We start from the raw sequence: 85,566 nt of genomic DNA, 5'->3' as shown, positions 1-85,566 counted from the left end.
AAATCGCATCCGATTAAATCGCAATGGTGTTGACACCACAATTTTGGTGGCGTATTTAAAGCGCATCCGATTGAAGCGGATGCGATTTAAAGCGAGCAGAAAGGATTTCGCTATGACTGAGAAACTTCTGATGACCGGCAAGACCCACAACAAGGGCGGCCGCGATGGTTTTGCGCTGAGCAGCGACGGCAAGCTGGACATCAAGCTGCCGCAGCCGCACCCGGCAGCCGAGCAGCTCTTCGGCGCCGCCTGGTCGGCCTGCTACATGGGCGCGATCGAGGTTGCCGCGACCCATAGGGGCATCACGCTTCCGGCTGGCGCCGAGGTTGATGCCGAGATCGATCTCAACGTCGATGACGGTTCCTACTTCCTGCGAGCCCGCCTGAACGTCAGTGTGCCGGATATCGACCGCGACGTCGCACGCCAGCTGATCCACGCAGCCCACGAGATCTGCCCCTATTCCAAGGCCATTCGCGGCAATATCGACGTCGAAACGAACCTGATCTGACCGGCATCGTCGACACCGTAGTACAATGGACGCGCCTGGCTTTCTCCTCGAATTGCTTGACCATGACAGGCTNACATTCAGCCGGGTGTCGCCACGCCTGAACGTCAGTGTGCCGGATATCGACCGCGACGTCGCACGCCAGCTGATCCACGCAGCCCACGAGATCTGCCCCTATTCCAAGGCCATTCGCGGCAATATCGACGTCGAAACGAACCTGATCTGACCGGCATCGTCGACACCGTAGTACAATGGACGCGCCTGGCTTTCAGTGAAATTGGGGTCACGCGTCCGGATGAACCCAACCATAGGAGGACGTCATGTCTGCTCTATCATCGTCGATCACACGGCGCGGTCTGCTTGCCAGTGCGGCAGTTGCGGGCGCGGTCAGTCTACTGCCGGCGCAACTTGCCAAGGCGGCTGATGACAACAATGCAATTCGTCCATTCCATTTCGCCGCATCGGATGAGCAACTGGCCGATCTTCGCCGACGCGTAGCGGCGACGAAATGGCCGAAGCAGGAAGGCGTATCGGATGCATCGCAGGGCGTACAGCTAGCGACGATCCAGAAACTCGCACAGTATTGGGCGACCGACTACGATTGGCGCAAGGTCGAGGCCCGGCTGAACGCCCTCCCGCAGTTCATAACTGAAATCGGCGGGGTGGACATTCACTTCATCCATGTTCGCTCGAAGAATCCCGACGCGCTGCCGTTGATCATTACGCATGGTTGGCCGGGGTCTGTCATCGAACAGATCAAAATCATCGGCCCGCTCACCGATCCGACCGCCTATGGTGGGAAAGCCGAAGATGCTTTCGACCTCGTTATCCCGTCGATTCCTGGCTACGGTTTTTCCGGGCAGCCGGCAAGCAAGGGCTGGGGACCCGAGCGCATCGCACAGACTTGGGCGGAGCTTATGAGGCGTCTTGGCTACACCCGATACGCGGCCCAGGGCGGAGACTGGGGCGCGCTCATCGTCGACCTGATGGGCGTGCAGGCACCGAAGGGACTGATTGCAATTCACACGAACATGCCCGGTGCAGTCCCATCCGCCATTGACTCGGCGTCCTTTGCGGGTGCGCCAACGCCGGCGGGGCTTTCTGCCGACGAAGTCAAGGCCTACGAGCAGCTCGCCGACTTCTACAAGCACGGACTGGCCTACGCGCAGGAGATGGGCAACCGCCCACAGACGCTCTATGGGATCGAGGATTCGCCTGTCGGCCTCGCTGCGTGGATACTTGATCACGACATACGCAGCTATGAGCTGATCGCGCGCGTCTTCGATGGTCAAAGCGAAGGCCTCTCGCGAGACGATATCCTCGACAATATTACGCTCTATTGGTTGACCAACACGGCGGTTTCTTCGGCACGTCTCTATTGGGAGAACAAGCTCGCCTTCTTCGCCCCCAAAAACGTCAAGATTCCCGTTGCAGTAAGCGTCTTTCCCGACGAGATCTATGCTGCCCCGAAGAGCTGGGTGGAGAAGGCGTATTCCAATCTGATCTACTACAACAAACTCGACAAGGGCGGTCACTTTGCCGCGTGGGAACAACCGGAATTGTTCTCGGCGGAGCTGAGAAATTCGCTTCGGCCGCTGCGGTCCTAGATTGAGTGGTGGCGGGCCAATACGCCTGAGTTCTTTCAATGTCTCGCCACTTGATAAGAAACGACGGTGCCGCTACCCAGCGGCATCTCCTCCATCGTGCCGGCGTGGGTGGCACCTTCGGCTTGCGACCCGAGCAATTCTCGCATGACGCCTCGCCAAGAATATAGCCGCCAGGATCTGTCTGCCGCATAGCCAGTATTCCCGTCGCGATCTGAACTGTCCTCGGAAATACACGCAGACATATTGCAAAAGACCTACCTTTGGAGGCAAAAGCAGGCGATCAGGCTAAAAACAATGGGGTCTAAAGCAGTAAATTACGAGACGAAACTATGGTATTTTATTATTGTTCAGGAAACGTATTTCGAAATGCCAGTCTCTGGCTCGATAACAGCACGAGTTTACTGAGATGAACGAAAATAAATTTCGATTTTTCTCCCGGAATGGTACAATTTTATATACTAGGCGTTTATTATTTTAGATCGAACAAATATTTTATATTGATTATTAGTAATGACCTATGTAGGGTCTTAATGAAGTAGAAACCAGACGACATAAACGATCCAAAAACGGTAAACTACTTTGTAACCATAATAACCGTGAAGTTCCCCGAGTATTGAATTTCGTTACGCATGATCACCTCTAACACTATTGAGTATGAGGCTAGTATGAATTACGTACATTCGGAATTTGAAAACGGAAGAACACCTCTTGGCAAGCTCCAGGCTGTGGCGGCTTCGCCCCGGGTGCTCAGTGAAATCGGTAACCCCGAACATGAGTTCCAAGACGAGCGATGCCTGCTCATCATCGATGGCAGAACGCTCGAGCGGGAGTGTCTTGCGACGACACTGACGCGCAACGGTCTCGGCATGAAAGCTCTGGCGGTGGGCTCTGTCGCGGAATGGCGCCGAAAGAAAGACACGCTTGAGCGTGTAACGGCCGTGCTTCTTAATATAGCTGGCCGCAAGTCGAGCGATGGTCTGCTCTGCGACGAAATCGCAAGCATTGCGGCTGAGCTTGCGCCAGCGCCGGTCATCATCCTGGCTGATGGGGACGATCTCAATCAGACATTGAAGGTTCTTGAGCACGGGGCCCGTGGATTCATTCCGACCTCGGTTGGTATAGAAGTGTGCGTGGAAGCAATTGCCTTGGCGGTTGCCGGCGGCACGTTCATTCTAGCTGGAAACAGCTTTTCGGCGTCGGTCCCGATCGACAAGAACCCGAGACAGAGAGAACTGTCCCGGATGTTCACGCTCCGGCAGGCGGAGGTCGTACAGGCCCTTCGCAAGGGGAAGGCGAACAAGATAATCGCCTATGAGCTCAATCTGCGCGAAAGCACCGTGAAAGTTCATATTCGCAATATCATGAAGAAGCTGAAGGCGACGAACCGCACGGAAGTTGCCTACAAACTCAACGACCTCTTCCAAAGCGACTCACGCTGGAATGCGCCGTCCGAATAGCCCGCCGGGCTATTCGGCGCTCTCCTCCAAGGGCGTGCGATGTCAATCCTGACGCTGGCGGCCGAGCTTCGGTGGATCTAGGTGGTCGGCATCTGCCTTGCGGCCCAGGATCTGGCGAAATCCGCTTGCGGAAAACGGTTGCAGCAATTGCGCCAGGAATCCGTCCGCAATTCGCCCGCTTATGCCGATATCGGCGGGCGGGCGGCGGTCAGGGTTGAAATAGGTCCCGAAAACCTGATCCCACAGGACGAGGTTCTCACCGTAGTTGGTGTTGCCCTCGGCAAGAACGCGCGAATGGTGCCATCGGTGCAGGCGCGGCGTGCTGAAGATCAAATCGAGTGGCCGCGTTCGAACATCGATGTTGCAGTGTGTCAGAAGGCCAATGAAGGCTGTGACCGCGCCGATCCAAAGGAAGACTGGCAACGGTGCACCCAACAGGTAGAGCGGAAGCTGGCTGAGTGCGATCTTGACCAATGAATCGACGAGGTGAAATCGTCCGGTGTTGACGACCCAGAGACGCTCGACACTATGATGAAGCGCATGAAACCGCCAGAGCGAGAGAGTTTCGTGTGCTGCCCTATGGGCAACGTACAACCCAAGCTCCGCAATGATCAGCCCCAGCACCACTTGCAGGCCAAGGGGCCAAGCGTCTGGCCAAACATGCGCCGGGCTGATGATGACTGGTCGGGCGACCGTTGCAATTGCCATCGGCGCCGATGCGCCTATGGCCGCGGCAATCTGGACGCCGCCCTTGTTCAGCAGGGTATGGGCAATATCGTTGAGCGTTTCTCCGTCGTGATGCAGCCATTGCTGCTCGTAGGGCATAACGCGCTCAAGGAACGCGATTGCGGCAACGATGGCCAGATAGACGACGTTGAACCACAGCAGTGGCGCGCCCGTGTGGAATGCAAAACCTGCGCCTGTCAGCCCAACAGCAAACAACGCCGGCCAGAGTATCCATGAAACCGCGATGTAAATAGGCGCCTTGCTCTGGTTGGCCACCTGCCACCTCCGACGAAACTGACGATGCACCATGCTACATCCCAGGTGCCGTTGTGAAGCGCTATCTGCGGTCGATGCCATACGGCGAGCGACGTACCTGAATCCGAGATAACTTGGGCTTCCAAGTCGCGAAATCCGCGCCTTTTCTAATTTCTTGCAATTGTCGGCATGCCTGCTTCTTGCTAGGTCGATCGCTGTCAATGAATCCCGCGCAGGCCGCAATGCTCTCCAAAACATCCGACCAACCACCAAATCCGCTTGTGGGTATAGCTCTTGCTTGCTCGGGTTATTCGCTGTTCGCAATCCAGGACGCCGTCGTGAAATGGCTGGTGACCGACTATCCTGTTCCGCAGATACTGTTCATTCGCAGCATCATCGTCGCGACGGCTGCAGGCTTCATGGTTCGACGGCTGCGGCATCCCTCGATCCTGAAAAGCAAGCACCGAAGTTCGCTGATGCTGCGGGCCGGGCTGATGTTCGCCGCCTGGATGGCCTTCTATTCGGCGGCAAAGCATCTCGGCCTGGCCGAGATCACCACGATGTACTTTTCCGCTCCGATCATCGTTATCCTGCTGTCCATCCTGATCCTCAAGGAAAACGTCGGCCCCATCCGCTGGCTTGCCTGCATCGGAGGATTTGTCGGGGTGGTGCTCGCTGCAAATCCGACAGAGGCGCCGAGCCTTGTGCCGGCAGGGATGGTTGTTTTCGCGGGCTTTTGCTGGGCCTGGAGCACAGTGCTCGTTCGTCTCGTCAGCCGCACGGAAAGCACACTGAACCAGATGATGGCGACAAGCTTCCTCTTTGTCCTCGCCTGCGGTGCAACGCTGCCGTGGCTCTGGAAAACGCCGGATCCTGCGGGCTGGGCGCTGATGCTCGGCCTTGGCGTCGTTGCAACGGTCGGGCAGTACCTGCTTTACGAGGGCTTCCGACATGCACCAGCCTCGACACTGGCTCCCATGGAATACAGCGGCCTGGTCTGGGCTTTCCTCTATGGCTACCTCATCTGGTCGGAAGTCCCGACTGTAAACGTGGTTGCAGGGGCCCTTCTGATCGTCGTGTCGAGCCTGGCGCTTGTCTGGTGGGAACGCCGTCAAATACTTGCCAGTCGCCGCATGACGGTGTGACATCGCGACGCCCGCGCCTAGCTAACAAGATGCCTTCGTAGTTGTGTAACGATAGGCGCTTGCAAGTAAGTAATTGCTTTTTGCATTGGTGAATACGCGTACTGAAATATAGAGTGCATTGTTGGTTAGTACATTTTAATGAACGGCATTACTTCAAAAGGCGCGCACTGGCTACGACTATAAGCCCCAACCGCAATCTTGGAGGTTCAAGGCGCATCAAGCCGCAGGCGTTCAATTGCTGGATCTCTTTATATTACCTTTTATATTCAATATGTTAACATGGATGGCATCTTAGTCGAAAAAGGGTTCCAGGACCGCACGAGGTCCTTATTCACTTGGCACTGGCCCGCTTTTCAATGAGCGTTTCTGTCTTTGCCGTCATCGGAATGGATGACCCTTATCGCCCTCTCGCAAGCTAAAACTGCAGGAGAAAGCTCTGAATCAGCTAAAATATAATGAAACTAGATTACCGCAGTTCTCTATATTAGGCGTGGTTAATTTTTGACTATTGCATACAGAAATGTTTACGCTTAGCATTATTTCGGCATTAGCAACAAAACAGCCGACTGAACTATCATCCGTATGGGAACTCTTTAGACTGTAAACATAATAATTGCCGGATGTATTTCTCCGGAACGTTAAACTGTGCTCAGACGAGACCAGACATGGAACTTGAACAGATTTTCGCAAGCCTTGCTTCCAAGCAGACGGGTGCGATCCTGCGTCATACGGCGGCCGAGCGGGATGATTGGGACTCACGTGCTAGCATTCGCGGAGCCGCCGGCCAGCCGATGCGAATCCATCAGTCGGCTGCGGCGTGTGCCGGCGCGGCGGTGCTTTCAATCAGGCGAGAAACTCAGAAAATTGGGGCTTGGTGCCGATGGGTTGCCTGCGCTGCCGCTAGAGGAGGTCCGGAACTATGGCTTGGAAGAGCGAGCGAAAACGGAGCATCACATTTCGCAAACGCCGATTGCGCGACGATCCGTTTGGCTGGACGATGCAGCCGCTCCGCGAGTCCGGCCCGCGGGTCATGGCGTGCATGGCACTTATCATGCCTCCCCATAGGGGCGCCGGGCTCGATCGCGTCCATAACTGGATCGTCCTCCTGAGCACTGAAGCCGCCGCACGAGCGCATCACAAAATGCTGGATGGCATTCGTCCGCGCGCAGGCGGCAGGAATCGCGATGACGACGATTAATGGTGGCTGTTCGATCGTCGGCTTGAATCGTCGACCCCGGGGCGGGACGGCGTTTTCGATTGGGAGCGACGAACACCTAAAGAGGTAACTTTCCGCATGCCGCGAGGACCGCGCCCAGCTATAGTATAAATTATCAAACCCATAGCAAGTATTTTTGGTAATTAAGGTAGAAATAATTATATTATGTACATATCGTAAACTAAATTGTTTTTTGCTATTTTTTGTAGTTTAGTTATTCATGTAATAATGTTTTCATCCCCATGATCTGACAATCCTTAATATAAAATGGTGCCTGTTTCCTCCGCGCGGGACTGCAAAAGCCGGCTGAGCACTTCCCAAAATCCGATCGAGCGGCGTCTTCGGCGATGTCCGGGCTCGTGTTTATGGCAGATGGTGCGGATTGCCCTGCAACCTTTTCCTTGGAAATGACGCCGCGACGATACAAAGGCCTACGCCATCGCCGCATATGGCAACTTCGCCGGCATCGGGACGATGCGTAAAAACATGTCATTGGGATTCCTACAGCTTTCAAGCTCAACGCGGCGCATGGAGCAGCGCCAAGTCAACCCTGCTGAGGCACGGTGCAACCCTCGGCCAAACTCAATGCGGACGACCGGCCCTCGAGCTGAGCGGCGTCCAAATGAACATCCGCCCGACGTCGTCGTTGGTAGCGAGCCGGTCGGACGGGGTTGGTCGATCACCTTCGGCGATATTACTAAAGAAATGAAACTTATAGTTCGATGCCGTTGCAGATCTGGCGCGTCGCTACTTCGGTATTACTGAATAAGGAGTATTCATGGGTTGATTGTTGTGCATGTTTATCTTGTGTTAACTATGGTGACGGGTTGAGGGTAACAGGTATGACCATGCCAGTCGAACAAAGCTGGAGCGGGCGCCTTTCGATCAGAAGTGATCGAAGCTGGTTCGGCCTGAACAGCGTTGCCATAACATACGTTGCCGCAGCGCTCGATTTCATCGTCCTGCTTGTGGCCAGCACCGGAGGCTATTGGCTCTATGGGCAGATTGCCCTTGGAACCTACGGCGATCTGTCGCTCTATGTCGGCATCGGACTGTTGGTGGCAACTGTCTTTGTCCTGGCGATGGGTGGCGTGCACGCCTACCGTCCTGCCGAAATTCTATCGTTCCGGCGTCAGGTGGCAATCATCTGCACCTGCCTGCCGGCGGTGCTCGTGTTCTTGCTGACGATTGTCTTCTTCCTGAAGATAGGAGCGACGATTTCGCGCGGCGCGATCTTGTCGACCGCGGCCCTGTCTTTATGTGGGCTAATTTCGCTTCGCCTCATGTGGTATTCCTATCTGCAGAGAGCGATCGCCCACGCTGCTTTCCCAACTCGTCGTGTTCTGTTGATTTGCCATAGCGCGACGCCCACGGAGCCGATCGTGCAGAAGGCGGCCCTTGGCGGACTCTCCGTCAAGCATACGATGCGCATCGGCCAGGCAGAGAGCACTGCGGCATCAATGCGGGAGGAATGCGAAAGGCATGGTATCGCAGATGTCGACGAGGTGCTGATCATCTGGGGTGATTTTGGCAGTTTGCAGACGCTGGAAGCGTGCCTGTCGGCGTTGCGCCAGTTCTGCTTGCCAGTGAGTGTCATGTTCGCCGGGCTAGTTGGAGACATTGCGGAAGGATCCGCGCAGAATATTGGCGAGAGCCGCGCCTTCCAGACACATCGGCCGCCGCTCGACATGCTCGAACGCGGTGTGAAGCGATCCTTCGATATTGCCTTCTCGATCGCGGCGCTGACGGTCATGCTTCCCATCTGCCTGGTAATTGCGATAGCCATCAAACTCGATAGCCAAGGGCCGGTGTTTTTCGTACAGTCGCGCAAGGGCTACAGCGGCCGCCCGTTCCGAATTTTGAAGTTCCGCAGCATGACGGTGATGGAGGATTCGGGCGACATCCGGCAGGCGACACGCAACGACCCCAGAGTGACGCGCATTGGCGCCTTCATTCGCTCGTCTAGCCTGGACGAGCTGCCTCAGTTCTGGAATGTGCTGAGGGGGGAAATGTCCGTTGTTGGTCCGCGTCCGCACGCTCTGGCGCACGACGATCTCTACGGAACGCTGATCGCCCAATACGCCTCGCGCCGACATGTAAAGCCCGGCCTGACGGGATGGGCCCAGATCAATGGGCATCGCGGCGAGACGCCTACGGTGGACAAGATGGCAGACCGAGTACGCCACGACATCTGGTACATCAACAACTGGTCAATATGGCTCGACCTCAGGATAATTTTCTCGACGGTGCTCAGCATGCGGGACCGTAGCAACGTCTACTAGCAGTTCGCCGCGGACGTTTGGTGTTTGCGTTGGTTTTGAGGGAGTGCGTAGCTGATGATACTTGTGACAGGCGGCGCCGGGTTCATCGGCTCTAATTTCGTACTCGACTGGCTGGCGCAAAGCGACGAACCCGTCTTGATCCTGGACGCTTTGACCTATGCCGGCAACGTCCACAATCTGCGGTCGCTCGAAGGCGACAATCGTTACGTTTTCGTCCACGGGAACATTGGGGACGCGGCGCTCGTGGCGGACTTGCTGTCGCGGCACAGGCCAAGGGCGATCGTCAATTTTGCCGCAGAAAGCCACGTAGACAGGTCTATCCACGGGCCGGAAGACTTTATCCAGACGAACATCCTGGGGACCTTCCGCCTCCTTGAAGTGGCACGAGCCTATTGGAACGAACTGCAGGACAAGGCAGCCTTCCGCTTTGTCCATGTGTCGACCGACGAAGTGTTCGGCACCCTCGGTTCCGAGGATCCGGCATTCCACGAAGAAACGCGCTATCAACCCAACAGCCCGTACTCCGCCAGCAAGGCGGCGAGCGACCATCTGGTGCGCGCCTATCATCACACCTATGGCCTGCCGACGCTGACGACCAATTGCTCGAACAACTACGGGCCGTTTCACTTTCCCGAGAAGCTCATTCCCCTGGTGATCCACAACGCGCTGCGGGGGCAGCAGCTGCCGCTCTACGGCGACGGGCAGCAGATCAGGGATTGGCTTTATGTCAAAGATCATTGTAGCGCCCTCCGGCGTATATTGGACGCAGGCCAGGCAGGAGAGACCTACAACATCGGCGGCGCGAATGAGCGGACCAATCTCGATGTGGTGACGACGCTGTGTGACATTCTGGACGAATTCTCCCCCCGCGCCGACAGTAAATCGTATCGGGACCAAATCGCCTTCGTCAAAGATCGGCCGGGCCACGACCGACGCTATGCGATCGACGCACGCAAGATCGAGACAGATCTTGGCTGGCGGCCCGCCGAGACCTTCGAAAGCGGCATTCGCAAGACGGTGAGGTGGTATCTCGACAATTCCGAGTGGGTCCAGAACGTTACGTCCGGCGGCTATCGCATCTGGCTGGAGAAGCAATACGCATGAGCCTGATTCTTCTCGGCAAGAATGGCCAAGTCGGCTTTGAGCTCCAGCGTACGCTGCTTCCATTCGGTCGAATGATGGCCGTCGGCCGCGACGTCATCGATCTCGAGGCCACCGACGAGCTTGCCGGGAAATTCGCCGGGTTTCGGCCGGAGATCATCGCGAATGCGGCGGCCTTTACCCAGGTCGACCTTGCAGAGGCAAACTCCGAGGCAGCGTTTCGTGTCAATCGTGACGCCGTGCGGATCATGGCGGAATATGCTCGCGACCGAAATGCCTTGCTCGTTCACTATTCCACGGACTACGTTTTCAGCGGCGACAAGACGTCGCCCTATGTGGAAACGGACGAAACGCAGCCGCTGAACGTCTACGGCCGCTCGAAACGCGATGGAGAATTGGCGATAAAGGCCACGGGTTGCCGGCATTTGCTATTCAGGACAAGCTGGGTGTTTTCTGCCGAAGGCGCAAACTTCATCGCGACCATTCTTCGTCTTGCCCGGGAAAGGCCAAGCCTTCGTGTCGTTGCCGATCAATTCGGCGCGCCGACATCGGCAGAACTCATTGCGGACGTCACGGCGCTGGCCGTTGCGGCCTGCCGCCGCGGCGATATGGCAGGTGGCACATATCATCTGACTGCAACCGGTCGGACGAGCTGGCACGAGCTGGCCTGTTACGTCGTCCGGCGCGCCTTGGAGATCGGCTTCGAACTGAAGGCAGGCGCCGACGATATCGAGCCCATTACGACGCGAGACTATCCGCGACCTGCGGCGCGGCCGCACAATTCATCATTGAATACCGATGCGATCGCTTCCGCGCTCGGCATCACCTTGCCGCACTGGACGGTGCATGTAGACCGGATGCTTGACCAACTTCGAAAGCGGGGGTGGATGCCATGACCCGAAAAGGGATCATTCTGGCCGGGGGTTCCGGCACACGTTTGCATCCTGCAACGCTTGCGATCAGCAAGCAGTTGCTACCGGTGTTCGACAAACCGATGATTTACTATCCGCTGAGCACGCTGATGCTGGCGGGAATCCGCGACATTCTCGTCATTTCGACACCACAGGATATACCACGCTTCGAGCAGTTGCTGGGCAACGGTCGTGACTGGGGCGTGCGCTTCTCCTATGCCGAGCAACCATCGCCGGACGGCTTGGCCCAGGCCTTCGTCATCGGCGAGACATTCCTCGACGGGGCGCCCTCGGCGCTTGTTCTCGGAGACAACATCTTCTACGGCCATGATCTGCCGATGTTGCTCGCAAGCGGCATGTCGAGCGAAACGGGGGCGACGGTCTTTGCCTATCACGTGCTCGATCCCGAGCGCTACGGCGTCGTGGAATTCGACAATGAACGCAGAGTTCTCTCGATCGAGGAGAAGCCCGCGATTGCCAAATCGAACTACGCGGTGACCGGCCTTTACTTTTACGACCAGCGTGCCGTTGAGTTTGCCAAACAGCTGCGTCCGTCTTCTAGGGGTGAGCTGGAAATCACCGATCTCAATCGATGCTATCTCGACGACGGCAGCCTGACAGTCGAAATCATGGGCCGCGGCTACGCCTGGCTGGATACCGGCACGCATGATTCGCTCCTGGACGCCGGCCAGTTCATTTCCACGCTTGAGCGTCGCCAGGGGCTAAAGGTTTCATGTCCCGAGGAAATCGCCTTCCGAAACGGTTGGATCGGCGCTGCCGAGCTCGAGCGGCTGGCGGCGCCGCTTAGCAAAAACGGATACGGCAGATATCTTATGGGGCTCCTGGAGGAGGGAGGCAATCGATGAAGGTCACGCCTCTCGCTATCGGCGACATACTCCTGATAGAGCCGACAGTTTACGGAGACGATAGGGGGTTCTTTTTCGAGAGCTTCAATCAGGCGCGTTTCAACGCGGCTGTCGGCAGGGAGATAGCGTTCGTCCAAGACAACCACTCGAAATCGGCAAAGGGCGTGCTGCGCGGTCTGCACTATCAGATCAATCATCCGCAGGGAAAACTGGTTCGCGTTGTCGAAGGCGAGGTGTTCGACGTTACTGTCGACATGCGCAAATCCTCGCACACATTCGGGAAATGGGTCGGCGAGATCCTTTCCGCCGACAACAAGCGCCAGCTCTGGGTTCCGCCCGGTTTCGCGCACGGGTTTCTTGTTCTCTCTCAAACAGCCCAGTTCCTCTACAAGACGACGGACTTCTATTCGCCCGAAAGCGAACGTGCGGTCCTCTGGAACGATGCCGTCCTGAACATTCGCTGGCCGACGGGCGGAGAGCCCCTTCTTTCGCCCAAGGATGCTGCGGCGTCCTCCTTCGACGCCGCCGAACTCTTCGACTGAGGAGAGGCGTAGCGCCTCCGCCAGCGTCTCGTCAGGTGTTGCATGGGGCAACCCCACCATGAAACTTCCGGACGAAAACCCTCAATTCTAAGCGCTTTCCGGAAACGTTTTGGTGTGGCAAATAGGAACGAGGCATTTTCAACGAGGGAGGAAGATTGGCGCAGATGAGGGGAATTCGTCAATTGGCCAAGCATCTCGATATCTCTATCGGGACCGTCTCCCGGGCACTCAACGGCAAGCCCGACGTGAACGACGAGACGCGCCGCCGCGTGCTTGCTGCTGCCGAGGAACTTGGCTACGTGGCAAACCAGTCGGGGCGCAGCCTTCGCCAAGGCACGACAAACGTCATCGGCCTGATGATCGAATCCAGTAAGGAAACGCTTGAGAACGGCGATAACTTCTTTCTCGGATTGACGGGGGGCCTCCAAAGCGTCTTCGCGCGCCACAAGCTTGATCTCGTAATGCTTCCTTGCCCAAGCGAAGAGGATTCCCAAGAGTATCTGAAGCGCATGGTCGCGCGACGCGTCGTCGATGCCATGATCATCTCGGCCACCCAGCGCGTCGACAAGCGCATCGACTTCCTGGCAAAGGCGAAGATCCCGTTCGTGGCCCTTGGCCGCAGTGCTTCAGGCGGCAATTACACCTGGATAGATCTCGATTTCGAAGGCGTGGCGGCTTGCGCGGTCGAACGCCTGATTTCCAAGGGGCATCGGCGCATTGCAATCGCTGCTCCCTCCAATGACATCAACCTCGGCTACATCTTCGTCGACGCGTACCGCCAGGCCCTGGAGCGGCACGGCATCGAGTACGATCCAGCGCTGGTGATCCGCGTGAAATCGAGCGAGCAGGGCGGCTATCAGGCCGGCGACGATTTGCTCGGGCTGGAGATCAAGCCCACCGCGATCATCCTCATCTACGAGCTGATGGCGATCGGTCTCTACCGCCGCCTGGTCGAGGCCGGCATCGTGCCCGGCCGCGATCTTGCCGTCATCGGCTTTCGCGAAGAACCCCGCGCCAGGTTTCTTCAGCCTACGCTGACCTGCTTCCGCATGTCGCTGCGCGACCTCGGGGTGAAGCTTGCCGAAACGCTTCTTGCGACCATGCCGGCCTATGCGGAGTTCTATCCCAAGGGTGCGCGCAACACGATCTGGCCCCTCGAACTCGCGCCCGGCGAGAGCGATGCCTTTACCCTCAACAGCTGACCTCAGGACTGCTGCCATGCAACCCCGCGACTTCCTGCAAAGCCTGTTTTTTGCCGCCGTCGACGCCGCCGATCCGCTTACGGGCATTAAGCGCTACTTGCCGTCAAAGCCGGCGGGACGGACTGTCGTGATTGGTGCGGGCAAAGGCGCTGCCCAGATGGCGCGAGCACTGGAAACCGTCTGGGACGGGCCACTTAGCGGCATTGTGGTGACCCGGTACGGCTACGGCTGCGAGACGCGCCACGTCGAGATCATCGAGGCCGCGCACCCCGTTCCTGATGCGGCGGGGCTGATGGCATCGCGCGTTCTCGTGGAGGCAGTCAGTGATCTCGGCGAGGACGACCTTGTCATTGCGCTCGTCTGCGGCGGCGGCTCGGCTCTGCTGCCAGCGCCACCGGAGGGCCTAACGCTCGACGACGAGATCGCTCTCAACGAGATGCTGCTGGCCTCCGGTGCGCCGATTTCAGCGATGAACGTCGTGCGCAAGCACCTGTCGACCATCAAGGGTGGACGGCTGGCGGCAGCGACGCGGGCGCGGGTCGTCAGCCTGATCGTGTCCGACATTCCGGGCGACAATCCGGCCTATGTCGCCTCCGGACCGACCGTGCCCGACCGCTCGACCCGCCACGACGCCCTGGCAATCGTCAACCAATACGGGTTGCAGCTGCCACAGGCCGCACTCGATCATCTGGCCTCGCCGAAGGCGGATGCGCCAAGGCCGGACGATCCTGTCTTCGCAGGCCATAACTACCATGTCGTTGCATCGGCGGGCGTCTCGTTGGAGGCTGCTGCGGCTATCGCGCGCTCCCAAGGCATAACACCCGCCATTCTCTCGGATTCGATCGAGGGCGAAGCCCGCGATGTCGCGTTGGTGCATGCCGCGATTGCCCGCGAGGTCCTCGGCAGGGACAGGCCGTTCGCCAAGCCGGTTGTCATCCTTTCCGGCGGGGAGACGACCGTTACCCTGAGAGGCAGGGGTGGCAGAGGCGGACGAAACGGCGAGTTCGCGCTTGCCATGGCACTTGCGATCGAGGGGCATGACCTGCATCTCTTGGCCGCCGATACCGATGGGATCGATGGCTCGGAGAACAATGCCGGCGCGTTTGCGGATGGCGAAACGATACAGCGATTGAGAGCGGCGGGCTTCGACCCACGGCGGCTCCTCGACGGCAACGACAGCTACAGCGGTTTCGCCGCAATTGGCGACCTTTTCGAGACGGGTCCGACAGGCACCAACGTCAATGACTTTCGGGCTATTCTGGTTCGATAAGCCGACGGCACGACCGCAGCCGGACCCGGACCTTTCGCACAATTTCGGCGTCTGCGCTGGCGATCAGTCCTGAGGCAAGCCGTGGCGCAAATGGGAAGGCGTCTGGAAGGGCTTCAGACGCCGATGACGGTCAGCTGTGGTGGCTCGGTAAGGGCCGGCCGGCCGTAGGCGCGGAGGAAAGTGCGCACCGCATTGCGGGCAGCGCTTTCCAGTTGCTCGTCGGTGGGTGTTGCGCCAAATAGCGTCAGCAGCTGCAGATCGGCATTGCCGAGAGCTACAAACTGGCGCGCCGCCACATCAAAATCGTCGATTACCAGCGCGCCGCTCTGGCTTAGCCTTGCCAGAAGAGCCGATAGGGCATTCGTCAGCTTTCCTGGCCCCTGCTGCCGGAAGGATTCGAACAGGTGGGGATAATGCTCGCCCTCGGTCTGCACCAGTTTGCGAAGGAATTTTCCGTCATGGTTGCAGACGCAGTTCTTGCTGAGCCGGAAGGAGAACGCCGTGAGGTCGCCTTCCAGATTGTCCGCCCGCTCCGGGAAGCTGGACAGCACAGAAAACAGCATGGCGTTGGCGCGGTTTATGACGTCGTCGACAACGGCGACGAACAGCGTTTCTTTTTCCCGGTAGTGGTTGTAGATTGTCTGGCGCGAGACGCAGGCCTCGGCCGCGATCTCATCGATGCTCGCACCTGCAAACCCCTGACGGCAGAAAACGTCTGCCGCGGCTTCCAGGATGGACAGTCGCTTCGCACATTGTCCGCGCTGCGTATGCCCCGTAGTCCCTTTCGCCGGTGTCGCTCTGTTTCTCATAGGGCGAAGATAAGGCGTATTGACGTGTTAGACAATACTGTCTAAGTTTACAGGTGTGTCCAAATTTGTAGACACATTGGTTAGCCGGCGGCACGGGTCCTCCCAAGCGCGTTTTCGACGGCCGCCGATCATCAATGAACCCCTCGAGAGCAATGCGGCGGAGCGACAATCCGGTCCCTTCGCCGCGGTTTCATGAAAGATCACCCCTATGACGGCTCCCTTCTTTCGCATTGCGCTCATCCTCGGTCTTCTTTCGGCCATCGGTCCCTTCGCGATCGACATGTATCTTCCCGCCCTGCCATCGATCGGGCAGGACCTTGGCGCCGATAACAGCGTCACCCAGCTGACGCTTCTCGCCTTCTTCATTTCCTTTGCGCTTGCACAGCTCCTCTATGGCCCGATCTCGGATACCTGGGGGCGCAAGCTGCCGCTCTACCTCGGTATCGGGATCTTCGCGCTCGCCAGCGTCGGCTGCGCGCTTGCCACCAATATCGAAACACTCATCGTGTTTCGTTTCCTCCAGGGGATCGGCGGTGCCGCCGGCATGGTGGTGCCGCGCGCTATTGTTCGCGACATGCATACCGGCGTCCAGGCCGCTCGCCTGATGTCGCTGCTGATGCTTGTCTTCAGCATCTCGCCGATCCTCGCTCCGCTGACCGGCAGTGCAGTCATTCAGTTCTACGGCTGGCGCGGCGTCTTCTGGGCGGTGACGATCGCCGCTTTTATCGGTCTTGTCCTGCTGGCAACCCAGCTCGATGAAACCCGGTCCAGGGAGGATCGCGTCGGAAGCGGCCTGAAGTCGGCGATGGCGGCCTACGCCCTGTTGCTTCGCGACCGCAACTTCATGACCCTGACATTTATCGGCGGTCTCGGTATTTCAGGCTTCCTCGTCTATCTCGCCAACTCGTCTTTCGTGCTGATCGAGCACTATGGGCTGACGCCGACGCAATACAGCTTCGCGTTCTCGGTCAATGCGGTCTCCTTCTTCACAGTGTCCCAGGCAACAGGCTGGCTCGGCGAGCGCTTCGGATTGGTGCGCGTTATGAGGCTCGCGGTCACGGCCTTCTCCTTCGTCATGATCATTCTCGCTGTCCTGATGGCGGCGGGTTTCGACCAGCTGCCGGTCCTCGTTGCCTTCCTTTTCGTGGGCTATGGCTTCCTCGGCCTCGTGATCCCGACAAGCGCGGTGCTCGCCCTCGAAGACCATGGTGAAATTGCAGGTACCGCCTCATCGCTGATGGGAACGCTGCATTTCGTCATTGCCGCCGTCGCCATGGTCATTTCGGCTCTCTTTGCCGACGGCACGGCTTTGCCCATGACGGTGGGCATCGCACTGTGCGCGCTGTTTGCTTTCCTGCTGACCCAGGCGACGCTGGGCCGCCGATCGGCCGTCGCTGCGGCGGAGTGACGACGAGGCCGCACCCGCGTCGGGGCGCGGCCATCGCATCGGGATCGGCCCGATATCGTTGAGATCGCATCCCGGGGACGAGTTCGGCGGAATGCGGACGCGGGCAGTCCTCTTCTCAGGTTCAGCTGTTGTCCGCCGGACAACAAAGTTTTTTATGCTGCGCTGCGGCACGTTTCCTCCTAAAGCCCGGCATTCGCAGCAGTTTTCCGCAGCAATTCTTCAAACGCCTGACTATTGACAGCGAGAAACGTTTCCGCATAGTATCGTAAACGTTTACGGGACACGTTTCGGGAGGAAAACCGGAAACTGTCCACCGGAGGAAATCGTGACATTGAATGCCGTTCTCTGCGGTTGCGGAGCCATGTCCAAGGGCTGGTTACGCGCCATCAAGGAAACTCCGGCTCTTGCAGCCGAAATCGAGGTCAAGGGCCTCGTGGACGTCCATCCGGCGGCGGCCGAGAAGCTCGCCGAGGAATTCGGATTGAGCGGTGTCGTGATCGGCACCGAACTCGGCGGCGTCATTGCCGAGACTAATGCCGACATCGTTTTCGACGTCGTCATCCCAACGGCCCGTTTCAACGTCGTTTCGACGGCGCTGAAGGCCGGCTGCCATGTCCTCAGCGAGAAGCCCATGGCGACGTCGCTAGCCGAGGGGGCCGCCCTGATCGATCTCGCCGCCGAAAATGGCAGGATCCACGCCATTATCCAGAACCGGCGCTTCATTTCGGGCGTGCGCCGCATGCGGCGTTTCGTCGAAAGCGGTGCGATCGGTGACATCACCGCCATCCATTGCGACTTCTTTCTTGCACCCCATTTCGGCGGCTTCCGGGAAGAGATGCAGAATGTTCTCCTTCTCGACATGGCTATCCACACCTTCGACGCGGCGCGCTTTGTCGCCGACAAGAAGCCGCTCGCGGTGTATTGTGTGGAGCGCAATCCGAAGGGCTCGTGGTACCGGCACGGCGCATCCGCCAACGCAACTTTCGAATTTGCCGACGATGTGGTGTTCACCTACCGGGGCTCCTGGTGTGCAGAAGGCGAGCGCACGAGCTGGGAGAGCCAATGGCGTCTCGTGGGTTCAAAGGGAATGCTTAGCTGGGACGGCGAAGACACCTTCCGGGCAGCAGTCGCAGGCAAGGAGCCAGGCCTGCTGCATGGCTTCACTCCGGTCGAGGTGCCTGCTCCCGCAAACGACGAAGAGACCCACGGCCACGCCAGCGTGATTGCCGACTTCATCGAGGCGATCAGGACCGGAAAGCGGCCGGAGACGGCAAGTTCCGACAACATCAGAAGTCTTGCGATGGTCTTCGGCGCGATCGAGAGCGCCAAGACCGGCAAGCGCATTGAAATTTCAGCATAAGGATTGAGATTGTGAGCAACCCCGCCAAGTCCATTCGTGTCGGTACCATGGTGAGCGCCTCCAAGGGCGGCGCCGACAAGCGTATCGGCCAGATCGCCGACATGGGCTTCGAAAGCTTTGAGCCCTTCTTCTGGCAGACCACAAACGGCCAGGATCTCGCCGAACTCGGCAAGCGCTCGATCGACGCCATCGGCGACCGGGACATCACCATTTCCACGCTCGGCATGTTCGGCAATCCGCTCGAAACGACGGATATCGACCTTCAGACCCTGCAGGGCTGGAAGGATTGCATCGACAACGCGCACCACTTCGGCGCCACCTGCGTTGCCGGCTTTACCGGCCGCATCCGCAACAAGCCGCTGACCGACAGCCTGGCGCGCTACAAGGAAATCTGGAGTGAACTTGCCAAGCGCGCAGCTGACAAGGGCGTCAAGATTGCCTTCGAAAACTGCGCCATGGACGGCAACTGGGCGACCGGCGACTGGAACATCGCGCACAATCCCGATGCCTGGGAGCTGATCTTCAACGAGACGCCTGACGACAACGTCGGCCTCGAATGGGAACCCTGCCACCAGATGGTCTACCTGATCGATCCGCTTCCGCAGATCCGCAAGTGGGCTTCGAAGATTTTCCATGTTCACGGCAAGGATGCGACGATCCGCTGGGACGTCATCAAGGAGCACGGGATCTTCGGCAAGGAGAAGTTCGTGTTCATGCGCACGCCAGGCTTCGGCGACAGCAACTGGACCGACATCATTTCCGAGCTGCGCCTTGCGGGCTGGTCCGGCTCCATCGACATCGAAGGTTGGCATGATCCGGTCTACCGCGATGCGCTTGAGATGACAGGACAAGTCTATGCGCTGAACCATCTGAAGCATGCCCGGGGCGGCGAGTTCGTCGTCGATCCGGTTTGAAAGTATGGTAGCCGGCGAGGAGGAATCGCCGGCTTTCGACGGGATAACCACAAAGGAGGAGAACTATGGGTATCCGCAAATTTGCAATGATCGGCGCTTTGGCGCTGGCAGGCGTCTCGCTCTTCGGCATTGCCGCGAAGGCAGAGGACGTCACCTTGACCCTCTGGTCGCTGGACAAGGACATCCAGCCCGCGCCGAACCTCGTCAAGGAATTCAACGCCCAGAACAACGGCATCAAGATCGAATACCGTCTGATCCAGTTCGATGACGTCGTCACCGAAGCGATGCGCGCCTACGCGACCGGCCAGGCGCCCGACATCATTGCCGTGGACAATCCGGAGCACGCGCTGTTTTCGTCGCGCGGGGCCTTCCTTGACCTGACGGACATGATCTCCAAATCCACCGTCATCAAGCCGGACAACTACTTCCCCGGCCCGCTGAAATCCGTCCAGTGGGATGGCAAGTACTACGGCGTGCCGAAGGCAACCAATACGATCGCGCTTTACTACAACAAGGACATGTTCAAGGCGAAGGGTCTCGACCCGAACAAGCCGCCGCAGACCTGGGACGAACTTCTCGAGGATGCGCGCAAGCTGACCGATCCGGCCAAGAACGTCTACGGCCTGGCTTTCTCCGCCAAGGCGAACGAGGAGGGCACCTTCCAGTTTCTTCCCTGGGCGCAGATGGGCGGCGGCAGCTATGAAAACATCAATGCCGAAGGTGCAATCAAGGCGCTCGACACCTGGAAGACCATCATGGACGAGAAGCTTGCCTCGCCGGATACGCTGACACGTGGCCAGTGGGATTCGACCGGAACCTTCAACTCCGGCAATGCCGCGATGGCGATCTCAGGTCCGTGGGAACTCGACCGCATGATGAAGGAAGCCAAGTTCGACTGGGGCGTTACGCTGCTTCCGGTTCCGAAGGAAGGTGCTGAACGTTCGTCGGCAATGGGCGATTTCAACTGGGCTGTCTTTGCCAGCACGAAGCACCCGGCAGAAGCCTTCAAGGCGCTCGAGTTCTTCGCTTCGCAGGACGACAAGATGTTCAAGAACTACGGCCAGCTGCCGGCCCGTTCCGACATCACCATTCCGGCGACCGGCGAAGCGCTCAAGGACGAAGCCCTCAAGGTCTTCATCGAACAGCTGAAGTATGCCAAGCCGCGCGGTCCGCACCCGCAGTGGCCGAAGATCTCCAAGGCGATCCAGGATGCCATTCAGGCAGCCCTGACCGGCCAGATGAGCCCGAAGGATGCGCTCGACCAGGCTGCAGACAAGATCAAGGCGGTCCTCGGCTGATCTCCCCCGCATAACCGGATGGCTCTCGGGCCATCCCATCATTTCCTCCCGGCAGGGGCTGTCTTCAGGCGAAAGCGAAAGGCAGCCCCGTTCGGAGTATCGGAGGACCGATGAAAAGGATTCTTTCCAGCGTCAGGGACGGCCGTGGTTTCGATATCGCGCTCGTCACCTTTCCGCTCCTGTTTCTCTTCGTGATGGCAGGGCTGCCGCTCATCTACAACGTGGTGATGAGCTTCCAGGAGGTCGACATGTTCAGCCTCGGCACCCTCTCGCGCCCTTTCGTCGGCCTCAAGAACTACCGCGACCTCTTTGCGCAGCCGGAGACCTGGCCGATCTTCCGCAACACCGTGATTTTCGTCGTCGGCTCGATTGCCGGCCAGTTCCTGATTGGATTTGGCCTCGCGCTGTTCTTCTGGGTCAATTTCCCCGGCGCCTCGTGGCTGCGCGGGCTGTTCTTGGTGTCGTGGGTCATGCCCGGTCTCGTGGTCGGCGCAATCTGGAACTGGATACTCTCCGGTGATTTCGGCGTCCTCAATTTCATCCTGAAGGAAAGCGGTATCATCAGCAGCAACATCTTCTGGCGCTCGGATCCGCATTATTCGCTCTATGCCGTCATCATCGCCAACGTCTGGCTCGGCACTGCCTTCAACATGATCCTGCTCTCCGTCGGTCTGTCAGGCATTCCGGGCGATCTCTACGAGGCTGCCGAACTCGACGGCGCCAACGCCTGGCAGCGCTTCTGGACGATCACGCTGCCGATGATGCGCTCGACCATCGGTGCCATCGTTGCCCTCGGCCTGATCTTCACGCTCCAGCAGTTCGACCTCTTCGCCGCGATCACATCGGGCGGGCCGAACAACTCGTCCAACGTCACGCAATATTGGGCCTGGGATTTGTCATTCCGCCAATATGACTTCGCAAAGGGCGCAACCATTTCGGTCATCATGATCGTCTTCGTCATGTTCGCCTCCGTCGTCTACGTTCGCTCGACACGCCACGAGGTGCGCGGATGAGCGAGACGACACGCAACCGACTTATGCTCGCGATCGCCATCGTCATGGCGGCGATCTATCTCTTCCCCCTCTACTGGATGTACATCACCGCGCTCAAAAGTGGATCGGAGATGTTTGCGACACCGCCCAGCTTCTGGCCGACTGACCCGCAATGGGGCACCTACGGCTATGTCTGGGAGAGCCGCGAGATGGGACGCTATCTCTGGAACTCGCTGGTGATTGCCATCGGCTCGGTGGCGCTCATCACCGTGCTTGGCGTCGGCTGCGCCTATGTACTGGCCCGCTATCGCAACGTCTGGGTCGACATCGGCCTGTTCTTGATCCTGATGCTGCAGGTTCTGCCGGCATCGCTCATGGTGACCCCGATCTTCGTCGGCTTCTCGCAATTCGGCATGCTGAACTATCCGCGCATCGCCGTTATCATCGCGATTGCCGCAAAGAGCATGCCTTTCTTCGTCGTGCTGGTGCGAGCCACCTTCATGGCCGTGCCGATGGAGCTTGAGGAGGCGGCGCTGGTCGATGGCAATTCCCGCGTCGGCGCGTTCTTCAACATCGTGCTGCCGCTTGCCCGCAACGGCATCCTCGTAAGCGCGATCCTGATCTTCATGCAGGCCTTCGGCGAGTTCGTCTATTCGAAGTCGATGATCCAGGCAGCCGAGCTTCAGCCGGCGAGCGTCGGTCTCAACTCCTTCATGGGACCGAACACCAACGAATGGAACAACATCATGGCCTACGCCACGATGTATGTGACGCCGATCCTTGCCATTTTCGTCCTCTTGCAGCGCCGCATCGTATCCGGCCTCACCTCTGGAGCCCTCAAATGACCAATCAGATCGAGCTCAGCGGCGTCCACAAGCACTACGGCGCCTACCACGCCCTGAAGGACATCAACCTGTCCATCGCCAAAGGCACTTTCGTGGCGCTCGTCGGCCCGTCGGGGTGCGGCAAGTCCACACTCCTGAGGTCGCTGGCCGGTCTCGAAAGCATCTCGGGCGGCGACCTCAGGATTGCCGGCGAGCTGATGAACAACGTGCCGCCGCGCAAGCGCGACGTGGCCATGGTCTTTCAGTCCTACGCGCTCTACCCGCATATGACGGTCGAGGAAAACCTGACCTACAGCCTGCGCATCCGTGGAACCCCGAAGGCCGAAGCCAAGAAGGCGGCGGAGGAAGTCGCGGCCACCACCGGTCTGTCGCATCTCCTCAAGCGATATCCGCGGGAGCTTTCCGGTGGCCAGCGCCAGCGCGTCGCCATGAGCCGAGCCATCATCCGCCATCCGAAAGCGTTCCTGTTCGACGAGCCCCTGTCCAACCTCGATGCGGCGCTGCGCGTCCACATGCGCAAGGAAATCCGCGCCCTGCACGACCGGCTGCATGCCACCTCGGTCTACGTGACCCACGACCAGATCGAGGCGATGACCATGGCAGACCATGTCGTCGTCATGCGCGAAGGCATCATCGAGCAACAGGGCAAGCCGCTCGATCTCTACGACACCCCGGCCAACAAGTTCGTCGCCGGTTTCATAGGCTCTCCGGCGATGAACTTCATCCCGGCTGTCGTCGCCGAAGACAGCAAGAGCCTCAAGGTCGACCTAGGCACTGTAAAACATGTGCTTGCCATGGATCATCAGTTGCAGCCGGGCCGCAAGGTCACGGCCGGCATCCGGCCGGAGCACATCGGTATCACCGCAGCGGGTCAGGGGACGTTCGACGTGCCGGTGGCCGTGGTGGAATCCACCGGTTCCTCCACCTTCATCACCGCAGCGACGACGCCGGAACTGACGATCGTCGAAACCGGCCGCGGCACAGCGCGCGCCGGCGAGACGATCGGCGTGACGGTCGCTCCAGAGCAATTGCACCTGTTCGACGACGCAACGGGCATCCGCATCTGAAGCCATCAGCGGCGGCCGCCCTTGGCGACCGCCGGCACGACAAGCGTTACCGTCCGCCTTCGATCTTACGGTGCCGCTGGTTGGTGCCACCCGTGCCGTAGGGATAGTCCGACGGCTGCGGGGCGCTGATTTCGTTCAGCCTGGTCGTCTCGGCGTCAGACAGGATGAGACCTGCCGCGCCGAGATTGTCGGCAAGCTGTTCGGTGGTGCGGGCGCCGAGGATGACCGAGGTTACTGCGGGTCGTGAAGCGGTCCAGGCAAGCGCCACCTGCGCCATGCTGACGCCGCGCGCTTTGGCGATGTCGTCGACCGCACCAATGATCGCCCATGTGCGCTCCTGTGCGTTGCGCGGCGCATAGGATTCGCTGCCACGGTTCGGATTTTCGCCCAGCCGGGTGGCTCCCGCCGGCGCCTGGTCGCGCCTATATTTTCCGGTCAACCAGCCACCGCCGAGCGGCGACCACGGAAGCAGTCCCATGCCTGCGTCCTGACAGGCAGCGACGATCTCCAATTCGATATCGCGGACGAGCAGGCTGTACTGCGGCTGCAACGTCACCGGACGCGTATATCCTCTTGCCTTCGCGATCTCGACTGATTTGGCGATGTGCCAGCCGACGTAGTTGGAAAAGCCGTAATAGCCGATTTTCCCTGCCGAAACGGCATCGTCGAGAAAGCGCAACGTCTCCTCGATGGGCGTCAACGGGTCCCAGGCATGCATCTGGTAGAGATCGATATGATCGACGCCGAGGCGCTTCAGCGAAGCCTCGAGTGCCTGGTTGAGGTGTCGGCGCGACAGGCCGATATCGTTGGGTCCTGTCCCCATGGGGAAACGGCCCTTTGTCGCAACGACAGCCTGCTGGGCTTCGGTCGGCCGCGTTTTCAGCCATCGGCCGATGATCTCTTCTGATTTGCCTGCACTGTAGACGTCCGCCGTGTCGATAAAGTTTCCGCCCCAGGCAAAGTAGCCGTCGAGGATCTTGTTGGATGCCTCCTCGTCGGCCTCCGCGCCAAACGTCATCGTGCCGAGGCAATATGCGGTAACGACGGCACCGCTTGGGCCAAGTTTGCGATAATCCATGAAACTTCCTCCTGTTTGAAACGATGGATGGCGTGAAGCACCAATCAGGTTGCGGATCCGTTCGTCGTCTCTTCCAGAACCTGCTCGGGGATATCATCAAACGACGCGTAGTTCAGATTGTAGAGGCGCGAGTAGAGCTTCCTGTTCTTCATCAGCTGCTGATGGTTGCCGCTCTCGATCAGCTCACCGTTCTGTAGCACGATGATACGGTCCGCTTCTCGGATCGTCGCCAGCCGGTGCGCGATCACAAGGCCAGTGCGATTCTCCAGTAGTTTGACCAGCGCCTTCTGGATCAGCATCTCGGTATAGCTGTCGATGTTCGCCGTCGCCTCGTCGAGGACCAGGATCTTGGCATCCGCGATGAGGGCACGCGCGAAACTCAGCAATTGGCGCTGACCGAGCGAAAGATTGCCGCCGCGCTCGCCGAGCATGCTGTCATAGCCCTCCGGAAGGCGCATGATGAAGTCGTGGGCGCCGACCGCTTTTGCGGCCTCGATCACCTGCTCGCGCGTTGCCTCAGCCTTGTGATAGCGAATGTTCTCGAATACCGAGCCGGTGAACAGGAAGGGCTCCTGCAACACCATGGCGATCTGGTCACCGAGCGAATCTTGCGTCAGCGCGCGCACATCGTGGCCGCCCACCAGTACCTGGCCCTGCTGCACATCGTAGAAGCGGTGGATAAGCGACATGCAGCTCGACTTTCCCGAGCCGGTCGGACCCACCAGGGCAACGGTCTCGCCAGGATTGACCTTGAAGCTGACATGCTTGAGTACCGGATGCTCCGGATTGTAGCCAAAGACGACCTCCTTGAACTCGACGGAGCCGTCCATGTCCTTTGACAGCACCTTGGCGTCGGGTGCATCCCTGATCTCGACAGGCACATCCAGCACCTCGGTCAGCCGCTGACCCGAAGCCATGGCGCGCTGCATGACGGAGTATTGCAGCGTCAGCGAGCGGATAGGATCGAAGAAGCGCTGAATGTAGAAGAGGAAGGCAACGAGCACGCCGACGTCGAGCGCCTGGTTCAGCACGCGTGCACCGCCGACGACGATGACGAGCGCCATGGCAACGCCGGTGAGCGAGTCAACGATGGGAACCATGACCTGGGCATAGCGCGCCGCGGTCAGATGCGCCTTCAGGTTGGCCTTCGCCTTGTCGTCGTAAAGCGTAAAGTTGACACCTTGACGGTCCATGCTCTGGACCGCGCGAACGCCATGGATCGCTTCGGCAAGCGCACCGTTGGCAACCGAGTTTGTCTCGTGCGCCGCCATGAACGATTTGCGGGCCAGCGGCAGCCAGAAGAGGCGGACAACGAAGAGGATGGGCAGGGCCGACAGCGTCAGCAGGCCCAGCTTGAAGTCGAGATAAAGCATCACGAAGACGATGCCGAACAGCAGGGCGATATCGCCGACCGACAGCACGGATGTTTCAAGAAACTCCTGCATCGAATTGACGTCGCCCTGAAGGCGCGACATCAGGCGGCCGACCTCGGTTTTGTCCATGAAGGACAATGACACGCGCTGGAGATGGAAGAACATCGCCCGGCGAATGTCGAAGAGCACGTCTTCGGCAACGCCGCCGACAAGCGTTTCCTGGGCATAGCTTGCAGCGTAGTTGATGAGGATGGCGACGAGAAACGCCAGGATCGACCACGTCAGCGCTGAGTTGCCTCCGCCCGGTTTCATGCCATGGTCAATCGCATAGCGGATGATCAGCGGAATCAGCAGCTGCATCGCGGTGAACGTCAGGACCGCCGCGACCGACAGCCATACCTGCCTTTGATAGGGATGCACGAAGGCCCAGATGCGTTTGATGATATTGCTGTCGAACGCCTTGCCGAACATTTCCTCTTCGATGCGCTGCGAACCGACGACGGCCCGGGGCGGCCGCCGTCCGTCCTCCCGCACGTCGGCGCGCTCCGTTTCCAGTTCCTCGGCCATTATCCACTCCCTGTCCCGAGGCTGCCTTGAGAACGGCCCCATCGTTTTTTTCGGCGTATCTCTTTATGCCCTCATTCCAGAGCAGGAAGAGCATCCGCTCGTCTCGCATTTTCAGGCGCAGAGCGCGTCGTCGCCTGGTCGCACCTGCAGATCGTAAAGAGCCCTGTAGCGGCCGCCTGCGGCCAGCAGTTCTTCGTGTGTGCCCCGTTCCACGATCTCTCCGTGCTCAACGAACAGGATCTGGTCGGCATGCATCAGTGAGCTCAGGCGATGAGCGACAATGAGGGTGAACCGATCGGCCGCGTATTGGCGCATCGCGGCACGGATACGCTGTTCGGTGGCGGCGTCGATTGCGGCTGTCGAATCGTCGAAGACCATTACGGCAGGCTTCAGCATCAATGCCCGCGCGATCGACAGCCGTTGGCGCTGGCCGCCCGACAGGGACACCCCGCGCTCACCAACGACCGTGCCGTAGCCGATCGGCAGACCGAGTACGTAGTTGTGTAGTTGCGCACTCTCGCTGGCCCGCTCGATGCGGCCCTCCTTTGCCCAGGGGTCGCCATAGGCGATGTTGTTTTCGATCGTCGTCGTAAAGAGGAACGAGTCCTGCTGAACGACGGCGACGGCGCGGCGCAGCGACTTCAGCGTCGCCTGGCGGATGTCCTGCCCGTCGATCGTGATCCTGCCCTTGGTCACGTCGTAGAAGCGAGGGATCAGATGGGCGAGAGTGGACTTGCCGCTGCCCGGAGGACCGACGATGCCAATCGTCTCGCCGCGTCTGGCCTCGAAGGATACCCCGGATAACACGTCATGCATTGGCGAGCTCGGATAGGCGAAGCTTACATTCTCGAATCGTAGCGTGCCTTCGGTGGCCACCAGGTCTATGGCATCCGGCGCATCGCGAACCGCGATTTCGAGATCCAGCAGATTGAAGAGGCGCGTGCCGCAGGTCGAGGCCCGGGCAAAGGCGTTCACCATGAGACCCAGCTGTCGCACCGGCATCTGGAGGATGGTCATGAAGGTGAGGAACGAGGCAAGCGTGCCAACCGTAATCTCCCCCGACATCACCTTTCCTCCTCCGAACCATAATACGAGGCCCATCGAGGCAAAGAAGGAGAAGGTCATGGCGCTGGTGTTGACTACGCGAATGCCGACACGCTGGTGGGCGAGTGTCAGGGCATTTTTCGAAGCGGTCTCGAATTTCATCATTTCGTGCGCCTGCGCGGCAAACGCGCGCACCACGCGGATGCCACCGAGGTTCTCTTCCATGATGCGGGTCAGGACCGAGAGACGCTCCTGCAGATCGAGCCAGGTGGCGCGCAGCCGAAGCTGGGTGGCAGACGACCGCCAGGCGACGAAGGGGACGAAACTGAGTGCCAGCAGGCCGAGCACAACGTCGGTAGACAGCAGCATGTAGGCCCCGATGCCGATCAACATCGTCAGCAGGATCATTCGTACGAGAGCGGTAGAAAAATACATTCGTACCCCCTCGAGATCGAGCAGGCCGACAGTGATCAGATCGCCGGAGTGGACGCTGTCATGAAAGCTGAACGACAGACGCTGGATCTTTTCGTAGCAGGCGAGGCGCAGCTCGTAACCCATATGGTGGCCGACGCTCTCGCTGTAGTAGTTCTGGACCATCGTGAAAAGCCCGCGCAGCACGCTTGCTCCGAGCAGCAGGAGCGCGGTGGTCAGAAGTGCGTCCTGGGCAATCTGCCCAGCATGTCCCCCTTCCATCGCAACCTGCGTGTGATCCACCGCCTGCCCGAGCAACCGGGGGATCATCAGCTGAAAGGTCGATGCAACGAGGGTCGCGCCGATGGCGAAGCCCGATTGCCAGGGATGGCGGAACGCCATGACGGTAATGCGGACCAGGGTGGAGAGACCTTTGCCCCAGCCTGCCGCGGTCGCCTTCGCCATCGAGGCAGAGGGCTTCGTTGCGCGTGTTAAAGCATCGCTGCTCACGGTATGATTTCCAAAATTGATGTGTGGTCGGACGCCGGTCCGAAAGACGGAGAATCCATGACGGGATTGATTAGCACGCTTAGTTTTGCTGATTCCTGCTGATGCTTCAAGTAAAGAATTCACCAGTTGGTTATTTTATCGTGAGTGCGCAAATTGATGCATTCACCGATCATGCTGCGCTGGCTAAGGTCATAATAATCCTGTAGATTCAAATGCCTAACAAGGACCCCATGCATATCGCGGAATAAAAGACTTGCCTAAATTGCCTTTTGGGGTTTTGATACACGACCAGTTTGATAGACTATCCTTTGCTCAGAGTTCGGCTGCGACGTGCACGGTGAACTCGCAATTTGCGGCCCGCGTGCTCTGGAAAGCCGCATGAACCTGCTCAACGCGGAACCGGTATCTCCCGCGTTGAAACCATGATCGAGACGCGATGCGGATGAGCCGCAAGGGAGTTGAGATGACGGTTCAGGGACTTTTTTCATCGAAGTCGAACGCGGCGGCGCGCATCTCTGCAATGCCGCGCATTGCCATCGTCGGGCGTGGCTTTTCCGGTATGATGATGGCAATCGCGTTGATGAAGACCATGCGCATGCCGTTTCACATGCAGCTCTTCGATCCGAATTCCACGGTCAGCGGTGGACAGGCGCTGTCGGCGGCCCGCTCGTCCACCATTCTCAACACGCGCGTGCGCGACCTGTCGGTTGCGACCGGCGATACCGACGATTTCAACGACTGGCTCTGTAGCAACGCGGAATTCCGGGCTGCCGTTCCTGCCGCGATCCCGGGCTTTCGCCAGATATTCGTGCCGAAGGAAATCTTCAGCGACTATGTCTACCAGCGCTTTTCAGAAGCGCTCGCCGCCCGCAAGGACATCACCGTCCAGGTCTGCCACGAGCCGGTCATTGCAATCCGCAGAAGCCACGGAAACCGCTATCTTCTCGAGAGCGCCAATCCCGCCAATCCCCTGTTTGACACCGTGATCCTTGCCACCGGCTACGGCCTGCCCGCGGTAGAAGCGCCAGAACACGACGTGCAGCCGGTAAGGGCGCAACGTCTCGTTGCCCGCCCCCACACGGTTCTTCTCGGCAGCGGTATCAGGGTCGTGGATCAGCTGCTCCAGTTGCGCGATGCCGGCTATGCCGGTCAGATCACTATCATGTCGCGACATGGTTTTCTGCCGCAGAGCCATACGCCCAATTCGGCCGATCCGCTTTTCCCTGCCGAGGCGTTGCCGAAGAGCCTTCCGGAGATCGTGCGCTTTATTCGCACGGCCTGCCGCGAAGCGGAAGAGGAGGGGGGGAGCTGGCAGTCGGTGATGAACGGCCTGCGCAAGCACGCACGCTCGCTTTGGCGTTCGCTGCCGGCGCACCAGAAGCGTCAGTTCAACCGGCACCTCCGGTCCATCTATGACAGTCATCGCAACCGATTGCCGGAGGCCATGCATGCGCGCCTGAAGGCCGAACTCGCCGGCGGCAACACGGTCGTGCTGCGCGGTACCGCCGGGAGGCAGGGGTTGAGCGGCATCTTCTTCAGGCCTGCCGGCTCACAGGCCGATGATGTCATTCATGCCGAGCGGATTGTCGATTGCCGCTGCCGGGCGCCCGCGCTCGCCTCGCCGCTTCTCCAAAGCCTGCTCGACCAAGGGCTTGGCCAGCCGGATGAACTTTCGCTGGGGCTTGCCGTCGATCAGTGTGGCCAGGTCTGCCTCGAGGATGGAACAATCGTCGACGGGCTCCTTGCCGTTGGCCCGCTTGGCCTCGGCAGCCTCCCGGATATCGACCTCGTTCCCGAGATCGTCAGCCAGGCATATGCTGCCGCCGAGCATGTGGGGGAACGCTTCTATCCGAAATGCAAGGCCGTATAATCAGGCTCGTCGCGCCAGGATCTCGCCGCGGACCACGAAGAACAGCAGCCCGATCGCCATGGCGGCAAGGACAAACCAAGTGATCGCATAGACGAGATGATTGTTTGGAAAGGCGATCTGCGTCAGCCCGCCAGTCGGCGTACCACCCGGGTTCGGTGTACCATCGGCGTCGATGAAGTAGGGCGCCACTTCGGCAATGCCGCGTTGGTGGGCGATCGCGGCTGTATCTCGCGAGTACCAGCGGTCGTTTGCCGGATCGTTCGACTTGATCAGCGTGCCCTTAGGCTCTGTCAGTCGCAGTAGTCCGGTGATGCTGACCGGCCCTGCGATCTGGCCCTCGGGGCGCGTGACGGGATCTCGCATTCCAGTCGGAACAAAGCCGCGATTGATCAGGATGGACGTGCCGTCGGCAAGCGCAAGCGGCGTAATCACCCAGTAACCCGGCCCAAGCGCGGTCGACGTGTAGACCAGTGTTTCCCTGTCGTTCTGCAATGTCCCTCTTGCCGTGACGTGACGATATTCGTCGTTTGACCGGTTCACCCCGCTCCATTCGGCGCGTGCCGGTGCGGGGGAGGGCTCTGCGTGAACGCGCTGATCGACACGGGCAATAAGCTCCCGTTTCCAGGACAGCCGCTCAATCTGCCAGCCACCGAGCGCCAGCAGCGCCCCGATCAACAGCGCCATCAGGCCGCAGAAGATCGTCAGTCCGGCCGCCGAATGCCGTCGATCGATTTTTTCAGGAGAAGCGCTGCTCATGGCCTAAACCGTTGCGGGCGGCACTGCGGCCGCCCGTTGCGCCTGTTACGGCATGTTTTTCATCATTTCCGGGCTCATCGGCATCATGTTTGTATTCAGATGATGCATGACCCAGAGCGAGCCTGAAAGGGCGATAGCGACGATGAGCAGCGTAAAGATAAGGGCCATCATCGTCCATCCGCCTTCGGAGCGCGGGTTCATGTGCAGGAAGAAGATCATGTGGACCACGATCTGCACGACCGCGAACGCCATGATCAAGGTGGCTGTAACGGCATGGCTTTCGAAGACGCCTGCCATGACCAGCCAGAATGGAATGGCAGTCAGGATGACCGACAGCACAAAGCCGATCATGTAGCTCTTGAAGGTACCGTGCGCTGCCTCGTGACCGTGGCTGTGGCCATGATGGGCTTCGTGAGCGTCCTCATGTGCGGGTGCGTGCGAACTCATCCGAGAACTCCCAAAAGATAGACAACGGAAAATACGCCGATCCAGACGACGTCGAGGAAGTGCCAGAACATCGAAAGGCACATGAGACGACGGCGGTTTGCCGGGATCAGGCCGTGCATCGACACCTGCACCATCAGCGTTACCAGCCAGATGATGCCGAAGGTGACGTGCAGACCGTGCGTGCCGACCAGCGTAAAGAAGCTGGAGAGGAACGCGCTGCGCCCCGGCCCGGCACCTTCCTGGATCAGATGTGCGAACTCATAGAGTTCGAGGCCAAGGAAGGCGGCGCCGAACAAACCGGTAACGGCTAGCCAGAAGAGCGTCTCGGCCTTCCGCTGCCGCTCCATCTGCAGCATGGCAAAGCCGTAGGTGATGGATGAGAAGAGCAGCATGGAGGTGTTGATAGCCACCAGCCGCAGATCAAAGAGATCAGAGGGCGACGGACCGGCCGCATAGTTGCGGCCGAGAACGGCGTGGGTCGCAAAGAGAATTGCGAAGATCAGGCAATCGCTCATCAGGTAGAGCCAGAAGCCCAGCATCGTGCTGCCTTCCGGATGATGCTCTTCCGTCATGTAGAATTCGGGCTCAGCGGCCTTGTCGATTATCGTCTCGCTCATGGTCCTACACCTGCTTTGCAAGCATTGCGGTGCGCTTGCCTTCCGTTTCCGTGACCTCTTCTGCGGGGATGTAGAAATCACGGTTGTAGTTGAACGTATGGCCGATGGAGATGGCGATCATCGCGACGAACGAGACGGCCACGAGCCACCAGATGTACCAGATCATGGCAAAGGCGAAGACGACGCTGATCGCCCCGAGAATGACACCGGTGCCGGTGTTCTTCGGCATGTGGATCGGCTTGAAACCTTCCAGCGGTCGGGCATAGCCGCGTGCCTTCATGTCGTACCAGGAGTCGTGATCATGGACGACCGGGGTGAAGGCGAAATTGTACTCGGGTGGCGGCGACGAGGTCGACCACTCCAGTGTGCGGGCATCCCAGGGATCGCCGGTCACGTCACGCAGCTCTTCGCGCTTCCGGTAGCTGACAACGAGCTGGATCAGGAAGGAGGCGATGCCGACGGCAATCAGGACTGCACCGAACGCGGCGATGATGAACCAGATCTGCAGCGACGGATCTTCGAACTGCGATACGCGACGCGTCACGCCCATCAGGCCGAGGACGTAGAGCGGCATGAAGGCGAAGTAAAAGCCGATCAGCCAGAACCAGAACGACATCTTGCCCCAGAACGGGTCGAGCTTGTAGCCGAAAGCCTTCGGGAACCAGTAGGTAACGCCCGCCATCAGGCCGAAGACGACGCCTCCGATGATGACGTTGTGGAAATGGGCAATCAGGAACAGCGAGTTATGCAGGACAAAGTCGGCTGGGGGAACGGCAAGCAGGACACCGGTCATGCCGCCGATCACGAAGGTGATCATGAAGCCCATCGTCCATAGCATCGGCACTTCGTAGCGGATACGACCGCGATACATCGTAAACAGCCAGTTGAACATCTTTGCCCCTGTCGGGATAGAGATGATCATCGTGGTGATGCCGAAGAACGAGTTGACGCTTGCGCCCGAACCCATCGTGAAGAAGTGATGAAGCCAGACGAGGTATGAGAGGATCGTGATGACCACTGTCGCATAGACCATCGAGGCGTAGCCGAAGAGGCGCTTGCCGCAGAAGGTGGCGACGACCTCCGAAAAGATGCCGAAGGCCGGCAGCACGAGGATGTAGACTTCCGGATGGCCCCAGATCCAGATGAGGTTCACATACATCATCGGATTGCCACCAAGGTCGTTGGTGAAGAAGTTCGTACCGGCGTAGCGGTCGAGCGAGAGCAGCGCCAGTGTGGCTGTCAGGATCGGGAAGCTGGCAACGATCAGGATATTGGTGCACAGCGATGTCCACGTGAAGATCGGCATCTTCATCAATGTCATGCCGGGCGCGCGCATCTTGACGATCGTGGCGATCAGGTTGATGCCGGAGAGCGTGGTACCGATACCTGCGACCTGCAGGCCCCAGATATAATAGTCGACGCCGACCCCTGGACTGTAATCCGAGCCCGAGAGCGGCGGATAGGCAAGCCAGCCGGTCTGTGCAAATTCCCCGACGAAGAGCGAAATCATGATGATGATGGCGCCTGCCGCCGTCATCCAGAAGGAGAAATTGTTCAGGAACGGGAAGGAAACGTCGCGCGCGCCGATCTGCATCGGCACGACGAAGTTCATCAAACCCGTAACGAAAGGCATCGCCATGAAGAAGATCATGATGACGCCGTGCGCGGTGAAGACCTGGTCGTAGTGATGTGGAGGCAGATAGCCGGCCGAGCCATTGAAGGCCATTGCCTGCTGCAGACGCATCATGATCGCGTCGGAGAAGCCACGCAGCAGCATGATCAGCGCCAGGATGACATACATGATGCCGATCTTCTTGTGATCGACGCTGGTTAGCCAGTCGCGCCAGAGATAGCCCCAGAGCTTGAAATAGGTGACGACGCCCAAAAGAGCGATGCCCCCGAGTGCCACAGCCGCAAACGTCGCGACGAGAATTGGCTCGTGATAGGGGATCGCCTCTAGGGTCAACCGACCGAAGATGAACTTCAGGAGGTCAGGATTGGAAAACATGGAATAACCCGTTCATTGATGTCTTATCGACGCAAAGCGCCAGGCCTAGTTGTTGCTCTGCTGGGCAGGAGATTGATCGCCAGTGCCGTGGTCCATTCCAGGCATGCTATGCCCGTCATGCTGCATGCCCGGCATGTTCTGCATGCCGCCGGCATCGTCCGTCGCGGGCGTCGGCTCGGTGTTCCCTTGGCCCTCGCTACCGGGAGCAGGGGCACCATGAGTGCCCTCGTTGCCGTCGGCATGGCGATCGTCATATTTCAGCTTCTCGCGGTTTTCGGCGCTTTCCTTGCCGCCGCCGCCCATCATGTCGATATGCATCATTTCGCTCATGCACATCTTGCCGGGCGCCGCACACATGTTGAGGATCGCATTGAAAAGATCCTTGTCGGCCGACGCAAAGTAACGGACAGGCTCACGCTCGCTCGGGCGCTCGAGCTTCAGATAGGTGTCGCGGTTCAGCGCCGTGCCCTGGGCCTTGACCTGCGCCACCCAGGCATCGAAACCCTCGCGGTTGAAGCCATGGAACTTGAAGCGCATATGCGAGAAGCCGGCGCCGCTGTAGTTCGCGGAAAAGCCGTCATAGACACCTTCCGCATTGATCACGGCATGCAGTTTGGTCTGCATGCCGGGCATCGCATAGATCTGGCCGGCGAGTGCCGGCACGTAGAAGGAGTTCATCACCGAAGAAGAGGTGATCTGGAAATTGATAGGAACGTCGACCGGGGCTGCCAGTTCGTTGACAGTTGCGATGCCGAGATCGGGATAGAAGAACAGCCATTTCCAGTCGAGCGCCACGACCTGGACCGTCAGCGGCTTGGCGTCGGCAGGAATGCTGCGTTCGGCGTCCAACCGATCAAGCGGACGATAGGGGTCGAGTTTGTGGGTGCTGATCCAGGTTATGGCGCCAAGCGCAATGATGATCGCCAGCGGTGCAGACCAGATGACCACTTCGAGCCGGGTGGAGTGATGCCACTCGGGATCGTAGGTTGCGCTGGTGTTTGACCGACGGTAGCGCCAGGCAAAGAACAGCGTCAGAATGATCACCGGGATGATGATCAGCAGCATCAATGCCGTCGACACGACAATGAGGTCGCGCTGTTGCATTGCAATGTCGCCTGAGGGCGACATGACCACCAGATTGCATCCTGCCAGCGTCAGAAGCAGCGGCAAGATGAGGAGAGGGCGGGAAAACTTCGGCAGTTTTTGCACGTCTCTATGCTCTTGTTGTTTCGTCCGAACCGCGACTAAAGCACTGTAACTGGCAGCAACATGAGGTGTTTGGTCGCAGTGCAGCAGAATTGCCGCACTGCGGGATAAACAGGCGTGGCCGGCCGTCGAAATCCTGATGAAAAAATGAAGGATTGAAGACGGCCGCAATACTTTTGAAAGGCTAATATATCCGGGCGATCGACAACGACCACCATCTCAGGGACGAATTACGCCGCCGGGCGCGCGATTTTTCATCCACATATAATTTTGAGAGGTCGACAGTGAACTATTTGCGTTCCTCAGACTTGATATGCATGACGGTTAGTTCAAGATCGGTATGAGGCGCTTTGCCGCAAGCGTCTCAATGAGGGAGGCGTTGAATGGCTAATGCAACACATGGACCGTCGTCCACGTCGATGGAACGCGACGCAAGACAAATTCATGGAGACAAGCCGGTTTCGCCTGGCAGTATCGCAATTGGCGTCGTTATCGGGCGCATGTCGGAATTCTTCGATTTCTTTGTTTACGGCCTTGCCTCGGTGCTGGTCTTCCCGCAGCTCGTATTCCCCTTCGCGCCCGACCGTTTGACGGCGACGCTTTATTCCTTTGCGATTTTCTCGCTCGCGTTTCTCGCCCGGCCTGTGGGTTCGGTCGTGTTCATGACAATCGACCGATTGTACGGTCGAGGCACAAAACTCACGATCGCCCTGTTCCTGCTCGGCGGCTCGACTGCGTCTATTGCGTTCCTCCCCGGATATAATGAAATCGGTGTCTGGTCGATCTTGCTGCTCTCGCTCTTCCGGCTCGGGCAAGGTTTTGCGCTTGGTGGCGCGTGGGACGGGCTGGCCTCGCTGCTGGCGCTCAACGCACCGAAGAATCACCGTGGCTGGTATGCCATGATCCCGCAGCTCGGCGCGCCGATCGGCTTTGCGCTGGCAAGCGCTCTGTTCGGCTATTTCATCGCCAATCTTTCCCCCGAGGATTTCCTGAGCTGGGGCTGGCGCTATCCGTTCTTCGTCGCATTCGCGATCAACGTGGTTGCGCTGTTCGCCCGTCTTCGCCTCGTCATGACGACGGAATTCGGTACGGCCCTCGAGCAGCATGAACTGGAGGCCGCGCCTATACGGGACGTGGTGCGGGTTCATGGGCGCGACATCCTGATTGGCGCTTTCGTACCGCTGGCAAGCTTTGCGATGTTTCATCTGGTCACGATCTTCCCGCTCGGCTGGATGAGCCTCTACGGCAGTCAGCCTATCGGCACCTTCATGGTGGTCCAGATTATCGGAGCGGTGGTTGGTCTGATCGCGATTGTCGCGTCCGGCATGATCGCCGACAGGATAGGCAGGCGCGGCCAGTTGGCAGCATGTGCGATCCTGATCGCGATCTTCAGCTTCATCGGCCCCATTTTGATCGGTGCGGGTTCCGAGGGGCAGGATGCCTTCGTGATCATCGGCTTCGGTGTCCTCGGTCTGTCCTTCGGCCAGGCAACGGGATCGATCTCTTCACGCTTCGGCCGGGGCTACCGTTACACCGGCGCGGCATTCACATCGGATCTTGCGTGGCTGGTCGGCGCCGGTTTCGCGCCACTCGTGGCGCTCAGCCTGTCCAGCCGTTTCGGCCTGACATTCGTCGGATACTACCTGCTTTCCGGTGCCATCTGCACGCTGGCGGCGCTGGCATTCAGCAAGGCACTCGAACAGCGCGATTGATCCCTACCGGCAATAAAAACAAGTCCGCCTAGGGCGGATTTTTTGTTGGCTGGGCGAAGCGCGCCTGTTTGATTACACCGCCGCTGCTTGCGGTCGCTTAGCCGCCCGGGCAGCGGTCAGTTCAGCGGTCGTGTGGTTGAGGCGATCGGCTAGCACGCGCATGATTTCGACAGCCATCTCCGGGAAATCGCTTAGCAATTTCAGGAAGTGCTCCTTGCTGATACGCAACACCTCCAGCGGCGAGGTCGCGCGTACGGTGGCTGTACGCGACACGTCGCAAAGGATGGCAATTTCCCCGACGATGGAATTGGGCTCGACGTCCGCAACCTTGATATCGCCAGCGGGCGAATGGACAAGAATATCGGCAGTACCAGACAGAACCACGTAGGCAGCATCGCCCGGATCGCCCTGTCGAAAGAGATCCTGACCGAGATTGTAGGTCATTCGATCAGAGGTGAAGGCCAAAAGCTTGAGCTTGGCCGGCGCAATCCTGGAGAAGATCGGCACTCGCCGCAGCATTTCGACTTCGTCTCTCAACAGCATGAGCGTATTTATCCCTGCCGCACATTCGGTGCGCTCGATCCATTGCGTCTCTCGAGGACGCCACTATTGCCGCTGATATAGGATATTACGATAACAGTTCCTTGAACATACCGTTTTGTTCCGAAAGCTCAGGAAAGTTTCCGGCTTCGACAAGGCTTCCGCGGTCGAAAAGCAGAATTCGGTCGAATATCTCCGCAAGCTTCGCGTTCGACAATACCCAGACGATCGTCGGCCGCTCCCCTTCCTTGTGCAGATCGTTGACGATGTTGTGGGTGATCTGGTCCTGGACGCGCTGGTCGAGCGCTGAAAGCGGTCGGTTGAGAATGAAATAGTCGGACCGCCGCAGAAGAGCCCGGGCGAGGTTCAGCTTCTGGCGCTGCACCATTGTCAAACGCTTCCCGCCGGAGCCGACGTCAAACTCCAGTCCGATGGACAGCACGTCATCGAAGAGATCCAGCGAGTCGAACAACTCTCCCATGATCCCCCGGATGCGCGACGATGCGTCCGCTTGCTGGTATGCAATACGACCGAACAGCACATTGTCCATCAGGCTTGCCGAAGAGATGAAGTGCTCAGGGTCGTAGCGCTCGATGACGGCGGCGAGATCTTCTGGAATATTCTCGTGGAACTGCTTACGGGCGCTGACGATCTTTGCCGTCAACTCGTCGGTCAGAAGACCGAAGCGGTGCCGCGGCTCGATGTAGGCGAAGCTCAGCCGGATGATGGATGAGCGCTCCTCGGGTGTAGCATCGTCGAACTTCCGGCTCGTGAGCTTCTGGAGCAATGCCTGATAGGTCGGAATGTCATCTGCCGTCATGAACGTCAACTGCTGGAAGAAGGGGTGATCCGGCGGCAGGTCATGGAAGAGTTCGACGGCGTTTTCGGCGATCTCAAGGCCCATTGTATAGAGATCGTTGCTCAGTCCCGTCTCGCGGAAAAGCGCCTGGAAATACGGATGCGCGGCCAGACGGCGATTGTTCATGGCCGGCCGCTTCATGGATCCGAACAGGAGGTTCTCGCCGACCGTCGCCTGGATATTGTAGGCGTCGAAGTCGAACGGCACCACGATGCTGGCGAGGTCCGACTCCTGCATGCGCTCGCGAAGTGCCGCACGCACATCGACGATATGCCCGGCGAGCGTCACATGCACAGCTGTGTCGACCGTCGAACGAAGCGCCAGGTCAAGAAGGTCCTGCGAAATGAGTACGGCGTCGAGCACCGGGCGTATTGCTTTGAGAATGTCATCGGGGCCGGTGGCGCCTGCCGCCTGATAATCGACCCAGTCGCTGTTCGGATCGAGTGTGGGATTTCCGGCCTTGAGGGCTTCGGCAGCATGCCACTTGACCTCAAGAGCGGTCTGCTCGTCATAGTCCGGGTCGCGGAGCGGCGCATGCTTCAGCCCGTAGAGAATGTTGTCACGGAGCGTGCCCTGGAAGAAATAGATGTCGGCGGATGCATAGGAAATCCGTCGTCCGGTGACCGATTCGGGAAGCTCCAGCAAGTCCTTGCCGTCGATTGTGATGCGACCGGAATCCGGCCAGACCAGACGCCCCAGGGCTTCGGCGAACGCCTCGGCGCCGCTCGCGTTCGGGCCGACGACGGCAACTGTTTCATTCGGCTTGATCTCGACGGATATGTGATTGATCAGGCGCGCACCGCTGTCGTCGCTGACCGACAGGTTGCTGACGACAATCGACGATGCCAACGGCGTGACCGCTGCGCCAGCAACGACATGGATACTCTCGTCGATCAGGGGCTCGACATTAAACTGCTCGTAGACCTGCTGGTATTTCACCTGCACGTCCTGGCGCATCTGGTCCCAGTCGATCAGTTCCTTCAACGGGCCGGGCAGGTCTTTGTACGCGCTGATCACCGCCACCAGCTGGCCGATATCCAGACGTCCCTGCAGGGCCAGGTAGCCGCCGATTGCATAAAAAAGGAAAGGCGTGACCTGGGCGAGGAAGTTGTTCAGGAACTTGACGAGAAACTTCCACTGATAGAGGTCGTAGCGGATCGAGAAGATCAGTCCTAGTCGGGCGGCGATGTCGGCGCGTTCGAGGTTCGACGTGTCGTTGCCGTGGATCGTGCCGATGCCGTCTACGATTTCGCCGACACGCCCTGAAAGCTCGCGAGCGGTCAACTGGCGCTGGCGACCAAGCTCGAGCAGGCGCTTTCGCATCCGCGGTATGATGACGGCCTGAACGCCGACGATGCCAGCGGCGATCATCCCCAGCCAGAAATTCTGCACGATGATGAAGATGAGAGCCGTGAGTGCCTGTCCTCCAAGCAGGGCGGGAGACACAAAGGCGTCACCGGTAAAGCCCCCCATGGGCTCTACCTCGTCCTTGATCATGGTGGCGATTTCAGCCGACTTCACCCGCTTGAAATGGTTGGGAGGAAATCGCAGGACGCGGTCGATCAGCTGAAAGCGGATACGCCGCAGCATGCGCTCTCCGAGCCGGCCCTTGTAGGTGTTGATGTAGAATTTGAAGAGGCCGTTCAAGACCACCAGTGCCAGGAAAACCAGGCTGAGCGCCATGAGCGTCTGGAGCCGGTCCAGCTGCAGGCCCGAGAAGAACTCGACCTTTCCGATGACAGGAAAGGTGTAAGAGAGATGCATGAAGGTCTGTGTCGCGCCTTCGCCCTCAAACCCGGAGCCCTGAATCGGACCGTTGACGATCTGCTTGGGAAGATCGAACGAAAGGAAATAGGGTATCATTGACAGCGCAACGACCGCCAAAATCCAGAGTTGCTGCAGCCGCGTGTTCGACCAGATGTAGCGCGCGAGGCTTTTTTCCATTGTTAACCGTCAATTATCGGGAAAATTTTAATCAACAACCCCGTCGCAGAACAGAAGCGAAGTGCCGAGAAAAGAACCATGCAACCGGGCCGCTGGATACCCCAACGAAAACAACGCGAAGCGGCTTGCAATCATCGCGCCGATTCTCGCGGGAATCTTTTTATATCATAGGAGTTTCGTAAAGTGCGAGCGTTTCAACCGACCATCACGCGAATGATCTGCGCCGTCTTGTGAGCGCCATCGAGGTCGAGCGTGGTGGAGGGTTGCGCCGGCGCTTCCAGGGCCGCGCCGACGGCAGCCGCGACGAGTTCGGGCGTCAGGTCCTTCTCGGGCAGGATATCGGCAAGGCCAAGGGCCTTCAACCGTTCGGCCCGGACGGTCTGCTCGGTCTCGCCACCGGCAACGAAGGGTACCAGGATCGGGCGGCAGTCCGTTTTCAGGAGGTCGCCTACGGTGTTGTAGCCCGCTTGCGAGATGGAGACCCGTGCGCCGCGCAGGAGCGACGGGAAATCCTTGCGGAAACGGACGAGTGTCACGTTGGGCGCCATATCCGCTGAAAGCGCGGCAAAGTCGCGCTCGGGCAGGTTGGGGCCGCTGATCAGCAACCAACGCAGATCCGCCGGCAGAATTGCGGCCGCCCGTGCGGCAGCGGCGAGAAGATCCATTCCGACAGCGCCGCCGCCCACGGATGCGATGATGTCGTAGACATCCGACGGCTCGGCAGCTTGCAGCGGCGCGACGATCCCTGTGTAGACAACCTTGGTGGCGATGTCCGAGGTGAGGGGGAACGTGTCTTCCAGAAGGACGAATGCTGGATCGCCGTGCACCAGAACCGCATCGAAGTGGTTCTGGACGAGCGCTGCAGTCTCCGCGTCCCGGCCAGCCTTGCGGTTTTCCTGCAGGATGTCGCGCACCGAGCTCAGCAGCTTCGGCCTGGGGTCAGCCTGTTCGATTGCAGCGAGGAGGGGCAGCAGTTCGAAGCGCATTTGTCTGCGTCCGAACGGAAAGGCTTCCACGATGACGACATTGGGCCGGGCGTCACGAAAGGCGGATAGCAAAATGTCGCGGCGCCGGTTGAGAAATTCCTCGCCGGCAGGCGTGCCATTGGCTTCGGCAAGACCGGAGAAGCCTGCGTTGCTTGCGACCACCGGTGGCAAGGCAACGGTCTTGATGCCCTCGGCGGGAAAGCCCGGAACGGGCAAGCCTCCGGTGACAACGGTAACATCGAAGCCATCAGATGCAAGCGCGTTGGCAATACGGCTTGCCCGGGCGATGTGACCGATGCCGAGCAGATGCTGAACGTAAAAGAAAACCCGCGGCGCTATCATGATGCCCTCTGCCATTCCGAGTCGAAAAGGCGGCTGAGCTGTTCGATGCTGGCGTGATGGTCGAAATGCGCACGCACCCGTTGCTCTGCGCTATCCCCCAGCGTGCGGCGCAGCTTCGGATCCCGGATTGCGGCTTCCAGCGCCACGGCCAATGCGACGGGGTCTTCGGGCGGTACCAGCAATCCGTTTTCTCCGTCAACCAGAAGCTCGGGGACGCCGGACACGGACGTGGAAATGCAGGGCAGCCGCTGGCTGGATGCCTCAACCAGAACATTGGGAAGCCCGTCGCGGTCGCCGTTAGCTGCAATCCGGCAGGCGAGCGCAAAGATGTCCGATCGACGGTAGTGATCGAGCACATCATCCTGTGCGAGCGCTCCCTTCCAGGTGATCCTGTCGGCAACGCCAAGTGTCGTCGCCAGCGCCTTCAGCCTGGGTAACTCGTCGCCGCCGCCGATATGCTCGAAGCGCCAGTGCAAGTCTGCCGGCAGGCGTGCGAGTGCCTGCAGCAGCGTATCATATCCCTTCTTTTCCACAGCACGGCCCACACTCAGGATTGAGACGGGATCAGCCGGGTTGCTGCCGTCGCGACAAGGCCTCTGCTCTGCAAAATGTCCGAATCGCGCCAGATCCAGGCCGTGATAACTCAAATGCACCGCCTCCTTGCGCTCCGTCAGCGTACGCATGTGCTCATAGCCGCTTTTCGTGCAGGTGACGGTCCAGCGCGCGCTGCCGAGCTTCTCGTTCAGTTCCCAATCGGGTGAGGTCCAGATGTCCTTGGCATGCGCGGAACAGGTCCAGGGCACGCCGGTCAGGATGCTGGCATATTCCGTGACAGAGGCTGGCGTGTGAATGAAATGCGCATGCAGCCACGTGCCCTTGTCCGGCCATTCGCGCGCCAGCACCAAAGCCTGGCCCAGCCGACGGAAACGGTTTCGCGAAACATCGCGCGGCAGGTCCTTCAGGAAGCGTTTCACAAGCGCCTTGAACCCTGGCATGCGGAAGCCCGAAACCACGCCTTTCAACACCCGGATCGGTTCTTCGTGCAGATACTCGGGCAGATAGACAACCCGCGCCTTGATCTCGTCGTGCACCGGATGCCGCTTCTTGTCGGTCGGACGGCGCATCGAAATCAGCGTCAGGTCGAAGCCGGCCCGTTCGAGCCCCAACAGTTCCTGGGCGATGAACGTTTCGGAAAGGCGCGGGTAGCCCTTCAGAACGACCAGTATCTTCCGGCGTTGCGGCAATGCCTGGATCTTCACTCGGCCTGAACCTTCACTCGGCTTGAACCCTCACTCGGCGCCGACGACGGAAAGATGGGGGCCTCGGCTATCGAGCCAATGTCCAACCGTCTGCGAGATGTGATTAAGCCCCTCGAGCCTCAGAGTGCAACCGCTTATCGATGGCGGCTGGCGATGTGGCAGGCGTTTCAGCGCGTCGGCCATCACGGCCGCGTCGGCGGACTGTTCGGGCAGCAGCATGTCGACCAGGCCGAGTGCGCTTGCCCGCTGGGCGCGGAGCAGCTGCTCTTCCCGCGGTTTGACGCGCGGCACGATCAATGCAGGCTTGTCGAACGACAAAATTTCACAATAGGTATTGTAGCCACCCATGGCGACAACCCCGGTTGCGCCAGCGATCAGTTCTTCCATATGGTTGTCGAACTCGATGACCTCGATATATGGGATTCTGGCGCCCTTCTGCACGAGCTTGCTGCGCTCGGCAGCCGGCATATAGGGCCCAAGCACGACGAGTGCCTTCTGCTGCAGGGTGGCGTCCTGCTCGTAGGCGTTCATCACGTCGTGGACCAGATCGGACCCGTCCCCGCCGCCGCCGGTCGTCACGAGAATATAGTTGTCGCTGCGGGCGTTGATCGATGTCTTGCTCGCCGAAACACTGCGCTGCAGGAAGCCGACGAAATCCATCTTCCTGCGCACGCTCGCCGGGACATCCAGCCCGATCAGCGGATCGTAGAAATCCGGCGGCCCATAGACCCAGATCGAATCGTAATACTGATCGATCTTCTGCATAATTCCGTTTCTCTTCCACTCTGCATCCAGCAGATGGGGTGCATCCATGATCTCTCGCAGTCCAAGCACCAGCTGCGTGCCGCGCGACTTGAGGTAGGCAAGCGTATCCTCCACCTCGCCTTTGAGGCCCATTGGCTCCTTGTCGACGATGAAGATATCCGGCTGAAACGTCTCGGCCGTATGACGGATGATCGATTCCCGCATCTTCAGCGTTTCCTGAAGATCGATATGGCTCGCAAGCGACGTGTATTCGCCGTTTCGAAGCTTGATCACGCTCGGAACCTTCACGAAGTCGACGCGGGCCCGATAGTCGAATGCGCCGGCAATGGTGGCGCCTGAGACAATCAGGATATTGAGACCGCGATAGTCCTCGACCAGCGCATGGGCGATCGTCCGACAGCGGCGCAAATGACCGAGCCCGAATGTGTCGTGGCTGTACATGAGGATACGGGCATCTTCGAGTCGCCGTGCCATGGGCATTCCTTCCTGGCTGTACATCACCTAGCACCGCCGCTTTCCACGACGTGTCGAACAGATCTCATGGTTCCGCCCGGCTGACCGCTATTTGTAGGGATCTGCGGCATCACGCAAGCCGTCTCCCAGAAAGTTGAACGCCAAAATCACCAAGACCACCGGTATAATGGGGAAAAGCAACCATGGATAGAATGCAATAACGCTTACGCTCTTTGCCTCTGTCAACAGGATTCCCCAGCTCGTAATCGGCGGGCGGAGACCGAGCCCCAGGAAGCTCAATGCGGTCTCGCCGAGAATCATGCCGGGAATGGAGATGGTCGCAGACGCAATAAGGTGGGACATGAAGCCGGGGACAAGATGCCGGCCGATGACGCGCGATGTGCTGGCGCCCATGAGCTGGGCTGCCTGCACGTAGTCTTCCTCGCGCAAGGCGAGGAGCTTGGAACGAACGGCACGCGCCAATCCGGTCCAGTCGATGATGCCAAGGATGACCGTGATCCCGAAATAGATGACGATCGGGCTCCAGGTGACCGGCATAATAGCGGCAAGGGCCATCCACAAGGGCAAGCTCGGCAGAGATTGCAGCACTTCGATCAGGCGCTGAACGATCAGGTCGAAGACGCCGCCTCGATAGCCCGCAAGGCCACCGATGACGATGCCAAGGCAAAAGCTGATGGCGATGCCGATCAGGCCGATCGTCAGCGAGATGCGGGCGCCGTAGAGTATGCGCGAAAGCACATCGCGCCCCAGGCGATCGGTTCCGAGCAGAAACATCTGGCCGCCGACCGCCGGGCAGACGAGATGCAGGTCTGAACTGATGACTCCCCAGAATTTGTAGGGATCGCCCCGGCAGAGAAAGCGGATCGGCTGCACATCGTTTTTCCTGTCGGTGTAGACGCGATGCAACGTATCGATGTCGAGTGACATACTGCGACCGAAGACGAACGGGCCGACAAAGCTGCCTTCATTGAAGAAGTGGATCCGCTGCGGCGGAGAATGAATGAAATCGACGTTCTTGGTGTGCAGCCCGTAGGGTGCCAGGAATTCGACGACCAGGATCATCAAATAGACCGCGATCAGGAATACCCCGGAAATCAGAGCAAGTCGGTGCTGCTTGAATTTCCACCACATCAGCTGCTTTTGCGATGCAAGGTGAATGCGCGACTGGGCAGATGTCATGGCCTCGGTCGCTTGCGGATCGAAGGGAGCCGTCGAAACGTAGTGCGGCATCGGTGCGCCGGGTGGGGGCAAGGGCGACATTATTTGGTGCTCCTGCCTTGCAGGCGAATACGTGGATCGAGGAAGCCAAGGGCAATGTCCGAGACCAAGACGCCGACGACGTTGAGGAAAGCAAGGAACATCAGGAACGAACCGGCGAGATACATGTCCTGACTCTGCAACGCCTTGATCAGCATGGGCCCTGTCGTCTCGAGCGACAGGACGATCGCGACGATCTCGGCACCCGAAATGATCGATGGAAGGATCGATCCGATGTCGGCGACGAAGAAGTTGAGCGCCATGCGCAGCGGGTATTTGATCAGTGCACGCAACGGGTGAAGCCCCTTTGCGCGCGCAGTCACGACGTACTGCTTCTGCATTTCGTCGAGCAGGTTGGCGCGAAGCCTTCGGATCATGCCGGCTGTCCCGGCGGTTCCCACAATAACCACGGGGATCCAGAGGTGGGAGAGAATCGAACGCGCTTTCTCCCAGCTCATCGGTTCCGACAGGTACTTCTGATCCATCAGATGGCCGATGGAGACGCCGAACCACATGTTGGCAAAGTACATCAGGATAAGGGCAAGCATGAAATTCGGAATGGCGATGCCGAGCAGTCCGAACAGCGTCAGGCCGTAGTCGCCCCAGCTGTACTGGTGGGTCGCCGAATAGATGCCGATCGGAAAGGCGATCAGCCATGTCAGCAGGATGGTGGAGAAGGAGACGAGGATCGTCAGCCACAGCCGGTCGCCCACCACGTCGGATACCGGCAGCTGATACTCGAACGAATAACCGAAATCGCCGTGCAGCATTCCGCCGACCCAATAGAAGTAGCGAACGACCGCAGGCTTGTCGAAGCCGTATTGCTTCCGCAATTCCTCGATTTCCTGCAGGTTTGCGCTCTCGCCCTGCGCCCGCATTTCGGCGATCTGGCTCTCGAAAAAGTCGCCGGGGGGCAGTTCGATAATCGTGAACACCAATGCGGAGATCACGAAGAGAGTCGGAACCATCGCGGCGATGCGCCAGAGAATATACCGCAGCATCGCTCAGACCTCCTTGAACCAGAAGGAATCCGGCATGTAGATGCCGAGATAGGAAGTCGGGTCAAAGCCGTAGAGCCCGCGCGCCGGTACATTCTGCAGCTTGGCCGACTTCAGGATCGGCTGCAGCGTGCTGTTGATGAGCCCGATCGAGAAGACCTGTTGCGTGTAGAGCGACAGCATCTGGTGCCAGATTGCCTCCCGCTCCTCGAACCGCGCGGTTTCGCCCCACTGGTTGAGCAGATCGACCAACTGCTTTGCCTCCGGCAAGTCAGGTGCGCGGCCTGCCTGTCCGGCGGAAAGATAGTACATGCCCCAGAGTGGCCACTGCAATTGGTCGTCGAGCGTCGGCGCGAGCTGTCGCGGGGACATGTCGGCGGTGGCGACTCCGTTTTCGATCCCGAACCAGATGGACATCATGATCGTTCCGCTCATCGCCCGGTTGTGGAAGACGTCGCGTTGCGACGTGCGGGTATAGAGGGCAAGGCCGACCTCGCGCCAGTGATCGCGCACGAGCTCCAGCACGTCTGTATCGAGATTGCTTTCGCCTGGCGTTTCTACCGTGATCTCAGCGCGCCGGCCATCCGGCAGCAGGCGGATGCCCTCGCTGTCGCGATTGCCCAGCCCCAACTCGTCGAGCAGCTTGTTTGCCTGATCGGGATCATGCGCAATGAATGCGTCTGCATACTCCGACCGAAAGAGCGGACTTTCCGGCAGCACGGTGTCGGCGCTCGCCTTGCCGAGGCCGTAGAAGGCGACCATGTTGATCTCGTGCCGGTCGATGGCCAGCGACAACGCCCGGCGGAACCGCGTCTCGTGGAAGAGCCCGCGCCAGACATCGTCGGCACAGTTGAGGTTCGGCAGCAGCGCCACGCGCGAGCCACGCACCTGCCGCCAGAGACTGACGTTCACCGGAAACCGATTCTCGGCATCCTTCAGGAAGGTGTAGTCGTTGAAGTCGATTCCCGTCGCCTGCAGATCGGACTCGCCGGCGCCGGCCTTGGCCGCAATGATCGACGACGAGCTGACGTTGAGAATGAAACGGTCGACATAGGGGAGCTGGACCCCGTTTTCGTCGATGCGATGAAAAAACGGGTTGCGCACGAAAACGAATTGCTCGGCTGGCGGCGGTGTCGTGTTGAACCACGGATCAAGTGTCGGAAGGTCCGGGTTTTCCGGACGCGACGCGCGCGACATTTTGATGTGCAGGTCGGCCCACTTCTTGACCCGGTTTTGCTTCATCAGGGCGGACATCCGAAAGTCGTCCTGATATTTCTTGTGGAACTGCTTCAAATAGTGGCCGGGGCCGAAAATCATCAGCGGCAAGGGCCCCGCCAGGGCTGGCATGAAGTTCGGATTGGGCCGATCCCAGGTATATCGCACCGTCAGCGGATCGAGCACTTCGAAACGCGGCAAATCCCCGTGAGGCCGGAGCTCAAGCGCCCCGCCGCCCGGTGTGAGCTCCTTGTTGAGGATTACGTCTTCCCACCAATACCGAAAATCGTCGACCGTAAACGGCGTACCGTCCGACCAGCGATGGCCTTCACGCAGATGGAACGTGAAAACGGAATCCTTCTCGGACGTAAAGCCCATCAGGATATCGGGCTGGAGCTGCAGCTTCGTGTCGTAGCCGACGAGCCGCGAATAGCCGTAGACGGTCATGTAGCGGATGTCTTTTGCGCTGCCGATGAGCGTGCGTACGGTTCCGCCGTAGGTTCCCGGCTGGAGCCCGGCGTTTTTCATGTTGATGATCCGCGGGTGCGTCGGCAGACGATCCACCATCGAGGGAATGCGGCCGGCACGCAAAAGGTCACGCAGGAAATCCGGTTCGATATCGCGGTCCGCCGCCTTGACGACCGACGGCGCGATTGCGGCTCCGACCATACCTCCGAGAAAGCGCCGCCGCGTTACCATGAACGGAGCTCCGTCACGTCGGCGCCCTTGCGGGCGCGAACGAAATGGCCGTTGCCGAGATCGGCGTAGGCAAGCTCGGATGCATCGTCGTGTTCGGCGGTGAACGTTATGCCCCAATTCTGCTTGTCGGCAGCACCGTTCTTGCGCAGTGCTTCGAAATCGAGGGGGCGATCGAGATCAGGGAAGGGGACGGCCGCAAGCAACGACTTTGTGTAGGGATGAACCGGATCGCGCAGGATGACCTCTCGGGGTGCTATTTCGACAATGCGTCCCTTGCACATCACCGCTATCCGATCCGCCATGTAGTCGACGACCGCGAGATTGTGCGAGATAAACAGGTAGGTCAGTCCCAATTCCTTCTGCAAATCCTTGAGAAGGTTGAGGATCTGAGCCTGGACAGACACATCGAGCGCCGACACCGGCTCATCGAGGATAACGAGCTTGGGCCCAAGCGCCAACGCACGCGCGATGCCGATACGTTGACGCTGACCGCCGGAAAAACTGTGCGGGTAGCGGCTCAGATATCGGCGGTCGAGCCCAATTGCCCCCATGAGCGCTTCCACCTTGCGGCTGCGATCGGCACTATTGCCACGATCGTGGATTTCCAGAGGTTCGCTCAGAATGTTCCGGACCGTCATTCGTGGGGAAAGCGAGGATACCGGATCCTGGAACACCATCTGGATTTTGGTCCGAAGATCCTGCAACTCGTCGCCGCTGACGGACAGGACGTCGACGACGTCCGTGCCGTCGTTGAACGTCACCGAGCCACTGTCCGGCGTGATTGCCCGCATCAGGATTTTGCTGACTGTCGTCTTGCCGCAGCCGGACTCCCCGACCAGTCCGAGACACTCGCCGCGCTGAATGTCGAAGCTCACGTCATCGACCGCGCGAAACCCGATCGTCTCCCGTGTGCCCAGCAGGCCGCGATTGCGGGTCTTGAAAGTCTTGGTCAGGTTGTTGACGGACAACAGGATTTTCGGTCCCTCGACCTCGATTTTTTTCTTGCCAATCATCGATTCGAGGTTGACCGGCACATCGCGCATAGCCTTCAGCCGCTCGCCGGGCTTCATGTCGAAATGCGGCACCGCGGCCATCAGCCCCTTGAGATAGGGGTGCTGGGGATTGCGGAAGATGGATTTGACCGGGCCGGCCTCCATGATCTCGCCGTGGTAGATCACCACGACTTCGTCAGCCATGTTGGCCACGACGCCGAGGTCGTGTGTGATCAGCAGCATCGCCATGCCGAGCTTGTGCTGAAGATCACGCAGCAGTTCGAGAATCTGCGCCTGAATGGTCACGTCCAGCGCCGTCGTCGGCTCGTCGGCGATCAGCAGCGCCGGATTGCAGATGAGCGCCATCGCGATCATCGCGCGCTGGCGCATGCCGCCCGAGAGTTCGAATGGGTACATGTCGAAGGTGCGCTTTGGATCGGCAAAGCCGACAAGGCCGAGCGTCTCCTCTGTCTTTTCGCGGGCTTCCTTCTTGTCAGCCTCGGTGTGGATCAGCAGCGCTTCGCTGATCTGATTGCCGACCGTGTGCAGTGGTGACAGCGAGGTCATCGGCTCCTGGAAGATCGTCGCCATGCGGCGGCCGCGCAGATCCCGCATCTCCGCGCTGTCACGTGAATACTGAAGAATATCTGTGGTTTTGCCGTCGAGGGGGTCGGTGAACAGAATGCGACCCTGGGCCTGCGCCGGATTCGGCAGAATTCCCATGATGCTCTGACTGATGACCGATTTACCCGAACCGGATTCCCCGACAAGCGCTGTGACTTTGCCGGGCAAAATACGCAGGTTTGCGTTTTTTACGACGCGTAGGCTGTCGCCGAAAACCGAGAAGGAAACGTCGAGATTCTCGATGCGCAGCAGATCGGAGGCGGACGCCATACCAATGAAATTCCCCAGTTTTTCTTCGTTCCCGTTGCGGCACACTAGCGTACCGCAATGAGGGTGTCCAGTTGATGACGGACGTGCGAAAACCGGGAGGCTTAATCCCTTGGTGGAATGGGATCCGGCCGCTCTGGCGGCCGGATCGGCTATTGAATAAACTTCTCGACCGCGGGTGCCTTGGCCTGATTGCGTGCATCGCGATGAAGCAGGATTACCTGCTCTGCTTCCGAAAGTGCTGCCTCCGGCACCTCGCGGAAGCTCTCTTCGACATGAAGCGCCGGGGCAGGCGCACGCGGCTGCAATACCGTGATCTTCTGGCGGACGCCGCGCAGCTTCTCTTCACCCAGCGTCGTCCACTCGCCGCCGCAGTAGCCGGCAAAGGCCTGGCTTGCGACAACCTCGCGGGAGTACTTCTTCGTCAGCGCCTGCAGACGCTGGACTTCATTGACCGCCGAGCCAAATGCAGAAAACGTCAGCCTGTCCTTGAGGCCGACATTGCCGAACATGACGTTGCCGACATGCAAGCCGATCCCGTAGGAGATCTTGCCGAGACCGCTTTCCTGCCGCGTCGTGTTGAGTTCGGCAACCCGCGCCTGAGCCTGATGGACCGCCGACAGCGCCGCCTGACAGGCAATTTTTGAGGGGTCCTTGTGACGGCCGCAGGGATAGACGGCAAGAAACCCATCCCCGATGAAGCTCAGAATCTCGCCACCGTTGCGATTGAACGGTGCTGCGATCGCATCGAAGAACTGGTTCAATGTGTCGATGTAGTTCTGTCTGCCTTCCTTTTCGGCATACATAGTCGACTGGCGCATGTCGCCCATGACAAGGGCAGCACGGATCGTTTCGCCATCGCCGCGGCGGATCTGGCCGTTCAGCACCCGCTTGCCGGCATCGCCGCCGAGATAGGTCGTCAGCATGTTGTTGGCCAATTTGCCCAAAACCGCCATCTTGGCCGCAACCGCGAGATGGTTCTGCATGCGCAGCAGCGCATCGATCATGTCATCGGAAAAGCCCGAGTGACTGTCGGTCGACCACGATCCCATCATGCCTTGAACCGATCCGTCGCCGAAGGGCTGCACGAAGGCGAGGTAGTCGGTAATCCGTTCGTCTCGCAAGTCGGCAAACACCGGGAATTCGGGCTGGCCGTCGATGGGAATGCGGCGGCGCAGGTGCTGCAGGTTGTTGTCCAGCAGATAGTAATAGGGGCTTTGAATAAAGCGGTCGGGTTTCTGGCCCGCCGCGTGACGATAACCTTCGATAGTGACGCCGCTTGCGCGCCGCCAGGTAAAGCTCAGCGCATCGTAAAGCGGATGCAGCATTGAAAAGGTCAGATGCACACGAGCAATCGGAAGGCCAGCCGCAGCAATTCGTTCGCAGAACCCGCGAACGATATTCTCAAGGTCGTCGCCGGCCAGCGAAGAGTTCGTCAGCCATTCCGCGACCCGGTCCAACAAAATCGATGAGACCCGGGAGTCGATCACGCCCATTCCTGGTAGTATCCTCATAAGGCACGCCATCCACGAAACGTCGGGAAAACCACCTGCAGCACGGATGAGCGCAGGCCGAAAATTCAGGATGGACGTGTGATATTATTGTGTCAACAATCTGCCGGTGACCCAGCAGCGGCACCTGTCAAACCCCTGATATCGTGGGTTGGACAGGCGGTCCTTTCTGTGGTTCGTTACCCGATCTAGATAGGCACCCCGAACCAGGCAGGCAATGGGCACAGAACATTTTTAGGTGCTGCATGGAGATCTCTGCGGGGAGCCGGGTCATTTCCGCAACACCTGTAAGGGTTGTTTTTCGGCGGCACGCAGCCCGCGGGAGAGCGGTGGGTTTCGCGTCGGGCGTCATATAGCCGCTGAGCGGGTTTCATTCGCCATGATCTTGCATTAGATCAGAGACCTCATTCGGACTTCAGACGAGACCCACCTTGGCCAGTTCCACAATCTTCGACGCTCTCTTGAACAAGATCGAAACCCGCACTGCGCGTGCCGGTATCATCGGTCTCGGTTATGTCGGCTTGCCGCTGGCGATCGCGATCGCGCGGAGCGGCTTTGCCGTGACCGGCTTCGACATTGATCCGAAGAAGATCGTTTCACTCGAAGCAAGTCGCTCCTACATCGATGCCGTGACGGGCAGAGACCTCTCGATCGAAATCGAAGCAGGGAGGTTTTCCGCTACGACCGAATTCGCGGCTCTCTCGGCTTGCGATGTCATCGTGATCTGCGTGCCGACACCACTGACCAAGCATCGTGACCCCGACCTGTCCTTCGTCGAGGCCACATCGCATTCGATCGCGAAGCATTTACGGACCGGCCAGCTGGTGGTGCTGGAATCGACCACCTATCCCGGCACGACTGACGACATCGTCAAGGTCATCCTGGAAAAGACCGGCCTGGTGTCAGGCGTGGACTTCTTCGTCGGGTTCTCGCCGGAGCGGGAGGACCCCGGCAATCAGCACTACCACACAGCGACAATCCCGAAGGTCGTAGCCGGCGACGGAGTGGACGCTCTGGAGCTGATGAAATGCTTCTATGGTGCCGCGGTGAAAACCGTGGTTCCGGTCTCCTCCAATGCGACGGCTGAGGCGGTCAAGCTGACCGAGAACATCTTCCGTTCGGTCAACATCGCGCTCGTCAACGAATTGAAGACGGTTTACGCCGCGATGGGGATCGACGTCTGGGAGGTGATCGATGCGGCAAAGACCAAGCCCTTTGGGTACATGCCGTTCTATCCCGGGCCGGGCCTTGGCGGGCACTGCATTCCGATCGACCCATTTTATCTCACATGGAAATCACGCGAATACGAACTGCCGACGCGTTTCATCGAGCTCGCGGGGGAAATCAATTCAGCCATGCCGCGCTACGTTGTCGGCAAGCTTGCCGAGGCGCTCGACATCCGCGCAGGCAAGGCGCTCAGCCGCTCGCGCGTTCTGGTGATCGGCCTTGCCTATAAAAAGAACGTCGCCGACATTCGCGAAAGCCCGTCGCTCCGCCTGATCGAAATCATCGAGGAACGCGGTGGCAAGGCCGATTATCACGACCCCCACGTTGCCGAAATACCATCGACGCGCGAGTATCAGGCGCTGAAAGGTCGCCGCTCCATTGCCTTGACCGCCGAGCAGCTGGCCGGCTATGATGTGGTGCTGATAGCAACCGATCACGATCAGATCGACTATGCCCTGCTTGCCAAAAGCGCGTTGCTGATCGTCGATACCCGCAACGTCTTCGCCCGCCTAAACCTGGCGGCGGATCATATCCTCAAGGCATGACGCCGACCGGGGGTGTCTTGCCGCTGATCTGGCTGGCGGCGACGGCATAACCGCCGCTTGCGCCGTCGATGAAATGCATGTGGTCACGCGACAAGGGCGTTGGCACGAAGCATGTCATCAGCGCCGATGACTGGCGATGCAGGCCATAGCGGGCGATGCCGTTCTCCTTGGCCCTTTCCAGCAGCACCTGAATCCGGCTTAGATGATCGGAATCGACGTCGACGGTCATCTTCAGCCCGTCGTCGAACTTGCGGAAATCCGAGTTTCCCGAAACATCCTGACGGTAGCGCCGGGCGTCGAACGCGCCGAGCTTCAGACCGAAGCGGTGCAGAAAGACGGTGAGGCCGATCTGAAACATGATCCATAGCCGTTGACGGAAGTGTCGCCCGGCCGGTGCCGTCGCGCGTGCCTCGCGATTGATCCCCGCCATGGAAAAGCGGAGCGAGGGGCCATCGGCCGGTACGGGGTGGCCGTCCCGGGTCTGCTCTGCGGAAATGGCTACGACTTGCGCCACAAGCTGGCGAAACTCGGGGCTTGTGCCACCATCGCCCGGAACGGCGATGATCGAGACGATCTCGCCGTTGCGTGCTTCGATCGAATTCCAGCGGCAGGAGAGGCCGGTCAGATCGGGTCTCGTGCCCTCAGGCGCGGGTTCGACGCCGTATCGGCCAGCCTTCATCTGTTGTTCCGCCCAGGTATTGCCGCCGCCGGCGAACATAGCATAGGTGACGAACGGGCTTGCCTGATAGCGCGCCACGCGGACGTCGAAACCCGCTCTGCGAATGTCGGCGATCGGGACGACGGATATGCGAAGGTTGAGCTTCAAATCCTCATCGACCCAACACTGCGCTGCGGCCAGCGCTTCGCGCGCGGTCTTCTCCAGTGTGCTGGGCAAGGCGACCAATCCGCCGTCCCCGCCGAAGACGAAGGGATAGTCTCCCTTGCCAACGGCGTTCAGTACCGCGGAAATGACGCTGACGCCCGCCATGTTCACGTCCTTGTAGCGGCCGTCCATGATTGCCTGTGTCGAACCGACGATATCGGCGAGCGCCAAAACCCAATCGTCCGGCAGTGGGCGATAGTTGCCGGTGTCCGCCACGCCTTCGAATTGGTCGAAGACCGGCACATGGGCAAAAAATGAGTCATTTGAAACATCGTTCATGGCTAAAACTTAGAACAGACCCGTGTTGCCATCGCAACGCCATTTTACGGCACGGGACCCCGTTTTGGGGGCTTCATGGCCACGCGTTAACCCTGCAGCCGCGTCATCGCAGGGTTGCAGATGCCGAGCTTGCGTCACTGGCCGTTTCTCGCTAGCTCTGTCGCGTGCTTCTGTGCGCTACCCGAGTGGCCGCGGGCCTGCCGAGAGTGAGACGAACTGAATTCGAGAAGGCTGACTCGATTGCATCGCCTTCGAATAATAGATGAATGGACAAAGTCAGAAATGAGCCGCCTCGACAGCTTCATTCGCCGTTTGACGGCCCAGCGTGATATCCTCAATGAAATTGTCGCCCTTGTTGACGGGACTGAAGGTCCGGTGATGGAGTTCGGCCTCGGCAACGGACGCACGTACGACCATCTGCGGGAGCATTTTCCCGATCGCCGCATCATCGCTTTCGACCGCGAGGTGCGTTCCTATTCGGATTCCACGCCTCCGTCAGAAGACATGATCACCGGCGACATTCGCGAATCGGGACAGGCCTTCCTGGGGATCGGCGCCGCCCTTGCCCATGCGGATATAGGCACGGGCCATGACGACATCGATGCGATCACGCTGACATGGCTGCCGCAACTGATGGTGGGCGTGCTGACGAGGGGTGGTATCGCCGTCAGCGGGTTGCCACTTGACCGGGCCGAACTCGAGTCGCTGCCGTTGCCGCCCGGCATCAAGGAAGGCCGTTACTTCCTCTACCGCAGACGCTGATTACGGCAGAAAGAGCACGTCGTATTGGTCGATACCGCCCGGCAGGTCGATCACGCGCATCTCCTGCTCTTCGTCTTCGAAGAACACCAGGCAGGTCTCGTAGAAGCCGGCGAGTGCAGCGATGAAATCGCGGGTTTGTTCGGGGCCGTAAAACAGGGGCGTAAACTCCATGTAGAGCGGCACCCGGCGCGACATGAGCGGCGCCATCGAACGGCATGCGACCGGTTCATAGCCCTCGATGTCCATCCAGACCAGGCCGATCGCGGCAGGGTCCAGAGCGAGATCGGCCAGTATCTCGGTGACCGGCTTTACAGGAACGCTGATCTTCGTGTCGTTCGAGCTCCGGCGGATCGCGCTGCTCTTGCCGTGATTGTCGGCATTCATGAAGAAGTCGATCTGACCATTGTTTTCGCCGGCGGCACAATTGACCAGGGTCACCCTCTCGTCGAGATGGTTCTGACGGATGTTGGCCTGCAGCAGGGGGAAATTGCGGGGGTCGGGCTCTATGCTGACGATATGGGTATAGACGCCGCTCAACGCGAAATAAACGGTCTGCGTACCGATGTTACCGCCGATCTCGAGAAGACTACTATCCTTTCTCGTGAGGCCGCGCTCGCGCAGGGCCGCGATCAGCCTGTCCACATGCTCCCGCTCGAAATGCCCTTTGCGAAAGACCTTGCGCCCAATGTAGTCGGACGGAGAAAATGTCATGAGATGATCGCCGGCATCCACGGTCATCGAAACGACTCGCGGCCCGATATTCTCGATGAGCAGACGTCGGCCGGTGCGGGTATCGAAGAAACGCCTGGCAAGCGCATTGCGCACCCTGCGCAGGCGTTTCTTCCAGTATTTCGTTTCAAGCCAGCTGCGGCCGGGCATCAGCCTGTTCCTTCCGCCAATTCGACCGCCTTGTCCCTCGAAATCACGTAGACTTTCAAGGGCAGGGCGCGGCCGCGCACGCTAATTTCGCGACTTTCCACACCCTCCATATCGGCGCCTGCAAGCGCGGCGACGGGCTCGGATATGACAAGGGCGACATCGAATTCCTTGGCGGCGGTTTCGAGCCGGCTGGCGACGTTGACAGTATCGCCGATTGCCGTCGTGCTGCGGACGCGACCGTAACCAAGCGTACCCACCACTGCCGGTCCGGTATGGATGCCGATCGCAATGCGAAGCGGAAGCGCGAGCTCGTCAGACAATTCCGCGCTCAGCTTCTCGATGTCGCGGGCGATTGCAGCCGCCGCTGACAGTGCCTGCCGGCATGCCTCCTCGGGCGAATTGCCGATGCCGAAGAGGGCCATTGCGCCGTCGCCGATGAACTTGTCTATCCTCCCGCCGGCCTTTTCGACCGCATTGCCGACCAGGGCGAAATAGCGGTTCAGGAGGAAGACAATGTCGAAGGGGAGGCGCGTTTCGGTGAGGGTCGTGAAGTTCCGGATATCGCAGAAGAGCACCGCTATCTCCCGTTCGCGACCAGGGCTCGTTTCCTGGCTGTTGGCGGGCGGGGTGGTCTCCGTTGCGGGAATGAGCAACGGAACGACTGTGATATCGGCGACAGGATGAAGCTGGCAGGCAAGGCGAACGTCTGATGCAGCGTTGATGCGCCGCAAAGTGGAGAGTTCCAGCTTGTCGGGCGGCGGAAGATGCTCGTAATCGCTAAGCACCTGAACGCGACAGGTCGAGCATTGGCCCTTGCCGCCGCAGACGGAATAATGCGGTACACCGCCGAGCCGGCTCGCCTCGAGCACGGTGAAGCCGCGCGGCACGCGGATCGACTCGCCGCTTTGATAGTGGACCGTGATCTGATCGACCCGCTCCTTCCATCGGCGCCGCGCGCGTGCGCCGATGACAAGCAAAAGCGCGCTCGCGAAAGATCCGTAAAGACCCGCGCGGATCATTGCCACCTGCGCCTGTGCGGCCGGGTCGGTGTAATAGCGCGTGTTGAGGTTCGCCTCGTAGCGGTAGGTATCGACAACGCCCTCATAGGCGGGCTCGGCGATGGTCCTGCCCATTTCGATGAAGCCCAGGACGGCCAGCACCGGCACGAGGATGGCGATGGCCAGCAGTGGTGCGGCGACATCCCCGTACCACGCGCGATAGCGCAGCCAGTAGTGCAGGCCGATGCATCCGTGAAACCACACGACCACAAGGGCGAAGACCTGCCGCAGTCCGTTCCCTGGCGACGTAATCCAGAGGAGCCGAACGATCGTCTCGTAGTCATCTCGGTAGTGGAAGAGCCCGTGAGCGATGCGCGTTCCGATGACATGGTCGATCAGGAGCAGTGGGATCGCCAGTCCCAGTACTATCTGGGCCAATTCCCCCTTGGGCATGACAAAGCTGCGGCGGATATAGATCGAGCGCAGCACCAGCGAGATATGGGTGAAAATAGCGCCATAGAGGATCAACGTGCCGACAGGATTTCGCCACAGGCCCAGGAAGAGCCTTCGTCCTTCATCCGCGGCTGAAACCGAAATCAGGCCCAGCGCATGATTGGAAAAATGCAGAAACACGAAGACGAACATCACAAGGCCGGAGCCGAGCCGGGCCCTTCTGATCGTGCGCTCCGAAAAAAAGCTGCTGGCCGCGACGGTCGCCATTCAAACCCGTTCTTGAATACCAAATCACAAATACACTAGAGATGTGGCAATTGAGGTGAAATTGTCGCCCCGATCACGATCACACGTCACATTCTTGTCAGCAGCCTGTAAGGAAACCGACAATAGCAGATTCTCTCGTCGCAGGCACAGATGCCGGTTGTGAACAGTCCGTCTCTGCAGGAGTGCCGTGATGCGGATTGCCTTCTACGCGCCGTTGAAATCGCCCAGCCATCCGGTGCCATCCGGCGACCGCTTGATGGCGCGCCAGCTGATCCGCGCGCTGGAACTTGCAGGCCACACCGTCGACGTGGCTTCGGAGTTCCGAAGTTTCGCCGCAACGCCAGAGGCCGCGCTGGAGATCCAGCAAATGGCGCGTGGCGAGTTGGAACGATTGCGGCTGAGATGGGCCGACGAACCTCGGCCTGAGCTCTGGTTCTGCTATCACCCCTATTACAAATCTCCAGACCTGTTCGGGCCTGACCTTTGTGCGGAGTTCGGTATTCCCTGCGTCACCGCGGAGGCGTCCTATTCGCCCAAACGGGATCAAAGCGACTGGGCGCCGTCTCAGGCGCGCATCGCCGCACAGGTCCGGGAAGCGGCTGTCAGCATCGCCTTGACGGAGCGCGACAGGCTGGGTCTTCAACAAGCCGTGCCGGAGGCCCGCATCGCTTCGCTTTCCCCCTTCATCGACACCGCACCATTTTTGGCACTATTGCCGAAGCCGGAGCCGTCGAGGCTGATCTCGGTTGCAATGATGCGAAGCGGCGACAAGATGCAAAGCTATGCGATGCTCGCTGCGGCGCTGCGTGTGATCAAGAGCCAGCCATGGACGCTGACGATCGTTGGAGATGGTCCGATGCGCACCGAAGTCGAAGAGCTGTTTGGGGATTTCGGCTCGGAGCGAATTGAATGGCTCGGCGAGCAAAGTGCTACCGAGATTCTCGCACATCTGGCGGGCGCCGGCATTTATGTCTGGCCGGGTTGCGGCGAGGCCTATGGGCTGGCCTATCTCGAGGCCCAGGCAGCTGGTCTGCCCGTCGTGGCGCAACGTACGGCGGGCGTGCCGGAGGTGGTCCAGGCGGACTTTTCGGGCTATCTGACACCTGACGGAGACATCGCGGCTTATGCCGCTTCGATCGGTCGCTTGCTTGCCGACCCGTCGAAGCGATCCTCAATGGGCGAATACGCGCGCCGCTTTGTCTTTCAGGAGAGATCCTTGACGGTCGCAGCTTCGGCCTTGGACACCATTCTAAGAAGATATGCGGGAGCGGCAACATGACACCGGATCAGGCATGGATGCCGCTGCGAGCGGAGCTCGAACGCTGGCGAGCGGCCGGTCGCACGGCGCGGCTCTGGTTTCGCGACGACGATGCGGTAGAGCCGACCGATGCGCTCGATAGGCTGCTTAAGCTGACGCGTGACGCTCGGGTACCGCTGACGCTCGCAGTGATCCCGGCATCGACCGGCAACGCTCTGGTGGATCGCTTGTCGCGTGAACAACACGTCGCGGTGGCGCTTCACGGCTGGTCCCACACCAATCATGCTGCTGCCGATGAGAAGAAACAGGAACTGGGAGGTCACCGGCCAGCTGCGATCGTGCTTGGTGAACTGCGCGACGGGTATGGCAAGCTTGAGAGGCTTTACCGGCAGCAGTTCATTCCAATGCTGGTTCCGCCGTGGAACAGGATAGACCAGGCACTCGTCGCGGAACTTCCTTTGTTGGGGCTAAACGCTCTGTCCGTTTACGGCCGGGAGAAACCCGGCGGTGCGATCAGGTTGCTCAATACCCATGTCGACATCATGAATTGGCACGGAACGAGGGGGGGCAGACCGGCTGCGGAACTTGTTGCAGCCCTTGTGGCGGAACTGCAGTCTCGCCCAGAAGGCGACCTCGAACCGATCGGTATTCTCGCGCATCATCTCGTCCACGACGCGACTGCCTGGAATTTCCTGTCGCGGCTTATGGAAGAAACGCACGATCACCCGGCTGTCGCCTGGACAGCCGCGCCGATCCTTTTGCAAGCCTAAAGCTTGATCACCTGGTTGTCGCGGGCGGCAAACGATTTTGGGAAGACGGCTTGGGCGTCTTTCTCCATCGCTTCCAGCTGAACGTCCGTACGCGAAGGGGCATGGTGGAAGAGCGCGAACTGCTTGGTTCCTGCCATCCTCGCAAGCTCGACGCCATGTTGCCACGTCGAATGTCCGAAGCCCTTGAAGCGCTGCATCTCGTCTTCGTTGTAGGTGCAGTCGTAGACCGCGAGGTCGACGCCCTTCATCATCTCAAGGACTGCAGGATCGTAGGTGCCGGGAATATGCTCGATGTCGTAGATGAGCGCCACGGACCGGCCCTGCCACTCGACGCGGTAACCGATTGCTCCGCCGGGATGGTTGAGCATGAAGGTCTTGATCTTAATGCCGGGGTGCGGTTCCAGCGTCTGGCCGGCATGGAAATCGCGGAAGCTCATCGTTGCCTGGCAGATATCGGTTTTGACCGGGAACCAGGGCGGGCTGATGAACTGCTCGATCATCTCGCGCGTGCTCATCTTGCCGTCGAGATGTCCAGACCAGATCCGAAGATCGATCGAAGGATAGTAGATCGCCTTGAAGAACGGCAGGCCGATGATGTGGTCGTAGTGGCAATGGCTGAAGAACAGGTCGACGTCCCTGATCTCGTCATTGAGCATGGCAAGGCCTGCTTCGCGCACGCCGGAGCCGGCGTCGAAGATCATTCGGTGTTCACCGCAGCGAATTTCGATGCAGGAGGTGTTGCCGCCATAGCGATCGAACTCGGGACCGGAAACCGGAATACTGCCGCGAACGCCCCAAAACTTTACCTGAAAGAGATCTTTACTCATCGCGTCTTCAAAATGGGCCAACCCCACCACGCTAGCGTAATCATAGTTTGAGCCTGAAGCGAAGCGTGGAATTTCATTGACCGTCTGTATCCTAGGTATCGTATCCACCCGTTATCACGAGACGTAGTAGATTTTCCTAAGCAACCGGGTTTTGCTTCGGAAAGCAACTGGTTATGGTTCGGATTCGGTAAATAGGAGATGACACACGGCCATCCTGGAGCGGCAAATCCTCTATTTCGTCCTGAATACATGGGAATTCGACCGCGCAAATACAATTGGCCGCGACCCGATGTGCAGAGGGCGGGAGATGCTGCGGTATCAGGTCGTCGCGCGTGGAATGATCAATGCAGGCCGCCGACGCCAAGCAACCGCTCGACTGCATCGCTATCCTCGGAGAGCGCCTTGGGGGTTCCCATCCACGCCAGCCGTCCGCGCTCCAGCACAATCACGTGATCGGCAAAATCCAGCGCGCTCTGGATGCGCTGCTCGACGAGCACGATCGTCATGTCTCCGGTCTTGGCCAGTTCGGCGAAAGCCGCCATCAATTCCTCGCAGATGACAGGCGCAAGCCCTTCGAGCGGTTCGTCGAGCAGCAGCACGGACGGGCGGCCGAGAATGCTGCGCGCCGTGGAGAGCATCTGCTGCTCACCGCCGGAGAGCTGGTTACCGAGATTGCGTCGACGCTCTTTCAGTCGCGGGAACATGGCATAGGCTTCTTCGAGCGCAGTCTTCGGCCGCGCCTTGAGGCCGACGAAGAGGTTCTCCTCGACGGTGAGCGTCGGGAAGATGCAGCGCGCCTGCGGGACATATCCAAGCCCCTGGTGGGCACGTGCAGCACTCTGCATCTGGGTGACGTCGACCGAGCCGATGCGGATGGTTCCGCCATAGCGCTTGGTCTGCCCGGCAAGCGTCGCAAGCAACGTCGTCTTGCCCATGCCGTTTCGACCGAGCACGGCAAGCCTTGCGCCTGCCAGCACAGAGAAGGACACGCCTTCCAGAACCCGGGTCAGGCCATAGCCCGCGGAAAGGTTTTCAACCTCAAGCGGCGTGGCTGTCATTGGCGTAGCTCCCGAGATAGGCCTCGCGAACGCGGGCATCCTTTGTGACGTCGGCGGGCGAGCCGTCGAAGATGATGGCGCCCGCGGCGAGAACGACAACGCGCTTGGCGAAGCGGAAGACGAGGTCCATATCGTGCTCGATCATCAGCACGGCTAGATCGGCCGGGAGTTCGGCCAGCGCCTGTTCGATGCGACCCGTATCGCTCTGCGGCACACCGGCGGCCGGCTCGTCGAGGAGCAGCACCTTCGGCTTCAGCGCCATGGCAAGGGCGATCTCAAGCAGACGCTGCTGCCCGTAGGCGATTTCGTTGACCTTGCGGTGCATGAGTTCGCTGAGGCCGAGGGTCCCGAGCAGATGGGAAATCTCCGTCATGACCCCAGGCATGGCGAGGAAATTTCCGGACAAGCGGCCCGTCCGGCCCTCCCGCTGCAGGATCGCAAGGCCGACGTGCTCGGCCGGAGTCATCTCCTGGAACAGCCGCGTCACCTGAAAGGAGCGAACCAGGCCCCGTTTGACGCGGTCGTTGGCGCCGATCTTCGTCACCGTTTCCCCGCCGAGCCTGACCTGGCCGGAATCGGGATGGAGATTGCCGGTAACGAGGTTGACGAAGGTCGTCTTGCCGGCACCGTTCGGGCCGATCAGGGCAACCCTGTCGCCCGGTGCCATCGACAGCGAGACATCGTTGGTCACCGCAAGGCCGCCGAAGGATTTTCTGAGATTGATGACTTCGAAGACGGCGCTCATCTGCCCGCGTCCTTTCTGCGATTTAGGACGTCTGCGGCTGTCCCATACAGCCCCTTGGGCGCAAACAGGACCACAGCGATCAAGAGGGCTCCAACCATGGTGAGCCAGTGGAAGGGGTTTGCTGCGGACACATAGTCTTCGAAGAGCATGAAGATGACAGTGCCTGAGAGGGCGCCGAACAATGAACCGGTGCCGCCGAGCACAAGCATCACAAGCGATTCCGCAGACATTGTGAAGGAAAGGCTATCGAGGCCGACGACCTGCGTGGTGATTGCGTTCAGCGCACCGCCGACACCAGCGACGGCGCCCGAAATCACATACATCCTGAAAAGCGCAGCTTTTGGAGAGGCGCCGAGGGCGCGGATGCGCAGCGGGTCTTCCTTGATGCCCCGGCACAGCATGCCGAATGGAGAGCGGACGAGGATGCGCAGCAGCACGAAGACCATCAGGAGCAGGACGATCCCGAAGACATAGGCCGTATGACCGTAGAGATCGAACTCGAACGCGCCGAAGATCGGGTCGGGGGCGATACCCGAGAGGCCGTCGCTGCCGCCCGTCCAGCTTGACGCTTTGTTGGCAAACTCGTGGAACAGATTGATCAGCGCAATCGACAGTACCAGTTGCGGCAATCCATGAGCCCGCAGAATGACGGCGCCGCTGATCAGTCCGGCAATCGCTCCGCCTGCGACGCCCGCAAGCGTCATCAAAAGCGGATCGTTGATGCCGAAATGCGCCGAGAGAATCCCCGAGGCGTAAGCGCCCGAACCGAAGAGCGCCGCATGGCCAAGCGTGGCAACGCCGCAATAGCCTGTGACGAGGTCGAGCGACAGGACCAGTAAGGCGACCGCGATGATCCGCGTCAACAGGGCCAGATTGTCGGGAAACAACAGGTAGCCGATAGTGGCAAGCGCCAGGATCGCTGCGGCGCCGGCCGCATCGCGTGCGAAGGATCGCTGCCGCTGGGCGGAGGTGGACAGGGTAGCGTCGGGGTTAGCAAGTGCCATCCTATTTCGCCCTTCCCGCAAGGCCGCGCGGGAACACGCATATAATGGCGATGACAGCGAGGTAGAAGAAAAATTCGCCGAATTCCGGCATCAGGTAGCGCCCGGTCGTGTCGATGCCGCCCAGCAGCAGACAGGCAATCAGCGCGCCGGGAATTGAGCCTGCGCCGCCGACCGACACGACGACCAGGAAGGTGACCATGTAGCGGAGCGCATAGTAGGGCTCGACCGGCAGCATCTCTGCGCCCACCACGCCACCGAAAGCAGCAAGGCCGACGGCAACCGCAAAGCTCAGCGCGTAGATGACCTCGGTGCGAACGCCAAGCGCTGCCGCCATGACCGCATTGTCGACGGACGCGCGCAGCCTCACGCCGAAACTGGTTCGTTCGATCGCATACCAGAGGCCGCCCGCAACGGCCAGGCCGCACAGGATGGCAAACAGACGATGGACGGGAATAGTGCGGAAGCCAAGGTCGGCCGAGCCCTGCAGGCCGGTCGGGAGCGGAATGGTCTTCAGCGTCGGGCCGAAGACGTAATTGGCAATGCCGATAATACAGAACGTGATGCCTATGGTCATCAGCACCTGCGTCAGTTCGGGTGCCCCGTAGATGCGGCGGTAGAGGAAACGCTCTATCGGGATGGCGATGATGACGGTTCCGACGACGGCGGCGACGACCGCAAGGCCGTAGCCGAGCCCGAGATCGCGTGCGGCGTAGGAAGCGATATAGCCGCCGATCATGGCGAAGGCGCCGTGTGCCAGATTGACGACGCGCATCAGGCCCATGGTGACAGAGAGGCCGATCGAAATCACGAACAGCACCATGCCATAGGCAAGCGCATCGACGGCTATGCTGAAGACTGTTTGCATGAGGCTCGTATTTTCCTTGTACGCCCGATTCCCTCTCCCATCGGGAGAGGGCTTGCCGTGCAATGTCCAGCTTGCGCCGTTTCTTATTTCACAGCCGCAAGGCCGGGATCGCCCTGCTTTTCGAAGGTCTGGATTTCCTTGTTGTAGTAGGTGCCGTCATCGGCCTTGCTGACTTCGCGCAGATAGATGTTCTGCGTGATGTGTCGGCTTTCCGGATCGATGGACACGGGGCCGCGCGGGCTGGTCCAGGACAGGCCCTTGACCGCATCGACGGCCTTTGCCGCGTCCTGTTTTCCGCCCGTTGCTTCGATCATTTTGTAGATGACATGCATGCCGTCAAAGGCACCGACAGCGGGGAAGGAGAGTTCGGCCTTGTTTCCGATCGCCTTGGAGGCAGCTTCGACGAATACCTTGTTTTCCGGTGAATCGTGCGAGACGGCGTAGTGGAACGTCGTCTTCATGCCGAGAGCAGCTTCCCCAAGAGCCGGAAGGTCCGACTCCTGCGTCAGATCGCCGGGCGCGAAGACCTTGATGCCGGCGCTCTTGAGGCCGTTTTCGTTGTAAGCCTTGACGAAGCCAAGCGTGGTCGGGCCGGACGGCAGGAAGGCGAAGACGCCTTGTGCGCCGGAATCCTTGATGCGCTGCATGATCGGGCTGAAGTCGTTGGTCGACAGAGGCATGCGGATCGCCTCGATGACCTGCCCGCCTTCCTTCTCGAATGCTGCCTTGAACGCGTTTTCAGCGTCGACGCCTGGACCGTAATCGCTGACCACGGAGATGATCTTTGAAACGCCGGCGTCATGGGCAACCTTGGCGATCGGCGTCGATGTCTGCCACGTGGTGAACGAGGTGCGAACGACGAGCGGGCTCTTGGTCACGATGGCCGAGGTGGCAGCGTTCATGATGACCAGCGGCGTATTTGCCTGCTTGAGGATCGGCGTGACAGCCATGGCATCAGGAGTGAAGTAGAAACCGGCGAGATACTGCACCTTCTCCTTTACCACCAGTTCCTGTGCCAGCGCCTTGGACTGGGCCGGATCGGCTGCAGGCAGATCGCGGTATATGACTTCGACGGTGTTGTCGCCGACCTTGTCGCCATTCATGGCCATATAGGCATCGATGCCGGCCTTGAAGTTCTTGCCTTGCAGGGCAAAGGGACCCGAAAAAGGCCCGACGACGCCGACCTTGATCGTGTCGGCATAGGCGGCCGTGCTCATAGCAAATGCCGCGACGGCGGCTAGGACAAACCGTCTCATAAATCCTCCCAGAAAGATGGCGCATCTCCGGCGCCGGGTCAGCACACAGCTAGAACCTTTTACGATAGTGTCTCATTCGAAACGGTAATGTAAAATGAAATAAATGGCGTATTTCATACCTTATAGGTTATGCGTTTCGGTTCCCATCCAGCGGATATTTCCAACCAGTTCAAGCGCAAGTCGGAGCGAAACGGCCGTTGCCATAACCATTTGCGGGAGAATGAGCCACTCGAGCGTCCATGCGGCACCCGAACGTTCCTGCTCATGCATCAGCGACTGGTGAATGCCTCCAAGCTGAACAGCGTTGAAGCGGGCAAGGGCAACGAGTGTTTCGGCAGCGACCGGGTTCTGCTTGTGGGCCATCGCCGATGAGCCGCCGCCACCCGCCAAGGCGATTTCGTCACCTGCCTGCGCCAGCAGGGCGACGTCCTGGCCGAATTTCCCAAGGCTTCCGGATATCAGGGAAAGCAGGTTTGCAAGGTCGGCGATGAGCGCACGCTGGCTCTGCCATTGCGGCGCATCGGTGAGGCCGAGCTCCTGGGCAAGCCGGCCGCGAACGTCCGCCGCCTTGTCTCCGAGCCTGTCGAGCGTACCGGCGGCGCCTCCGAACTGCACCGGGAAGCGCTGCTCAGTCAGCCGATCGCGATAGGCTTCCAGCGGCTCTCGCCATGCGCGAAGGCGATCGGAAACGCTGATGATAATGGCTGCCTGCATGCGCGTTCGCCCCATCAGGGGGCGGCCACCGCATTGCGTCTCCAGATCCTGGAGTGCGTGGACGATGCCCGACAGGCGCGTTGAAAACATGAACGCTACGGCCTTCAGCCGCAACATCAGACTGGTGTCGATGACGTCCTGACTTGTGGCTCCGAGATGGACATAGACAGAAGACGGGTTGCCGACTGCGGTCCGAAGTTGTCTGACAAGCTCCGCCACGACCACACCGTCCCGCGCCGTGGCGGCCTTCAGCGCTAGAACAGTGGGACCGAAGCCGTTGCAAACGGCACCGATTTGCTCTGCCGCTTGGCCGGGAATCACACCGTGGACTGCTTCGGCCCTGGCAAGTGCCGCCTCGAAGGCCAGCATTGCCCGGATGTCGGCTTCGGCCGCAAAATATGTGGCGACCTCGGCGTCGCCGAGCAGGCCGGACAGGAATGGATGGTCGAAGGGAGATGTTGTCATGAACGTCCGTTCCGTATCGCTAACGCCTCATTTGGCCGTAAATTCACGAGGCGGGACCACCACGTTTCAGATGTCCAAAAATACGGTTTCCTTGTCGCCCTGCAGACGGATATCGAACGTATAGGTCGATCCGTTACGCGCCGCAACGATCGTCGCAACACGTTCCCGATGCTCGATGCGCAGAAGAAGCGGGTCAGAATTGTTGGCGTCGGTTTCTTCGGGAAAATACATGCGCGTATGCAGCCCGATATTGATGCCGCGGGCGACGATCCAGAAAGAGATATGCGGCGCCATCGTGCGGCCGTCCTTGAAGGGAACGCGGCCGGGCTTGATTGTCTCGAACGTGTAGATGCCATCCTCGGCGCGCGTTGCGCACCGGCCCCAACCGGTAAACGTCGGATCGGCCGCACCGCGCATCTCCGAAGGGCTATTATAGAGGCCGGCGCTATCGGCCTGCCATATTTCGACGACCGCGTCACGAACAATGGCGCCGGCGCCGTCAAAGATGCGTCCGGTCACGGTGATGCGTTCGCCAACAGTCTTGTCGTTGACCATCTCAGTGCCGAGGTCGCTTTGGTACACCCCGGTGATGTCGCAGAAATTGGGTGTCAGGCCGATGTGCACATATGGCCCTGCTGTCTGTGACGGCGTTTCCTTGAGGTAGCCGAGTTCCTGCACCATCAATTCCCCTCCAGCCGATTTTCGAACATCGTCGAGCGGCGGCCGCGCAGCACGATATCGAACTTATAGGCGCGCGCATCCATCGGGATCGTGTTGCCCCAATCGAGCGGCGCGATCAACTGCTCGATGGCACGCTTGTCCGGGATCGTGCCGACGATCGGACACTTCCAGATCATCGGGTCACCCTCGAAATACATCTGCGTGATCAGCCGCTGGGCAAAGCCGTGACCGAAGATCGAAAAATGAATATGGGCGGGGCGCCAGTCGTTGACGCCGTTCGGCCAGGGATAGGCGCCGGGCCTGACGGTGCGGAAGGAATATTGCCCGAATTCGTCGGTAATCGCTCGTCCGCAGCCGCCGAAATTGGGGTCGATCGCTGCCAGATAGCTTTCCTTCTTGTGGCGGTAGCGCCCACCGGCGTTCGCCTGCCAGAATTCGACAAGCACGGCCGGAACGGCGCGTCCGCGCTCGTCCAGGACACGGCCATGGACGATAATGCGCTCGCCGATCGCGCTCTCGCCGGGCTTGGCAAAATTATGGATAAGGTCGTTGTCCTGCTCGCCGATCATGGAATGTCCGAAGACCGGGCCGGTGATCTCGGAAATCGTGCCGTCGAGCGACAGCAGTGCGCGTTGTGGCGAGCGCAGGACCGAGGTTTTGTATCCTGGGGTCAAAGCGGGCGCGTGCCACTCCCTGTCGCGCGCGAAGAAGGCCCCATTCTCAGGTTTGCGATTGGTTTGGTCGGACATCGTTTGCCTTTCAGGCCGCCTTGCCGGCGTCCATCTGTTCGAAGACCTGCTTGGCGATCTTGATGGCGTGATTTGCGGCAGGAGCGCCGGCATAGATCGCCACATGCAACAGCGCCTCGCAGACGTCGTCGCGCGATGCGCCGGTATTGGCGGTGGCGCGCACATGCATCGCTACCTCATCATCCTGACCGAGCGCAGCCAGAAGGGCGATTGTCACAATCGAACGTTCGCGGTGCGTCAGCGTCGGGCGCGACCACACGTTCCCCCAGGCAGCCTCAGTGATCAACTCCTGGAAGGGCCTGTCAAATTCGGTCGAACTTGCCTCAGCGCGATCGACATGGGCGTCCCCCAACACGGCCCGGCGCGTGGCCATGCCCTGCTTGTATCGTTCGGAGGGCAGTCGAGGTTCATTCATGGGCTCTCTTCTCCATGCGAGGCGAATTCGATGAATGCGCGGATGACCGACGTCAGTGCTTCGGGCTGTTCGACACAGGGAATGTGGCCGGCGTCGCGGATGACTTCGAAACGCGCGTTGGCAATGAGCTTTGCGGTTGACCTGACCAGCTCCGGAGGTGTCGAACCATCCTGATCGCCGACGATACAGATCGTCGGAACTGCGATCTTGCCCGCCGCTTCGGTATAGTCGGCATCGCGGATCGCCCCACAGGTGGCGAGGTAGCCCTCGACAGGCTGGCGGGCCAGCATGTTGCAGTAACCCGCATAGGCCGTGTTTTCAGGGCGACGAAAGGCCGGTGTGAACCAGCGCTCCATCACCGCATCGACGATGCTGTCAATGCCCGACGTCTCGACGGCTGCGATCCGGCTGTTCCAGCTTTCGGCTGTACCGATCTTGTGCGCGGTGTCGCAGAGGATCAGGCCCCGCACCAGATCCGGGCGGCTGCGGTAGAGCGACTGTGCAATCAGCCCTCCCACGGAGAGGCCGCAGATGAAGGCATTCCTGACAGCGAGGAGATCGAGCAGGCCAATAAGATCGGAGGCATGATCCTCTATCGAATAGGGGACCTGGCCGACGTCGGACAGGCCGTGGCCGCGTTTGTCGTAGAGAACGATTGCGTAGTCACCCGCCAGCCGGACAATGACGTCGCGCCATATGCGAAAATCGGTTCCGAGCGAATTGGCAAAAACGATGACCGGCTTGCCAGCGGGGCCGCCGATCAGCTGATAGTGAATGGTGGTGTCGTTGATGCGAGCGAACTGCACTTTAAGATCTCCTTCCGCACATGGGGAATTCCTCATCGACGTCGATGGAAAAAAACGCCCATACGCAGACCCGGGTTCAAATTGGATGTTTAATCTGGTTAGGTAAAATGATATTTCGTGCCATTTCGATAACTCTGGGGTTATGAAAGTCCATGATCGACAGCCGCGTCAAGTTTCGCCATCTGCAGACGTTTGTCGAGGTCGCGCGCCAGAAAAGCGTTATGAAGGCGGCCGAACTGCTGCACGTCAGCCAGCCCGCGGTGACGAAAACCATTCGTGAGCTGGAAGAGGTGCTTGGTGTCGAGGCTTTCGAGCGCGACGGCCGCGGCATCAAGATTACGCGCTACGGTGAGGTCTTCCTGCGCCACGCCGGGGCGGCGCTGACGGCGCTGCGCCAGGGGCTCGATTCCGTCTCGCAGGAACGCTTCGGCGATGCCCCGCCGATCCGCATCGGCGCGCTACCGACGGTTTCAACGCGTGTCATGCCCCGCGCCATGGAGTTGTTCCTAAGGGAAAAAACCTGGAGCCGGATCAAGATCGTTACCGGCGAGAACGCCGTGCTTTTGGAACAGCTCCGCGTCGGTGATCTCGATCTCGTCGTGGGCCGCCTGGCCGGACCGGAGAAGATGGCTGGCTTCTCCTTCGAGCATCTCTATTCCGAACAAGTGGTCTTTGCCGTCCGCGCAGGACATCCGTTGCTTACGACCAAAGACTCGCTTTTCACCAGCCTGGGCGACTACACGGTCTTGATGCCGACGCGCGCCTCGATCATACGGCCGTTCGTGGAGAGTTTCCTCATCGCCAACGGCGTCGCGAGCCTGCCGAACCAGATCGAGACGGTATCGGATTCCTTTGGGCGCGCCTTCGTGCGCGCTAGCGACGCGGTCTGGATCATCTCAACCGGTGTTGTCGCAACCGATATTGCCGACGGTTTGCTTGCGGTGCTTCCCGTCGACACCAGCGAGACCAAGGGCCCTGTCGGCTTGACGATGCGCACTGACTCCATTCCGTCGACGCCGCTCTCGATCCTGATGCAGACGATCCGCGAAGCCGCCGCCGATGCGACCGCGAAGGCTTAGCTGACGGGAGATCGCTGCGATCTGGTCGGCTCGTCCGGCCTATGATAAGCTTCCTGGAAGATCGCGCACGGGGTAGCTCATGGGAAACGCGGCCGCATTGCATGGAACCTGGCGCATGGTTTCCTGGACGCGAACAGCGGTCGTGTCCGGCCTCGTTACCGACGCCATGGGCGTGGATCCCGTCGGATTTCTCTCCTACCAGCCGGACGGTCGTATGATGGCAGTCGTCGTCAGCCGCCAACGCCCGGTTCCCGGCAACGGGCTGCCGAGCGATGCGGAAAAAGTCGCGCTCTTCGACAGCATGCTCGCATACGCCGGCTCCTATACGTTCGAGAACGGCAGAGTGGTGCATCATGTCGACGCAAGCTGGAATCCTGCCTGGGGTGTCGCCGACCTGATCCGGCCCTTCTCCATCGACGGAAACAGGTTGGTCATCAGCGGCGCGCCGGGCGTCGATCCGACGACAGGGGAAGAGGTGGTCTACCGCATCGAATTCCGAAAGGTATGACCCGGCGTTGGTCACATGCAGAATACCTCCAAGCCTGGCCTGACAGCGTCACAATGATGGCAGCCGGCGCAGTGCCTTGAGGAAACCCCGAGGGGTTCGTTGTGCGTAATGAACCGGATCACGGCTGGGCTGCACGCAGAGCGGGGTACTTCATAACCCTGCTCGTCCTTGCCATGCTGGCAGGCTTGCCGCTCGCTGTATGGATGGACGTGAGCAATCTCTCGCAGGCGGCGTTGAAGCGCCAGGCGCAGGACATGAGTTCGCTCATCACCAGCATCCGCTCCTACTACGCCACAAACGTCGTCGGCCGGGTACTGGCTGCGCATGCGGCCGGCGAGAATACCGGCACTGCAGTCTCGCACAACTATGCCCATATCCCGGGAGCGATCCCGATACCGGCGACGCTCTCCCTCGAACTCGGCGACGTCATCAAGCAGCAGCAGGCGAACGTCACGTACCGGTTCGTGTCCGATCTGCCGTTCAAAAAGCGTCCCTCGCATGATCTCGACGCATTCGAGACGGCCTCGCTTGCCGCTCTGCGCGCCGATCCGAAACGATCGCTGACGGAGGTCAGCCGCAGCGGCTTCACGAACACCTTCCGGTTGGTGACACCCGTGATCATGGGCCAGACCTGTGTCGCCTGTCACAACACTCACCCGGAAAGCCCGAAGACGGATTGGAAGGTCGGCGACGTCAGGGGCATCCAGGAGGTCATCATCAAACAGCCGTTTGCGAGCAATGTCTTCGCGTTCAAATATCTCCTTTTCTACTTCCTCTGCGTGGCCGGCCTTGGCATCACCCTCATTGCGATCCAGCAGCATCAGGCCGCGCTCATCCAGGGGTTCAACCATGAACTTGAATCGGCGAACGAGTTTCTGGCGAGCATCTCACTGAAAATTTCCCGCTATCTGTCGCCGCAGATCTACAAGAGCATCTTCAGCGGGCAGAAGGACGTGGTGATCCAGACAGAGCGCAAGCGGCTGACCATCTTCTTTTCGGATATCAAGGACTTCACCGCAACGACCGAGCGATTGCAGCCGGAAGCCCTGACCGGGATGCTGAACGAATATCTGACGGAAATGTCCGCTATCGCGCTGAAGCACGGCGGTACGCTCGACAAGTTCATCGGCGACGCCGTCCTGGTGTTCTTCGGCGACCCCGAGACAAAAGGTGCTGCAGAAGATGCAAAGGCCTGCCTTCAGATGGCGATCGACATGCAGTGGCATTTGGGCGAACTGAAAGCCAAGTGGCGGCGCGACGGGACGGAAGAGCCATTCGTCGTCAGGATGGGCATCAATACCGGCTACTGCAATGTCGGGAATTTCGGCAGCAACGACCGGATGGACTATACGATCATCGGGGCGGAAGCCAATCTCGCCGCCCGCCTTCAATCGATTGCCGAGGGCGGCAAAATTGTCATCAGCTATGAAACATATGCCTTGGTAAAGGATATCGTCGACGCAAGCCCGCTACCGCCGATCACGATGAAGGGCATCCAACGCGAAATCATTCCCTATGCGGTCAACGGACTGCTTCATAGCGACGATCGTACCATCCGCGTCCTCAGCGAGCATTTTTCGGGTCTCGACCTGCATCTGGACATCGGTCAGCTCGATCCCGAGGAACGACCCCGCGTGCGTGCAGCGCTTGAAGAAGCGATGTCGGCGATCGAGGAGAAGCGCCAAACCTGAGTTTGCAGGTGGGCGAGCGGCGGTGTGACGCATAAGCACCGCCGCTCCCCATGCGCCCTTCCGTGGATGGCGGAAGGGAAGGCACTGCACGATCGGATCCGATCTAGGATCATGCAGCAAGTCGCAATCCCGACGCATGCTTTGCGCGTCCGTTCAGGTAACAGTGGGTTCAGAACGGAAGGCCGACGTAATTTTCCGCGAGCACGGTCGAGGCGGCGCGCGAATGCGTGAGATAATCGAGTTCGGCTTCCTGGATGCGCTGGTCGAAATCGCCGGTATCGGGGAACCGGTGCAGCATGGTGGTCATCCACCAGGAAAAGCGAACCGCCTTCCATACGCGTGCGAGCGCTTTTTGCGAATATGCGTCCAGGCCGGCACTCGAACTCTCCTTGTAATGCTCCACAAGGCCGGAAAACAGATAATGCACGTCGCTCGCGGCAAGATTGAGGCCCTTGGCGCCTGTCGGGGGCACGATGTGGGCGGCGTCTCCCGCAAGGAAGAGCCGGCCGAAACGCATCGGTTCAGCGACGAAAGAGCGGAGCGGCGCGATCGACTTTTCAAAAGACGGTGCGACGAACATGGCCTCGGCATGATGGGCCGGCAGGCGGCGGCGCACTTCGTCCCAGAAGCGTGCGTCGCTCCAGTTCTCTATCTTCTCATCGAGCGAACATTGGATGTAATAGCGGCTGCGATGGGCCGATCGCATCGAGCAAAGCGCAAAGCCACGGGGATGATTGGCATAGATGAGTTCATGGCTGACGGGCGCGACCTCGGCCAGAATGCCAAGCCAGCCGAACGGGTAAACCTTCTCGAAGGTACGAAGCGACCTTTCCGGCACAGCCTTGCGGCTCGCGCCGTGAAACCCGTCGCATCCGGCGATGAAATCGCAGTCGATGCGGTGCGCGACGCCATCTTTCTCATAGGTGACAAAGGGCGCCTGTCCGTCGAAATCATGAGGTTGCACGTTGGCGGCATCGTAAATGCTGAGCGCGCCGATCGACTCGCGACACGCCATCAGGTCGTGCGTTACTTCCGTCTGGCCGTAAACCATGACGCGCTTGCCTCCGGTTAGGCCGAAGAGGTCTATACGATGATCGCGTCCGTCGAAGGCCAGCGAGAATCCGTCATGCTGCAGTCCCTCGGCATGCATCCGCGCGCCGGCATTCGCCTTGTCCAGCAGACCGACCGTGCCTTCTTCCAGCACCCCGGCGCGCACGCGGCCGAGAATATAGTCCTTGCCGGCCCGGTCGAGAATGACGGTGTCGATGCCGGCTTCGGCCAGCAATTGGCCGAGCAAGAGGCCCGAAGGTCCCGAGCCGATGATGGCAACCTGGGTGCGCATACTTCCTCCCGCATGTGTCTTCCGCTGGATTCTGCCGGGTCGGAGCAGTCTCAACAATGGACATATCGGTCAAGAAATTGCACTAATCGAACATTGAGTTGGTGGCGCGCGATGGCGAAATCTGTTCCCAATTACGAGCTGTATGGTGAAAATGTCGCCCGAAATCCGGATTTCTGGCTGCATTGCGAAACGATTCCATCACGAAGCAGTCTGCATGACTGGGAGATACGCCCCCACCGCCACGACAGTTTCTTTCAGATATTGTACATAGATAGCGGTTCAGGCCAGGCTCTGTTCGATGGCGCATGGCATACGATCCTAGCCCACTCGGTCGTCACGGTCCCGCCAGCGCGGGATCATGGTTTTCGCTTCTCCAGGGACGTCGACGGATTCGTCATCACCGTTCTGACATCGCATCTGAAGACGATACCCGGCGATCGCAGCAGGCTCGGTGCGTGGCTTGCAAGGCCGCATCTGACGCCACTCGACATGGCGAATGAGGATGCCGCCTACGTCGCGCAATCGCTGCGCCGTCTCGGCGTCGAGTTCGCAGCCCGTCGCAACGGGCGCACGGATCTGCTCGAAGCCTATCTGACCACGGCATTGCAGCTCACGGCTCGGCTGTCTTCGGAGGGTCCGGATGGCAAAGCGGCCCCAGACGAGAACGACCGAAGGATGGAACTGCTGAGCGGACTGATCCAGCGCCATTATCGGTCCCATAAGCCGGCCGGATATTATGCCGGCGAACTGGGTATTTCGCCCACGCACCTGAACCGGATCGTGAAGGCGACGACCGGTCTTGGAACCCACGAGCTGATCGCCCGCAAGTTGATCGACGAAGCCAAGCGCGAGCTGGTATTCACCTTCGACAGCGCACAGGAAATCGGCTATCGCCTGGGATTCACGGACCCTGCTTATTTCTCAAGGTTCTTCCTGCGGCAGGTCGGCCAGACGCCACGGAGCTGGCGGCTCGCCGAACGCGCGAAACTTGGCGGCCTCAGCGCGTCCTAGCGCAGGACGAGCCGCAATGCATTCCGCGTCTCCTGCAGCAGTGGCAGATAGCGTTCGGCCATTGCCGATGCTAAGACGTGGGCTGCCGGCGCGCCGATGTTAATCGCCGCGACCGTCTGGCCACGGTCGTTTTCGACGGGCACCGCAATCGAGCAGAGACCTATTTCCAGTTCCTGATCAATGATTGCGTAGCCTTGTGCCCGCACCCGGCGGAGCTCGGCGATCAGTTCCTCCGGATCGGTTTTGGTGGTCGGAGTATTTTGCTTCAGCTCCGTTTTCTCAAGGATTGCACGGGCTTCGCTTTCCGGCAGGGAGGCGAGCAACGCGCGGCCCATCGATGCGCAGTAGGCGGGCAGCCGACTTCCCGGTGTGAGATTGATCGACATCACGCGGCGTTGCGAGGCGCGGGCGATATACACGATCTCCGTGCCGTCGAGAACAGATGCAGAGGCGCTTTGGCCGGCCTTTTCCGACAACTGATCGAGATGCGGCTGAATGAGCGCTGGCAGTGGCGTGGCGGACAGATAGGCGTGCCCGAGCCGCAGGATCTTCGGCGTCAGCGCGAAGAACTTGCCGTCATAATCGGCGTAGCCGAGTTCTGCGAGCGTCAGCAGCGATCGACGCACCGTGGCACGATCCAGGCCGGTGAGTTTCGACGCCTCGGCGATGGAAAGCCGCTGCCGCGTCTCCTCGAACGCTTCGATCACCCTCAGGCCTCTGGCGAAGCCGCTGACGAAGTCGGTTTCGCGCATTTCGTGCTCCCCTCGATATCGTCAATATGTGCGATATATGAACAAATGTCAAATAACGCACAAAATATTTGACGAGAGTTTGAGAGAGGCGCTTATTGCGCCCACTCGACAGCGAATGCGGGAGACCAGATGGCAAAGATCCTAACCTTGAAGGAAGCCGTGGCGGAAAACGTCCGGGACGGTGATACCGTTGCCATGGAAGGCTTCACGCACCTCATTCCTTACGCAGCCGGTCACGAAGTGATCCGGCAGGGACGCAAGGACTTGTATCTCGTCCGGATGACGCCGGACATTCTCTACGACCAACTGATCGGCGTCGGCGCCGCGCGCGGCATGAAGTTCTCCTGGGGCGGAAACCCCGGTGTTGGCTCGCTGCATCGCTTCCGCGACGCAGTGGAGAACCAATGGCCGAAGCCGCTGGAGATCGAGGAGCACAGCCATGCCGCGATGGCGAACGCATATGAAGCGGGGGCTGCCAATCTACCCTTTGCCATGCTGCGCGGGTATATCGGCGCCGATCTGCCGAAGGTGAATCCGAACATCAAATCGGTGACATGCCCGTTCACCGGTGAAGTTCTTGCCGCGGTTCCTGCAATCCGCCCCGACGTCACGATCATCCATGCGCTACGTGCCGACCGGAAGGGAAACGTGCTGCTGGAAGGCATCGTCGGGGTTCAGAAGGAGGCAGTTCTCGCCGCCGCTCGTTCGATCGTGACCGTCGAGGAAATCGTCGACGAGCTCGATGCACCGTCGCCGAATTCCGTCGTCTTGCCGAGCTGGGCGGTGACGGCCGTGGCCGAGGTGCCCGGCGGGGCGTTCCCATCCTATGCGCAGGGCTATTATCCCCGGTCGAACGCCTTCTACATCGCCTGGGACGAGATTGCGCGCGACCGCGGGAGCTTCGAGAAATGGATCGACGAAAACGTCATGCAGGCACGACCGGAGGATTTTGCCCGGCATGCGAAGAAGCGGTTGGCATGAGGAGTGCGGCATGAACGATTTTACCCCCACTGAAATGATGACCATTGCCGCGTCCCGAGCACTCGCCAATGACGATGTCTGCTTCGTTGGCATCGGCGCACCGTCGGCCGCCTGCAACGTCGCTCGCCTGACGCATGCGCCCGATATCACGCTGATATACGAAAGCGGCACCGTCGGCACCAAGCCGGACGTCCTGCCGCTATCGATCGGGGACGGCGAACTATGTGACACCGCGCTCTTCACGGTCTCGGTGCCCGAGATGTTTCGCTATTGGCTGCAGGGGGGGCGCGTCACCACCGGCTTCCTCGGCGGCGCTCAGCTTGACAAGTTCGCCAACCTTAACACGACGGTCGTAGGTCCCTACGATCATCCCAAAGTCCGCCTGCCCGGCGGCGGCGGGGCACCGGAGATCGCCAGCAATTGCGGGCAGATCTTTATCACCATGGCGCTCTCCAAGCGCGGTTTCGTCGAGACACTGCCTTTCATCACCTCGATGGGCCACGGTGAGGGTGGCAATCACCGCGAACGCCTTGGCATGAAGACCAAGGGTCCGACCCGCGTGATCACCGACCTTTGCATTCTCGAGCCCGATGCTGAGACAAAAGAGCTGACCGTGGTGTCGATCCATCACGGTGCCAGCCGCGAGCAGATTGTCGAAAACTGCGGCTGGGCGATAAAATTCGCCGATCGGGTAATCGAGACCCCCGTTCCGACCGAAATCGAGCTGGCGACGTTGCGCGACATCAACGCCCGCACCAAGAAGGCCCATCAGGGCGACAGGGAGGTCGCGTAGATGGCTGAGGCTTACATCTGCGATTACATTCGCACTCCGATCGGCCGCTTCGGCGGCTCGCTTTCGACCGTTCGCGCCGATGATCTCGGCGCTGTGCCGTTGCGGGCGCTTGTCGAGCGAAACGGTTCCGTCGACTGGGAGGCCGTCGACGACGTGATCTTCGGCTGCGCCAACCAGGCGGGCGAGGACAATCGCAATGTGGCGCGCATGTCGCTGTTGTTGGCTGGCTTGCCGCTCTCGGTTCCAGGCACCACGATCAACCGCCTCTGTGGCTCAGGCATGGACGCGGTGATCGCCGCTGCCCGCGCGATCCGCGCCGGCGAAGCGGAGCTGATGATCGCGGGCGGCGTCGAGAGCATGTCGCGCGCACCCTTCGTGATGCCGAAGGCCGATGCCGCTTTTTCGCGAAACGCGGAGATCTACGATACGACAATTGGCTGGCGCTTCGTCAACCCGCTGATGAGGAAGCAATACGGCATCGATTCCATGCCCGAAACCGGCGAGAACGTCGCCGAGGATTATAAGGTCAGCCGTGAGGATCAGGATGCCTTTGCCGTCCGCAGCCAGGCAAAGGCAGCGGCTGCGCAGGCCAGTGGCCGCCTCGGCAAGGAAATCACTGCTGTCTCGATCCGGCAACGCAAGGGCGATGCCGTTGTCGTCGACGAAGACGAGCATCCACGCACAACCACCATTGAAACGCTGGCCAAGCTCGGCACGCCCTTCAAAAAGGAGGGCGGGACAGTCACTGCGGGCAACGCCTCCGGCGTCAACGATGGCGCGGCGGCCCTGATTATCGCCTCCGAGGCTGCTGCGAAAAAATACGGCCTGACCCCGATCGCCCGCATTCTCGGCGGTGCCACTGGCGGCGTGCCGCCGCGGGTCATGGGCGTCGGGCCCGTGCCGGCATCACGCAAGCTCATGGCACGCCTCGGAATGTCGCAGAACCGGTTCGACGTTATCGAACTCAACGAAGCCTTCGCGTCGCAGGGGCTGGCAGTGTTGCGCGAACTGGGCATCGACGACGACGATGCGCGCGTCAATCCCAACGGTGGTGCCATCGCGCTCGGACATCCCCTCGGCATGTCGGGCGCCCGCATTACCGGCACGGCCGCGCTGGAACTCAGCGAAACCGGCGGCCGGTATTCGCTCTCGACCATGTGCATCGGCGTCGGGCAGGGCATTGCTATTGCGCTGGAACGGGTGTGAAGCATGCAATTGCCGGTGCACCCGGCCCATTGGCGAAACCTCAGGGCATCAACTGTCCGCCGTTGACCTCGATGATCTGGCCCGTGACGTAGCCCGAGAGCGTCGGCGAGGCGAGGAAAAGATAGGCACCCACGCAATCCTCCGGCGTTCCAACGAAGCCCATGGGAATGGACTTGCGCTGGAGTTCCATCTGTTCGTCGTTGGTATATCGCTCGTGAAACGGAGTGGCGATGACACCCGGCGCCACCGCGTTGACGCGGATCCGGTCCGCCACAAACTCCTTGGCATGACCACGGGTGATGGTCGAGACGAAACCCTTCGACGCGGCATAGAGGATTGCGCCGTTGCCGCCGCCGTTTCGAGCTGCGATCGATGTCGTATTGATGATGAAGCCACCCTGCTTCTTTAGCCAGGGATGAGCTGCCCGGGTCGCGGCAAGCACCGAACGAGCGTTCAGATCCATCACTTTGGTGTAATGCTCGTCGGTGTATTCCGATGTCGGCTTGCGCCCGAGCATGCCGCCGGCATTGTTCACCAATCCATCAAGGTGACCGAAGGTCTTGGCCGACTCCTCCACCAGGCGCTCGGTTTCCCCCTCCCTGGATACGTCGCCGTGTACAAGGTGCACGGTTCCGCCCCCGGCTCGGATCTCATCCGCCAGCGTCTCGGCGGGTTCGCGGCTGGCATTGTAGTGGATGGCCACTTTCATGTCCTGTGCCGCAAAGGCGCGCGCGAGCGCCGCGCCGATGCCTGTCGAGGCGCCTGTGATCAGGACGGCCTTGCCTGCGAGGTCCGGAATTTTGATGGTGGCCAGCGATTGAGCAAGATTTGGCATGGCAGCAGCGATCTCCAGTCGTATTGAATGAATAACGAAAGCCTATCAGGCCGTGTCGTCTTTCGGCAAGGCGACGGGCACAATCAGCGCACCGCGTCGAGTTCCGAATAGTGCCTGAAGATGCCGTCTTCATTGAAGGCAAGTCGGCGCGGAGAAGAGAGATATCCCGCAATATTCGGTCGACTGCGCACGGATGCGTGAAGGGCGGCCTGACCCGGATACTGACGTTCGTGGTCCCTCATGGCGTTGGGAAACGCGTAGGTCAGACCCTCGATGATCTGGAAGAGCGAAAGATCGACGTAGCTGAGGGAATTTCCCACCATGTGACTTGCACCGAAAGGGTTCTGTTGCAGGACCCGTTCGAAATAGCCAAGGAATTTCGGGATGCGGTCCTTGATGAACGCTGCCGAGCGAGCCTTTGCCTCTGTCTTCTGGTCTTCGTAGTAGAGCGAGGTGGAAATGGGATGGTGCGTGTCGTGCACTTCAGCGACAAAATCGGTGATGGTCAGTTGAAGCCCATTAGCCCGATAGCGCAGCCTGTCTTGCTGGGGCGCAAGCCCGAGCTTGGGACCGAGGTAGAACAGTATGTTGGCGACATGCGAAATAACAAGGTCGCCATCCTGAAGGAAGGGCGGCGCAAAAGGAATCTCGGCTTCCGACCGGCTACCCATGATCTCGAGCATTGTGTCTGTTCCGCCACCCTTGCCGGACATGCGGGCCACATCAATATAGTCTGCGCCCGCATCCTCAAGCGCCAGTCGGATAAACTCTCCGCGCCCCTGAATGCCGTCCCAGTAATAGAGTTTAAACGCCATACGGTCTCTCAATCCGTCGAGTTTTTGCCCCGTCGCTCACCGCACGATCACCAGCGGCGATAATACTGTCGCGATACGGCGAGCATCTTGTCGACGGCCGATGGCCGAAGCGAATTCTGCGGGCGCGTTTCACGGAACAACAGCGCGACCAGCTTGTCAATCGCCAGCACGAGAGCGATAGCCAGTGCCAAATAGGCGATTGCGGCAAAAGCCAGAAGGGACATGGTATCTTATACCGGAGCGATGAACATGTAGCAGCCTGCGACAATCAATGAGACCAGAATGGCATCGAAATAACTTCGGTTCATGGCGATCCTCCTACTTTGGCGGAAAACATCCGACATCGGCGTTTGTTCCATAGCCGGGTGCCGCTGTCGCATATTTCGCGCGGCCAGAGTCCGCCATCGACCGGAGATGCGCAGGTACTGGTTGTAGGGGAGAATTGATGCAGGCGTGTGACGAATAAAGGGGCGCCGGGAGGGGCGCCCAACTCCGGAGGTAAACTAGAACGAACCCGTTCAGGCAGACTTTCCGACAGCGATTTTCTTGGGGCCCGCCTTGGTAGCGCCATTTGCCTTCGGAACGGTAGCAGCGCGCTTGACGCGCGTCTTCACTTCCTTGCCGTCGGATGATGCTGCAGACCCTTCCAGCGCTTCGCGCTCCCGTCTCGCCTGTTCCCAATGGATGAAATCACGGCCGGCAGGGCGGCCTTCCTCTTCCCAAAGCGCATATGCACGCTTCTTGATCCACTCTTGCTGAGTTTCAGTCATCGCCGATCTCCAGTGCAAAACTGCCTCGTTGTAACGCGATACTGAGAGGTAGAGTTCCAGAGGAATCGAAGCATTTCAAGCGAATTTTGACACAGTGCAAAAATATCTTTCGCATCGCAGCATTCGTCGATCAGGCGGTTGGTACAACGTCCTGGAAGCATACCGTTTTCTAGCAACGGGAAGCTGGATCAGTTCGGGTTCACCGTTGACGTCGGTGAAGCACGAGCAGCCGGCCGGTCGCCCTGAGATTGCGCCATCGCCTTCACCAGAGCCACGATCTTCTCCCGGAGCAGAGCATCGGTGATCTTGATGAATGCCCTGTTGAGGGCGAGCCCCTCTTTCGAGTGCAGGAACTCTGCGACCGGATCTGTAGCGATTGTCATGTCGAGACCAGCCAGCGAGAGCGGTTCGGACGGGTCCTGTTCGAAGAAGTAACTCGGCGATGCACTCAGCACTTCGGCAATCCGCTGCAACCGGCTGGCGCCGATACGGTTCACGCCTTTCTCGTACTTCTGCACTTGCTGGAAAGTTACACCTATCTGCTCGGCAAGCCTTTCTTGACTGAGTCCGAGCAGTTGTCGGCGCATTCTCACCCGCGAACCTACATAGATGTCAATTGCGTTCGGCGTCTTTGCATTCATCTTACGTGTTCCATGTGCCGGAATTATGCGAAACGGTTATTCCGGCAAACCGCTCCCAGCGACAGCAGTGTGTCTTAGCAGATTATCAAGTTCAATTGTTCGTTCTTGACGATCATGTGATTTCCTCGGATCAACGTTGATCGGTCGCTCCGGTCTAGTCACGGCCGTCGAAACGGATGGGCCGATATTCGCGATGCACGATCTTTAGGCTTCGATCCGGTTGAATCATGTAGGTTTCCTCCACCTGCTGTCCGTACTGGTCGATGAAAGTGTGCGGGAAGGTCGACCCGATCGGGGATTTTGTCAGCTTTGTTCGGGGCTGCCCATTATAAATGACGCTTCCAGGTATCGGATCGAGACCGGGCGAGGAATAGTCCTTGGTGCAGCCGGCAAGGATCGCAATGCCGATCAGGGCAATAGCTTTGACGTTCATGGCATCCTCGCATATTCGGCACAATCCTATCGACGGATATATGTGAGGAAGTGCGCAACAAACAGGGATAGGACGAGGATCGTGAACACTTTTTTGGCATAGCGGCCCGAGGCCGAGCTTGGGAAGTCTGAGCTAGAGCAGGCCACGCTTCGCAAGATTGGTCATCAGCGCGGAAATACCGAAGGTCCATTGCGGGCATTGGGTTGAAAGTCGCACCGTGTTGACCAGCGAACCCAGACCGGCGGACGAGATCTCGACGACGTCGCCCACCTTGTGGGTGAAGCCCTGATTCGGTGCATCGCGATCCTGCGTGGGCGCAAAGAGCGTGCCCAGGAATAGCATGAAGCCATCCGGATACTGATGGTGGGCGCCGCATGTCTGTTTCACGAGTTCGGTCGGATCGCGGCTGATCTTCGACATCGAACTCTTGCCATGAAGCACGAACCTGTCTTCGCCTGTAACCTTGAGATCGAGTTCCGCCTGGCGAACGTCGTCAATGCCATAGGTCTTGTCAAACAGGCGTATGAAGGGGCCGATCGAGCACGAGGCATTGTTGTCCTTTGCCTTGCCGAGCAACAGTGCCGAACGTCCTTCCACATCGCGCAGGTTGACGTCGTTGCCGAGCGTAGCGCCCTTGATCTCGCCGCGGCTGTTGACCGCAAGTACAATTTCGGGCTCCGGATTGTTCCAGGTGGAAATCGGATGCAGACCGACATCGGCCCCCCAGCCGACGGAAGACAGCACCGGGGCCTTCGTGAAGACCTCGGCGTCCGGTCCGATGCCAACCTCGAGGTACTGCGACCACATGCCTTCCTCGATCAGCGCTTGCTTGACCTTTGCCGCTTCCGCGGAGCCGGCCTTCAAATTGGTGAGGGTACCGCCGATCAGCGTGCTGACGCGTTCGCGTATCGATGCGGCGCGGTCGGGATTTCCGGCCGCCTTCTCCTCGATTATCCGTTCGATCATCGATTGGGCGAAGGTAACGCCACAGGCCTTGATCGCCTGCAGGTCGGTCGGTGCGAGCAGGTGGGGGAGGGATGGGTCGCGCGTGCCTGTGCTGTTGGCGAGGATCTCCGACAGCGTGCCGAGCTGTTCCCCCTTTGCCGCGCGGGTGAATTCGGCTGGGTCCGGCTGTTCCAGAAGTGCGCTCAGCGTCGGAGCGCTCTTGGAAGTAATGTCGACCAGCTGCCCGTCACGAAGGGTGACTACGCTTGGACCACTGACCGCGGGGTTCCAGGCACGACCGACAAACAAGCCGCCGGAAGCAGCAGTATCCAGGAGAGTATCAGACATCGTCATTTTCCGTCACACGAGCGATGGACGCGCTCTTCGATGAAAGGTATCGAGCCGCCCTCCAACCCAGCGGCCGCGAAAATCGATCACATTCGCTTCCGACGGGCAAGGCCAGCAAAGGAAAAAGCGACCGGCCGACTTCAAAAGATGTGGGCTCGATGCCTTCCCGACATGAGCCCACAACACTTAGATAATCCTGCCTAAGTAGCGGCGCGCCGCTCAGCGCGCCGTCTGGTGTCAGTGGTTGTCGCGCGGGATACCCTTGGTCTGAGCGATGCGCTGATATTTAACCGCCGGTTCGAGCACCGCGCCGGTCTCCATCTGGCCGACATAGCTGCGCTGGATTTCCTGCCAGGGCGTCTGGCTCTCGGGATAGGCATAACCGCCGGCCGCATCGAGTGTTGCCCGGCGCGACGCGATCTCCTCGTCGCTGATCAGGATATCGGCCGTTCCCTTGTTGAGATCGATGCGCACCTGGTCGCCCGTCCTCAGGATGGCGAGGCCGCCGCCGGCAGCCGCTTCGGGCGAGGCGTTCAGAATCGAGGGCGAACCCGACGTGCCGGACTGACGTCCGTCGCCGACGCAAGGCAGGGAGGAGATTCCCTGCTTCAGCAGATAATCAGGGGCACGCATGTTGACGACCTCAGCCGCTCCCGGATAGCCGATGGGGCCGGCTCCGCGCATAAAGAGGATGGTCGTACCGTCGATGGCAAGCGACGGGTCGTCGATGCGACGGTGATAGTCCTCTGGCCCGTCGAACACGACGGCGCGACCGACGAATGCTTCCGGATCATTGGGATTGGACAGGTAGCGGTTGCGGAATTCCGGGGAGATCACGCTCGTCTTCATGATGGCTGAAGAGAAGAGGTTGCCCTTCAGAACGCGGAAGCCGGCGCGCTCCTTCAATGGCCGCTCGAACGGCCGAATGACCTTTTCGTCCTCGATGACGGCTGACGTATAGTTTTCGCCGACTGTCTTGCCGTTCGCCGTCAGCGCGCCGGTGTTGATCAGATCGTGCTTGATCAGCTCACCCATGACAGCAGGCACGCCGCCGGCGTGATAGTAATCCTCGCCGAGATACTCGCCGGCCGGCTGAAGGTTGACGAGCAGCGGGATTTCCTCGCCGTAGGTCTGCCAGTCGTCGACGCTCAGCTCGACGCCGACGTGGCGTGCAAGTGCGTTGAGATGGATCGGCGCATTGGTGGAGCCGCCGATCGCCGAGTTGACCCGGATAGCATTGATAAAGGCTTCTTTGGTCAGGATGTCCGAGGGCTTCAGGTCTTCGCGGACCATCTCGACGATGCGAAGACCGGTCTCGTAGGATATTTCCTGTCGGTCGCGGTAGGGCGCAGGAATTGCGGCAGCTCCCGGCAGCTGCATGCCGAGGGCTTCGGCAAGCGA

The 85,566-nt window shown here is 59.7% G+C and carries 75 protein-coding genes and 1 pseudogene (1 of these 76 cut by a window edge); 32 read left to right on the top strand and 44 right to left on the bottom strand.

Features of this window, described 5'->3' with window-relative positions; genetic code table 11:
- Positions 1 to 112: 112 nt before the first annotated feature.
- The 4 genes and pseudogenes from ASC97_RS06600 (at position 113) to ASC97_RS06585 (ending at position 3,569) form a co-directional block, all read left to right on the top strand.
- Positions 113 to 508 carry an Ohr family peroxiredoxin gene (locus ASC97_RS06600; protein ID WP_057467551.1) on the top strand — a complete coding sequence of 132 codons (396 nt, stop codon included), beginning with the start codon at positions 113 to 115 and terminating at the stop codon, positions 506 to 508.
- 73 nt (positions 509 to 581) lie between these two features.
- A pseudogene (locus tag ASC97_RS06595) lies at positions 582 to 731 on the top strand (OsmC family protein); the annotation flags it as partial.
- Between the two features lie 94 nt (positions 732 to 825).
- Entirely contained in the window at positions 826 to 2,112 is a 1,287-nt protein-coding gene (locus ASC97_RS06590) for an epoxide hydrolase family protein (protein ID WP_057467549.1), read from the top strand.
- Between the two features lie 665 nt (positions 2,113 to 2,777).
- Positions 2,778 to 3,569: a response regulator transcription factor gene (locus ASC97_RS06585; RefSeq protein WP_057467548.1), complete on the top strand. Its 792-nt coding sequence runs from the start codon at positions 2,778 to 2,780 to the stop codon at positions 3,567 to 3,569.
- Between the two features lie 42 nt (positions 3,570 to 3,611).
- On the opposite strand, the gene ASC97_RS06580 is transcribed toward ASC97_RS06585, so the two are convergent.
- A complete protein-coding gene (locus ASC97_RS06580) occupies positions 3,612 to 4,571 on the bottom strand; it encodes a sterol desaturase family protein (RefSeq protein WP_057467547.1) in 960 nt (319 codons plus the stop codon).
- 221 nt (positions 4,572 to 4,792) lie between these two features.
- On the opposite strand from ASC97_RS06580, the gene ASC97_RS06575 reads away from it, so the two are divergent.
- The 8 genes from ASC97_RS06575 to ASC97_RS06535 all read left to right on the top strand — a co-directional run bounded on the left by ASC97_RS06575 (position 4,793) and on the right by ASC97_RS06535 (position 15,085).
- Entirely contained in the window at positions 4,793 to 5,695 is a 903-nt protein-coding gene (locus ASC97_RS06575; RefSeq protein ID WP_057467561.1) for a DMT family transporter, read from the top strand.
- 2,058 nt (positions 5,696 to 7,753) lie between these two features.
- The gene (locus ASC97_RS06565; RefSeq protein ID WP_057467545.1) at positions 7,754 to 9,193 is read left to right on the top strand and encodes an exopolysaccharide biosynthesis polyprenyl glycosylphosphotransferase; all 1,440 of its coding nucleotides are present in this window, start codon (positions 7,754 to 7,756) and stop codon (positions 9,191 to 9,193) included.
- Positions 9,194 to 9,247: 54 nt separating this feature from the next.
- Entirely contained in the window at positions 9,248 to 10,297 is a 1,050-nt protein-coding gene (gene rfbB / locus ASC97_RS06560) for a dTDP-glucose 4,6-dehydratase (RefSeq protein ID WP_200959443.1), read from the top strand.
- Positions 10,294 to 11,190 (top strand): dTDP-4-dehydrorhamnose reductase, encoded by an 897-nt coding sequence (gene rfbD, locus ASC97_RS06555; RefSeq protein WP_057467543.1) that lies wholly within the window; start codon positions 10,294 to 10,296, stop codon positions 11,188 to 11,190. The genes rfbB and rfbD overlap by 4 nt, the downstream gene beginning before the upstream one ends.
- On the top strand, positions 11,187 to 12,071 hold the full coding sequence (gene rfbA / locus ASC97_RS06550; protein ID WP_057467560.1) for a glucose-1-phosphate thymidylyltransferase RfbA: 885 nt from the start codon (positions 11,187 to 11,189) through the stop codon (positions 12,069 to 12,071). The genes rfbD and rfbA overlap by 4 nt, the downstream gene beginning before the upstream one ends.
- Positions 12,068 to 12,613: a dTDP-4-dehydrorhamnose 3,5-epimerase gene (gene rfbC, locus ASC97_RS06545; RefSeq protein WP_057467542.1), complete on the top strand. Its 546-nt coding sequence runs from the start codon at positions 12,068 to 12,070 to the stop codon at positions 12,611 to 12,613. Before rfbA ends, rfbC begins: the two co-directional genes overlap by 4 nt.
- A 164-nt stretch (positions 12,614 to 12,777) precedes the next feature.
- A complete protein-coding gene (locus ASC97_RS06540; RefSeq protein WP_057467541.1) occupies positions 12,778 to 13,815 on the top strand; it encodes a LacI family DNA-binding transcriptional regulator in 1,038 nt (345 codons plus the stop codon).
- Positions 13,816 to 13,831: 16 nt separating this feature from the next.
- Positions 13,832 to 15,085 (top strand): glycerate kinase type-2 family protein, encoded by a 1,254-nt coding sequence (locus tag ASC97_RS06535; protein ID WP_057467540.1) that lies wholly within the window; start codon positions 13,832 to 13,834, stop codon positions 15,083 to 15,085.
- A 113-nt stretch (positions 15,086 to 15,198) separates the two neighbouring features.
- Here the strand turns inward: ASC97_RS06535 and ASC97_RS06530 are convergent, their stop codons facing one another.
- Positions 15,199 to 15,894 (bottom strand): TetR/AcrR family transcriptional regulator, encoded by a 696-nt coding sequence (locus tag ASC97_RS06530; protein ID WP_057467539.1) that lies wholly within the window; start codon positions 15,892 to 15,894, stop codon positions 15,199 to 15,201.
- A gap of 208 nt (positions 15,895 to 16,102) precedes the next feature.
- On the opposite strand from ASC97_RS06530, the gene ASC97_RS06525 reads away from it, so the two are divergent.
- From ASC97_RS06525 to ASC97_RS06495, 7 genes are all read left to right on the top strand, one after another.
- Positions 16,103 to 17,302, top strand: coding sequence for a multidrug effflux MFS transporter (locus tag ASC97_RS06525; protein ID WP_057467538.1), 1,200 nt, complete (start codon positions 16,103 to 16,105; stop codon positions 17,300 to 17,302).
- Positions 17,303 to 17,627: 325 nt separating this feature from the next.
- Entirely contained in the window at positions 17,628 to 18,662 is a 1,035-nt protein-coding gene (locus tag ASC97_RS06520; protein ID WP_082529890.1) for a Gfo/Idh/MocA family protein, read from the top strand.
- An 11-nt stretch (positions 18,663 to 18,673) separates the two neighbouring features.
- Positions 18,674 to 19,576 carry a sugar phosphate isomerase/epimerase family protein gene (locus ASC97_RS06515; RefSeq protein WP_057467537.1) on the top strand — a complete coding sequence of 301 codons (903 nt, stop codon included), beginning with the start codon at positions 18,674 to 18,676 and terminating at the stop codon, positions 19,574 to 19,576.
- A gap of 65 nt (positions 19,577 to 19,641) precedes the next feature.
- Positions 19,642 to 20,874, top strand: coding sequence for an ABC transporter substrate-binding protein (locus ASC97_RS06510; RefSeq protein ID WP_057467536.1), 1,233 nt, complete (start codon positions 19,642 to 19,644; stop codon positions 20,872 to 20,874).
- 110 nt (positions 20,875 to 20,984) lie between these two features.
- On the top strand, positions 20,985 to 21,887 hold the full coding sequence (locus tag ASC97_RS06505; RefSeq protein ID WP_057467535.1) for a carbohydrate ABC transporter permease: 903 nt from the start codon (positions 20,985 to 20,987) through the stop codon (positions 21,885 to 21,887).
- Complete coding sequence (locus tag ASC97_RS06500) at positions 21,884 to 22,711, top strand: carbohydrate ABC transporter permease (RefSeq protein WP_057467534.1); 828 nt, start codon at positions 21,884 to 21,886, stop codon at positions 22,709 to 22,711. Before ASC97_RS06505 ends, ASC97_RS06500 begins: the two co-directional genes overlap by 4 nt.
- Positions 22,708 to 23,778: an ABC transporter ATP-binding protein gene (locus ASC97_RS06495; RefSeq protein ID WP_057467533.1), complete on the top strand. Its 1,071-nt coding sequence runs from the start codon at positions 22,708 to 22,710 to the stop codon at positions 23,776 to 23,778. The genes ASC97_RS06500 and ASC97_RS06495 overlap by 4 nt, the downstream gene beginning before the upstream one ends.
- 46 nt (positions 23,779 to 23,824) lie before the next feature.
- On the opposite strand, the gene ASC97_RS06490 is transcribed toward ASC97_RS06495, so the two are convergent.
- The 3 genes from ASC97_RS06490 to ASC97_RS06480 all read right to left on the bottom strand — a co-directional run bounded on the left by ASC97_RS06490 (position 23,825) and on the right by ASC97_RS06480 (position 28,716).
- Entirely contained in the window at positions 23,825 to 24,856 is a 1,032-nt protein-coding gene (locus ASC97_RS06490; RefSeq protein ID WP_057467532.1) for an aldo/keto reductase, read from the bottom strand.
- Between the two features lie 44 nt (positions 24,857 to 24,900).
- Positions 24,901 to 26,796: an ABC transporter ATP-binding protein gene (locus ASC97_RS06485; RefSeq protein ID WP_057467531.1), complete on the bottom strand. Its 1,896-nt coding sequence runs from the start codon at positions 26,794 to 26,796 to the stop codon at positions 24,901 to 24,903.
- Between the two features lie 111 nt (positions 26,797 to 26,907).
- Positions 26,908 to 28,716 carry an ABC transporter ATP-binding protein gene (locus ASC97_RS06480; RefSeq protein WP_057467558.1) on the bottom strand — a complete coding sequence of 603 codons (1,809 nt, stop codon included), beginning with the start codon at positions 28,714 to 28,716 and terminating at the stop codon, positions 26,908 to 26,910.
- A gap of 508 nt (positions 28,717 to 29,224) precedes the next feature.
- Between ASC97_RS06480 and ASC97_RS06475 the strand changes: the two genes are divergently transcribed.
- Positions 29,225 to 30,631 (top strand): FAD/NAD(P)-binding protein, encoded by a 1,407-nt coding sequence (locus tag ASC97_RS06475; RefSeq protein ID WP_057467557.1) that lies wholly within the window; start codon positions 29,225 to 29,227, stop codon positions 30,629 to 30,631.
- Here ASC97_RS06475 and ASC97_RS06470 read toward each other — a convergent pair whose 3' ends face one another.
- The 5 genes from ASC97_RS06470 to cyoA are packed head-to-tail and all read right to left on the bottom strand — an operon-like array spanning position 30,632 to position 35,668.
- Positions 30,632 to 31,387 carry an SURF1 family protein gene (locus ASC97_RS06470; RefSeq protein ID WP_057467530.1) on the bottom strand — a complete coding sequence of 252 codons (756 nt, stop codon included), beginning with the start codon at positions 31,385 to 31,387 and terminating at the stop codon, positions 30,632 to 30,634. It lies immediately after the preceding gene.
- A gap of 45 nt (positions 31,388 to 31,432) precedes the next feature.
- Positions 31,433 to 31,834, bottom strand: a complete 402-nt coding sequence (gene cyoD / locus ASC97_RS06465) for a cytochrome o ubiquinol oxidase subunit IV (RefSeq protein ID WP_057467529.1) — start codon at positions 31,832 to 31,834, stop codon at positions 31,433 to 31,435.
- Positions 31,831 to 32,451 (bottom strand): cytochrome o ubiquinol oxidase subunit III, encoded by a 621-nt coding sequence (cyoC, locus tag ASC97_RS06460; RefSeq protein WP_057467528.1) that lies wholly within the window; start codon positions 32,449 to 32,451, stop codon positions 31,831 to 31,833. The genes cyoD and cyoC overlap by 4 nt, the downstream gene beginning before the upstream one ends.
- 4 nt (positions 32,452 to 32,455) lie before the next feature.
- Positions 32,456 to 34,459: a cytochrome o ubiquinol oxidase subunit I gene (cyoB, locus tag ASC97_RS06455; RefSeq protein WP_057467527.1), complete on the bottom strand. Its 2,004-nt coding sequence runs from the start codon at positions 34,457 to 34,459 to the stop codon at positions 32,456 to 32,458.
- Between the two features lie 45 nt (positions 34,460 to 34,504).
- The gene (gene cyoA / locus ASC97_RS06450; RefSeq protein ID WP_057467526.1) at positions 34,505 to 35,668 is read right to left on the bottom strand and encodes a ubiquinol oxidase subunit II; all 1,164 of its coding nucleotides are present in this window, start codon (positions 35,666 to 35,668) and stop codon (positions 34,505 to 34,507) included.
- Positions 35,669 to 36,048: 380 nt separating this feature from the next.
- Between cyoA and ASC97_RS06445 the strand changes: the two genes are divergently transcribed.
- Complete coding sequence (locus ASC97_RS06445) at positions 36,049 to 37,377, top strand: MFS transporter (protein WP_057467525.1); 1,329 nt, start codon at positions 36,049 to 36,051, stop codon at positions 37,375 to 37,377.
- Between the two features lie 72 nt (positions 37,378 to 37,449).
- On the opposite strand, the gene ASC97_RS06440 is transcribed toward ASC97_RS06445, so the two are convergent.
- The 10 genes from ASC97_RS06440 to ASC97_RS06395 form a co-directional block, all read right to left on the bottom strand.
- Positions 37,450 to 37,920, bottom strand: a complete 471-nt coding sequence (locus tag ASC97_RS06440; RefSeq protein ID WP_057467524.1) for a cyclic nucleotide-binding domain-containing protein — start codon at positions 37,918 to 37,920, stop codon at positions 37,450 to 37,452.
- A gap of 85 nt (positions 37,921 to 38,005) precedes the next feature.
- Positions 38,006 to 40,720, bottom strand: coding sequence for an ABC transporter ATP-binding protein (locus ASC97_RS06435; protein WP_057467523.1), 2,715 nt, complete (start codon positions 40,718 to 40,720; stop codon positions 38,006 to 38,008).
- A 194-nt stretch (positions 40,721 to 40,914) separates the two neighbouring features.
- Complete coding sequence (locus tag ASC97_RS06430) at positions 40,915 to 42,063, bottom strand: glycosyltransferase family protein (protein ID WP_057467522.1); 1,149 nt, start codon at positions 42,061 to 42,063, stop codon at positions 40,915 to 40,917.
- Positions 42,045 to 43,292, bottom strand: coding sequence for a glycosyltransferase (locus tag ASC97_RS06425; protein WP_057467556.1), 1,248 nt, complete (start codon positions 43,290 to 43,292; stop codon positions 42,045 to 42,047). The genes ASC97_RS06430 and ASC97_RS06425 overlap by 19 nt, the downstream gene beginning before the upstream one ends.
- Positions 43,293 to 43,337: 45 nt before the next feature.
- Complete coding sequence (locus ASC97_RS06420; protein WP_057467555.1) at positions 43,338 to 44,546, bottom strand: glycosyltransferase family protein; 1,209 nt, start codon at positions 44,544 to 44,546, stop codon at positions 43,338 to 43,340.
- An 87-nt stretch (positions 44,547 to 44,633) separates the two neighbouring features.
- On the bottom strand, positions 44,634 to 45,806 hold the full coding sequence (locus tag ASC97_RS06415) for an ABC transporter permease (protein ID WP_057467521.1): 1,173 nt from the start codon (positions 45,804 to 45,806) through the stop codon (positions 44,634 to 44,636).
- Entirely contained in the window at positions 45,806 to 46,804 is a 999-nt protein-coding gene (locus ASC97_RS06410) for an ABC transporter permease (RefSeq protein WP_057467520.1), read from the bottom strand. The genes ASC97_RS06415 and ASC97_RS06410 overlap by 1 nt, the downstream gene beginning before the upstream one ends.
- 3 nt (positions 46,805 to 46,807) lie before the next feature.
- Entirely contained in the window at positions 46,808 to 48,715 is a 1,908-nt protein-coding gene (locus ASC97_RS06405; RefSeq protein WP_057467519.1) for an ABC transporter substrate-binding protein, read from the bottom strand.
- Positions 48,709 to 50,601: an ABC transporter ATP-binding protein gene (locus tag ASC97_RS06400; protein ID WP_057467518.1), complete on the bottom strand. Its 1,893-nt coding sequence runs from the start codon at positions 50,599 to 50,601 to the stop codon at positions 48,709 to 48,711. Before ASC97_RS06400 ends, ASC97_RS06405 begins: the two co-directional genes overlap by 7 nt.
- A gap of 149 nt (positions 50,602 to 50,750) precedes the next feature.
- Positions 50,751 to 52,094 carry an adenylate/guanylate cyclase domain-containing protein gene (locus tag ASC97_RS06395; protein ID WP_057467517.1) on the bottom strand — a complete coding sequence of 448 codons (1,344 nt, stop codon included), beginning with the start codon at positions 52,092 to 52,094 and terminating at the stop codon, positions 50,751 to 50,753.
- Positions 52,095 to 52,540: 446 nt separating this feature from the next.
- Here ASC97_RS06395 and ASC97_RS06390 point away from each other — a divergent pair, with 446 nt between their 5' ends.
- A complete protein-coding gene (locus ASC97_RS06390) occupies positions 52,541 to 53,881 on the top strand; it encodes a nucleotide sugar dehydrogenase (protein ID WP_057467516.1) in 1,341 nt (446 codons plus the stop codon).
- On the opposite strand, the gene ASC97_RS06385 is transcribed toward ASC97_RS06390, so the two are convergent.
- Entirely contained in the window at positions 53,871 to 55,043 is a 1,173-nt protein-coding gene (locus tag ASC97_RS06385; RefSeq protein WP_057467515.1) for a DUF3095 domain-containing protein, read from the bottom strand. The two genes, ASC97_RS06390 and ASC97_RS06385, sit on opposite strands and share 11 nt — an antisense overlap.
- A 282-nt stretch (positions 55,044 to 55,325) precedes the next feature.
- Here ASC97_RS06385 and ASC97_RS06380 point away from each other — a divergent pair, with 282 nt between their 5' ends.
- Positions 55,326 to 55,805 carry a class I SAM-dependent methyltransferase gene (locus tag ASC97_RS06380; protein ID WP_057467514.1) on the top strand — a complete coding sequence of 160 codons (480 nt, stop codon included), beginning with the start codon at positions 55,326 to 55,328 and terminating at the stop codon, positions 55,803 to 55,805.
- On the opposite strand, the gene ASC97_RS06375 is transcribed toward ASC97_RS06380, so the two are convergent.
- Both ASC97_RS06375 and ASC97_RS06370 read right to left on the bottom strand, forming a co-directional pair.
- The gene (locus ASC97_RS06375; protein ID WP_057467513.1) at positions 55,806 to 56,684 is read right to left on the bottom strand and encodes an FkbM family methyltransferase; all 879 of its coding nucleotides are present in this window, start codon (positions 56,682 to 56,684) and stop codon (positions 55,806 to 55,808) included.
- Positions 56,684 to 58,402: an adenylate/guanylate cyclase domain-containing protein gene (locus tag ASC97_RS06370; RefSeq protein WP_057467512.1), complete on the bottom strand. Its 1,719-nt coding sequence runs from the start codon at positions 58,400 to 58,402 to the stop codon at positions 56,684 to 56,686. Before ASC97_RS06370 ends, ASC97_RS06375 begins: the two co-directional genes overlap by 1 nt.
- 190 nt (positions 58,403 to 58,592) lie before the next feature.
- Between ASC97_RS06370 and ASC97_RS06365 the strand changes: the two genes are divergently transcribed.
- Positions 58,593 to 59,681, top strand: coding sequence for a glycosyltransferase family 4 protein (locus ASC97_RS06365; RefSeq protein WP_057467511.1), 1,089 nt, complete (start codon positions 58,593 to 58,595; stop codon positions 59,679 to 59,681).
- Positions 59,678 to 60,430 carry a polysaccharide deacetylase family protein gene (locus tag ASC97_RS06360; RefSeq protein ID WP_057467510.1) on the top strand — a complete coding sequence of 251 codons (753 nt, stop codon included), beginning with the start codon at positions 59,678 to 59,680 and terminating at the stop codon, positions 60,428 to 60,430. The genes ASC97_RS06365 and ASC97_RS06360 overlap by 4 nt, the downstream gene beginning before the upstream one ends.
- On the opposite strand, the gene ASC97_RS06355 is transcribed toward ASC97_RS06360, so the two are convergent.
- The 11 genes from ASC97_RS06355 to pcaD form a co-directional block, all read right to left on the bottom strand.
- Positions 60,427 to 61,257: an MBL fold metallo-hydrolase gene (locus ASC97_RS06355; protein WP_057467509.1), complete on the bottom strand. Its 831-nt coding sequence runs from the start codon at positions 61,255 to 61,257 to the stop codon at positions 60,427 to 60,429. The genes ASC97_RS06360 and ASC97_RS06355 overlap by 4 nt on opposite strands.
- A gap of 341 nt (positions 61,258 to 61,598) precedes the next feature.
- Positions 61,599 to 62,315 carry an ABC transporter ATP-binding protein gene (locus tag ASC97_RS06350; protein ID WP_057467508.1) on the bottom strand — a complete coding sequence of 239 codons (717 nt, stop codon included), beginning with the start codon at positions 62,313 to 62,315 and terminating at the stop codon, positions 61,599 to 61,601.
- Positions 62,296 to 63,060, bottom strand: a complete 765-nt coding sequence (locus ASC97_RS06345; protein WP_057467507.1) for an ABC transporter ATP-binding protein — start codon at positions 63,058 to 63,060, stop codon at positions 62,296 to 62,298. Before ASC97_RS06345 ends, ASC97_RS06350 begins: the two co-directional genes overlap by 20 nt.
- Positions 63,057 to 64,064: a branched-chain amino acid ABC transporter permease gene (locus ASC97_RS06340; RefSeq protein ID WP_057467506.1), complete on the bottom strand. Its 1,008-nt coding sequence runs from the start codon at positions 64,062 to 64,064 to the stop codon at positions 63,057 to 63,059. Before ASC97_RS06340 ends, ASC97_RS06345 begins: the two co-directional genes overlap by 4 nt.
- A gap of 1 nt (position 64,065) precedes the next feature.
- Positions 64,066 to 64,929, bottom strand: a complete 864-nt coding sequence (locus ASC97_RS06335) for a branched-chain amino acid ABC transporter permease (RefSeq protein WP_057467505.1) — start codon at positions 64,927 to 64,929, stop codon at positions 64,066 to 64,068.
- Between the two features lie 83 nt (positions 64,930 to 65,012).
- Positions 65,013 to 66,185: an ABC transporter substrate-binding protein gene (locus ASC97_RS06330; protein WP_057467504.1), complete on the bottom strand. Its 1,173-nt coding sequence runs from the start codon at positions 66,183 to 66,185 to the stop codon at positions 65,013 to 65,015.
- 120 nt (positions 66,186 to 66,305) lie between these two features.
- Positions 66,306 to 67,364 carry a 3-carboxy-cis,cis-muconate cycloisomerase gene (locus tag ASC97_RS06325; protein ID WP_057467503.1) on the bottom strand — a complete coding sequence of 353 codons (1,059 nt, stop codon included), beginning with the start codon at positions 67,362 to 67,364 and terminating at the stop codon, positions 66,306 to 66,308.
- 66 nt (positions 67,365 to 67,430) lie between these two features.
- On the bottom strand, positions 67,431 to 68,042 hold the full coding sequence (pcaG, locus tag ASC97_RS06320) for a protocatechuate 3,4-dioxygenase subunit alpha (RefSeq protein ID WP_200959445.1): 612 nt from the start codon (positions 68,040 to 68,042) through the stop codon (positions 67,431 to 67,433).
- A 2-nt stretch (positions 68,043 to 68,044) separates the two neighbouring features.
- Positions 68,045 to 68,794: a protocatechuate 3,4-dioxygenase subunit beta gene (gene pcaH / locus ASC97_RS06315; RefSeq protein WP_057467501.1), complete on the bottom strand. Its 750-nt coding sequence runs from the start codon at positions 68,792 to 68,794 to the stop codon at positions 68,045 to 68,047.
- A 10-nt stretch (positions 68,795 to 68,804) separates the two neighbouring features.
- Positions 68,805 to 69,209, bottom strand: a complete 405-nt coding sequence (gene pcaC / locus ASC97_RS06310) for a 4-carboxymuconolactone decarboxylase (protein WP_057467500.1) — start codon at positions 69,207 to 69,209, stop codon at positions 68,805 to 68,807.
- Positions 69,206 to 70,015 carry a 3-oxoadipate enol-lactonase gene (gene pcaD / locus ASC97_RS06305; RefSeq protein ID WP_057467499.1) on the bottom strand — a complete coding sequence of 270 codons (810 nt, stop codon included), beginning with the start codon at positions 70,013 to 70,015 and terminating at the stop codon, positions 69,206 to 69,208. Before pcaD ends, pcaC begins: the two co-directional genes overlap by 4 nt.
- Before the next feature lie 152 nt (positions 70,016 to 70,167).
- Between pcaD and pcaQ the strand changes: the two genes are divergently transcribed.
- The 3 genes from pcaQ to ASC97_RS06290 all read left to right on the top strand — a co-directional run bounded on the left by pcaQ (position 70,168) and on the right by ASC97_RS06290 (position 73,293).
- On the top strand, positions 70,168 to 71,094 hold the full coding sequence (pcaQ, locus tag ASC97_RS06300; RefSeq protein WP_057467498.1) for a pca operon transcription factor PcaQ: 927 nt from the start codon (positions 70,168 to 70,170) through the stop codon (positions 71,092 to 71,094).
- Between the two features lie 79 nt (positions 71,095 to 71,173).
- Complete coding sequence (locus ASC97_RS06295) at positions 71,174 to 71,602, top strand: lipocalin-like domain-containing protein (protein ID WP_057467497.1); 429 nt, start codon at positions 71,174 to 71,176, stop codon at positions 71,600 to 71,602.
- Between the two features lie 173 nt (positions 71,603 to 71,775).
- Positions 71,776 to 73,293 carry an adenylate/guanylate cyclase domain-containing protein gene (locus ASC97_RS06290; RefSeq protein ID WP_082529889.1) on the top strand — a complete coding sequence of 506 codons (1,518 nt, stop codon included), beginning with the start codon at positions 71,776 to 71,778 and terminating at the stop codon, positions 73,291 to 73,293.
- Between the two features lie 169 nt (positions 73,294 to 73,462).
- Here the strand turns inward: ASC97_RS06290 and pobA are convergent, their stop codons facing one another.
- Positions 73,463 to 74,635, bottom strand: a complete 1,173-nt coding sequence (gene pobA / locus ASC97_RS06285; protein ID WP_057467495.1) for a 4-hydroxybenzoate 3-monooxygenase — start codon at positions 74,633 to 74,635, stop codon at positions 73,463 to 73,465.
- 111 nt (positions 74,636 to 74,746) lie between these two features.
- Here pobA and ASC97_RS06280 point away from each other — a divergent pair, with 111 nt between their 5' ends.
- The gene (locus tag ASC97_RS06280) at positions 74,747 to 75,646 is read left to right on the top strand and encodes a helix-turn-helix domain-containing protein (protein ID WP_057467494.1); all 900 of its coding nucleotides are present in this window, start codon (positions 74,747 to 74,749) and stop codon (positions 75,644 to 75,646) included.
- Here ASC97_RS06280 and ASC97_RS06275 read toward each other — a convergent pair.
- Complete coding sequence (locus ASC97_RS06275) at positions 75,643 to 76,398, bottom strand: IclR family transcriptional regulator (RefSeq protein WP_057467493.1); 756 nt, start codon at positions 76,396 to 76,398, stop codon at positions 75,643 to 75,645. The two genes, ASC97_RS06280 and ASC97_RS06275, sit on opposite strands and share 4 nt — an antisense overlap.
- Positions 76,399 to 76,527: 129 nt before the next feature.
- Here ASC97_RS06275 and ASC97_RS06270 point away from each other — a divergent pair, with 129 nt between their 5' ends.
- Genes ASC97_RS06270 through pcaF form a run of 3 tightly spaced genes read left to right on the top strand, consistent with a single transcriptional unit; the run spans position 76,528 to position 79,378 of the window.
- Complete coding sequence (locus tag ASC97_RS06270; RefSeq protein ID WP_057467492.1) at positions 76,528 to 77,379, top strand: CoA transferase subunit A; 852 nt, start codon at positions 76,528 to 76,530, stop codon at positions 77,377 to 77,379.
- Between the two features lie 10 nt (positions 77,380 to 77,389).
- Positions 77,390 to 78,172: a CoA-transferase subunit beta gene (locus ASC97_RS06265; protein WP_057467491.1), complete on the top strand. Its 783-nt coding sequence runs from the start codon at positions 77,390 to 77,392 to the stop codon at positions 78,170 to 78,172.
- Complete coding sequence (gene pcaF / locus ASC97_RS06260; protein WP_057467490.1) at positions 78,173 to 79,378, top strand: 3-oxoadipyl-CoA thiolase; 1,206 nt, start codon at positions 78,173 to 78,175, stop codon at positions 79,376 to 79,378.
- 40 nt (positions 79,379 to 79,418) lie between these two features.
- Here pcaF and ASC97_RS06255 read toward each other — a convergent pair whose 3' ends face one another.
- From ASC97_RS06255 to ASC97_RS06225, 8 genes are all read right to left on the bottom strand, one after another.
- Complete coding sequence (locus tag ASC97_RS06255; RefSeq protein ID WP_057467489.1) at positions 79,419 to 80,213, bottom strand: SDR family NAD(P)-dependent oxidoreductase; 795 nt, start codon at positions 80,211 to 80,213, stop codon at positions 79,419 to 79,421.
- A gap of 83 nt (positions 80,214 to 80,296) precedes the next feature.
- Complete coding sequence (locus tag ASC97_RS06250; protein ID WP_057467488.1) at positions 80,297 to 81,028, bottom strand: glutathione S-transferase; 732 nt, start codon at positions 81,026 to 81,028, stop codon at positions 80,297 to 80,299.
- A 47-nt stretch (positions 81,029 to 81,075) separates the two neighbouring features.
- On the bottom strand, positions 81,076 to 81,252 hold the full coding sequence (locus ASC97_RS34595; RefSeq protein ID WP_200959442.1) for a hypothetical protein: 177 nt from the start codon (positions 81,250 to 81,252) through the stop codon (positions 81,076 to 81,078).
- 294 nt (positions 81,253 to 81,546) lie between these two features.
- Positions 81,547 to 81,798, bottom strand: a complete 252-nt coding sequence (locus ASC97_RS06245) for a DUF2934 domain-containing protein (protein ID WP_057467487.1) — start codon at positions 81,796 to 81,798, stop codon at positions 81,547 to 81,549.
- A gap of 188 nt (positions 81,799 to 81,986) precedes the next feature.
- Complete coding sequence (locus ASC97_RS06240) at positions 81,987 to 82,439, bottom strand: helix-turn-helix domain-containing protein (RefSeq protein WP_057467486.1); 453 nt, start codon at positions 82,437 to 82,439, stop codon at positions 81,987 to 81,989.
- A 154-nt stretch (positions 82,440 to 82,593) separates the two neighbouring features.
- A complete protein-coding gene (locus tag ASC97_RS06235; RefSeq protein ID WP_057467485.1) occupies positions 82,594 to 82,872 on the bottom strand; it encodes a hypothetical protein in 279 nt (92 codons plus the stop codon).
- Positions 82,873 to 83,004: 132 nt separating this feature from the next.
- A complete protein-coding gene (locus tag ASC97_RS06230; RefSeq protein ID WP_057467484.1) occupies positions 83,005 to 84,165 on the bottom strand; it encodes a fumarylacetoacetate hydrolase family protein in 1,161 nt (386 codons plus the stop codon).
- 237 nt (positions 84,166 to 84,402) lie between these two features.
- Positions 84,403 to 85,566 carry the 3' portion of an IlvD/Edd family dehydratase gene (locus ASC97_RS06225; protein WP_244481401.1) on the bottom strand. The gene runs 714 nt beyond the window's last position, so 1,164 of the gene's 1,878 nt are visible here — the last part of the coding sequence; its start codon lies beyond the right edge, outside the window — the gene reads right to left on this strand; the stop codon is at positions 84,403 to 84,405.

The sequence above is a fragment of the Rhizobium sp. Root1203 genome (genome assembly GCF_001424945.1).
Lineage (GTDB): Bacteria > Pseudomonadota > Alphaproteobacteria > Rhizobiales > Rhizobiaceae > Rhizobium.
The sequence above is the reverse complement of the archived record's forward strand: the minus strand, read 5'-3'. Positions and strand labels throughout refer to the sequence as shown.

Coding starts and splice junctions, on each gene's coding strand:
- ASC97_RS06600 (WP_057467551.1), top strand. CDS start 113: ATGACTGAGAAACTTCTGATGACCGGCAAGACCCACAACAAGGGCGGC.
- ASC97_RS06590 (WP_057467549.1), top strand. CDS start 826: ATGTCTGCTCTATCATCGTCGATCACACGGCGCGGTCTGCTTGCCAGT.
- ASC97_RS06585 (WP_057467548.1), top strand. CDS start 2,778: ATGAATTACGTACATTCGGAATTTGAAAACGGAAGAACACCTCTTGGC.
- ASC97_RS06575 (WP_057467561.1), top strand. CDS start 4,793: ATGCTCTCCAAAACATCCGACCAACCACCAAATCCGCTTGTGGGTATA.
- ASC97_RS06565 (WP_057467545.1), top strand. CDS start 7,754: ATGACCATGCCAGTCGAACAAAGCTGGAGCGGGCGCCTTTCGATCAGA.
- rfbB (WP_200959443.1), top strand. CDS start 9,248: ATGATACTTGTGACAGGCGGCGCCGGGTTCATCGGCTCTAATTTCGTA.
- rfbD (WP_057467543.1), top strand. CDS start 10,294: ATGAGCCTGATTCTTCTCGGCAAGAATGGCCAAGTCGGCTTTGAGCTC.
- rfbA (WP_057467560.1), top strand. CDS start 11,187: ATGACCCGAAAAGGGATCATTCTGGCCGGGGGTTCCGGCACACGTTTG.
- rfbC (WP_057467542.1), top strand. CDS start 12,068: ATGAAGGTCACGCCTCTCGCTATCGGCGACATACTCCTGATAGAGCCG.
- ASC97_RS06540 (WP_057467541.1), top strand. CDS start 12,778: ATGAGGGGAATTCGTCAATTGGCCAAGCATCTCGATATCTCTATCGGG.
- ASC97_RS06535 (WP_057467540.1), top strand. CDS start 13,832: ATGCAACCCCGCGACTTCCTGCAAAGCCTGTTTTTTGCCGCCGTCGAC.
- ASC97_RS06530 (WP_057467539.1), bottom strand. CDS start 15,894: ATGAGAAACAGAGCGACACCGGCGAAAGGGACTACGGGGCATACGCAG.
- ASC97_RS06525 (WP_057467538.1), top strand. CDS start 16,103: ATGACGGCTCCCTTCTTTCGCATTGCGCTCATCCTCGGTCTTCTTTCG.
- ASC97_RS06510 (WP_057467536.1), top strand. CDS start 19,642: ATGGGTATCCGCAAATTTGCAATGATCGGCGCTTTGGCGCTGGCAGGC.
- ASC97_RS06505 (WP_057467535.1), top strand. CDS start 20,985: ATGAAAAGGATTCTTTCCAGCGTCAGGGACGGCCGTGGTTTCGATATC.
- ASC97_RS06500 (WP_057467534.1), top strand. CDS start 21,884: ATGAGCGAGACGACACGCAACCGACTTATGCTCGCGATCGCCATCGTC.
- ASC97_RS06495 (WP_057467533.1), top strand. CDS start 22,708: ATGACCAATCAGATCGAGCTCAGCGGCGTCCACAAGCACTACGGCGCC.
- ASC97_RS06490 (WP_057467532.1), bottom strand. CDS start 24,856: ATGGATTATCGCAAACTTGGCCCAAGCGGTGCCGTCGTTACCGCATAT.
- ASC97_RS06485 (WP_057467531.1), bottom strand. CDS start 26,796: ATGGCCGAGGAACTGGAAACGGAGCGCGCCGACGTGCGGGAGGACGGA.
- ASC97_RS06480 (WP_057467558.1), bottom strand. CDS start 28,716: ATGGCGAAGGCGACCGCGGCAGGCTGGGGCAAAGGTCTCTCCACCCTG.
- ASC97_RS06475 (WP_057467557.1), top strand. CDS start 29,225: ATGACGGTTCAGGGACTTTTTTCATCGAAGTCGAACGCGGCGGCGCGC.
- ASC97_RS06470 (WP_057467530.1), bottom strand. CDS start 31,387: ATGAGCAGCGCTTCTCCTGAAAAAATCGATCGACGGCATTCGGCGGCC.
- cyoD (WP_057467529.1), bottom strand. CDS start 31,834: ATGAGTTCGCACGCACCCGCACATGAGGACGCTCACGAAGCCCATCAT.
- cyoC (WP_057467528.1), bottom strand. CDS start 32,451: ATGAGCGAGACGATAATCGACAAGGCCGCTGAGCCCGAATTCTACATG.
- cyoB (WP_057467527.1), bottom strand. CDS start 34,459: ATGTTTTCCAATCCTGACCTCCTGAAGTTCATCTTCGGTCGGTTGACC.
- ASC97_RS06445 (WP_057467525.1), top strand. CDS start 36,049: ATGGCTAATGCAACACATGGACCGTCGTCCACGTCGATGGAACGCGAC.
- ASC97_RS06440 (WP_057467524.1), bottom strand. CDS start 37,920: ATGCTGTTGAGAGACGAAGTCGAAATGCTGCGGCGAGTGCCGATCTTC.
- ASC97_RS06435 (WP_057467523.1), bottom strand. CDS start 40,720: ATGGAAAAAAGCCTCGCGCGCTACATCTGGTCGAACACGCGGCTGCAG.
- ASC97_RS06430 (WP_057467522.1), bottom strand. CDS start 42,063: ATGGCAGAGGGCATCATGATAGCGCCGCGGGTTTTCTTTTACGTTCAG.
- ASC97_RS06420 (WP_057467555.1), bottom strand. CDS start 44,546: ATGGCACGGCGACTCGAAGATGCCCGTATCCTCATGTACAGCCACGAC.
- ASC97_RS06415 (WP_057467521.1), bottom strand. CDS start 45,806: ATGTCGCCCTTGCCCCCACCCGGCGCACCGATGCCGCACTACGTTTCG.
- ASC97_RS06410 (WP_057467520.1), bottom strand. CDS start 46,804: ATGCTGCGGTATATTCTCTGGCGCATCGCCGCGATGGTTCCGACTCTC.
- ASC97_RS06405 (WP_057467519.1), bottom strand. CDS start 48,715: ATGGTAACGCGGCGGCGCTTTCTCGGAGGTATGGTCGGAGCCGCAATC.
- ASC97_RS06400 (WP_057467518.1), bottom strand. CDS start 50,601: ATGGCGTCCGCCTCCGATCTGCTGCGCATCGAGAATCTCGACGTTTCC.
- ASC97_RS06395 (WP_057467517.1), bottom strand. CDS start 52,094: ATGGGCGTGATCGACTCCCGGGTCTCATCGATTTTGTTGGACCGGGTC.
- ASC97_RS06385 (WP_057467515.1), bottom strand. CDS start 55,043: ATGAACGATGTTTCAAATGACTCATTTTTTGCCCATGTGCCGGTCTTC.
- ASC97_RS06380 (WP_057467514.1), top strand. CDS start 55,326: ATGAGCCGCCTCGACAGCTTCATTCGCCGTTTGACGGCCCAGCGTGAT.
- ASC97_RS06375 (WP_057467513.1), bottom strand. CDS start 56,684: ATGCCCGGCCGCAGCTGGCTTGAAACGAAATACTGGAAGAAACGCCTG.
- ASC97_RS06370 (WP_057467512.1), bottom strand. CDS start 58,402: ATGGCGACCGTCGCGGCCAGCAGCTTTTTTTCGGAGCGCACGATCAGA.
- ASC97_RS06365 (WP_057467511.1), top strand. CDS start 58,593: ATGCGGATTGCCTTCTACGCGCCGTTGAAATCGCCCAGCCATCCGGTG.
- ASC97_RS06360 (WP_057467510.1), top strand. CDS start 59,678: ATGACACCGGATCAGGCATGGATGCCGCTGCGAGCGGAGCTCGAACGC.
- ASC97_RS06355 (WP_057467509.1), bottom strand. CDS start 61,257: ATGAGTAAAGATCTCTTTCAGGTAAAGTTTTGGGGCGTTCGCGGCAGT.
- ASC97_RS06350 (WP_057467508.1), bottom strand. CDS start 62,315: ATGACAGCCACGCCGCTTGAGGTTGAAAACCTTTCCGCGGGCTATGGC.
- ASC97_RS06345 (WP_057467507.1), bottom strand. CDS start 63,060: ATGAGCGCCGTCTTCGAAGTCATCAATCTCAGAAAATCCTTCGGCGGC.
- ASC97_RS06340 (WP_057467506.1), bottom strand. CDS start 64,064: ATGGCACTTGCTAACCCCGACGCTACCCTGTCCACCTCCGCCCAGCGG.
- ASC97_RS06335 (WP_057467505.1), bottom strand. CDS start 64,929: ATGCAAACAGTCTTCAGCATAGCCGTCGATGCGCTTGCCTATGGCATG.
- ASC97_RS06330 (WP_057467504.1), bottom strand. CDS start 66,185: ATGAGACGGTTTGTCCTAGCCGCCGTCGCGGCATTTGCTATGAGCACG.
- ASC97_RS06325 (WP_057467503.1), bottom strand. CDS start 67,364: ATGACAACATCTCCCTTCGACCATCCATTCCTGTCCGGCCTGCTCGGC.
- pcaH (WP_057467501.1), bottom strand. CDS start 68,794: ATGTCCGACCAAACCAATCGCAAACCTGAGAATGGGGCCTTCTTCGCG.
- pcaC (WP_057467500.1), bottom strand. CDS start 69,209: ATGAATGAACCTCGACTGCCCTCCGAACGATACAAGCAGGGCATGGCC.
- pcaQ (WP_057467498.1), top strand. CDS start 70,168: ATGATCGACAGCCGCGTCAAGTTTCGCCATCTGCAGACGTTTGTCGAG.
- ASC97_RS06295 (WP_057467497.1), top strand. CDS start 71,174: ATGGGAAACGCGGCCGCATTGCATGGAACCTGGCGCATGGTTTCCTGG.
- ASC97_RS06290 (WP_082529889.1), top strand. CDS start 71,776: ATGCTGGCAGGCTTGCCGCTCGCTGTATGGATGGACGTGAGCAATCTC.
- pobA (WP_057467495.1), bottom strand. CDS start 74,635: ATGCGCACCCAGGTTGCCATCATCGGCTCGGGACCTTCGGGCCTCTTG.
- ASC97_RS06280 (WP_057467494.1), top strand. CDS start 74,747: ATGGCGAAATCTGTTCCCAATTACGAGCTGTATGGTGAAAATGTCGCC.
- ASC97_RS06275 (WP_057467493.1), bottom strand. CDS start 76,398: ATGCGCGAAACCGACTTCGTCAGCGGCTTCGCCAGAGGCCTGAGGGTG.
- ASC97_RS06270 (WP_057467492.1), top strand. CDS start 76,528: ATGGCAAAGATCCTAACCTTGAAGGAAGCCGTGGCGGAAAACGTCCGG.
- ASC97_RS06265 (WP_057467491.1), top strand. CDS start 77,390: ATGAACGATTTTACCCCCACTGAAATGATGACCATTGCCGCGTCCCGA.
- pcaF (WP_057467490.1), top strand. CDS start 78,173: ATGGCTGAGGCTTACATCTGCGATTACATTCGCACTCCGATCGGCCGC.
- ASC97_RS06255 (WP_057467489.1), bottom strand. CDS start 80,213: ATGCCAAATCTTGCTCAATCGCTGGCCACCATCAAAATTCCGGACCTC.
- ASC97_RS06250 (WP_057467488.1), bottom strand. CDS start 81,028: ATGGCGTTTAAACTCTATTACTGGGACGGCATTCAGGGGCGCGGAGAG.
- ASC97_RS34595 (WP_200959442.1), bottom strand. CDS start 81,252: ATGTCCCTTCTGGCTTTTGCCGCAATCGCCTATTTGGCACTGGCTATC.
- ASC97_RS06245 (WP_057467487.1), bottom strand. CDS start 81,798: ATGACTGAAACTCAGCAAGAGTGGATCAAGAAGCGTGCATATGCGCTT.
- ASC97_RS06240 (WP_057467486.1), bottom strand. CDS start 82,439: ATGAATGCAAAGACGCCGAACGCAATTGACATCTATGTAGGTTCGCGG.
- ASC97_RS06235 (WP_057467485.1), bottom strand. CDS start 82,872: ATGAACGTCAAAGCTATTGCCCTGATCGGCATTGCGATCCTTGCCGGC.
- ASC97_RS06230 (WP_057467484.1), bottom strand. CDS start 84,165: ATGTCTGATACTCTCCTGGATACTGCTGCTTCCGGCGGCTTGTTTGTC.